The sequence below is a fragment of the Kaistella faecalis genome (genome assembly GCF_019195395.1).
Classification (GTDB): domain Bacteria; phylum Bacteroidota; class Bacteroidia; order Flavobacteriales; family Weeksellaceae; genus Kaistella; species Kaistella faecalis.
This window is the reverse complement of the sequence record NZ_CP078067.1, coordinates 288358-403700: the sequence shown is the minus strand read 5'-3', so window position 1 is coordinate 403700 and position 115343 is coordinate 288358. Positions and strand designations below refer to the sequence as shown.

Below are 115343 nucleotides of genomic sequence, written 5' to 3'. Positions count from 1 at the left end.
CGTAGATCTTCCAAATGTAACCTGGGTAAATGATGTTAGAGCAGCCGGCAGTTCAGACCAGAGTTTAATTTATACTGCGCCTTATTCGGACGTGGCTTACATTAACGGTACACTTCCGGCAAAAGCAATTACAGTTTCTGGCGCAACACCTAATCCGCCACTGACTTTGGGAGCCGAAATTGCCAAGTGGTTTCAGGAATCGGGAATTAATTTCACCGGAAAAGTTATTTCAACTTCAATGCAGAGAATTAAAGGCGAAAAAATGCTTAATGCTCCTAAAAACAACATCATTTTGGAATACAAATCACCAACCCTGGATAAAATCGTATACTGGTTTTTGCGAAAAAGTGTGAACCTTTATGGTGAAACCTTCATCAAAACCTTAGGAAAAGAAAAGAAAAACCAGGGAAGCTTCGATGCAGGAGTCGATTTTCTTAAAGAATTCTGGAAAGGCAAAGGAATCAATGCGGCCATGATTAATTTCGCTGACGGAAGCGGTCTTTCGCCTCAAAATTATGTTTCTGCGCGAGCTGAGGTTCAGGCACTGCTGTGGAGCCGCAAACAGCCTTGGTTCAATGAGTTTTTTGAAGGTTTTCCTACTCAGGGTAACGGTATGAAAATGAAAAGCGGTACGATGAAAGACACCAAATCTTTTGCGGGCTATCATACATCCAAAGATGGCAAAAAGTATGTTTTTGCGATCATCATTAATAACTACCAGAGTTCTAACCTGAGTGATGCGCTGTATAAAGTTTTAAATGTTTTAAAGTAATCTAAAAGTTTAAAATGAAACGCAGAAGCTTTCTCTCGAAAATCAACAACTGGGTCATTTATATTCTGCTTACACTTGCTGTTACGGGCGTAGTAGTTGCATCTGTTATTCTGATTAATTATTTGAGAAAGGAAGAGATTAAAAGGATTGAACTTTTTGCTACCGCTATCAAATACCAGCAACAGGAAGAAATTCTTGTCGATCCCAACATGCTGGAACTCATTTTTCAGATTAATAATACCAATAATACAATCCCGGTGATTGTAACCGACAGGAATAAAAAACCACTCGGACCCGATTTCCAGCGAAATATCCCCGAAAATGTTTCAAAAAATCCCCAGAAGATGATTTCGCTGCTTAAAAAGATGGAAAGTTCTTATCAGCCAATTGAGCTACAGATGCCGGATGGGAATAACCAGTACGTTTTTTATACGAACTCCAATCTTCTTAATAATTTGCGGTATACTCCTTATATTCTTGGACTTCTGGTGGTGGCATATATTTCATTTTCCTTCTGGTTTCTAAGAACCATTAAAAAAACTGATGAAGGCTACGTTTGGGCAGGTTTGGCCAAAGAAACTGCGCACCAGATCGGCACGCCGCTATCTTCAATGATTGGATGGATCGAAATTCTCCGCATGGAAAACGAAAACAGTCAGGGCGTGAAAGAGATCGAAAATGACATCAACCGACTGAAAACCATTTCCGAAAGATTTTCTAAAATCGGATCTGTACCAGAGCTGAATGACCTTAATATAAATGAAACGCTACAGCAGAATTACGATTACCTGAAATCCAGAATTTCATCAAAAGTAAGATTCATGCTTGTTCTTCCGAAACGGGAAATTCTGATTCCACACAATCGGATTCTCCTCAGTTGGGTGATCGAAAATATTGTAAAAAATGCTGTAGACGCCATGAAAGGTGAGGGCAAACTGGAGATTGACCTCTACGAAAAACATAAAAGCATCATCATCGATTTTAAAGACAGCGGGTCTGGAATGACGAATTATCAGGCTTCGAATGCCTTCAAAGCTGGTTACTCGACCAAAAAACGCGGCTGGGGTTTAGGACTTTCGCTTGCAAAAAGAGTAATAAAAGAGTATCACCGCGGCGATATTAAAATAGCCCACAGCGAAGTAGGAAAAGGCACAACGTTCAGAATCACCATGAGGAATTCTTAGGCCTAAACACGTAACGTGCTGAGACTTAAAATGCAGTTATAATATATTCCGTAATTTCGTGGAAACTAAAAACCATCGAAATGAAAAAACTAATGCTTGCACTGTTTCTAGTAACAGGAATATTGGGAAATTCCCAGATTTTAAACATGATTAAGGATAAGGTGAAAGACAAAACGATGTCTTTAGCCGGCGATAAAGTGGTAAATGCGATTACTACCGAAGCAATCACCACTAATTTTAAGGATTGTAACACTGCAGATGTAAAAAAGCCTGATTTTGCAGCTAATAAAAAATTTGTAAGCCTTTGCAAAGAATCTTTCACTCAGGATAAAGGTTATGTTCTCAGCCCGGGTTACTATCAACTGGAACTTAAAAGTTTTTGCCTGAAAGCGGGAACCTACGCACCAAGCAAAGGTGACGGTTATCTTTTCGCGCCGTTAAAAGGTCCTAAAGAGGAAATAATCAATGCTTTGGTTAAAAACTGGTACAATCATCAGGACATTCCACAACAGCAGGTCCAGTCTCTGGTTTGGGCGGTTATTGCTAAATCGAGTCTCAAAAACCTGAGCACCGAGAATAAAGTGGTTGCTGCAAGGCTTTTAAGCAAAGATCAGTTGCTGAAATTATCTAAAATGGGGTTGGATTTTATTCCTGCCGATCTTATGAACAGGGCAAAAAGCAATCTGCCCCAACCGGTCCAGATTGCTCTTGATGCTGAAAACAAGATAAGGAATTTCTTCGCTTCTTCGTCATCTTCAAGTTATGATGAACTTGAAAGGCTTGCCATGATTTCGGGAGTTAATCCGGAAAAATCTGCGGTAGAATACGGGACATGGGGTCTCCATCCGGACGGATACTGGGTGGCGTACCAACCGCATGGTTACAGGGAAATGACCGTAAAAATATATGTTCCTGATAATTTAACTTCAGTCAGTTTTACTCCTTCCGATCAAGTGGCCGTACCTGCAAACACGTCAAGCCAAAGGCTGATGCTGTCGGATATGCTGAACTGTAAATAAAAATTAAAATAATTTTTCTGATTCTTGCACGAATAATAATATTAAATAAAAGTTTCGGCGCCGCGGGCGCCGAAACTTTTATTTTAACTTCGTGTAATTCACATAATAATTTGCATCAAATTCAACCGGATTGGCAGCCTTCAATTTTACCGTTTGCCATTCTGAAGTGGGATTTAAAAGCTGCTGGTTTTTCAACCTCAATGGCATTGAAAATTTATCGATCACATTGCTGTAGCGGAATTTCAGTGTGTTTCCGTTTTGAGAATATTCTAAAACCGGAATTTTAGCTGTCCTTAAATATTGATTGAAAACCAGTGAGAAATCAATTCCCGACTTCGAAGAGATGTAATCTTCAACCTGTTGTGTGGTAACTGTCTGGTGATAAAAATCTTTGTTCAGACCCCTTAAGATCTGGCGGAATTTTTCGTCATCATTAATAACCTGGCGAATCGTGTGGAGCATATTTGCGCCTTTGTAATACATATCGCCGCTGCCTTCGTTTCTAACTCCGTACTGACCGATGATTGGGATGTCGTTTTTAATATTGTGGCGGATTCCCTGAACATATTTTTCCCCTGAATTTTTATCCATGTAGTTCTCAGTGAAAAGTGTTTCAGAATAGCTGGTAAAACCTTCGTGAACCCACATGTCAGCCTGATCTTTCGCAGTGATATTATTCGCAAACCACTCATGGCCGGTTTCATGAATAATGATAAAATCCCAGTTCAAACCAACTCCGGTTCCGGACAGATCTCTGCCCAAATAGCCGTTTTTGTATTTGTTTCCGTAAGCTACATTGCTTTGGTGTTCCATGCCAAGGTACGGAGTTTCTACAATCTTGTAAGAATCCTCGTAGAAGGGATAGGGACCGAACCAATATTCAAACGCTTTCATCATAGGTTTTACCTGTTCAAACTGTTTTTTAGCTTTTTGCAGATTATAGTCAAGCACCCAGTAATCCAAATCCAACTTACCTTTTTCACCTTCGTAATAATCTTTGAAATTCACATATTTTCCGATGCTTGGAACAATAGAGTAGGCGTTGATAGGATTTTTAACTTCCCAGGTAAACGTATTTTTGTTTTTTTCTGACGTCTGCGAAATCAGTCTTCCGTTCCCGACACCGACAAGATCTTTCGGCGTAATAATTTTCATCACGATCCCGTTATCGGGTTCGTCGCTCCAGATGTCTTTTACAGGTAGCCATACAGAAGTTCCAATTCCTTCCTGTGCAACACTTACGAACGGATTTCCGTTGTCATCCTGTTTGAAAACCCAGCCGCCATCCCACGGAGCGTTTTGCGCAATAACCGGGTTTCCGGAATACTGAATCGTGAAAGAATGGATGTCGCCTTTTTTGTAGTCTTTTTTAGTTTCAATAAAAATGAAATCACCATCGCGTCTTGAGGTGCAAAGTTTTACGTCAGAATCAATGATTTTGTATTGCATTGGTTGCTGTAAATCGATCTGGAAAACAGGATTAGTGATATCTTTTACGATTTCGAACGTTATCTTATTGCTTCCAGTAACGGATTTGTTCTGAATATTGGGTTCAACAGCAATTTCATATTTCTTAACATCCCAAAAATTTCTGTAAACGGTATTAGAACCTTTTAAAGTGTCCTGTTTACTGAAGTTTTGAGCAGAAAGCGCTGTGGAAGCCAGCATGAGCAATAAAAATGATTTATTCATGAAAAGTAATTTCTTTAAAGAACAAATATAATATTTAAATAATGTATACGGCGCATTTTGCTCGGGGTTCGCTTAATGTTGTTAAATTTCAGTATTTTTGAAAATTAATTTCATTCATCACATTAACTTTGAAATTTAAAAGTAAAAATACACCTATGAAAATCAGAACCCTAATCGCAGTTTTTGCATTTACTATATTGGTTTCCTGTAATAAAGACAAAGAAATCCTCAATACTTTAAACGACTACAATATTTCCATGGAAAGTAAAGGTTACCATTTTGGTGATGCTTTAACATTGCCGAAAGATGTGACAGAAAATGCAGAAAGCATCTCGATAAGTTTTGGAGATAAGGAGACTTCGAAACTGCTTGTGGATCCTGAATTTTTCACTTTAGGAGATAACGCGGTAACTTTCAACATCAAAAAGAAGAATGGCGAAATCATTACCCAGGACGCCACGATTAATGTTTTTGCTAAAACTCCCGAAGCTAAACTGAACTATGAAATTGTAAAAGAATATCCGCACGATCCGAAAAATTTTGTGCAGGGATTTCAACTCGAAGAAAACACGGTATATGAATCTGATGGACAACAAGGATCATCACAAATTTTGAAATATACTTTAGGAAGTACAACTCCTATTGTTTTCACAAAGCAACCCAAAGAATATTTTTCTGAAGGATTAACCATTGTAGGGGATAAAGTTTATCAATTAACATGGTTAACCAAAAAAGGTTTTATCTATATCAAAAGTGATCTGAGTTTGATCAGCGAATTTGCTTATCCAAATGTAATCGGCGAAGGCTGGGGATTAACTTACGATAACAGAAATTTAATTTTATCTGACGGAACCAAGAATATTTATTTCCTTGACGTTAAAGATCCTTCAAAAATTGTACGTTATATTTCGGTCGCCGGAAATACCGAAGCTTACGATCAGCTGAATGAACTGGAATATTATAAAGGTCATATTTACGCCAATGTATGGCAAAAACCGGTTATCCTGAAAATTAATCCGGCAAACGGTGAGGTGGTAGGAAAGTTTGATTTTACAGAAATTGCTAAAAAACACACTACCAATTCTGATGATGTTTTAAACGGGATTGCTTTTAAAGGCGATAACATGTTGATCACCGGAAAGAATTGGGATAAAATTTATGAAGTTGCCATAAAATAAACTGAAAAGTTACGATATGAAATGACGTTCAAAAAAACGTCATTTTTTATTTAAATTTGATAAATATTCTGTTGTTTTGAAATCACTTGGTCTCATCTTTTTCTTCCTTACGTGCGTAATGTCTGCGCAGCAGAATACAGCTTTCGATTCATTGAAACTGAAAGGTGTAGAAGATTTGCTGGTTGATGATTACGGAAACATTTATCTTTACAGGAACAAGGATTTCAGTTTTACAAAATACGATTCGCTGGGCAAGCAGAAAGGAAAACTGATGCTTACACTGCCCTTTAAAATTCAGTCGGTTCAGAATCCTCTAAGCATTCCTTCTTTTTCAGAAAACGCTCAGGAGCTTAAATTTTATGATCAGAATCTGAATGAAATCCAGACGGTTAATTTCCGACAGAAATTTGGCTTTATCAAAATGGTTTATGCCGAAGATTTACAGCAAATCTGGTTGCTTGATGAAAGCACGAAACGCCTGATTCAGTATAATTTCCGGGATGAAAGAATCATTAATTCCTATCCTTTAAATGTTGATTTTGAAAATATTAATGATTTACTGGTTTTCAACAGTCAGGTTTATTTGCTGACTGCTGATGAACTTCTCATCTGCAATTTTAAGGGAGATAAAATTTTAAATATTCCTGTTAATCAAGGTAGAAGGCTGCGTCGCGAAAATGGGAATATTCACGTTATCGGCAGAAATACTGTTCATCTTTTCGAGGACCGTATGCTGAGAATAATTTTCGAGGCCGTAAATTCGCAGATTGTGGATAAAAACTCAGCCGCTTATTTTGGAATCGGTGACCATAAACTTTATCTTTACCCGCTCAATAATTAACTGAAAGAAAGGGTAATTTTCAGGCAGTACAGCTCATTCATAATCAAATAATTTTTTACAGATGCACATTGCGGTTACAGGAAACATAGGCGCGGGAAAAACAACGTTAACAAACATGCTTGCCAAACATTACAGTTGGGATGCCCAGTTTGAAGATGTAGATCACAACCCGTATTTAGAGGATTTTTATGCCGATATGAGCAAGTGGAGTTTCGCACTGCAGATTTATTTTCTTGGAAGCCGTTTCCGACAGGTGAAAGAGATCCGCGAAAGTGGTAAAAACATTGTTCAGGACCGTACAATTTATGAAGATGCCCATATTTTCGCAGAAAACCTGTATGACATGAACCTTTTATCAGACAGAGATTTCAATAATTATACTTCGGTTTTTAACCTGATGAAGAGTTTCGTTTCGGCACCGGATTTGCTGATCTACCTGAAATCTGATGTTCCGAATCTCGTAAAGAAAATTTATAAAAGAGGCCGCGATTATGAAGCGACAATTTCTATAGAATATCTTTCGAAACTGAATCAGAAATACGAAAAATGGATTTCAACCTACAACGAGGGTAAACTCCTGATCATCGAAGTTGATGATTTGGATTTTGTGGAAAGACCTGAAGATTTCGGATTTATTTTAGAAAGAATTGAGTCGCAGATGCACGGACTTTTCTAAAACGCGGGACATGAGATGAATGCTGAACGCTTTTTACATTAAAAAAAACCTTCAACTCAACCGCCATGATCAAAGTACTTCATAATAATACATGTTCTAAATCCAGAGCGATTCTGGAACATTTAGACGAGAATAACGTTCCCTTCGAAATCATCGATTTCATGGAAACACCGCTGACAGAAATGGAGCTTACAACGCTTCTCAAAAAACTGAATACAGACGTTCAGGGACTGATCAGAAAAAATGACAGACTCTACCAGGAAAAATTCGCCGGAAAAGAATATTCTGACGAAGAATGGATTAAAATTCTCACTGAAAACCCTTCTTTAATCCAAAGACCAATCCTGATAAAAGGCCCGGTAGCAATGGTCGGAAGACCAATTGAAAATGTGAGGTTTTTTATTGAAAAATAATTCAGACTATTTTCTCAAATCCATAAATGCCGCTTCAGGTGTTGAAAATTTAAAATCAAATCCCAGAGATTTGATTTTTTCATTACTGGCTCTCGTACCTTCCAAAATGATAGAACTCATTTCTCCGAAAACTGTTCTAATAATAAAAGCCGGCACGTTTATCGGCAGAAAAAATTTGCTTGAAATTGTGGCAAGTGATTTCATGAATTGCTTATTATTTGGAGCGGAATCTGCAACTGCATTGAATTTTTCATTCATATCACTGTTTTCCACTGCAAAAATGTACATATTAATGAGGTCGTCAATGTGAATCCAGTTCATCCATTGTTTCCCCGATCCAACTGCTGAACCGATATTGAAATCAACTGTTTTCTTCAGCATGGGAAATGCTCCGCCATTTTTTGCCAGAACCATCGCGGTTCTTAAGCATACAACCCTGTCAGCCAAATCCGAAAAATTATCGGCCGCCTCTTCCCAGTCTTCACAGAGTTTCGCGAGAAAATCGTTTTGAATAATTCCGTCATTCTCTTTCAGAAGCTTATCTGAGGTGAAGGTTCCGTAGTAATTAATTCCAGATGCCGAAATAAATGATTTCAGATGCACATTATGCTTTACGCAATATTCTTTCAAAAGATTCGCGGTATCAATCCGGCTCGAAAACAGTTCTTTTTTATAATCCTCAGTCCATTTCTGGCTGATATTTGCACCGGCGAGATGAATAATACAGTCAAGATTTTCGAAAGCTTTTGGGTCGATGAATTTTTCGGTAATATTCCAGTAAAACTCTTCAGATTTATCAGTTTTCTGCCTTGTCAAGAGTCTTACATTATGATTTCTGTCCTTGAGTTTTCTAACCAAAGATTTCCCGATAAGTCCGGTTCCACCGGTAATTAAAATATTCATCTTTTTTTAAAGCATCATAACGCCCGGTATTTTTCCTACTTCTTTATAAATATTAATTACCTGATCCGCATCCATCACGAAGGCATTCATATTTAAAGACGTGTACTTCCCGTTCTTACTTTCTTTTGTGGTCAATGTAAATTTAATATTATCGAAAACCCTGTAAATTTCGGTATGCTTGGATTCCTCATTCGTGATAATAAACTTAAAAAGATAGTCTTCCGGGAAATCGTGGGTGGCCTCGAGTTTTTCTTTTAGTGAAGCGTAAAATTCTTCAGGATTTAAGTTTTCCTGATTATCGACTATATTAATCATTTCAGTGAGTTTTTAGTTAAAAAAAATTCCGGACAAACCGGAATTCAAAATTAAGGATTATTTCTTTATTTAGTGCCATTCAGCGAGTTCATGATCGTAGAGGCATTTTGCTGCTCGTGGCTTTGGATAATGTTGAACAGTCCGTTTACCATTTGTTGGGATGCGAATCTGCTGAGACCGCCTGTCAAAGAATTTGTAGAGCTTTGAGTTCCCAGAATTGATCCTAAAATATTAGAGCCTTGCAGGGCAGAATTCAGGGAGCTCACTAATCCGAATTCATTCAATTTGGCGTCTACTTTAGGAGCAATCGCAGCCATAAGCTGTTCCGACGTTCTTTCTTTCAGGATTTGGGTAGCAGCACCACTTCCTCCCTGAACTATTCTGGCTGCGTCCTCTGCGGTAAGGCTGTTCACGGCGTTTACCAAAATGGGGCGCGATGTTTCTACGGTAAAGGCTGCTGCCTGGGCTATATATTGTTTTTCTTTCTCGACGAGACTGTTCAGCCCAAGTTTCTGTAAAGTATTGTTAAGGTCTCTCAACTGTTGAGGCAGTGCAGCATCTATAAGTTGGTTGGCCATGAAACTGTCTTTATCGCTGAAGATATTCAGACCTTTTGTAATGCCGCCTAGAAGAATTTGTTTAAGGACAGCCAATCCTACGCTCGATGTTGCCAGGGCAAGACATGATTGTGTTGTAGTTCCTAAAGTTGCAACGGCCATTGTTGCAACTAGAATAGTATTTCTTTTCATGATATGAATATTAAGATTAGTGCTTCATTCTCAAATATTAAGCCAAATAAATATATGAGATCTTATTAACCAAATTTAACAATAGTAGTAAAATATTATGAAAAGAATAACAAAGTTGAAATATATTTTCTAACTTTGAGATAATAAAAACGCTTACAGGATTGACTTTCCTACAAAAATTACAAAACAAAAAATACTATATGAAACACAGTAATTTAAAATTTCCTTGCCTAATCGCAGTATTTTACTTCGGCATGAATGTAAATGCACAGGAAGTTCCGCGGGATACCGTGGTGAAGGAACAGAAAATTGAAGAGGTGGTGATGATTGGTTATGGTACAGCAAAAAAACGTGATCTCACAGGCTCAATTGCAAAGGTTGACGGCGCAGAAGTTAGTGATAAACCCGCTTCTAACCCAGTGAACTCACTTCAAGGACAGGTAGCGGGACTTTCGATTGTAAATTCGGGACAGCCAGGGTCGCAGGCAGACGTAAGAATCCGAGGAACGGTTACGATTGGTGCCACACAGCCGGTTTATATCGTCGATGGTGTATTTGCTGACAATATCGATTTTGTGAATCCAGCGGACATTGAATCCATTGAAGTGCTTAAAGATCCGTCTTCGCTAGCAATCTTCGGTAACCGTGGCGCAAATGGAGCCATCATCGTGACGACCAAAAGAGGACGTTCAGGACGTACCAGCGTAACGCTTACGTCTTCACTAGGTGTGAAATCTTTCGACAACCGTCCGAACCTAACTAACGGTGATCAGTTTCGTACACTTTATAATGAAGACCTTTTGAATCAGGGATTGCAGCCGTACGATTTCAGTCTTTTTAACGCGAATACAAACTGGATTGATGAAATCGCACAGAAGGGCGGAGTTATTAATCAGCACAACGTTACAATTTCCAACGGCACTGACAAAAACCGTGTTAGTTTTTCATTCGGATACCATGACGAAGAGGGTTCCATTAAATATGAGAAATACTCCAGACTTACATTCAAATTCAATGATGATCTAAAAATAACTGATAAGATTAGAGCTGGATTCGGAATGACCGGATCGTATAGCAAACTTCCACAGGGCAGAAGTTTTGGGTCAGCGTTGAACGCAACTCCTGTAGTAACACCGCTTAACATGATTGCGGGAGATTATTTTGGCTATTACAACTCCTTGCCTCAGCAAATTGGTGCTGCCCAAATTGGGAATCCATTAGCTGCTATTGAAGCTACACGTTTTACGCAACTCAATAAAGATATTCAATTCAATCCAAATGCATATTTGGAATTTGACTTCCTGAGAAATTTTACTTTCAGGTCTAATTATTTTGTGAATTACCGAAGCAATTATGGAAGAGGTTACAGTCCTGTTTTTGATGTTTATATTCCTGAGACCAATACCATCGCGCCTTATTCAGGACAGCTGCTGACGTCGGTAAATCAGTTTGAAAACCGTACGCTGTTTTTCCAGCAAAATCAGTTGCTTACTTATAGAAACAAATTTGGCTTGCACGATCTAACCGCCTTGGTTGGTTTTGAAACAATTTCACAGGAATATTCCGGTATGAATGGCAGCGTTCGAAGCAGTTTATCGAATCCATTAGGGCAGATTCCGAACGATCCGCGTTTCTGGTATTTGAATAACGATTTCGGGGATGTTACCACAAGAACAGTAGGTACTGGACAAAGTAAAAAAAGACAAGTTTCTTACCTCGGACGGGTGCTTTATAATTATGACGGAAAGTATATGCTGAACGCGTCAGTTCGTTCCGATGGCTCGTCAGTACTTTCACCGGGTTACCGCTTTAACCAGTTTTGGTCTGTAGGAGCAGCGTGGGAAATTACTCGTGAAGAGTTTATGAAAGACCTTACCATACTTAATTATTTAAAGCTTAAAGGTTCTTACGGTGATTTAGGAAATCAGAACACATCCAACAATTATTTCGGATATTCAGGATTTGTGCCTGGAGGAACTGGAGTTTTTAACGGAAATCTTTATCCTGCCTTCGAAAAGGAATTTGAAGAAACTGAAGATCTGAAATGGGAACATTTAAAATCGTATGAATTTGGTTTTGAATCTCAATGGTTCAACAAAAAGCTTTCATTGGAAGCCGTTCATTATTACAAACGGACCGAAGATCTGCTCACCCTAGTCAATTCCACTCCAAGTATTTTCATGAATGCAGGTAAGATTGAAGCGAAGGGATATGAATTTACAGCATCTTGGCGCGACCGTATTAGCGAAGATTTGACGTGGTATGCAAGTGGAAATTTATCAACAACTAAAACAAATGTTTTGGAAACGTTAAATCAGGGTGATAAGTTTTACTTCGGACCTTCAACCTACCAACCGGGCTTGCCAATCGGCGCTTTCTATGGTTATGTCGTAGATGGCCTTTACCAATCGTATGCTGATATTTTAGGAAGTCCATCCTCAACTATTGGCGATGTAGCTCCTGGAGATTTTAAATATCGTGATGTAAATGGTGATGGCAAGATTACAGCTGATGACCGGACGATGATCGGTGATCCTACGCCTGACTTTACCTACGGATTTTCGCTTGGGACCAATTACAAAGGTTTCTTTATTGATGCTGATTTTTACGGAGTTTATGGTAATGAAGTTTATAGAGGCTGGGGAAATGGGAACTCATTTGCACCTTTCAATTATCGTGAAGAACGTATGGACCGTTGGACGGGACCGGGAACATCAAACTGGGAGCCACGCAGTTACACAGCAACAGGGTACAACCGTGAGATTTCCAGCTACATGATTGAGGACGGAAGTTTCTTCAGAATCCGTAATGTTCAGATGGGTTATAGTTTCAATAAAAACTTCCTGGAAGGAATCAGTTTAGAAGCGCTTAAAGTATACATCAATGTTCAGAACCTTAAAACATGGGATCATGTGAACGGATTCACCCCTGAAGCCGGCGGTAACGCTACTTCGTTTGGGATAAATGCTGGAGGTTATCCTAACCCACGAATTGCTTCTTTTGGTATAAATGCAACTTTCTAAAAAATAAATAAAATGAAAATAATATCAGTTAAAAACCTGCTCATGTTTAGTGCGCTGTCAGTCGCAAGTTTTTCTTTTCAGAGCTGCGGCGAAGACTGGCTGGATTTGCGTCCGGAAGGACGTCCAACTAGCGGTGAAGTGCCGGTTGGGGGATTCGAAGCTAGTGCTTTCGGGCTATATGCGGGTCTTCGAACCCAAAGCGGGATGAGTGATTTCTCCTATTTATGGACCCACAGCATTCGCGCGGACGATAACGAAAAAGGAAGTACCGCTGCAGATGCTTCAGCAGATGGAAATGTCTTTAATAACTTTGGCTATGTTGCCACAAACGGGCATATCAAAAACGCGTGGAATGGTCCTTACAAAATTATTTATGACGCAAATGAGTTGATAATTAATGCCCAGGCGAGTAACAGTACGGTGCCAGGTACTCTGGTTAATATTGCTGAAGCTAAAGCGATTCGGGCCTACTGCTTTTTCCAGCTACGCCGGGATTTCGGTGAGGTACCGGTTAACCTCAAAGCAATCGATGTTCCAGCTGACGAAATTGCTCCGAAAAATACGGTTGCAGAGGTAGATGCGCAGATTATCAGCGATCTTACAGCGGCGCTTGTTGATCTTCCTGTTGAATGGCCGGCTGCCTACCGTGGCCGTGTAACTAAAGGTGTTGCGAATGCAATTCTTGCAAAGCTGTACTTAATCCAGAAAAATTGGCCAAAGGCGCTGGAGCATTCAATGGCAGTTATCAATTCTGGAGTATATTCTTTAAATCCGTCTTACGACGCCGAGTTTACAAAAGCGGGAAACAATTCTTCAGAGTCGATCTTCGAAGTTCAGAAAACATACGATTTTCCCACTAAATACACGAACAACTATTATGAAAGTCAGGGTGTGCGTGGTTCTGGTACCTGGGATCTTGGCTGGGGATTCAACGTTCCTTCCGAAGGTTTGGTAGCAGCATATGAAGCAGGCGACAAGCGTAAGAAAACAACAATTTTGTTCTCTGGGGGCCCTGATATCTACGATACACCTAATCTTGTCGTACCTGATTCACCACCATTGGCACAAAAATATTGGAATGGCAAAGCCTACACTTTACCCGCTGAAAGAACGCAGTATGCTGAAAACAAAAATCACTGGGAAGACATTAAGCTCATTCGTTATGCAGATGTTTTGTTGATGGCTGCGGAGGCTGCAAATGAACTTGGCCAAATCGGCACAGCGACTACCTATGTAAACATGATTAGAACAAGAGCAGGTTTGCCTGCTACTACCGCACTTAATCAGGGGACATTGCGTGATGCTGTTAAACATGAAAGACGCATAGAATTTGCTATGGAATCAGAAAGGTTTTACGATTTGGTTCGTTGGGGTGATGCAATTACCGTTCTTGCGCCGTTTGGTTATACATCAAGAAATATGTATTTCCCTATCCCGCAGGAAGCGATAGACAAAGCACAGGGAGTGCTTGTTCAGAATCCTAATTATTAATTTTTTACTCATGAAAAATAAAATCCTCAATATTATAAGTATCTGCACCTTTGCGCTGTTTGCGTTTTCGTGTCAGGATTTGGACCGCCCCGAACTTGAAAGCTTTCCGAAAGACGCAAGTCAGCCTGGGGGTCCGCTGAAATTTTATGTTGCATTCGACGGTACTTCTACCAATCCTTTAATGAACGCTGTGGATAGCATCCGCGCAAAATTCCCGTCGGACAATCCTTTAGCCTCAATAGATGGCGCGTCTGCGAAAGCAGTGCAAGGCGCGAAATACAAATACATTAAGTATACCAGTGCAAACGATTTTGCACAAACTGCAGGAAGCTTCACGGTATCAGTTTGGACGAAGAAAAGCGAGATGAAAACAGATCACATCTTCAGTATGCCAGCCGTTACTGATTACCACTGGTCAGGTGGTTCTATGTTTTTACTTACAGAAGGTTCTGTAGCCACACCGATTCTTAAATTCTTTGTAAAAGATAAAACCGGCGAAAAATGGTTTGAATGGGTTGGGGGAAACAGTCCGTTAGGTATTTACAACGGTCAGTGGCACCATCTAGCTTTCGTTTACGACGGCACTACGTCTACTATGACACTGTATGTTGACGGGCAGCCACATGCGTTCAAATCTGAATGGACTAATCATGGAAACGTTGTTTTGGAGCCTGCGAAAATCACCGGATTAAAAATTGGTGCAGGTCCGCAGGAATTTACTGCTGAACAGATAGCCAATAATGGCGATGACTGGTTAAAAAATTCATATACAGGAGGCATTGACCAGTTTAGAATGTACTCTTCAGCACTTTCTGCCGCAGAAGTTCAGGCTTTATTCTCCAAGAAAAAATAGATGAATTTATTCCGAACTATAAGTTTTTCTTTAGCAACTGCCATACTTTTCAGTTATGGCAGTTGTTCTAATGGGCGGGAGCCCGACATTGTGGAACCGCCAATCGATCCACCTCATACAACAAGATACACCGATCCCCAAATTGTAGAAATGGTGCAGAAAGATGCGCTGAAATATTTTTGGGATTATGCAGAAGTAAATTCCAAATTAGCACGCGAAAGATATCATACAGAAAATCCTGGGTTAGATGCAAATGTTGTTTCTGCGGGTGGATCTGGATTTGGACTGATGACCGTGCTCGTTGGGATTAAAAATGGATATATTCCGCGTGCGGAAGCTGTTTCAAGAATTGGTACCGCACTGAATTTCCTTCAGAATGCCGACCGTTTTCATGGAGCGTGGTCTCACTGGATCAGCGGTAGTACAGGAAATGTAATCCCTTTTAGTCCGATGGATAACGGCGGTGATTTGGTTGAAACAGCTTTTCTCGTTCAGGGATTGATTTGTGTAAGAGAGTATTTTAAAACCTCTACAGACCCTACGGAACTTGCGCTTTCCCAGAAGGCTGACGAACTATGGAAAGGAGTAGAATGGAACTGGTATACCCAGGGCCAAAATGTTCTCTATTGGCATTGGTCACCCAATTACAGTTTTCAGATGAATCATAAACTTCAGGGTTTTGATGAAACTATGATCACCTACGTTTTAGCCGCAGCTTCGCCAACTTACTCCATCGAAAAATCAGTGTATCAGCAGGGATGGGCTAGGAATGGCGGTATAAAAAATTCAGCGTCTCAGTATGGAATCCCCGTCGTGGCGAATCACAACGGCGCCACCGGTAATGTAGGTCCCATGTTTTGGTCACATTATTCTTTTTTAGGATTGGATCCGCGGGGGCTTTCCGATGAGTTTGTGAATTATGGTGACGTCACTGCAAATCATGCGAAAATCATGTATCAGTACGGGATATCAAATCCAAAAGGCTGGAACGGTTATTCTGCAAAAAACTGGGGATTAACAGCCAGTTACAGCAGGAATGCAGATGGAAGTACAGGTTATGCTGCACATCAGCCTAATAACGATCTCGGTATTATCTCGCCTACGGCGGCCATCTCAAATTTCCCTTATACTCCGACTGAAAGCATGAATTACCTAAGATTCCTTTATAATGAAAATTATGAAAAATTAATTGGAGTTGCAGGACCTTACGATGCTTATTCGCTGCATTATAATTGGGTTACCCCTCGTTATCTTGCTATTGATCAGGGAACAATTGCTCCAATGATCGAAAATCAGAAATCAGCCTTTCTCTGGGATCTTTTTATGAATGCTCCGGATGTCAGGTCGGGACTAGTTAAATTAGGATTCCATTCAACACAACATGGATTTTAAAATCAAAAATTAAAATGAAGAAGATATTCGCACTTTCGGTTATGGCTTTGTCACTTTTAAGTTCCTGTAATAATGTACAGAAAGTGGCTGCAGAGCCGGAAAGTATACAGAAATTTACTGATGAGCAACTAATGGATCGCGTGCAGAAAGATGCACTCAAATATTTTTGGGATTTCGCCGAACCTAATTCTTTGATGGGTAGGGAACGCTACCATGAAGATTTTTATCCTAAAAATGATACCAATGTAGTTACCACAGGTGGCTCAGGTTTCGGACTGATGACGATTCTGGTAGGAGTAGAAAGAGGTTTCATCCCGAGAAGTGAAGCAGTAAAACGGTTAACTCATATCGCAGATTTTTTAGCAAAAGCTGACAGACATCACGGTGCCTGGCCTCATTGGCTTAATGGTGAGACCGGAAAAACGGTTTCATTCGGAAAAAAAGACAATGGTGGCGATATTGTAGAAACTGCGTTCCTTGTTGAAGGTATTATTACTGTTCGTGAATATTTTAAAAACGGAAATGCCGAAGAGAAAGCACTCGCAAGAAAAATGGACGATCTCTGGAAAGGCGTAGAATGGAACTGGTACACCAAAGGCGGAGAAAAAGTGCTTTACTGGCATTGGTCTCCTATTAATGGCTGGGAAATGAATCATAAACTTCAGGGCTATGATGAGACTTTAGTCACTTACATTCTCGCAGCTTCCTCGCCGACTTATCCCATTGATGCTGACACTTTCTATCAGGGCTGGACCCGAAACGGGACTTATACCACGACCGCAGAAAAATATGGGTATCCGCTTTACGTAAAACATAATGGAGCTGAAGAATATGGCGGACCTATGTTTTGGGCTCACTATTCTTATCTGGGATTAGATCCTACCGGATTATCCGACAGATTGGTGAAGAATTATTTTGATCTGAACCGCAGTCACGCCATGATTCAGTACAGTTACAGTGTCGAAAATCCTAAGCAATGGAAAGGTTATGGCCCGAATTACTGGGGGTTTACTGCAAGTTATACCAGAAATCAGGACGGTACCGTAGGTTACGATGGGCATAATCCTAAGAATGATCGCGGTGTGGTAACGCCAACTGCCGCCCTCAGCAGTTTCCCATATACGCCTAAAGAATCAATGAATGTTTTACGGTTTCTTTACACTCAGAAACCCGAATTTATCGGTTCTGCCGGACCTTATGATGCTACTTCAATTCATTACAACAATTGGTTTACTCCTAGATATCTGGCAATTGATCAGGGTACAATTGCACCAATGATCGAAAATTACCGCACCGGATTGCTTTGGAAATTATTTATGAACGCTCCCGAAATTAAAAACGGTTTAAAGAAACTGGATTTCAAATCAACAAAATATAATTTTTAATGAAAGTATTGTTAACATGTCTATTTACGGCATCGTGTTTCTTTTCTCTTAATCTTAAAGGTCAGGAAATTAAAGCTGAGATGAGTAAAGAAACCAAAAGGGTTCAGAAGATTTCTTATATTTTAGATTATCCTAAAGATGCGAAAGGCAAAGTTCCGCTTATGGTCTTTCTTCACGGCTCCGGCGAACGCGGAACTAACTTGGAAAAGGTAAAAGCCAACGGACCTTTCAACTACAAAAACCTGATAAAAGAACCGGTAGCAATTCTGGCACCCCAATGTCCCGAAGGAGTTTGGTGGGATACAGAAACCATTTATCATTTGATTAAAGAAATTCAGCAGAAATATAAAATCGATGAATCCAGAATCATCCTTACAGGCCTTTCCATGGGAGGTTGGGGTTCACTCAAACTCGCCATGGAACACCCGGAATTATTTTCAGCAGTTGTAGCAGTTTGTCCGCCTGTCGACCGGTTGATGAAAGTGCGTGCGAGCCAATACAAAGATTTACCAATGAAAATTTTCCATGGTGCTAATGATGATATTGTATCGCCAATGAACGCCATCGAGATTTATCAGGAGATCAAAAAAGTAAATAAAAATACAGAGCTCGTTATCTTTCCGGATGATAATCATAATTCCTGGGATTCTACATATTCCAATCCAAAATTATACGAATGGATGCTGGCTCAAAAAAATCAAATAATATAAAGTAGAAGTTTATGAAGAAATTACTTTTAGTTGCTGCTATGGCACTATCTAGCTGCCTTTTAGCACAGGAAATGGTGACAAAACCGGTGCAGGCTTACCAGACGCCGCAGTACAATGCAAAGAAGAAAGCTTTTGTTGATGCATTACTTGCAAAGATGACAGTTGACGAAAAAATCGGTCAGCTCAATCTTCCAAGTGCAGGTGATTTCACTACCGGTACGGCCCAAAACTCCGATATCGGAAAAAAGATAGAAGACGGTCTTGTTGGCGGACTCTTCAATATTAAAGGCGCCGATAAAATACGCGCGGTGCAGAAAGTTGCGGTGGAGAAAAGCCGCCTCAAAATTCCTTTAATTTTTGGAATGGATGTAATCCACGGATATGAAACCAATTTCCCGATTCCTCTTGGTTTAGCGGCTTCCTGGGATATGAATTTAATTCAGCAGTCAGCAAGGGTCGCTGCCCGAGAAGCTTCCGCAGATGGAATTTCCTGGACTTTCTCACCAATGACCGATATTTCCCGTGAACCAAGATGGGGCAGGATTTCTGAAGGTTCGGGAGAAGATCCTTATCTAGGGAGTGAAATCGCCAAACATATGGTCTATGGTTATCAAGGCAAAGATCTCTCTCTCAGCAACACGATCATGGCTTGTGTAAAGCATTTTGCACTTTATGGCGCCGGTGAAGCAGGAATGGATTATAATACGGTTGATATGAGCCATGTACGCATGTTCAACGAATATTTTCCTCCTTATAAAGCAGCGGTAGATGCAGGTGTAGGTTCTGTAATGGCTTCATTTAACGAAGTTGACGGAATTCCTGCGACCGGAAACCGATGGTTGCAGACCGAAGTTCTCCGAAACAAATGGGGCTTTGGCGGATTTGTAGTGACAGATTATACCGGGATTAATGAAATGATTGATCATGGAATGGGCGATCTTCAGCAGGTTTCTGCGATGTCGTTAAAAGCGGGAATCGATATGGATATGGTGGGCGAAGGTTTTCTGAAAACTTTAAAGAAATCTTTGCAGGAAGGAAAAGTTACCCAGGCAGAAATCGATATGGCTGCGAGAAGAGTTCTCGAAGCGAAATATGATTTAGGTCTTTTTGAAGATCCTTACCGCTATGGAGATGCAAAACTGGCGGCGAAAGAGGTTAACAGTCTTGAAAATAGAAATATTGCAAGAAACACCGCGGCACAATCGATGGTTTTATTGAAAAATGAGAATAACGTGTTACCTTTAAAAAAATCGGGAACTGTAGCAGTAATCGGTCCATTGGTTAATAATTCACTCAACATGGCCGGGACATGGAGTGTGGCTGCGAAACATGCCAATGCAGTGTCGTTGATGAAAGGACTTCAGGACAACTTTGGAAAAGAGGTGAAATTTATCTCAGCCAAAGGTGCTAATATTGATTACAGTGAAAAACTCGAAAATATTTATGCTGCCCACGGAAAACTCACTGACCGAGACAACCGTCCGAAAGAAGTAATTCTGAAAGAAGCGATGGATGTTGCTCAAAAAGCTGACGTAATCGTGCTCGCAATCGGCGAATCTGCTGAAATGAGCGGCGAGTCATCATCAAGAAGCGAAATTACCATCCCACAGTCTCAGATTGATTTGTTGAACGAACTTAAAAAGACCGGAAAACCAATAGCAATGGTGCTTTTCACCGGAAGACCATTGGCTTTAACCAATGTGAAAGATGTTCCGGATGCCATGCTCAATGTTTGGTTTTCAGGAACCGAAGCCGGTAACGCTATTGCAGATGTGCTGTTCGGTAAAGTAAATCCTTCCGGTAAACTTCCCGTTACTTTCCCCAGAAGTTTAGGACAGGTTCCTATTTATTACAATCATAAAAATACAGGTCGGCCTTTAAGTGCCGAAAAAACAGATAAATGCGAGTATGACAGATTCCGTGCTAATTATATGGATGAATGCAACACGCCGCTTTATCCTTTCGGTTATGGATTAAGCTATACCAGTTTCACCTATTCCGATATGTCGGTTTCCAATACGAATCCAAAAGGAAAGCAAACCGTTCAGGTTTCGGTAAACCTAAAGAATTCGGGAAATTATGACGGGGCAGAAGTGGTGCAGTTATACATCCGCGATTTGGTGGGAAGTATTACACGGCCTGTAAAAGAATTGAAAGGTTTCCAGAAGGTTTTCCTCAAGAAAGGAGAAAGTAAAAAAGTAACTTTCAATATCACGCCCGAGGATTTAAAATTCTATAACAATTCCCTTAAATATGATTGGGAAGCAGGCGAATTCGAGATCATGACCGGTACCAATTCACAGGAGGTTCAGCGTATAAAAATCAATTGGGATAAATAATAAAATACGAAGTGTTTAAGCCGTTTTCATAATAATGAAAGCGGTTTTTTTTGTCCGTTTAAAAGTGCTAAATTTGAGGTCAATTTTTAAACAACTTATGTAATGAGAGACAAATTCATTAAGTGGGGAATAGTTATCCTGATTGCAGTTTGGATGATTGCTTTGCTGATTAGGGCGCACTATTGGATTCCAATTTTGTTAACAGCCATCTATGCTCTGGGAATCCATAACAGTTTTCAGACAAAACATGCTATTCTTCGTAACTTTCCCGTGTTGGGATACTTCAGATATATTTTTGAAGGTATTTCTCCGGAAATGCAGCAGTATTTTATTGAAAGAGAAACGGACGGAAAACCATTCCCCCGTAATCAGCGGTCCGCAGTGTACCGCCGTTCGAAAAACATCAGTGATACCGTTCCGTTTGGTACACAGTTGGAGATTAATCAAAGGAAATACGAAGGAATTAAGCACTCGATCTACGCAAAATCACCTAAAGAGGAATTGCCGAAGGTTTGGGTCGGAGGCGAGCAGTGTACCCAAAAATACCACGCTTCCTTATTTAATATTTCGGCGATGAGTTTTGGTTCCTTAAGTGACCGGGCTCAAATGTCCCTGAACAGAGGTGCAAAAAAAGGCGGTTTTTACCATAACACAGGCGAAGGTGGAATTTCTCCTTATCACTTGGAGGGCGGTGATTTATGCTGGCAGATCGGTACAGGATACTTCGGCTGTAGAGACGAAGAAGGAAAATTTTCCCCTGAAATTTTTACTAAAAATTCCACAATTCCAAATGTGAAAATGATCGAGATCAAGATTTCACAGGGAGCAAAACCTGGTCATGGCGGGGTTTTACCGGGCGCCAAAAATACACCGGAGATTGCAGCGATAAGACACGTACAGCCTGGACTTACCATTATTTCGCCTCCTTCGCATTCTGCTTTTTCAGATGCGGCCGGACTGTTGAAATTTGTGCAGCAGCTAAGAGAACTTTCCGGTGGCAAACCCGTTGGATTTAAGCTTTGTATCGGTGATACCAGAGAGTTTGAAGATATCTGCGTTCAGATGAATGTACTTAAAATATATCCCGATTTTATTACTATTGACGGAGCAGAAGGTGGAACGGGAGCTGCACCTCCGGAATTTTCCGATGGAGTAGGAATGCCGCTTGAGCCGGCTTTGATTTTCGTGAACAGAACACTTAATAATTTCAACCTTCGTGATAAAGTGAAAATTATCGCCAGCGGAAAAGTTCTTACTTCACTAGACATTTTGCGCGCGATTGCAATGGGTGCGGATATGTGTAACAATGCACGTGGATTTATGTTTGCATTGGGCTGTATTCAGGCCTTAAGATGTAACACGAATAATTGTCCAACAGGAGTCGCAACTCAGGACAAAATGCTTATTAAAGGGCTGGATGTTACTGATAAAAGTGAAAGAGTTTACCATTTTCACAAGAATACACTTCATACCTGCAACGAACTGATTGCAGCTGCCGGTAAAGATTCTTATGATGAGGTTGACGCGACCATGTTTATGAGAGGTGATGAATTTGATCATCTGTCGGATGTTTATTTCCCGGATATTTTAGGGAATGTAAAACATAAAGCAACCCAATACTAATTGCAGTTACTCTAAGATTATAGTAAATCCGGTAAAATTTTTACCGGATTTTTTATGACTTTTTCTCACCCCTGAGTTCTTCCAGATAAGAAATCTTTAGCGCATCGTATAACGATCTTCTGCTTACCATTAATGAGATGAGTGACGAAACCATTCCGGCAAGCATAAGATGGAAAATTAAAGAGTGTCTGTCGGTCATTTCCAATACAATAATGGCAGAGGTAAAAGGTGCCCGCGTAATTCCTGTAAGAAAGGCCACCATTCCTCCCAGAATTACCACATTGGTCTCATTGGGTGTTAAATTTATCCAGCCGGAAATCACAGATCCTACGCTGGCTCCTGCCGAAAGTGCCGGTGCAAAAATTCCGCCTGCGCCACCTGAGGTAAAAGATAATGCCGGCCCGATCATCCTGAAAATGGGCATGTACCACTCTTCATGTTTATCATCGGTGAACAGGGTTCTCTCCATAATTTCCTTTCCGGAGCCCAGAATTTCTCGGTTTACAAAAAAGGCTAAAGAAGCAATTATTAAAGCAGAAATTACAAGAAAAATAATGTTGCTGCGGTCGCTTTTCAATCTTTTTTTCCAGGAGTTAATGGCGAGCATAAAAACAGAAAGCTGACTTGCTAAAACTCCGGAAATTCCGGCAACCAGGATCACGGGAAACATTACCATTAAACTTACATCCGCAGTTTTAGGATAACCCAGATAGAGATAAGATCCGGCAAGCGTTTGCGCGGTTAAACCCGCAATAATTACAGCGGTAAAAAGTGCGGTTTTAAAGTAATTGATATGGGTTTTCGAGAGTTCTTCCACAGCGAATACAATTCCTCCTAATGGTGTATTGAATGCTGCCGAGAGTCCAGCTGCAGCACCGGTCATGATCATATTCTTTTTAGATATTTTAGGCCACCAGTCAGGAAGATATTCGTTGACTTTTCTGAAGACTGAACCTGCAATCTGAATCGTCGGACCTTCACGTCCTACAGCACCACCACCAATTACCAGCGCCAAACTTGATAAAATTTTAAAAACAATGATTTTCAGACTTAAAAGATGACGGATTTTGGTGTGTTCTTTCGGGTTTGCGAGTTCTACCGCAGCCATTACCTGCGGAATTCCGCTGCCTTTTGAATAAGGTGCGAATTCTTTTACCAGCCACCAGGACAGCACGAAACCAGTGGGTGCGATAATGAAAATCATCCACGCGTTCCAGTCGAAGATTAGATTCATCAGCTTTTCGCCCCAGGTGAATATTTGCGCGTACATGACGGCTATAAATCCGGTAATGAGTGACCCGATCCAAAAAGGAATCGCCTGCAACAGATTGTGTTTCAGTTTTTCGTTCTGGAGATTGTCAAAGGATTTTTTAATACTGCGGCGCAGGTAAACAAAAATTCGGAGCATTAAACAAAATTATCAATTTATATTTAATATGAAAACTGTTGAGAGTATTACAAAAAAAAATCCGGCAAATTAATTACCGGATTCTTTAATATGTTTAGAAATCTTATGCTTCTTCAGCAGGAGTTTCTTCAACTTTTTTTGGAGCTGGAGCAGCTTTAGGAGCAGCTGGTGCTGGTGGAGCGTCAGATACGATATCGAATTCGTAAGTGTGCTCTACATTTCTGTGCAAACGGATCTGCGCAGCAAATTTACCGGTTCTCTTAATTGTGTTTCCAGGAATTTTGATATATTTCTTGTCAACGTTAACACCTTTTTTAGCTAATTCTTCAGAAAGGTTTGCATTGTTGATAGATCCGAAAAGTTTATCACCAGAACCTACTTTTGTAGCGATAGTGATATCTGTTTTCTTCAGTTGTTCTACAATTGCAGTAGCTTCAGCAACTAATTTTGCTTCTTCTTCTTTTCTTGCTTCTAAAGTAGCTTCAAGATTTGCTTTGTTTTTTGGGGTTGCCAAAAGTGCCAAACCTTGTGGTAACAAGAAGTTTCTTGCATAACCTGGCTTTACGTTTACGGTATCGAACTCAAGTCCTAAGTTCTCTACATCTTTTTTTAGGATAATTTCCATTGTTGTTGTCCTTTTTTAATTAGAAGTTAGGCGTTTTTGTGAAACAGCCAACAACTATTTTGGTTTGTATTATTTTAATAAATCAGCTACATAAGGCATTAAAGCCAAGTGTCTCGCTCTTTTGATTGCAGCAGATACTTTTCTTTGGTATTTCAAAGAAGTTCCGGTGTATCTTCTTGGTAAAATTTTACCTTGCTCGTTAACAAACTGAAGAAGGAATTTTTCGTCCTTATAATCTACATGTTTGATTCCGTATTTTTTGAATCTACAGTATTTTTTATCAGTTTTAGTGTTGATATCTAGTGGAGTAAGAAATTTTACTTCCGATTCACCTCCAGCAGAGGCTTGTTTAGCCATATCGTCTATTGCCATTGTTGTAAATTTTTAGAGGGGTTAAATTAAGCTTTTGCAGTTTTTACTTTGGTTCTTCTTGTTACAGCATACTCCATAGCATGTTTGTCAAGTTTAGTGGTCAAGAAACGGATAACTCTCTCATCACGTTTGAAAGCCAGTTCTAAATCTGCAACTACAGTTCCTTCGCCTTTAAATTCGATTAAAGTGTAAAAACCATTCTTTTTCAATTGAATTGGATAAGCCAATTTCTTAAGTCCCCAATTTTCTTTGGCAACGATTTCGCAATTGTGTGAACTCAAAAGATCTTCGAATTTTTTTACTGCTTCCTCCACCTGTGCGTCAGATAGAACGGGAGTTAAAATGAAAACAGTTTCGTAATTGTTCATAATGTTAAATAAATTTGTTAATTATTTCGAGGTGCAAAAGTAATAATTATTTCCTAAAGTAACAATAATTCAGTTAAATAAATAAAAAAAGGTCTGCACTGCGGCAGACCTCAATTTAATAAGAATGAAGTGCTTTTTACTTTTTAATGATTTTTACAGTCTGAACACCGTTTTCTGTCTCAATGTTTACCATGTAAACGCCCGGAGCCAATTTAGATAAATTGATCTGAGATTTAGCTGCATTAAGCGTATGGGTTGACACTGCTTTTCCGGTAACATCAAATACAGAAACCGATTTTACCTTATTAGGAGACTCTACATTCAGCATATCAACAACAGGGTTAGGATAAACTTTTACTGATGTTTTTGCATTGTCATTTACGCCTAGTGAAGTAACATTAAGAGTGTAATCTTCAACCTGACCATATCCGGCTCCCGAACAAGGGGCAAGATAATTGGTAGTGCCGAAAATTTTCTTAACTCTCATTCTGGTATTGCCAACTAATGCATTAGCAGGCACGGCTAGCGATTGTACCGCTTGTGTAGCATCAGTTCCGTTGCTGTTAACAATGGTTTGGGTTATTTCATAAACTTCACCAGCATCATTCAGTACCCCGTTTTGGTTCCAATCGATAAATACTGCGAATCTGTTGGTAAAGTTTCCGTCAGTATTACCTTTTAATGTAACAGTGTAAGAGGATCCCTGGGTTACATTACCAACGATAGTGGTAAAGTTTTCGTGTGCTGGCGTGCCATTTACAGTCGCAGAAGTTATGTTGTTGATGTCTGCAAAGTTCACCAGGGTAATGGGCTCTGTATTAGTAGTCATTGCCAATGGACCGCAGTAAGGAGCAAATGGATTTGCCGCAGTAGTGAATGAGAATTCTGTGCAGCTAGTAGCTGCTCCGGTATCGTTTTTCGGTACCACTCTCCAATAATAGGTAGTAGATGCTGCCAATTGGCTCACTGGAACAGTAGCTGTGGTTGAAGTCGTGTTTACCAGCAGCGTAGTAGGATTAGCAGTTGTTCCGAAATATACATCATAACTGTCAACTACAGTACCCGAACTTGGTGCTGTCCAAGTCAGCGTTCTTGGTGCTAAATAGTCGATTCCTGTGGCGCCGTTTGCCGGTGAGGTCAGTGTTGCACAGTTTGGTGCGGATGCAGGCATGCTCATGGTAGTAAAACTGAAGTCTGTACATCCAGTTGCGCTTCCTGCTGCGTTTTTAGGAACAACTTTCCAGTAATAGGTTGTCGCTGGTGTCAGCATTGAAATAGGTACAGTAGTTGTAAGCGTTGTAGTATTAATCAACAGTGTTGTAGGATTAGCGCTGGTTCCAAAATATACATCGTAGCTTGCTGCAGCTTCACCTGTTGTCGGAGCGGTCCACGCAAGGGATAGTGGTACTTTGTAGCTTACATCAGCAGTATTATTAGCAGGCGTTGTAAGGGTGGCGCAGTTGGGCGCAGCTGTTGGCAGCGCATTACTTACCACTTTGAAATCATCTACTGCGAAGCCGAACTGGTCATCAGAAGTAGTTTGAATAGCGATGTAGATATTTTGTCCCGCGTAGTTGTTAAGGTCATAAGTGTACTGATGCCACTGTGCATCCGAAGGTGTAGTCACCAGAGGGCTGATAGCGGTAAAGGTTCCAACACCTGTTCCGGTTGTTGATACTAATACTTTAAATTTTTCAGCACCATAATCAGCGTCGCATCCTTTGCCATAGAATGTAAGGGTTGCTCCGTCACCTGCGGGAATCCCAATTTGCGGAGAAATCAGCCAGTCGTTGTTCCAGGGGCTGCTTGTCGCCGCAAAGCTCACCATCATTTTTGTACCGGTTTTAGCGGTCCAGTTTGAAGTTGCAGTAGGGGTCATCGGCGGAGTAGTGGTAGTTGAGTTGAAAACCTGGAAGGATTTTGCAACGCCTGTATTGGGAAAAGTAATGCCCGTAAAGCCGTAAGTCGGTTTCAGATCTACGTCAGTAAGCGTCCAGCTACCAATATTTGCAATCGCAAAATCGGTATACGTTTCGAAACTGTCTTCGAACAGAACCGTTTGGGCTTTCATCACATCAGTAGCACATAAGGCTGCCGTTGCAAATAAAGAAAATAGAATTTTTCTCATAATAAAATAATTTAATTTGGTTAAACTTACCTTCAAAGCTAAGTATAAAAAAATTAAATTACCAATGAAAATCGATTATTTTATCGAAATCTATACTAAATTTAATATATTGTTAAATATTCGATAAGCAATTTATGATCTTAATCATACTGGTAGCCGACTTTAGAACACGAAATCCTTTACTCTTGCGCATGCGAGTTCATTCTCGTTAAGCCACTGTAAGAAGCTTTCAAGCTTATCCGACATCTTTCTCCCCGAATTATATTTGCGGTAAAACGGGATACGGAAACGGAATTTTTCAAAATCAGTGAACTGCCAGGAATTCAGATAAATGAGAATGAAATCTTCGTTTTTCAATGTTTCAGTGACCATGTTCTGGTAGAATTTCAAGGGAACTGCCTGAAAAACAAAATCGTTATAAGGGATTTGCGAATAGGGGGAAATGCTTTCCGGTATAATGCTCACGCCATTTTCCTCAATGATTTCAGTGCTTCGCTGCAACCTTTTCAGCGGGAAAAGAATGTTGGCGTTCTCAATATTCGAAATGTAGCTGAATTCCATCTGTTTCAGCTCGTTTACAGAGAGCGTAACATCCTTTTGCCTAATGCCGCGAATGATTTTTTCGGTAAAATCTTCTATGCTCTTTTTGGTCTTCTCAATTTCCTTTGCGTTAGAGTTTGCGTTGTAAATGGAAATCTCATGACCTTTGCTGATGATTTTTTTTATTAATGGCTGTAAAGTATCAACGACCGAAACTTCTATAAAGAAGGTCGCCAGAATATTATTGTTTTCTAAAATCCGTAGGATTGAAGAGGCATTGTCAACCGTAATTTTAGTGATTTCATCATCATTAATCCGGTAATGATCTTTAAAATCACTTTTATTATTAATGATGTTGAAAGTAAGTAAAATCATGCAAAACTATTTCCCAGTTTCACTTTCAGGTTCTTCAGCATATCTTTCGTCATCGCAGTAATATCGAAATCATAATTTAAACCCCAATCTTTTTTCGCGATAGAATCATCGATAGAAGCCGGCCACGAGTCGGCAATAGCCTGGCGGAAATCAGGTTTGTAATCAATTTCAAAATCCGGCATTTCCTTTTTAATTTCGGCCGCAAGTTCTTTAGGTGTAAAAGATAATCCACCCAAATTGTATGAAGTATGAACACTGAGGCTCTCTTTCGGTGCTTCCATCAGTTTCAAAGTTGCATTAATGGCGTCATCCATATAAAGCATTGGCATCGCCGTGTTTTCCGAAATAAAACTGGTATATTTTCCCTGTTCTACGGCTTCATAAAATATTTCCACCGCGTAATCAGTTGTTCCGCCACCGGCTGGTGTTTTCCAGGAAATTAAACCCGGATAACGGATACTTCTTACATCCACACCATATTTGTCGTGGTAATATTCGCACCATTTTTCGCCTGCCATTTTTGAGATTCCATAAACCGTTGTCGGATTCAAAACCACATCCTGACCCACATTTTCTTTCGGAATTCCTTTCCCGAAAACAGCGATCGAACTTGGCCAGAATACCTTTTTAAGCAATCCTTCTTTAGCCATTTCACAAAAGTTCAGAAGTGGTTCTACATTCAGTTTCCAGGCAAAAAGCGGTTGTTTTTCAGAAGTTCCGGAAAGTAAAGACGCAAGATGATACACGGTTGTAATTTCGTAATCCTTCACGACCTGTCTCACCAGTTGCGTGTTCGAAACGTCCATTCTTTCATAGAAACCTGCAGAGGTAATGTTCTTATCCCAGCGGTCGAGTCCGGAAGCCACTACATTTTCAGCGCCATGAATTTCAACTAATCTGTTTGTGAGTTCGGTACCGATTTGTCCCAGCGCACCGGTGATAAGAATTTTTTCCGTGTTGGATTCCATGTGTAGAATTTAGAAATTGATTTTAGCAAATTTAAAAAATTTAAGGAATTTTTCCGAACGAAATCACGATTTATTATTTGGGCGACATGATCCGTATTCCGTTCCCGCTTTTTGGCTTCGCTTCGCTGCGCAAAAAGAGCTCCACTCAAATAACGCATTTGTTCGCCGACTTCTAAAATTTAAATTATAAAAGGGAGGCAAGCCGGTTCGCGGTTCCGGACTCTAAATAACTTTTCGGTATCGAAAGCAATTTTAGTACTTTTGGGTAAAATTTTCTGACATGAAAAAAGCACTGGTTCTACTTCTGATTTCTTCAAACTTTGTGTTTGCACAATTCACCGACATCAATATTGTAAAAGAAATCCGCACGAAAGACAAAGGTCTGGTAGTTTCTGCGCATCCGTTGGCGAGTGAAGCCGGAGCAAAAGTCATGAAAATTGGCGGAAACGCTTTTGATGCGGTAATTGCTGCACAGTATGCTTTGGCAGTGGTTTATCCGCAGGCCGGTAACATTGGCGGAGGCGGTTTTTTAGTTGGTGTAAAAAGTAATGGAGAAAAATTAACGATCGATTTCCGGGAAACGGCGCCAGCAAAAGCTTCGCGCGATATGTATCTTGACAAGAAAGGAAACGCAAACACCGATTTGTCTCAAAACGGAAGATTGGCTGTAGGAATTCCGGGATCTGTTGCTGGATTTTATGCGACTTTAAAACATGCTAAACTTCCGATGTCAGAATTGATTCAGCCTGCAATCGATCTCGCAGAACAGGGATTTGCCATCACCGAAAAAGAAGCAAATCTGCTCAACAAACAGATGCAGTATTTTAATGAACACAATAAAATACAAACAGTTTTCCAAAAGAAAAATGCGTGGAAACAGGGAGATATCCTGATTCAGAAGGATTTGGCAGAAACGCTGAAACTGATTCAGAAAAACGGTGTAAAAGGTTTCTACGAAGGAAAAACAGCTGAATTAATCGTTGCCGAAATGAAGCGCGGAAACGGAATCATCACTATAAACGATCTTAAAAACTATAAAGTCGCGGAAAGAAAACCCATTGTTTTTGATTACAAAGGAAATGAAATCGTATCCATGCCTTTGCCGTCAAGCGGCGGAATTTTACTTGCTCAAATGCTGAAAATGGCGGGTTATGAAAATCTTGAAAAATACCAGCAGAATTCAACAGAAGCAGTTCAGATTATGGTGGAAGCGGAAAGACGTGCGTTTGCAGACCGCGCAGAATTTATGGGCGACCCGGATTTTATCACAGACAAAACGTCTATGCTAATCTCAGATGAATACCTTAGAAACCGTTGGAAAAGTTTCAATAAAAATCTTGCGACGCCAAGTGCTGAAGTAGGCAAAATCATTCCGCAACCCAAAGAATCTACGGAAACCACTCATATCTCGGTGATCGATAAAGAAGGAAACGCGGTCGCTGTAACAACAACGCTTAACGGTTTGTACGGAAGCAAAGTTGTAGTTTCCGGCGCGGGATTTTTCCTGAACAACGAAATGGACGATTTCTCTGTTAAACCGGGTGTTCCTAATATGTTCGGTGCGGTAGGCGGCGAAGCTAATTCAATAAAACCGGGAAAAAGAATGCTAAGTTCAATGACGCCCACGATTGTGATGAAGAACGGAAAACCTTTTATTATTGTAGGTACTCCGGGTGGAACTACGATCCCTACATCGGTTTATCAGTCGATTGTAAATGTTGTCGATTTCAAACTGAGCCCGGGAATGACCGTGAATGCACCAAAGTTTCACCACCAGTGGCTTCCTGAAAGTGTTATGGTTGAAAATCATTTTCCTGAAACCACCATTCAGAATCTCGAAAAGATGAATTACAAGATCGAAAAGGTTTCCCAGATCGGCAGAACCGAAATGATTGTGATTGATGAAAAAGGAAATGCGGTAGCAGTTGCTGACGGGCGCGGTGATGACTCGGTGGCCGTAGAATAATTTATTTTCCTGCCAGTTTTCTCAGCATTCCGTTGAAAATCAATCCGTGAAAAGGAAGTACAGAATACCAGTATAATCTTCCTGATAAACCAAGCGGGCGGAACGTGGCTTCCTGATGAAGAATTCCGTCTTTAATTTTAAACTCGAGCCAGGCTTCGCCGGGAACTTTCATTTCAGCGAATAAAAGTAAGCGTTTTTCATCTTTGTCGGCATACAAAACGCGCCAGAAATCTACAGAATCACCAGCTTCCAGAGCATTCATGTTTCTTCGTCCACGCCGGAGTCCTACGCCGCCAAAAAGTTTATCTAAAAATCCACGGATTTTCCAGAGGAAATCTGCGTAATACCAGCCGGTTTTCCCTCCGATGCTGAAAATTCTTTCTGTGGCTAACTCTTCAGAATCCACTTTCATTTCGCGGATATCTTTAAAACAGCCTTTGGAAGGAACTTCCAGATATTGCCATACATTTCTCGCATGAAAAGGGCTTGAAAACGAATCGTACCAACTGGAAAGCACGTCATTCTGTTTAATTTTGTCGAACGCCAGCCCGATCGCTTCTTTATAGGAAAATAACTTGATTCCCAGATCTTGGGCTAATGTATTCTTTTTGGCGATTACATCAATTTTCATACTATCGACGAGGTTTTGCGCCAAAGAGTAGCTGGTGCTGGTAATAAAATAAAGCCAGTACGACGATAGTTTTGGTGTCATCACAGGTACGGTGAACACGCTTCTTTTCAGGCCACGCACTTCGGAATATTGCAGCAACATTTCTTTATAGGTTAGAATATCTGTTCCGGCGATGTCGTAATTTTTGTTATAAGTGAAATCTTTGCCTAAAACGCCCACCAGAAACTGTATTACGTTCCGGATGGCAATTGGCTGACATTTCGTTTTCAGCCATTTTGGCGCAACCATCACCGGAAGTTTCTCAACCAGATCACGGATGATTTCGAAAGAAGCGCTGCCTGAGCCCACGATAATTCCTGCACGGAGACTCGTTAATGCATACTTTTCACTTTTCAGCGCCTCTTCAACATTTTTTCTCGACTGAAGATGTTTTGAAAGTTTTTCTTCGTTAATAATTCCGGTAAGAAAAATTACCTGTTTCACTGCAGATCCTTCGAGGGCATATTTAAAATTTTCTGCAGAAATTTTTTCTTTTTCCTCAAAGTCGCCATCATCTGAAGACATAGAATGAATCAGATAATAAGCGTGATCAATATCTTTGGGAATATTTTCCAGTGTCGAATCATCCAGAAAATCATTTTCAACTATCTCTATCTGGTGAAGATGGTTCTGAAAAAGTCTTGTGCTGAATCTTTTTCTGTCCCTCACAGAGCAAACCACGGTATGACCTTCTTCCAATAATTGGATGAGAAGCCGTTTGCCAATGTAGCCTGTAACGCCGGTGAGAAAGATTTTCATCAGATAATTATTTTTTCCAGAATCCGGTAGCGGCTTTCAAAAATGAATTTTACTTTGTTTCTAACGGGTGTCCCAGCAATTAAGTCGCCAAAAATCCCGAAAGGCATCTTAAAATTCACGATGTCGGTCATTTTTACTTTTCCGTCCGGCGTTTCTTCGAAATGATGTTCATGATGCCACATCGCATAAGGTCCGAATCGCTGTTCATCTACAAAAAACTTCTCTTTTACGAAATGGGTAATTTCAGTAATCCAGTTGCTTTTTACAAAAGGAAAAATTCCGATTTTATAGGTGATGATTTGTCCCTGATAGGTTTCTGAGCCGGGATTATTAGTGATGCGAAAATTCATCTCATCCGGCGTAATCTTATCAAGATTTGTTGGAACGGTGAAAAATTCCCAGGCTTTTTCCAAAGAAATCGGGAGAATCTGTTCGGAAGTCAGCGTGTAAATTCCAGACTGTTTAGTGATTTTAATGTCCATAATTCCTGATTGGTGCTGGTGGATAATTCCATTTTCTTTTAAAAAATTCAAAAACCAAAACAATACTGTACAAAAGTGTGAAACAGTAAAAACTGTCTTCCAAAGGCATGGTTCCTACGCGTATTCCAAGGTTTTCGGTGTCGTCATAAAATACAACCGGATTTTCGGAGTAATTCCCGGTCAACGCATTATTGACAAAATAAAACGGAATATAAATCACAATAAAACTCAGATAAAATCTTTGCGCATCTTTCCATTTATAAATGATCTGGAGCAGCATGAGCAAAGCAAAAAGTCCGAAACTGCAAACGGTGTAGATTTTATCATAGTTGAATACCGCGACTGCGAAACTCACGACAAATAGGATGTAGGTAATGAATTTCGTGATGCTTTCATTCAAAATTATTTTAGGAATAAAATATTCAAGCGAATAATGAATGAAGACGCTGGCATAAGGAATGAGCAGGAAGAAAAGGTATTCTTCCAGCGGCATTTGGAAAATCCGTACTCCGATTAAATATTCATCATTAAATCCCCAAACTTTAGTGTAGGTGAAATAAATATCCCAGGCGATAAAGAATAATCCGACCAGTAAAATTGCTGAGAAAAAAGCTTTCCAGTACTGAATGAAGTGCATTCTTTTCCGCTCGAAACTGAAGAGAAAAGGAATAGAAAAGCTCAGAATATCGAGTAATAAATAATAATACGACTGCAAGATTTAAATTTTATGAAGTTGATAATTTGGCTTCGCGGAAATATTTCAACGGAACGAAGAGCATCCCGAAGCATTCGCCTTCTTCTTTTCCCAAATGTTTGTGATGTATTTTGTGAGCTTTTCTCAATCCTCTGAAATACCAGTTATTGGTCTTGTCGAACCATTTAAAACGACGGTGAATCAATACATCATGCACTAAAAAGTAGCCCATTCCGTATAATAATATTCCCAGTCCTACGAAAAACATCCAGTTGATTTCGCCACGTGTTCCGAAGTAAAACAGCAGCATACTCGGGATAGCGAAAACCACGAAAAAGAAATCGTTTTTTTCGAAAATATGAGGGTATCCAGGCTGGTGGTGATCTTCGTGAAAATACCAGCCCAAACCATGCATAATGTATTTGTGGGTGAGCCAGGTAACCCCTTCCATTGAGACGAAAACCACTAGTGTAATCATTATATAAAGTAGAGCGTCCATTTGTTACAGTTTTAAATGCATTTTGATTCTTTTGTTCAAATCCTCGTCTTTCGATTTTTTGTATTCGGCTAAGATAAAGTTTTTGTCGGTTTTCAAATCTTTATTGTAGCCCAGAAAAGCTGGTGTCTGTTCCTGCGAGATATACCTCATAAAACGGATTTCCAGATTACTTGGATCTTTGCTTACGGCATTATCCAGCGCTTTTTTTCCCTTGTTGAAATACGAAAGTTTGTTCCAGGGATTCACGGCATGTTTCGCCATAAAGAAATTTCCGACAGCATAAAAGGCTTCGTAAATAGGTTTTTTAGTTTTTGTATAAGTTTCTTTTGAGTTGTTGATCAGGATTTTTGTAGCGCTCTCAGAATTTTCTCCTCTTTGAAGAAGAAGCCTGAAGTCCGATAAATCCTGCGCGTCTATCATCATGGTAAAACAACAAAAAAGGGTGAAGAATATTTTTTTCATCTTAAAATCTCAGACTAAGTTGAAGTTTTTGTTGAGCATCATTTCGCCGAAAAGGTAAATTTTTCTGGCGTTTGAAACTCTGATTCTTTTCGTGAGAAGTAGTTCAGGTTTTGTCTTGCGGATTTTCTTAAACAAATTAATATAATATTTATACGCCATAAATACGGCAATCCTGCTCGAAATCGGAAGCATTTTAATCCCGATAAATGCATGGGCGAAATCTTTGGCAATATCCGCTTCAATCTGCTGCTTTGCCTGCGAACTAAACCTACTGAAATCCACATTCGGGAAATACATTCTGTTTAAATCATTAAAATCTGCACTGATGTCGCGTAAAAAATTGATCTTCTGAAATGCCGCACCCAAACTCTGCGCATAAGGTTTTAATCTGTCGTATTCTTCCACATTTCCGTCTACAAAAACTTTCAGACACATTAAACCAACCACTTCGGCAGATCCGTAAATGTATTCGTTATATTTTTCATCATTAAAGTTTTTGATGTCGCCCAAATCCATTTTCATGGAATGTAAAAACGCATCAACCAAATGTTGAGGAATATTTTTCTCTCTTTGGGTTAAACAGAAAGACTGTAAAATTGGATTCAGAGATATGCCGTTTTCGAGTGCCGAACGGTAATTCTGCTCAAATTCCTCCAGAAGTTTGGCTTTATCATAGTCGTGAAAGGTATCTACAATTTCGTCTGCGAAACGTACAAAACCATAAATGTTGTAAATGTGCTGACGGATTTCAGGCTGAAAAAGGGTAGAAGCCCGGGAAAAGGAGGTGCTGTATTTTTCAGTCACTAACTTAGACGACTGCCCGCATACTTTGTTGAAAATTTCTAAGTTATTCATCGGTTTGGTTTTTATAAAATTCGGTTTCTGTTTTTAAGAATATAATCAGTAACCACTTTTCCGGAGATTAAAGCCGGAGGTACACCAGGTCCGGGAACCGTTAGCTGTCCTGTGTAGAAAAGGTTTTTGATTTTTTTGTTATCGATACTGGGTCTTAAAACGGAGGTCTGCAACAAAGTATTAGCCAGTCCGTATGCGTTTCCGCGGCAAGAATGATACCGTTCTTTAAAATCCTGAACTCCGAAACTTTTTTTAAAGATAACGGAACTCCGCAGGTTTTCGCCTGTGTTTTTTTCGATCCGTTCCATAATCAATTCAAAATACTGATCATGAATTTCCGTTGAATCCTCTAAATCTACCGCAACAGGAATCAGGAAAAAGCCGATCTCTTTTCCTTCAGGGCAAAGTTCATCATCGGTTTTGCTGGAGAAGTTTGCGTAAAACAGCGGTTTTTTCGGAAGCGTTTTCGTGTCATAAATCTCTTCAGCGTGCTGTTCGAAATCAGTATCAAAGAATAAATTATGATGCTGTAACTGAGGAACTTTTTTGTCGAACGCCACATAATATAAAAAGGAAGATGGTGCAAATGTTTTCTTCTGCCAGTAATCAGCGGTATAATTCTGCTCCGTTGACTTCAGCAAAGTCTCCGTGTGCGCATAATCCGCTCCGGAAATCACGATGTCTGCTTCGAAAACACCGTTTTTGGTGATGACGGATTTCGCGTCATTATCCTCTGTGAAAATTTCTGTCACTTCTTCGTTAACCATAAACTTTACGCCCAATTCTTCGGCCAGCTGCTGCATTCCTTTTGCCACGGCGTTAAAACCGCCTTTCGGATACCATGTTCCCATTCCGAAATCGGCATGGTTCATAAAATTGTAAAAGGCAGGTGTATTGTTGGGTTTTGCGCCTAAAAATAATACCGGGAATTCAAGAATACTTCTGAGCTTATGATTTTTGATTTTTTTTCTTACCGTTTCAGAAATATTATATACAAAAAGCGGCAGACGTTTTGCGGTTTCCACACTTACCAGTTCCAGAATAGATTTGCCGGGGTTGTAAACCAGATCCTGCATCGCGATTTCGTAATTGGCTTTCGCTTTTTTCATGAAATCCTTTAAATGTTTGCCGCTGCCGGGTTCTATTTTTTCAAAGGTTTCTATTATTTCTTCAGGTTTGTCGGAGATATCAATGAAATTATCTTTCCCGAAATACACGCGGTAACCCGGAGAAAGTTTCTCAAGCTGATAATAATCTGAAACTTTTCTGCCAAAATCTGCGAAAAATCTTTCGAAAATATCCGGCATCCAGTACCAGCTTGGTCCCATGTCGAATTTGAAGCCATCAATTTCAAGCAACGATGCACGGCCGCCAACCTGTTCGTTTTTTTCCAAAACGGTTACTTGAAACCCTGCTTTAGCCATATAACAGGCAGAAGCGAGCGACGAAAATCCTGAACCTATAATAATGACTTTTTTCATAAACTTAAATAATGGACCAAAAATATACTTAAATTTTTAATTAAGAAAATATTTTTACTAATTTTGTGATTCAAATTATCAATGATAAATATATTTAAAAAAACAGATAGGTATTTAAATTTTTATTTTGTTCCTAAGTGATTATAGAATGTAGTAGTTGCGACTGTTTTTGAATCGGTAATTTGTTCAGTATCTTTGCAAAAAGTAACAGCAATTTTTATTTTGGATATCAAGATAATCGCTGGCTGGTGACAGAAATTAAAAAATATGTAAAATGGAGTTAAATTTAATCATTGACATTCTCACAGAACTCGATAATTATCAGAAAGCTAATCCAAATGCTAACGCGGGTTTAGATGATTTCCGGCTTTATCTGAATCAGAAAGCGTACGAAAATGAGAATCCAAGAAATTTAACAGAAAAATTTGATCTTGATGTTTACGATCTCGAAAATGAAATCGCAAAACAGGTCATTATGCTCGGCAGATATTCCAAACAGCTGATCCGTAAATCTCTGGAAAACCATCCCGATTTGGTTAACGAGGATTTCACCTATCTTTTCAGAATGATGGATTATGACAGTCTTACGAAAATGCAGCTGATCGAAAAAAATGCCCATGAAAAACAGACCGGAATCGAAATCATCAAACGTTTGGTGAAAAACGGCCTGTTAGCCGAAAGCCCCGATGAACACGATAAAAGAAGTACGAGGATTGCAGTAACAAAAAAAGGGAAAAAAGTTTTTTTGGAATCAATGCAGGATATCACCGTTGTGTCAAAAATAATGTGCGGACAATTGAATACCAAGGAAAAAGAATCTCTGCTCAGTTCGCTTAAAAAGCTCAATACATTTCACCATACCGTTTACTCGAACTTTAAAAACGAAAATACTTCCGAAATCCTGAAATTAATTTAAAATGCCCGAAAAACTATCCGTTTTCTGGTTCAGAAGAGATTTAAGATTATCTGATAATCACGGACTGTATCAAGCATTAGTTTCCGGAAACAAAGTCTTACCCATTTTTATTTTCGATACCGAAATCCTTTCCCAACTCGAAAGTAAAGAAGACCGTAGAGTTGATTTTATTTTTCAGGTATTGAATGACATCAATAATGAACTGGAAAAAACCGGAAAAGCAATTCAGATTTTTCATGGTAAGCCGTTAGAAATATTTCAGAAGCTTTCTGAAAATTATGCTATCAAAGAAGTTTTCTGCAACGAAGATTACGAACCTTCTGCGATTAAAAGAGATTTGGCAGTAGCTGATTTTTTAACTTCTAAAAAAATCGAATTTCGTTCGTTCAAAGATCAGGTTCATTTTCACAAAAATGAAATACTGAAATCTGATAAAACGCCGTACACCGTTTACACACCGTACTCCAAACAGTGGCTTTTGAAATATGATGCTGAGCAAACAGAAAGTTATCAGTCTGAGCAGTATATCCATCATTTCGAGAATGTTGAAAGACAGGAATTTTCATTGGAAGACATTGGGTTCCGTTCCACAGAACTAGAATTTAAAAGTCCAAATATCAACGAGGAGATTTTAAAACATTATCACAAAACCCGGAATTTTCCGGCAACCAAAACCTCAGAAATGAGTGTTCACCTGCGTTTCGGTACGAGCAGTGTTCGGAGACTTGCGCAAACCGCGGCCTCACTCAACCAAACCTATCTTAAAGAATTGATTTGGCGGGAGTTCTTTATGCAGATTCTCTATCATTTTCCTAAAGTTGTACAGCAATCTTTCAAAGCGAAATACGACGGAATTTCCTGGATTAATGATCCTGAAAATTTAAAAAAATGGCAGACTGGCAAAACTGGTTATCCCCTTGTGGATGCGGGAATGCGCGAACTGAACGAAACCGGTTTGATGCACAACCGCGTGAGAATGGTTTGCGCAAGCTTTCTTACCAAACATTTACTCATTGACTGGCGTATTGGCGAAGCATATTTCGCGGAAAAGCTGCTTGATTATGATTTGTCGGCCAACAACGGAAACTGGCAATGGAGCGCGGGTTCCGGTTGCGATGCGGCGCCATATTTCAGGGTATTTAATCCCGAAGAGCAGCAGAAAAAGTTTGACCCAGATTTTGTGTACATTAAAAAATGGATAAAGGAATTCGGAACTTCAGCTTATCCGAAACCGATGATCGATCACAAATTCGCCAGAGAAAGAGCGCTGGAATCTTATAAAAAAGGACTGCAGGAATTACTGTAAAATATTCAAACTTTTGGGCTGTACTTTTACTTTTACCGGCGATTCTATTTTGTTGAATTCTCCGTCCAGATGCCAGTTTTTCGTATCCACTTCAAACTGGATTTCAGAAACAGGAAGATAAGTAACGTACTGATCGTCTTTCAGTCTTTTGGTAAACATTCTAAACGCGAAAAAAGGCGAGTAGGTTAATGGGAATTTCTTTACCAAAACCAAATCTACCAAACCGTCGCTTTTGCTTGCTTTAGGAGCAATGTAAGCGTTATTGCCGAACTGCCGCGTGTTGGCGATGTTCAGCATTAAATAGCGGCCGCTGTATTTCTTAAAGCTTTCGGTGAGAAATTTAATCTGTACCGGTTTATAATTGAAAAAAGTTTTGATCGAAACTTTAATATAATTTTTGAAACCTCTGTCGGTTTTTTCAAATTCCTTCACCACTTTCCCGTCAAAACCTGTCCCGGATACGTTGATCGAAAGTCTTCCGTTAACCGTGAAAGTATCGATTTTTTTCACCTTCCTGGCTTTAATTTTGGCTAAAAGTTCGTCGATGTTTTTTGAAAATTTTGTTTCATTTGAAAATCCATTTCCAGATCCGGCCGGGAAAATGGCAAGGATTTTATCTGTATTGATCAGTTTTTGAGCGACTGTTGAAATAGTGCCGTCTCCACCCACGGCCACAAAAATATCGGTGGTTGCATAATGATTGTCAATAAAATTAAAAGTTCCCTGAATCGACTCTGATATATAAAACAGAGGATTGCTTACCTCTTTTTTTAAGGCACGCAAAAACGGATGATAATCTTTTTTAGCCGAAAAAGGATTGATGATGAAGGCAACGTTTTCCATAAAGACAGAGCAGCAGAAGACTGCAGAATTAATTTAAATTCAGTTTCGTTCTGAAATCCTGAGTCAGAAAAGGTTTAATTTCGGTGTAGGGAATTTTAATAAGAACCGGGCCTGCCGCATAGGCCGCAATTTCATACTGATTGTAAAGAAAGTAAAGGTTATTCTTGTCGAAATAAAAATTATCGTTTAACGGAATTTCTTTTACGAGAAGCATTTCTGCCTGACCTCTTTCCAGATCGTTCTTCAGGAAATGATCCATGAGAATCCTGCTCCATATTTTTGCATCACGCACTTTCAAAATATCTGCAAGAGTTACCTGCTTATTTGTTTTCACATCGAAAACCCTGTATAATTCATTAAAATAACCGTGAGCACCACCGGTGTAACCATCAGCTTTATATTGAACCGTCAGGTAATCGTTGAGCTGTGAAAACATTTTCATATAAGAATTCTGTTCCCAGGTTCGCGGAAAATCCGGAGCCCAGTCTTCGAGAGATTTCTTAACACCGTCATAATATTCTTTCTTCTGAGTATTGAGTTCCGTAGTGATATTTTCTCTTGAATATTGCTCCAGTTTCATATTAACCGGTGCGTAAATGCTGTCCAGCAGCACTTTATTACTCAGGTTCGGAAACACCAAGACTGTGGATTTAAAACCGGCCGTAAGATTTTCACTTACCTTTAAGGAATCAACAATCTTCACGGAATCTGTCGCTGATAAATCGACTTTGGTGATTTGCTCAGGCAATTGTTCGGATTTTTCCACCGGTGATTTTTCTGCTTTTTTACAGCTGATTACAGATAAAATAACTAAAAACAGAACAGCGGAAATATTTTTCATCCTCAAAATTAATTATTTTAAAACAAAAAACTGCTCAAAATTGAACAGTTTTTTATGTAATCTATGTTATTGTTAATTAAACATCGATTTTTGCGTACACCGCATTTTTCTCGATAAACTCTCTTCGTGGCGGTACTTCGTCGCCCATCAGCATGGAGAATACATTATCCGCATCGGCAAGACTTTCAATGGTAACCTGTTTCAGAATTCGGTTTTCAGGATTTAACGTAGTTTCCCAAAGCTGCTCAGGGTTCATTTCCCCAAGACCTTTGTAACGCTGTACTTCAACGCCTTTACCGTCCGGAGCCATTTCTAAAGTAAATTCCTCACGTTCCTTTTCATTGTAGGCATAGATTTTTTTGTTTCCTTTTTTAAGGAGATACAATGGCGGCTGCGCGATGTAGATATAGCCGTTCTCGATCAGTTCTTTCATGTAACGGAAGAAGAAGGTCAAAATTAACGTAGAAATATGCGAGCCATCGATATCAGCATCTGTCATAATCACTACCTTATGGTAACGCAACTTATTCATGTTGAGTGCCTTGCTGTCTTCTTCAGTCCCTACAGAAACGCCTAGAGCGGTATAAATATTTTTAATTTCTTCGTTATCGTAAACTTTATGAAGCATAGACTTTTCTACGTTCAGAATTTTACCTCTCAACGGAAGAATTGCCTGGAAGTGACGGTCACGGCCCTGTTTTGCAGTTCCCCCTGCCGAATCTCCCTCGACAAGGAAAATCTCAGAAATTGCAGGATCTTTGGATGAACAGTCGGACAGTTTTCCCGGAAGTCCGCTGCCGCCCATCGGTGATTTTCTCTGAACAAGTTCTCTTGCTTTTTTCGCCGCCTGTCTTGCTTTTGCAGCTAAAACCACTTTTTGAACGATGATTTTTGCTTCGTTAGGGTTTTCTTCTAAAAAGTTCGTAAGCATTTCACCTACGATTTTATCAACCGCGCCCGAAACTTCAGAGTTACCCAACTTGGTTTTGGTTTGCCCTTCAAACTGAGGTTCCATTACTTTTACAGAAATTACCGCCGTAAGACCCTCACGAAAATCATCACCGGTAACTTCTACTTTTTCTTTTGCAGGAATTCCAAGTTCATCAGCAAATTTTTTCAAAGTTCTTGTTAAAGCTCTTCGGAAACCTGCTAAGTGTGTACCACCTTCATGGGTATTGATGTTGTTCACATAAGAGTGAAGATTTTCGTTGTAAGAAGTGTTGTAACGCATCGCAACTTCTACCGGGATATCATCTTTGTCACCTTCCATGAAAATCACATTGCTCATGATCGATTCTCGGTTCCCGTCGATAAATTCTACAAACTCTTTTAGTCCGCCTTCGGAATGAAAAGTTTCTACATTGAAAGTCCCGTCTTCATTTGGATGTCTTTCATCAGTCAAAGTAATGGTGATTCCTTTGTTCAGGAATGAAAGTTCTCTTAACCTTGCTGCCAAAGTATCGTAGTTATATACCAACTCCTGAAAAATAGTATGATCGGGCTGGAAGAATACTTCAGTTCCTCTTTCATCAGTAGTGCCGATTTCTTTAACATCAGCTAAAGCTTTACCTTCTGAATACTTCTGTTGGTATACTTTTCCGTTTCTGTTTACGGTAGCGATAAGTGAGGTTGAAAGTGCGTTAACACAAGATACCCCAACCCCGTGAAGTCCACCGGAAACTTTGTAAGAATCCTTATCGAACTTACCCCCGGCACCAATCTTAGTCATTACAACTTCAAGTGCAGATTTCTGCTCCTTTTCGTGAAAGTCTACCGGAATTCCACGGCCGTTATCTTTCACAGAAATTGATTCTCCCTCGTGAATGGTAACGGAAATGGTGTCGCAATGTCCTGCTAATGCCTCATCAATGGAATTATCTACCACTTCATACACCAAATGGTGAAGACCTCTGGGGCCTACATCGCCAATGTACATGGATGGTCTTAACCTCACATGTTCCATTCCTTCCAACGCCTGTATACTGCTCGCTGTATATTCTTTTTGACTCATATTTTCTTTTTTGCCAACAAAATTTGGTGCTGGCTGCTATAAATTTCAATTAAATTTTTCTGAATTTCCATCTTTCCGGTTTCTCAAAAAGACCAACAAATATACTGAATTTAATCGGATTACGAAACTTGGAAAGGTGATTAAAAATGAAGAAGTTTTCCACAAAAAAGTCCCCGGAATTACGGGGACTTTTTTAATAATAGACCTGCTGCTAAAGAAGTTTCATAAGAACAGCATCTTCAGCTTTTTCAACTTTAACCATTTCGAATTTGGTGAGATTTTTTGCTGCTTTGTCCCATTTTTTACCCGAGAGTTGGCTTCTGTTTTTCACTTCAGCAAGCTCCATGGCTTCTTCCTGAGAATTCAGGATTTCGAGAATTACTTTTTCGTCTTCGCCCAGTTCGATTTGGGGAACTATTTTTTCGGGTTTCATTTGCGGGAAGAACAAAACTTCCTGGATGGACGGATTGTTGGTTAAAAACATAATTAAACGGTCCATACCGATACCTAAACCTGAAGTTGGCGGCATACCGTACTCCAAAGCGCGCAAAAAGTCGTTATCGATGAACATCGCCTCGTCATCGCCTCTTTCAGAAAGTGCCATTTGCGATTCGAAACGTTCTCTCTGGTCAATCGGGTCATTTAATTCTGAATAAGCATTCGCGATTTCTTTTCCGCAAACCATTAACTCAAATCTTTCGGTTAAACCTTCTTTGCTGCGGTGTTTTTTTGTTAAAGGCGACATCTCAATCGGATAATCGGTGATAAAAGTCGGCTGGATGAAGTTTCCTTCACATTTTTCCCCGAAAATTTCGTCGATTAATTTTCCTTTGCCCATGGTTTCGTTCACTTCAACACCAATTGATCTAGCGAAATCAAAGAGTTCCTGCTCGGATTTTCCGGTGATATCAAAACCTGTAAATTTCTGAATCGCTTCAGTCATGGAAATTCTAGGGTAGGGCGCTTTCCAGTTAATGGTATGTTCACCAAAAGTCGATTCCGAATCTCCGTTAACCTGAGTGGCGCAGAATTCCAGTAATTTCTCAGTGAAATCCATCATCCAGTTGTAATCTTTGTACGCAACATAGATTTCCATTGCAGTAAATTCCGGGTTATGGGTTCTGTCCATTCCTTCGTTTCTGAAGTTTTTCGAAAATTCATATACTCCATCGAAACCTCCGACAATTAATCTTTTCAGATATAATTCGTTCGCAATTCTTAAATATAAGGGAATATCTAAAGCATTGTGATGCGTGATGAACGGTTTGGCTGCAGCGCCACCAGGAATTGACTGTAGAATCGGGGTTTCTACCTCAAAATAGCCTGCGTCATTGAAAAATGTACGCATGGCATTGAAGAGTTTTGTTCTTTTTACAAAAACTTCTTTCACGTGAGGATTCACCGTTAAATCTACATAACGCTGGCGGTATCTGAGTTCAGGATCGTTGAAAGCATCGTGTACAACTCCGTTTTCATCGGTTCTTGGTTGTGGAAGCGGGCGTAAAGATTTGGTTAGAATTTTAAAATTCTCAACTTTCACGGTCATTTCACCAACCTGGGTGGTGAAAAGTTCGCCTTCGATGCCGATGATATCACCGATGTCTAAAAGGTGTTTATAAACTTCGTTATACAGGGTTTTATCTTCGCCGGTACAGATTTCATCACGGTTAAAATACACCTGAATGCGACCTTCGGAATCCTGCAGTTCAGCAAAACTTGCTTTCCCCTGGATTCTTCGGCTCATCAGTCTTCCGGCAATCTGTACTTTTTTGCCTTCTGTAAAATTTTCCTTGATGGATTTTGTGGTATCTGTGATTTTATATTCTTCGGCCGGAAAAGCATCGATCCCCATTTTCTGTAAAGTGGCTAACTTTTCTCTCCGGATAATTTCCTGTTCTGATAACTGCATGTTTTCTTGCTTTTTAAGAGCGCAAATTTAGTGATTTTTTGATGAATATAAACAAAAAAAGCAGCCGTTGCCGACTGCCTGTAATCATTTGAACCTTTGGGTTATTTAACTACAGTAGAATCAGCAGCTACTGGTGTTGCTGCTGGAGCAGTAACGGTAACTTCTGCTTCCGGCTCTTCCAGCATTCTGTTGCTTTCGGTTGAAGTTTCTTTTTTTGAGCATCCAGCCAATACCAAACCGCCGATGAATGCAAATGCGAATAATTTTTTCATTGTAAATTTAATTTGGGCAAAAATAGAAATTTCAAAAGGAATTGCAAGTTTGTATAAATTTTATCATCCAGCCTTCGGAAGGTTATTCTTAATTATACCGGTTATAAATGATGATTCTCTAGCATTTTCTCTGGAATTTGAGTAATTTTGCACTATGAAAAAGTACATTACTTACTTTTTGATATGTACTTACCTCTTTTCTTTTTCAGAGGTTAGGCAGATTTTGAAAATGCCTAATCTTATTGAACATTACATTTCCCATAAAATCATCGATAACGGAACTACGGTTTTTTCGTTTATTAAAATGCACTACCTCGAGGATCACGGCATTGATGGAGATTATCATCAGGATATGAAACTTCCGTTCAAAACACATGATGTTTCGGTTAATGTTTTCAGTTTTGTGTTTCCCCCGAAAAAAATAGAATTCAATTTCGAGCATAAACCTCTCGACATTGATGAACAGCAGAATTTTGCCTATTCCGAAAATTTCTTTCCCTCTGTTTTCCAAAAAATCTGGCAGCCGCCTAAAATTTAATTTAAGAATTATCAAAGATAAAATAATGTTTAGACCACAGGTTTAGGCTTGTTTACACTTACTTAAAAGTCTAATTTTTAAATTAAATCAAAATGAATAACGCACATCTGCATTTGGTTGTTAACCATTTGCCAATCATATTTCCTATTGTAGGAGTAATCATTTTACTGATAGCGATTTTTACAAAATCCGACGTTTCAAAACGTAACGCTTATATCGTTTTTATTCTTGGTGCAGTTGCATCAGTACCTGCTATGGCGACAGGCGAAGGCGCAGAGGATGCAATCGAAAATATTCAGGGTGTTTCTGAAAATCTTATGCACAGGCACGAAGAAGCCGCAGAAATTTTCGCAGGAATGTCATATTTTCTTGGAGCTGTTTCTCTTCTAGGCTTTCTTACAAGTTACCGGAATTTTTCTGTGGATAAGCTGATGCCGGTTACGATAGTAATCGTGGCGGGAGTTTCTCTGTATTTCGCTCAGGAAGCTGGCAGAACCGGTGGGGAAATTCGTCACACAGAAATCCGCAGCGGCGCAAACATCCAAAATGCGGTCGAAAATTCTGGTGAAGACCAAGATGACTGATGTCATTTTTTAGAAAATGGCTCTTAAAAATTCTTATTCGGGCTGTTTTTTTATTAATTTTAATAGTGAAAGCTATTGATTTGTAATTATTTAACTCAAATTAAAATGCTAAATAAAATCATAAATTTTTCCATAAAAAATAAGCTGATAATCATCCTGATGACACTCGGCTGGATTATTTACGGAATTATAGAACTCCGGAAACTGCCCATTGATGCCGTACCGGATATTACCGATAACCAAGTACAGCTGATTACTTCGTCGCCAAGTTTGGGCGCACCCGATGTGGAGCGGTTTATTACTTTTCCGTTAGAACAGGCGATGAACAATATACAGGGAATCAAACAGATGCGAAGTTTTTCGCGTTTCGGTCTTTCTGTTGTGACCATTGTTTTCGAGGAAGACGTAGATCTTTATCTCGCAAGGCAGCAGGTCTCCGAACGGTTACAAAATGTTTCTAAAGATATTCCTGTTACGCTTGGAGTCCCGGAAATGGCCCCAATTTCTACTGGTTTAGGCGAAATTTATCAGTATGTAATACGTCCGAAAACGGGTTACGAGCACCGTTACACTGCTATGGAGCTTCGTACCATTCAGGATTGGATTGTAAGACGACAACTTCTGGGTACAGAAGGTGTTGCTGATGTTGCCAGTTTTGGCGGAAACCTGAAGCAGTATGAAGTTGCAGTAAATCCTGCGCAACTTAAAGCGATGGGAGTGACGATCCAGGAGGTTTTCACCGCTCTGGAAAACAATAACCAGAATACTGGTGGTGCATATATTGAAAAAGGTCCTACAATTCTATACATCAGGACAGAAGGTTTGATGGGTAAAATCCATGACATCGAAAAAACAGTCGTAAAAAATCTTCCCGATGGAACGCCTGTTTTAATTGAAAATATTGGAAAAGTGCAGTACGGAAAAGCCATCCGCTACGGCGCCATGACCTATAACGGAAAAAGTGAAGTTGCCGGCGCGGTGGTGATGATGATGAAGGGCGCCAATTCCAATAAAGTTATTGAAAATGTAAAAATCCGTATCGACGAAATCCGCAAAACCCTTCCTGAAGGAGTAATCATCGAACCTTTCCTCGACCGGACCAAGATGGTAAACAATGCGATCAGCACAGTTTCTAAAAACCTTCTTGAAGGTGCGTTAATCGTCATATTTGTTCTTGTAGTTTTCCTCGGAAATCTTAGAGCAGGATTTATCGTTTCGTCTGTCATTCCGCTTTCCATGCTTTTTGCGTTTATCATGATGAATATCTTCGGGGTTTCCGGAAATCTCATGAGTTTAGGCGCGCTGGATTTCGGCTTGATTGTGGATGGTGCTGTGATTATTGTGGAAGCCATTCTACACAGGCTTCATGGCCCAGCGCTCGCCAACAAAAACTTCCTTACCGCAAAAGAAATGGACGAAACCGTGGAGAGTTCAGCTGGTAAAATGATGAATTCTGCGGTATTCGGACAGATTATTATTCTGATTGTTTACTTGCCAATCCTCACGCTGGAAGGTGTAGAAGGTAAAATGTTCAAACCGATGGCGCAAACGGTTATTTTTGCACTTTTAGGTGCATTTATCCTGTCTTTAACTTATGTCCCGATGATGAGCGCGCTGTTTCTTTCCAAGAAAATTACTCATAAGAAAAATTATGCCGACCGGATGATGGACAAGCTTGAAGCAGTTTATGATAAAATTCTTAAGGTGGTTTTAAAATTTCAGAATCCTTTATTTTTCAGTGTTTTAGGGCTTTTCTTCGTTTCGGTTTTTATCATGACTAAATTAGGTGGAGAATTTATTCCCATACTTCCCGAAGGCGATTTTGCCGTTGATACGAGGGTTTTACCGGGAAGTAACCTTAAAACTTCTACCGATGCAGTTTTAAAAAGCCAGCAAATACTGCTGAAAAAATTCCCTGAAATTGAAAAAATTGTAGGGAAAACCGGAAGCAGCGAAATACCCACCGATCCAATGCCGATTGATGCGAGTGATATGATGATTATTCTTAAACCACGTAAAGAATGGACTTCCGCAAAATCATATGACGAACTCGCCGAAAAAATGTCTGCAGAGCTGAAGAAAAATATCGTGGGCGTTACCTATTCATTCCAATATCCGGTTAACATGAGGTTTAATGAACTGATGACCGGTGCAAGACAGGATGTTGTATGTAAAATTTTCGGTGAAAATCTCGATTCATTAAAGATTTACGCTGAAAAACTGGGTGAAATTTCCAAAAAAATCGATGGAGCAGAAAATATTTATGTTGAACCAATTTCCGGAATGCCACAAATTCTTATTGAATATAACCGCCCCGCACTTTCGCAATATGGATTAAGCATTGGTGAGGTCAATAAAATGGTAAATACCGCTTTTGCAGGCCAGAGCGCGGGTTCCGTTTTCGAAGAAGAGAAAAAATTTGATTTGGTAGTCCGTCTGGATGGGGAACTCAGGAAAAATCTCGAAGATGTAAAAAATCTTCTGATTCCCACGCCCACTGGTGTTGAAATTCCTTTAAGCGCAGTAGCTCAGGTGGAATTAAAGGAAAGTGTAAACCAGATCCAGCGCGAAGAAGCACACCGCCGAATCATCGTTGGGTTCAATGTAAAGGGCCGCGACATTCAGTCGACCGTGCAGGATTTACAGCAAATGGTGGATAAGAATTTAAAACTTCCCGTAGGTTATACCATAAAATACGGCGGAACGTTCGAGAATCTTCAACAGGCACAGCAACGGCTTGGTATCGCGGTTCCTATCAGTTTGGCTTTAATTCTTCTGATGCTTTATTTCGCATTCAGTTCAGTGAAATATGGGTTGATTATTTTCACTACAATCCCACTTTCGGCTATTGGCGGAATTTTATCGCTTTGGCTGCGCGGAATGAACTTCAGTATTTCTGCAGGTGTAGGTTTTATCGCTCTTTTCGGGGTTGCGGTGCTTAACGGAATTGTATTGATTGCAGAGTTTAACCGGCAGAAGGAAATTCATTCAAACCTCCACGAAGTAGTACGTGTTGGCGGTAAAATGCGGCTGCGTCCGGTACTGATGACGGCTTTGGTAGCCTCGCTCGGATTTTTGCCGATGGCGATAAGCCAGGGTGAAGGTGCAGAAGTACAAAGACCACTCGCAACAGTAGTGATCGGTGGTTTACTTCTCGCGACTTTCCTTACGCTTTTCATTTTGCCAACCGTTTATATCTGGTTTGAAAAACATTTTCCACAACGAAAAAAAACCATTAACCTCGATGAATAATTTTAAAATAATGAAACCTCAATATCTCAGTCTGTTTTTTTTAATATTTTTTCTAAAATCCTTTTCACAGACTCCCATTTCTTTGGAAAATGCTTACGAAAAGGCAAGTCAGAACAATCTTAATTTAAAATCGGGACAGCTGAAAGCTGAATATCAGAACCGGATACAGAATTCTGCGGTGGCCATTGATCCTTTGAACATTAATGCGGAAATCGGACAGATAAATTCGGCGTATGTTGATAATGCTTTTTCGGTTAACCAAACGCTGCGGTTGCCGAAATTCTATAGAACCCACAAACAGGTTTTAACGGAACAGTGGAAAAACGCAATGCTGGGTCTGGAGGTGCAGACATGGCAGCTGAAAAGGGAAATTGCTTTGGTGTACAATAATCTGAATTATATCGACGAAAAACAGAAACTTCTGAAAAAAACCGACAGCATCTATTCAAATTATTACAAACGTTCTGAACTTCGGCTGAAAGCGGGCGAAAGCAATATTCTGGAAAAAACCACGGCAGAAGCTTACCGAAGCCAGGCTGAAATTCAGCTCCAAAGTCTGCTGAAAGACCGCGAAATTACACTTCATCAGTTCAATTATCTGATTAATGAGGGTGAAATGTATCAAAATGAAAAGGGCAGTTTTTATCTTTTGAATCTGAATTTTGATGAAAATTTCAGTGGAAACCCTTTGGTCCTGTCGCAGCTTGAACATCAGAAAAATATTGAAAACGCAAGGCTCGAAGCTGAGAAAGCCAAACTTTTGCCCAGTTTCAACCTCGGAATTAATTCTACAACCATGAAAGGAACCGGATCCGACGATAAGTATTACAACGGAACTCACCGTTTCCAGAGCGGGTTGGTTGGCGTAGCGCTTCCGGTTTTTAATGCTGCACAGAAATCGTTGATCGAAGGCCAGAAAATAAACCAGCAGATTGCCGAAAACAACTATAATATCGCTATTCGTGACTTTAAAAACAGGTACGCAAAAACTTATGGTGAATACCAGAAACTGAAATCTGAAACCGATTATTATAAAGCCAAAGGTTTGAAAAACGCACAAACCATCCTGTTTACAGCAGATCTGCTGTCTAAAGAAGGTGAAATCAACTATTTGGAATATACCATTTTGGTGAATCAGTCACTTGATATTCAGAACAGGTATATCGACGCTCAAAACGCTTTAAACGAGAAAATTATAGAACTCAATAATCTGCAAAATAAATAAAGAATTTTTTGCTGTGAAGTTTCAATTAAACTTCATCATGAAATTTAAAATTAAAAGCTATGAAAAAATTCACAACTCTCCACAGATTTATCCACTGGTTAATCGCAGTTTCAATGCTGGTACTTTTTGCCACCGGATTTTTAAGAATGTACTGGATGTCCAAAAAAACAATAACGGCAGCAATTTCTGCAGAACTGACTAATAATAATATTCAACTTCCGAAAGAAAATGTAGTGAACATTGCAAAAAGCATTATTAATCCAATGTTCGACTGGCATATCAATTTCGCGTATGTTCTTGTTTTGGCCTATATTTTAAGAATCATATATCTTTTAGTAAAGGGCGTGAAATATCCTAATCCATTCTCAAAATCATCTACAGGAAAAGAGAAACTTCAGGGAACTGTGTACAGTATTTTCTATTTTTTGCTGGCAGTACAAATCCTCACCGGTTTTGCGCTGATGTGGGAACTTGCTTCAGAACAGGCGCTGGAAAGGGCAGAACAGATACACAAATTTGCCGTCTACTGGATGCCTATATTTGTATTGCTGCATTTTGCTGGAATTACAGTAGCAGAACTCACGAATAAAAAAGGAATTACCTCTAAAATGATTGGCGGAGAATAATTAAACCATTAAAAAAATGAAAAAATCAATTATAGCAGTGCTTTCCGGGGTTCTTTTATTCTCCTGTTCCAAAAAGGAGGAAACGGTAACCCAGGAAACATACGCCATTTCCGGCGACCAAATCACACTCACCGATTTGCAGAAAAAAACGGCTGCCATTGAAACTACAACACTTAATAGTGAGAATATTGCCAACAAAATTCTCCTGACAGGGCAAATAGACGTGCCACCAACAGGAATGGCAGGCGTGTCTTCTTCCACCGGAGGAATTATAAAAACTGCACGTTTTGTACCCGGAAATTATGTGACCCGCGGGCAGACCTTAGCAGTGGTAGAAAATCCTGATATGGCGAGGCTTCAGCAGGATTATCTTCAGGCAAAATCGAATTTGGGTTATGCCCAAAAGGATTATAGCCGTCAGAAATATCTGAATAAATATCAGGCAAGTTCCGACAAGGTTACTCAGAAAGCTGCCAACGAAGCCCAATCACAGGATGCTGCCGTTCGCGGAATTGAGTCTCAACTGCGTTCTTACGGAATAAGCCCTGGAAGTGTGAGTACCGGCAATATCAGAAAGTCTGTGGCTGTTGTCGCACCGATTTCGGGTTACATTTCAAGAGTAAACGCAACTATTGGCCAGTATGTTTCTTCCGCCGATGTTTTGTATGAAATTGTAAACAACGGGCAAACCCACCTGGCGCTGAAAGTCTTCGAAAAAGATCTGAATAAAATTTCCGTCGGACAAAAAGTCTATGCATTTACAAACCAGAATCCTGAAAAAAAATACGCCGCAACGGTGAAATTAATCGGTAAGGATTTTGCGCCGGACCGAAGCGTACTCATCCACTGCGACCTGATCGATAAAGACGAAAGTCTGATTCCCGGAACCTTCATGAATGCAGAGATTGAAGTAAATGCCGAGGAAGGATTTGTAATTCCGGATGATGCAATTATAACTTGGGAAGGGAAACAGTATGTTTTTGAAGAAGTAAAACCCAAAACGTACAAAATGTTTCCTGTAGCGATTGGAAATTCCGAAAACGGATTAACCGAACTGCTGAATTTTGACAGTAAAAATGCCAATAAAACCTTTGTTACCAAGGGCGCATATCATTTGCTGATGGCTCTGAAGAATGTTGAGGAGTAATTTTTTAAGAATTTTTATTTGATTTTTACTTTTCAGTTGGAAAATGATTTCTATATTTGTCCCAATGAAAACGATCAACAATACAAACTGGTGGTGGCCTCAAAACTTTCAAAGTCTTGAGCACTGTTCTTTTGTGTAAATATATCCCAACAAAAAAATAAGAAGACTTTGACATTGCGTTAAAGTCTTTTTTTATTTTTAAAACCCAGGAATTACAATGAAATTTAATCAACATATTAAACTGAAAACCACCGTAAAATCTACATTGAGCGATCTTTTTACGCCCATCGGAATTTACCTCAGGCTTCGCGACCAGTTTCGGGATACCATCCTTTTAGAAAGCGCCGGAAACCAGAATACCGCCAATAATTTTTCATTTATTGCAGTGAATGCCATTGCCGGAATCGAAATCAGAAATTATGAGGAAGCACAGATTAAATTCCCGCTTGAAAGCGCCGAAAAAATCAATATAGAAAAGGAAAAACTTACTGATCTCCTTCAGAATTTTTCAAAAACATTTGAATGCCAGGAGCCGAATTTACCTGTCGGAAAATCTGCACAGGGATTTTTTGGTTATACTTCTTATGATGCAATTCCGTTTTTCGAAAATATTAAATTTAAAGGAGTTTCAGAAGAAAACAGAATTCCGTTGTTGCGTTACCGCCTTTATCAGTACGTGATTGCTATTAATCACCACAATGATGAAATGTTTCTGATTGAAAATAAAATTGAAGGATTAAAGTCTGAAGCTGCAGTCATTGAAAATTTAATTCAGCAAAAAAATGCCCCGATTTTCCCGTTTGAAAAAACAGGAGAGGAAGAATCAAATTTGAGCGATGAAGAATACAGAAATTCAGTGGAAACAGCAAAAAAGCACTGTTTCCGCGGTGATGTTTTTCAGTTGGTTTTGAGCCGTAGATTTCAGCAGAAGTTTGTAGGCGATGAATTCAATGTTTACCGCGCTTTGCGGAATATCAATCCATCGCCTTATCTGTTTTTCTTTGATTATGGAGATTATAAACTGATGGGTTCAAGTCCTGAAAGTCAGCTGATCATCAAGGATAATCACGCCATTATTCATCCGATCGCCGGAACTTTCAAACGGACCGGAAACATAGAGGAAGATTTAAAGGCCGCGGAAGAACTTAAAAAAGATGCAAAAGAAAATGCTGAACACACGATGCTGGTTGATCTGGCGAGGAATGATTTAAGCATTCTGGGGAAAAATACTAAAGTTTCCAAACTGAAAGAAATCCAGTTTTTCTCTCATGTGATTCACATGGTCTCCGAAGTAACAACCGAAATTTCCGCAGATCAGAATCCTTATGAAATGATCGCCACTACCTTTCCTCAGGGAACATTGAGCGGCGCTCCAAAATACCGCGCCATGCAGCTTATCGATGACTATGAGAAAACCTCACGGAGCTATTATGGCGGGTGCATCGGATTTGTCGGTTTCGACGGAAGCTGCAATCAGGCGATTATGATCCGCACATTTTTAAGCAAAAACAATACTTTGTATTATCAGGCTGGCGCCGGAATTGTCGCGAAATCACAGGCGGAACTTGAACTCCAGGAGGTAAACAACAAGCTTGGAGCTTTAAAGAAAGCAATTCTGAAAGCGGAAAAAATTAATTGCTAATGATCAATTATTAATTATAAATTTTTAAAATGGGAAGCAATATTATAAAAGAAAAAAGCTTTGAGTTTGCAGTGCAAATAGTTAAACTTTCTCAATATTTAGCATCGGAAAAAAAAGAATTTGTTTTAAGCAAGCAAATATTACGTAGTGGAACCAGTGTCGGAGCTATGATCAGGGAAGGTGAGCATGCGCAAAGTAAGGCAGATTTTGTTCATAAATTATCAATTGCTCAAAAAGAGATCAACGAAACACTTTATTGGCTCGAGCTTTTAGAAGCAACAGATTATATTTCTGTGGAAAGATTCTCAGGCTTAAATCATACAGCGATTGAGATTATTAAACTTCTTACAAGCATAGTTAAAACAGCTAAATCAAACCTTAACCATTAACCATTAACCATTAATCACTAACCATTAACCATTAACCATTACTATGATATTAGTCTTCGACAATTACGACAGTTTTACCTACAATCTTGTTCAGATGATTGAACAGATTATCGGTGAAAAAGTAGAGGTTTTCAGAAACGATCAGATCTCTTTGGAAGAAATAGAGAAATACGACAAAATTATTCTGTCACCGGGTCCGGGAATTCCCGAAGAAGCCGGAATCTTGCTTGATGTTATTAAAAAATATGCGCCAACAAAATCAATTCTCGGAGTTTGCCTCGGTCAGCAAGCGATTGCAGAGGCTTTTGGCGGAAGTTTGATCAACCTTTCTGAAATCTATCACGGTGTTGCGACGGAATCCACGCAGATTAAGGAACATAAAATTTTCAGGAACTTACCTGAGACTTTGGAAGTCGGCAGATATCATTCGTGGGCGGTAAATCCTGAAGATTTCCCTGAAGAACTAGAAATCACAAGCATTGATAAAAACGGAATGATCATGAGTTTGAAACACAGAATTTACGATGTTCACGCAGTTCAGTATCACCCGGAAAGTATTTTAACGCCGGATGGAAAGCAGATTTTGGAAAACTTTCTTAATGATTAATTGTTGATAACTATTTGTTAATTATTAATTATCAAATTCTAACAATTAACCATTGATAATTAACCATTAACCACTGACCATTAACCACTAAACATTAAAAATGAAACAGATTTTACAATATTTATTCAACCATAATACGCTTTCAAAAGCGGAAGCGAAATCCATTCTCACTGAAATTGCCCAAAACAAATTCAATGAAAATGAGGTCACTGCTTTTGTTACGGTTTTTCTGATGCGCAGTATTACGCTCGAAGAAATGGAAGGTTTTCAGGAAGCGCTTTTGCGGCTTTCTGTAACGGTTGATCTGGGAACCGAAGATTTGGTGGATATCGTAGGAACGGGCGGTGACGGGAAAGATACGTTCAATATTTCTACGCTCGCCAGTTTCGTGGTGGCCGGAACCGGTCAAAAAGTCGCGAAACACGGCAATTACGGCGTTTCATCCATTTCAGGTTCATCCAATGTGCTGGAAGAGCTCAGCTATAAGTTTAAAACCAGCTCAGAAGATTTACGTGGAGATTTGTCTAAAGGAAATATCTGTTTTCTTCACGCGCCACTTTTTCATCCGGCCTTACGCTCGGTCGCGCCTTTAAGAAAAGGATTGGGCTTAAGAACGTTTTTCAATATTCTGGGTCCGCTGGTCAATCCTGCAAAACCTAAATTTTCGATGATCGGGGTGTACAGTTTAGAAATTGCTCGGATTTATCAGTATCTGCTGCAGAAAAAACAGGATAATTTTCTTCTCGTTCATGCACTTGACGGTTACGACGAGATTTCGCTGACTTCAGATACCAAGATTTTCGATAAATCCGGAGAATATATCTTTTCTGCCCAGGAATTGGGATTTAAAAATACAAACGCCGAAAGTATTTTCGGGGGAAGTACTAAGCAGGATGCAGCAAAAATTTTTAAATCCGTTCTGGAAGGTAATGGATCTTACGAACAGAATTCGGTAGTGCTTGCCAATGCGGCTATGGCTTTAAAAAACACACAAAAATACGGTGATTACAGCGATTGTCTCGCTTTGGCTACCGAAAGTTTAGAAAGCGGAAAAGCGCTGCAAAGCTTACAAAGTATATTAAATTAACAGCTGGAAATGAATGTTTTAGATCAGATTATCGCAGCGAAGAAGAAAGAAATTCACGTTTCAAAATCTCAAATTTCAGTGGAGCAGCTGAAAGATTCCGAGTTTTTTGACCGTGACACTTTTTCATTAAAAGAAAGCCTGAAATCAAAATCGGGAATCATTGCAGAATTCAAACGGAAGTCACCAAGCAAAGGAATCATAAGCGAAAAAGCAGATGTTTTGGAAGTGGCAAAGTCATACGAAAACTTTGGCGCGAGCGGAATTTCAATTTTAACGGATTCTGATTTTTTTGGTGGAAATTTTGCGGATATTTTAAAGGTCAGAAAAGAAATTAATATTCCGGTTTTAAGGAAAGATTTCATGATTGATGAATATCAGTTTTATGAAGCAAAATCAATCGGAGCGGATGTTGTTTTATTAATAGCTGCCTGTCTTTCAGCAAGTCAGGTTCATGAATTTACAGAACTGTCACATCAGTTGGGTTTAGAAGTCCTGCTCGAAATACACACCGAAGATGAACTCATGCATTTCAATAACAATGTCGATTTAGTGGGAATTAATAATAGAAATCTGAAAGATTTCAAAGTGGATCTGCAGCATTCCGTTAACCTTAAAAATCTTTTGCCCGAAGGTACCTTATCCGTTGCAGAAAGCGGAATTTACAGCGTGGAAGATTTTAAATTCCTCAAAGAAAAAGGCTTTGACGGTTTCCTAATGGGTGAATATTTTATGAAAAATGAAAATCCGGGGAAAGCGTTTGAAGAATTTATAACCAATATAGCATCATGAAACTGAAAATTTGCGGCCTTACAAAGCCTGATCAAATTCAGGAATTAATTGAGCTGAAAACTGACTTTTTGGGCTTTATATTTTATGAAAAATCTCCCAGATATGTTTTAGATCATTTAAGCTTAAATGAGATTGCAGGAATTAAACATTCTGGAAAAGTGGGAGTTTTTGTCAACGAGACAGTAGAAAATATTGCGGCAGTCGCTGAAAATGCTGCGCTGAATTATATCCAGCTTCATGGCGACGAAGACGAAAACTATGTTACTGAATTGCGTAGCAAATTAAATAGCGAAATTAAAATCATTAAAGTAATAAGAATCGGAAACCAAACCACCGAAGAACTTCAAAAAACCATCGACCATCAACCATCAGCCATCAACTTTATTCTTTTTGATACCGATTCAAAAGCATTTGGCGGGACAGGAAAAACATTTGAATGGCAAATTTTAAACAGTATAGAAATCACCAAGCCCTACTTTTTGAGTGGTGGAATTTCTTTGGAAAATATCAGTCAGCTATTAACTGTCAACCATCCACCTTTTTCACTGGACATCAATTCAAAATTTGAAACCGAACCCGGCGTAAAAGATCTTCAAAAAATAAAACAAATTTATGAAAAATTATAAAAACCCTGACGAAAATGGCTATTACGGCGAATTTGGCGGTGCCTTTGTTCCAGAAATGCTTTTTCCAAATGTCGAGGAATTACAGAATAACTATCTCAACATCATCGAATCTTCTGAATTCAAGGAAGAGTTCCGGGATTTATTAAAAAACTACGTCGGGCGAGCCACACCATTATATTTTGCAGAGAATCTCAGTGAAAAATACGAGACTCAGATTTATCTGAAAAGGGAAGATCTCAATCACACCGGCGCACACAAAATCAACAATGCTTTAGGACAGGCTTTGCTTGCCAAAAAACTCGGAAAACACCGGATTATTGCAGAAACCGGAGCCGGACAACACGGTGTCGCTACAGCAACCGCCTGCGCGCTGCTCGGTTTGGAATGCATCGTTTACATGGGCGAAGTCGATATTGCAAGACAGGCTCCCAACGTGGCGAGAATGAAAATGCTGGGCGCCACTGTAATTCCTGCAACTTCAGGATCCAAAACGCTGAAAGATGCGGTGAATGAAGCTTTACGCGACTGGATTAACAATTCCACAACAACGCACTACATCATCGGAAGTGTGGTGGGTCCGCATCCCTTTCCCGATTTGGTGGCAAGGTTTCAAAGTGTGATTTCAGAAGAAATAAAATGGCAGCTGAAAGAAAAAATTGGCAGGGAAAATCCCGATTATGTAATGGCATGTGTGGGCGGCGGAAGCAATGCTGCAGGAACTTTCTACCATTTCGTGAATGAAGAGGATGTAAAACTTATCGCTGCAGAAGCCGGCGGTTTTGGTGTGGATTCCGGTAAATCTGCAGCAACCACATTTCTCGGAACTTTGGGCGTTTTGCATGGCAGCAAAAGTCTGGTGATGCAGACGGAAGACGGTCAGGTGATCGAGCCGCATTCCATTTCCGCGGGTTTGGATTATCCGGGAATCGGGCCATTTCATGCGAATCTGTTCAAAGAAAAAAGAGCGGAATTTTTCTCCATCAATGATGATGAAGCTTTAAAATCTGCGATGGAGCTCACAAAACTGGAAGGAATTATTCCTGCTTTGGAATCTGCGCACGCGTTAGCCGTTCTGGAAAAGAAAAAATTCAGGAAAGATGATGTTGTTGTGATCTGCCTGAGTGGTCGCGGAGATAAAGACATGGAAACTTACCTTAAACATTTGTAGCAGTATTTGGGCGCCTTAATCCGCCTTCCGCTCCCGCTTTTTTGTTCCGCTCCGCTGCACAAAAAGAGCTCCGCTCCAGTCGGGGCGCGGGTTTCGGCATTTTAAAAATATTTAGTAAAAACAAGAATTATGACTAACACAGATAACATTCAGCATCCAGCATCCAACATCCAACACCACAAAAAACTCAATATATACTTCACTGCCGGAATTCCCGGACTGAAAGACACTACAGAGATTCTGAAAATCATCCAAAGCTCCGGTGCGGAAATGGTGGAAATCGGGATGCCTTACTCTGATCCTGTTGCTGACGGACCTGTAATTCAAAAGGCGCATGAACTAGCACTTCTTAACGGAATGACGATCGCTAAACTTTTTGAACAGCTGAAATCTGTAAAATCAGAGATCAAAATACCTGTTGTTTTGATGGGGTATATCAATCCCGTTTTGAGTTTCGGTTTTGAAAGCTTCTGTCGCGAATGCGCAGAATCGGGAGTTTCTGGATTAATTATTCCTGATCTTCCGCCAATCGAATTTGAGAAAAATTACAGACAGATTTTAGAAAAATATCGGCTCAATTTTTCTTTTCTGGTAACGCCGGAAACTTCGGATGAACGTATCAGATATTTGGATTCTTTAAGTTCAGGATTTTTGTATGCGGTGTCCAGTTCGTCTACAACGGGAAACGCTTCGAAAGAAATCAATAACGGACAATACCTGCAAAACCTCGCTGCGCTGAATCTGAAAAACCCGGTAATGATTGGTTTCGGGATAAAGAGTAAAGATGATTTTCAAAAAGTAACAGCAAATGCGGCGGGCGGAATTATCGGAACAGCGTTCGTGAATATTCTTTTGGAGAAAGGAGATTGGAAAGCAAAAGGCACAAGTTTTATTCGAAGCATAATAAATTAATTTTGTATTTTTGGACTCTAAATCCTAGATTTTATTTTTAAAAATTCCCCCGCAATAGGGATTGCAGCGTAAATCCTTCTCTTTTTCCGCGGCGGCGAAGCCGCCGCGGAAAAAAGAAGATTGAAGTGTAAAGCCCGACCCGTGCAGCTGCTTCAGCTTAGAAGAGGGGATTGCCCAACAAATTAAAAAATGACCAAAACACAGAACAGAACATTACGGTTTGTAGAGCTGGGCCTCATGGATTATGAGACAGCGTTCCGCTACCAGGAAAAACTGATGAACAACATCATTGATCTGAAGCTGAAAAACCGCGACACAACTCCTGAGGAATACCAAGAAACACCAAATTATCTTCTTTTTGTGGAACATCCACACGTTTATACATTGGGGAAATCCGGCGACGAACATAACATGTTGGCTAATGCGCAGAAACTCGAAGAAATCAATGCCACATTCGTGAAGACCAATCGGGGTGGAGACATTACCTATCACGGTTTTGGGCAGATCATTGGTTATCCCGTTCTGGATCTTGATAATTTTAAGTCCGACATTTTTTTGTACATGAGAAATCTGGAGGAAGTAATCATCCGCGTAATTGCCGAGTACGGGCTGAAAGGAGAACGAAGCGAAGGAGAAACCGGTGTTTGGCTGGATGTGGGAAAACCGTACGCCCGAAAGATATGCGCAATGGGCGTGAAAACTTCAAAATGGGTGACGATGCACGGTTTCGGGCTGAATGTGAACACCGATTTAAGATACTTTGAGTACATTATTCCGTGCGGTATTAAAGATAAGGCAGTTACCTCTCTAAAACGTGAGCTGGAGCACGAGTTTTCAGAAGGAGAAATTGCTGAGCTGAAAATTAAAATAAAAAAACACTTCTGCGAAGTGTTTGAAGCTGAGTTATTCTAAATTTTCCTGTAATCTATTTTTACTTTATTTCTTTGTAGGATTGAAAGGGCTGATAATTTCTACTATTCTGGTCCAGAATTTTATCAGAGATCAGAACTCCAAAAAGATGATCGATTTCGTGCTGGATGATTACTGCAGTAAAACCTTCTACAATTTCTCTGTGTTTTTTGCCGTCTAAATCCTCATATTCAAACTGAATGACCTGGCTTCTGTAAAATTGGTCCCTGAAATCTGTAATCGAAAGATCACCTTCCGGCCCCAGATTTAAAACTTCTGACCGCCAGATAATTTTGGGATTCAGAAAATATTCCAAAGGTTTTGCCGCTTTATCAAAGCGCTGTACCCAAATAATATTCCTGTTAATGCCGACCTGCGGTGAAGCAATTCCTACGCCGCCATCTGTACCTAAAAGTGACAGTTTCATTCGGTTGACGAGAGTTTTTGTAAGTTTATTCCGTGGTTTTACATCTGACGATTTTGCCAGTAAAACATGGTGTTGCGTTGAATCAGCGGATTGGTAAATGGGGAGTGCAGAATTTAGCTCTCCGCTTTTAATCCGTGAAATTTCTTCGGGTGAAAATCGTTGTCCGTAGGAAAAAACAGTTGCCGTAAAAAATAAAAAGGAGAGGAACTTCATGCTTAAAAGGTTTTAAATCCTTTGTAAACCTGTGCGTATTCCTCCATCATTCCCGAAGACTGTAATCTGAAATGATCTAAATGTTCTGTTGATGAATGTTTGGAATGGTGTTCCTGTGTTTCCCAGATTTCCATAATAAAAAACACGCCTTTGTTTTCGTTGTCTTCTACCAGATCATATTGCAGACAACCTTCTTCCCTACGTGTTTCAAAGACTAGTTTTTTCAGCAGTTCGATGGCGTCCATCAGATAATTTTCTTTAAAGCGGAAAAGGGCTACGATGTACAGGTTTTTCACTTTTCTAATATTTTTTTGATGAACAAATGTAATTCTTAAACTTCAAAAACCATGAAAATACTTTTCCCCATTTTAATTTCGTTAAGTGAGATACACATTATAAAAAAATCAAAAATGTTGGCTAAAAATTCAGATTTCTTTAATCGGTAAAAAATTTTATCTTTGTAAAAATCCAAATCAAAAAATGGCAGAATATAAATTATTACTTCCTTCAATGGGAGAAGGCGTGATGGAAGCTACAGTGATCAGCTGGTTGTTTAATGAAGGTGACAGCGTAAAAGAGGATGATTCTGTTGTAGAAATTGCAACAGACAAGGTAGATTCAGATGTTCCTACACCAGTTTCAGGTAAAATTATTAAAATCCTGAAACAAAAAGATGAAGTCGCCAAAATTGGTGAAGCCATCGCTATTCTAGAAGTTGCAGGAGGAAGTGGAACGGTTGCAGAGCAGCCTCAGGAACCTAAAACTGCGGAAGAAGTTAAAACAGATATTCCACAACTTACAGAAGCAGAAGTACAGGAACTCGATAAAACGGTTTCTATGCCGTCCGCTCAGGTATTTTCCGGGGACAGATATTTATCACCTTTAGTAAAGAATATTGCGCAACAGGAAAACATTTCGGAAAACGAGTTGCAGTCGATTAAAGGAAGCGGTTTGGAAGGAAGGATTACAAAAGAAGATATTTTGGCTTTTGTCGCTAACCGCGGAAATCAACCCGCGCAGAAAATTGAAGCGGTTCAGGCTCCAGTTGCTGTATCAAGTCCGGTTGCTGCTCCAGTTTCAGCTCCGGTAAAGGTGGCGGAAGGTGATGAAATCATTCAGATGGACAGAGTGCGAAAAATCATTGCCGACGCAATGGTAAATTCAAAAAGAACTTCTCCGCATGTAACTTCTTTCATCGAAACTGATGTAACCAACGTAGTAAAATGGAGAACGAAACATAAGGATATTTTCGAGAAAAGAGAAGGTGAAAAACTTACCTATATGCCGATTTTCGTAAAAGCGATTGTAAAAGCAATTCAGGATTTCCCGCTGATCAACGTTTCTGTTGACGGAGATAAAATCATCAAAAAGAAAAACATCAATATCGGGATGGCAACCGCACTTCCGGACGGAAATTTAATTGTTCCTGTGATTAAAAACGCTGACCAGCTCTCACTTTCCGGACTTGCGAAGGCGATTAATGATCTGGCATACCGTGCAAGAAACAAAAAGCTGAGACCTGAAGATACACAGGGTGCAACTTATACAATATCGAATGTTGGAGGCTTCGGAAACCTGATGGGAACACCGATTATTCCGCAACCTCAGGTCGCTATCCTTGCTGTTGGAGCTATTGTGAAAAAACCTGCTGTTCTGGAAACTAAAGACGGCGATGTGATTGCGATCCGTAACCTTATGTTTATGTCACATTCTTACGATCACCGTGTAGTAGACGGATCTTTAGGCGGAATGTTCCTTAAGCATGTTCACGATTATCTACAGAACTGGGATCTGAATACCGAAATCTAATCAAAAGCTGGTATTTATAAAATTATAAACCTTCGGATTTCCGAAGGTTTTTTTATGAATTAAAAACAGTTATTTAACGGTAATATTTTTCTTTATAGTTTTATATATTTGTGTAATAATCAACGGATTGCGAGAAATTTTTAACTATGGAAGTCAATGTTTATACGCCGCATTTGGCACTTCAGCCCTTTGTACTTAATATCTCTACCGTAAAGGTTGTACTTCCTGAAGGTCTTCCCGAAGTTGTCTCGCCATATCCTCCTACGCCATTTCAGTCGATGCTTTTTTACTGCAATCATCCTGTTTCTATGAGTGGAGTAGATGAAGAAAACTTCAGAAGACAACCCTACTCAGTTCTGTTGGGACCGCAGTTCTCACGGGTTAATATTAAAGTACGTGGCCAGCTGCGCGCTATTCGGGTTGATTTCGTGCCCGGTGGAATGTACAGGATTTTCGGTATTCCAATGCATGAACTGTTTGATAATGGTTTTGATGCGCAGGATTTATTGGGTTCTGAACTCAATACTATTAATGAATGTCTTCAGAATATTAAGGAATTAGAGGAGGGTAAAAATATGGTAGAAAAATTTTTACTCAGCCGTCTGCAGCGGATAAAATCAACGTTGCCGTTTGATTCTGCAATGCAGGTTCTTCTTCATCTTCACGGTAAATTATCTGTTGAAGAAACGGCCTCACTTTCCTGTCTCAGTATCAAACAGTTTGAGAGAACGTGTAAAGAGAGAATTGGCATGAATCCTAAAATGTATGCGCGGATCCTAAAATTTTCAAAAGCTTACCGTCTCCGCGAAAATTTCCCTGAAATGAGTTGGACAGCAATTGGATACGAAGCCGGTTATTACGACCAAATGCACATGATTCGTGATTTCAAGGTTTTCGCTGGTGTAAATCCTTCTGTGATTACGAGGCAGCTTCTGGAAACTCCCATTAGAATGCAGAAAGATCTTCCCATCTAAAAATGTCGATTTTTTACTATGAATGCATGTACGCTCAAAGCTACCTTTGAGAAAAAAAATCATGGAAACAACACGCATCTATCCAACAGAAAAGTTACAGAAACCAGCTATTATCAGTGTGCTTTTATTCTTGTTTAGTTTCAGTTTAGCCCAAAACAAATCCAACAATATTTCGTCTGTTTCGGATCTGATTGAATTAAAAGGCTATACTCAGAATTATTATTACAGTTCAGGTCACGAAGATAGGGCGCTTAAACTTGCCAAACTTATGGAAGACGCGGGACGTTTTTATAAGGAAGAGCTCGGCTTCACGCCTGAAATAAAATTGTTTATACTTGCTCCCCAACATTGGAAATCATATGCCGCACTGCCGCTGCACGATGTTTACGGATTTCCACATAATATTGATAGGGTTAGGCTTGCGGTTGCTGCCGAAGACAATGATTTTTGGCGGAGTTTTCTCAAAAATCCCGATCAGCTTCCCAACGAAATGAAACGACGGGTAACTGCTGCGTACGGAACATCAGCAGGTGATTACAGCATGGAACCTTTCTTTGATTTGCTCGCGATACACGAAATGGGACATTCTTATACTTCCCAGGCGGGCCTTAAAACGCAGCGGCACTGGATGGAAGAACTATTTGTAAATATAATGCTGCACACTTACATTGCTGAAAAGAAAAAAAATCTTCTGCCCGCTTTGGAAACTTTTCCCGATATGGTTGTTAATGCAGGCAGTACTGCTTATAGATACACCAGTTTAGCAGATTTTGAGAAATTATATCAAACCATGGGAATGGGTCCTGAAAATTATGGCTGGTATCAGTCAATGCTGCATTCTCAGGCAAAAAATATCTATAACGCAGGAGGAAAAAATGTGATGAAAAAATTATGGAAAGCATTAAAGAACAATCAGAATGATATGACTGATGAGGAATTTGCTGCCATGCTGTCGAAAGAGGTTCACCCCTCCGTTGCAAAAGTTTATCTAAATTGGAACAGTGTGAAATAAAAGATTCAGTTCTTCTTACACATTATATAGTGCTCATTAATTCAATCTTGATTCCCTCTTCAGAAATTCATATTTTTGTCCTTAAAACTTAATAAAATGTTTCAGATCCGAAAGGCAGTTCCAAAAGATACACCCGTTATTTTTGATTTAATTAAAAAACTGGCTGTGTATGAGAGATTAGAAAATGATGTAATTACTTCGGTAGAGGAACTTCAGGAAAATATATTTTCAAAAAACTTTGCGAAAGTTTTAATAGCGGAAGAAGGTGGAAAACCTGTCGGTTTTGCCTTATATTTCTACAATTTCTCGACATTTGTTGGGAAGCCGGGGATTTATCTTGAAGATCTTTTTGTTGAGCCTGAATATCGTGGAAAAGGCTACGGAAAAGCTTTGCTTATAGCATTGGCTAAAATTGCGAAAGAAGAAGATTGTGGCAGGTTTGAATGGTCAGTGCTTGATTGGAATACTCCGTCCATTGAATTTTATAAGGCACTTGGCGCCAAACCGATGGATGAATGGACTGTTTTCCGGCTTGATGCAGCGGGAATAGCAAATTTGTCTGAGAAATGATATTGACTTTTTAAGTATTTGTTAAAGGCAATCCTTTATAAAAATAAAGCGGGCTAAAGCCCGCTCAAGTTGAATATTTTTTTAATAAATCTTTGCAATTTCATCACATAGCCACTCTAGCATTTCGCGGTCTTCTGTAGTAAACGGATCCAAAGTGTGCGAGTCAATATCGATCTGACCGATATTTTCACCATTTTTAATAATAGGAACAACGATTTCGGCTTTTGTGTCAATCGAACAACTTAGGTAGTTGTCCTGGTCATGAACATCGGGAACTACAAAAGTTTCGTTCGACACTGCCACCTGTCCACAAATACCTTTACCGAAAGGAATTACGGTGTGATCGGTTTCAGCACCAACATATGGTCCAAGAATCAGTTCTTCTTTATCACCATTTTTAAAATAAAATCCAGTCCAGTTGAAATAGGGAATTTCCTGGTCAAGGAGGTGACATATTTTCTGAAGTTTAGCCTCAATATTATGGTTTGGGCTTTCTAAAATTGAAGAAAGTCGTTTTTTTATTTCTGACATTTTTTTGTTTTTTAAGAGAACTCTTTTAGTTTTAATTCTTCCTTGTAGCCGAACATTCCGCGTTCCTTAATCATTTCGGCAACGCCTTCCGGAACCTGAATTTCCCAGCCCGATTCATGGTTTGCGATTTTATTGAGGATATCGCGCGAATAGATTTCCGAGTGATTCGGATTGTAATCTTTAATGTCAACAATCCGTTTATTGTGTTTGAAATATTTGAACAGCTCTTTGAGATTGTCGCTTACTTTTAAATTGTCGGCGGTTAGCATTTCGTGGGTTTCAGGATCTTTATACGGATAAAGATAAACAGTCATATCCTGTCTGAAAAACTTGCCGAAAGCTTCCAGGATTCCTCCGGAAAGACTCTTGTAGTAGTTTTCATCAAAGACATCGAGGAGATTGTTTACGCCCATTGCAACACCGATCTTTCCGTTGGTGTAGTTCGCGAAATAATCGATCAGACGGAAATATTCGGAAAAGTTTGATATAATTACGGTGTAACCTAACTTTGCCAAAACATCGACTCTGTCCAGAAAATCCCGTTCATCGATATCACCAGCCGCTCTAAGGTTAGAAATTGTAATTTCAAAAAGAACCACGGTTTCCTCGAAACTGCAGCACGAATCTTTCATGAACATTTCAAGTCCTTTTTCAAACATATCAATATTTACAAGGGTAACAGGCCGAAAACTTCCGCGTACCGCAAAAATATTTTTTTTGTAAAGAATGTCTGCAGGCAGCATGTTATTCCCTTCAGGATTAAAGATTACGGCATCGGTCATTCCGTTTTTCACCAACTGTAAACTCATCAGGCGGTTGTCTACATACGTAAATGCCGGACCGCTGAAATCGATCATATCAATTTCAACATTATCTGTAGAAATATCGTCGTATAAAGATTCTATGAGTTTTCGGGGATTATCGGAAAGATTGTAGGCGCCGTAGATTAAATTTACACCGAGACTGCCTAAGGTTTCCTGCTGCAGCGTCGCATCATTTTCGTTGAATTTAACATGAAAAACGATCTCGTTGTAATCCTCATTTTCGTCGAGTTGAAATCTCAGTCCAACCCATCCGTGACCTTTCAGCGTTTTATCGAAGTTAATAGTGGTTACTGTATTGGCATACGAAAAGAATTTTCTGCCCGGATTATTTGCCCTGTTCAAACGTTCTTCAATAAGCGCAACTTCATAACGAAGCATTTTGCGAAGACGGTTTTGGGTAACATACCTGTTTTTTGCTTCTTTACCGTAAATCGCATCACTGAAATCCTTGTCGTAGGCTGACATTGCTTTTGCAATAGTACGGGATGCACCGCCAGCTCTGAAAAAATGACGAACTGTTTCCTGACCTGCGCCAATTTCAGCGAAAGTTCCGTAAATATTGGTGTCCAGATTGATGGCTAAAGCTTTCTGTTTTGGTGTTAATTTCTGGTTGATCACAAGCAATTCTTAATTTTGCGTAAATTTACCAAAATAAACCCAACCTCAAAAGAATGAAGTTGAAATTTTTAGGAAGCGGAACCTCTCAGGGAGTTCCTGTGATTGGCTGCCACTGCGAAGTTTGCACTTCGCCGGATACAAAAAACAGGCGGTTCCGTTCATCGGCTCTTATCACTACTGATTCAGGAAAAAAAATCCTGATTGACTGCGGACCTGATTTCAGGATGCAAATGCTCGAAAATAACGAAGATCACATTGATGCTGTTCTGTTAACGCATGAGCATAATGACCACGTTATTGGCCTGGATGATATGCGGCCGCTGATCTTCCGGACTCGGAAAGATATCTTAATTTACTGTGCAAGTAGAGTAGGAGAAGAGATTAAGCTGAGATTTCCCTACGCTTTTTCTGAGGAAAGGTATCCTGGTGCTCCATCTTTTGAACTTCACGGTATTTCCGGTCCTTTTAATTTATTTGATGCAATGATCACTCCTGTGGAAGTAATGCACTACCGATTACCGATTTATGGTTTTAAATTTAAAAATCTCGCTTATATTACGGATGCAAGCGCGATTCCCGAGGTGGAAATAGATAAGTTAAAGAATCTCGATTTTTTGATTTTAAACTGCATCCGGAAAGAAGAACCGCATCCGGCGCATTTTATTTTGCCACAGGTTCTGGAACTTTTCAAAATTCTGCAACCTAAAAAAATGTTTCTTACTCACATTTCACATCATCTGGGGACGCATCAAGAGGTTGAGGATGAGCTTCCTGAGAATGTGCATCTTGCTTATGACAGTCTGGAAATTGATTTCTAACTGTTGTGATTCTGCGTCAAAAGGCTTTATATACCTGCAAATTCTGAAATTTTTTAAAGAAATAATTTTTCAGAATTAAAAAAAAATCTATATTTGCACACCCAATTACGAGCCCAGTTGGCGGAATTGGTAGACGCGCTAGACTCAAACTCTAGTACCGCAAGGTGTGCCGGTTCGATTCCGGCACTGGGTACAAACCTCTGAAATCATTGATTGTCAGAGGTTTTTTTTATATCTTTTTTTGAATATTCCTGCGTTTTTCTCATCATTTCTGTTCAATTTAATATAATTTTCTAATTATAAATTTAATTTTCTATGATTTCTGTCATTCTTATTTAAAAGCGTGTTTAAGGGTTGTTTAACAATATTTAACATTATATTGGGATTTATTATTTAATAATTAAGTATTATCAAATATACCTAGTGTATTGATAAATATCGAGACTTTTTTTTGTTTAAATAATATTAAAATTGCTTATTAAGATATATATCATATAATTATGTTGCTGAATATTAGTGAATTCGTAAATATTCGATATATCTTTGTATAACAAAATAAGAGAACAATTATTAAGAATATTAAAATTAGAAACAATGAAAAATTTAACCAACTTCAAAATTTTGCTTTTAGCATTCGGATTATTTTCCGGAATGGCCAGCGCCCAGGCAATCAGCAGTAAAACTGTAAAAACTACCGTTTCCGGAACTTCAACCATGCACGACTGGACGATGACTTCAACGTCAGGTACATTTACCGGTACTGTAGCTGGAAACGCAATCAACAACATACAGTATAACATGGGCGCCAAATCTTTGAAAAGCGGAAAAGGTGCAATGGACGGCAATGCACATAAAGCCCTGAAAGCTGACAAGTTCCCGAACATCACCTTTACAGCGACTTCAGTAAATATCGGTAAAGGAACCATTACAGGAAAATTAAAAGTAACAGATGTTACCAAAACAGTAAGCTTCCCGGTAACTGTTGCAAAAAGCGGAAACGCTTATACCATTACAGGTACAGAAAGCATTAAAATGAGCGAATTCGGTGTAACACCACCATCTTTTATGATGAATACAGTAAAAACCGGCGACCTTATCAAAATCACTGTAAATGTAAGTGCAAACTAAAAATCAAATAATACTAATATATTTAAAATTTTAAAAATATGAAAACTATGTTAATGAGAGCTTCAATGCTTGCAGTACTATTCTCCGGCGTAATGAGTGCCCAGGAAACCACAACTTCAATGAGAGATTATCTTGCTCCTGAAAAAGCTAACAGAAATGTCTTTGAAGATCCAAAAGGAGCTTCTCCGGAATTCGACGGTGTGAAAGTTACAGTAGGTGGAGATTTTGCTTTACAGTTTCAATCCCTTGATCACTCTACAGAAGCACCTTCATTAGGAGTAGTAACAGGAACCACAACTCCTAACTCTTTACAGGTTATGGGTAGCGATTTCAACCTTCCTACAGCGAATTTAGATGTGAACGCATACCTTGCAAAAGGGGTGAAAATGCACCTGAGAACTTATCTTTCTGCACGTCACCACAACGAAGCATGGGTAAAAGGTGGATATATTCAAATTGATGACCTTGATTTCATTAAAGAAGGTTTCGCTGCAAATATTATGAAACATGCCAGAGTTAAAGTAGGTATGGATGAGATTAACTACGGTGATTACCATTTCAGAAGAAGTGATAATGCGGAAACAATCAATAACCCGTTTGTAGGAAACTTTATCATGGATAATTTCTCTACAGAGGCTTTTGGTGAAGGTTATTTGTTCTACAACAACTTTATCGGTATGCTGGGTGTATCTAACGGTAAATTAAACCAGACTGCAGTAAAAGGAACTAACTGGAACTCTCCGTCAGTATATGCTAAATTAGGATACGACAAACAGATCAGCGAAGATCTAAGAGTTAGATTAACAGGATCTTTCATCCAGACTAACGGATTATCTACAGGTGGTTATCTTTACAATTCAGACCGTGCAGGTGGTAGATATTACTACGTTCTTTTAACTCAAAACGATTTAATGGGAACAAATAACTACGCAACTGGTAGATTTAACCCAGGATTCAAAAAAATGCAGGCTTTCCAGGTGAATCCATTCGTAAAATATCAAGGTCTTGAATTCTTCGGAGCTTACGAATACGTAACTGGTAACAAAGCAAGTGGTTTAACTGAAAGAGCTACAGATGGCGATTACACTCAACTTGCAGCAGAATTGCTTTACAGATTCGGTAACAAAGAACAGTTCTATTTAGGTGGAAGATATAACTCAATCAGCGGTCAGGACGACGACGTTTCTGCAGAAAGAAAAATCGACAGATTCAACATCGCAGGTGGTTGGTTTATGACCAAAAACATTCTTGCTAAAGTAGAATATGTTTCCCAGAAATACAACAACGATCCTGTTTGGGGTGCTACAAGCGCACTGAGAGGTGGTAAATTCAATGGGTTGATGTTTGAAGCAACCATAGGTTTCTAATTTTTAATATTTTTTTGAAAAAGGGGTTGTTACAATCCCTTTTTCTATCTTTAATCTTATGAAAAATACAATCGCCATACTGCTGCTCATTATCTCTCCGATAATGGTTTTTGCTCAAAAAAACGGAGTGGAAATTAACGGATGGACGAATGTAAACACATTCAAGTGCACCAATATCAATTTTAAAAATTCGCCAACAATTTATTCATTTACGGGTAATCAGCTGCCGAACCTGCAGTTACAGGTTGAAGATTTCGACTGTAAAAACAGAATTATGACTGCGGATTTCCGCAAAACCCTGAATTCTGAAAAGTATCCGGTTCTTACAATTAAATTTATCAGTTTTTCTAAAGTTGGAGCCAACAGGTTTTCAGCAGCAGTAGAAGTTAAAATGATGACAGTAAGTAAAAAGTACAGCATCGAATTCAGCGAATACAAAAACAGTTTGGTGGGCAATAAGAGATTGAAGTTTTCAGACTTTAACATCGTACCCCCTAAAAAAATGGGCGGTATGGTATATGTGAAAGATGAACTTGATCTGTTTTTCAGTCTTGCGATTAAAGATTAAGTAATTATTACAGTATTTTATATTTTCATAAATAATGTTTAATGTTAAACTCCCTTCGTAGGGAGTTTTTTTATTCATAATGCTGAAAAATTCCCCGGTCGCTTGGAGTCCAGAGTGCGGCTTTCTGTCCCGCTGCTTTAAGGCCGTTATTTGCCCACGTATTGCAGGTATCCAGAAAACTGTAGCTTCCTTTGGCGTCATAAAAAGCGTCATTTTTTCCGTATACGGCGTCGGTTTTTATCAGAATAGGTTTACCGTTTTGGTCGCGGTCGAATTTGTCTCTTATAAAATAAATCAAAGCACGATACTGTTCGCGGGTAAGGGTTAATTTTTTGCAGTCCTCGTCCTCAGCCATATTTTCGTAGAAGGTGCAGTGCATCGCCGATTCGCTCATCCAGAAAGCTGCTTTTACCGCTGTGGAAGGTTTTAGTTCAGCCCATGTTGGTGTATCCAGATAAAAACCTTTATCACCCCAACCGATAGATAAATATTTGAAGTCGGTTTTTTTTGAAAGTGTATTTTCAAAGAGGATTTCTTTGCTCCAGTCAATTTCTTCTGATTTCACGGGCACAACCAAATCAGTATGAACTCCGTTGGTCAGAATATAAATATCAATATACTTCGTTTGCGTTACGGTTTTTTCTGGAACTTTAATATAAGGAATAAGGAATCCACAAAGTAAATAAAAGGCGACAATGCCCAGGATGATCCCAATCGTTTTGAAGATCACAAGAAAAAATCTCTTCATTTTTCAAATGTAAATAAAATTAATAATAAAGTTTTTTTAAAACCTATTTGGAATATTAAAATTATTTCTAAATTTATTAGCGTAAATAATATCATTTATGCTGAAAAAATGTAAAACTCAAAAGAAATTAAAAGTCCGTGTAAAAGTGGCTCCGAAAAGGACTCAGAAAAGACGCTGATCTTTATTCTTTAAAAATCAAAAAGATCCTGAGATAGTTGGGATTATTTATTCAAATACTTTGGGAGATCTTCATTTTCCATAAAGGTCTACTCACCCAAAAAATCGATATTCCGTTTCAGTCCTGCAAACTTGGTTCTTTTAACCGGCGATTTCCTGAAGATTTCTGAAAATAATTCCTGTGTAAGCTCTTTCCATTCCTGTTTTCTGTAATTCAGGAGGAACTGATTAGGTTTGAATTTTTCCTGATGATGAGGTACGGAAAACCGGTTCCATGGGCACACATCCTGGCAGATATCGCAGCCAAACATCCAGTCTTCAAGTTTCTCGTTAAAACTTTCCGGGATATCATTTTTCAGCTCGATCGTGGCATAAGAAATACATTTGCTTCCATCGATGATCTTATCGGAAACAATTGCGTCGGTCGGGCAGGCTTCTATACATTTCGTACAGGTGCCACAGTGATCTGTGGTTGGTGAATCTTCGGAAAGTTCCAGATCGCAGATGATTTCAGCCAGAAAATAAAAGGAGCCGCTTTGCTTGGTGATGAGATTTGCGTTTTTACCAACCCATCCGATGCCCGATTTTCTTGCCCAGCTTCGTTCAAGAATTGGCGCTGAATCAGTGAAAACCCTGCAGTGAAAATCGCCGATTTCTTCTTTCAGTTCCGCTACCAATTCCTGCATAATACCTTTAATGATTTCATGGTAATCTTCGCCGTAAGCGTATTTCGAGATTTTAAAATTATCTATCGCTGATAGTTTCTCGTCTGGATAATAATTATACGAAAGCGAAATAACCGATTTAGAGCCCTCCACAAGTAGAGTAGGATTCAGTCTTTTGTCGAAATGGTTTTCCATATAAGACATTTCGCCATGGTAATTTTTCTGCAGCCACACTTCGAGCGGTTTGGCATCATCTTCCAGAAAACCGGCCTTCGAAATACCACAACTCTGAAATCCAAATTTCTGGGCCTTCGCTTTAATTAAGGTGGAATAATTTTCTGGTAAAGTGCTCATTTTATTAGTGCAAAACTAACATTATTTCATAAATTTGCTATAGTCTGAAGAGGGAAAGTAAGTATTCCCGAAAAAATAATCCAAAATATAAAGTTATGTCATTAGTAGAAGTTTTACAGAGCAAGAATTACCATTTGATCGATGTGCGCGAACCCATGGAATTAGAGATGGATGGCCACATTGAGGAAGCACAGAATATTCCCTTAGGTGAACTTGAAGTACGCAAGCAGGAAATTTTGAATTTAAGCGGAACCAAGATTTTCTTCTGCCGAAGCGGAAACCGAAGCGGTAAAGCTGTTGATTACTTTAAATCCGAAGGAATGACTGATGTTTACAACGGAGGTGGTTATAATGATATGAAAGCGACTTTGGAAAGTCTTTAATCTTTCAAAACAAACTCGATGGTGAGCTGTATTGTAAAAATATGGCTCATTTTTTTTGTAAAAAATCCAAGAATGTAAAAATGTCATCTAAAATGGCTTTCAAAATATAAATGTATGTTTAATTTTTTAGCGCTTATAATTGGTTGATTTTCACAATAATACCTGAGATTATACAGGCTGGATCACTACTGTCAACCGGTTTTGGCACGATTTTGACAAGTAGATTCCATGTAAAATTAAAATTTAAAATTATGAAATCAATGAAGAAAACAATCCTTGCATTAGGATTAATGACAGCAGGTTTAGTGAGTGCACAAAGTGCAGATATGAGAAACATGCTTAAAGTTGGAGTTAATGGCGGTATTGCTGTTCCTGCTGAAAATGCCGGTGGAACTTTAGGTTTAGATTTATCTTATCAAAATTTGGTAACTCCGGGATTTGGTTTAGGTATTGCGACGGGATACAGCCATTTTTTTGGTAAGGAAAACGGAGCAATCGATAATAATGATTTCGGTGTAGTACCTGTAGCAGCTTTAATCAGAGTGTATCCAAAACAGACAGGTTTTTACCTGGGAACTGATCTAGGTTACGGTTTCATAGTAGGTGATGACAAAGTTGCCGCAAACAGTACAGTTGACAGACCAGACGGTGGTTTCTACATTAAGCCGGAAATCGGGTACCACAACAGAGACTGGAACTTCGCTCTTCAATACCAAAAAACCTTTACAGGTGACAAAGGAGAAATTGGTGATCAAAAATATAACGCCGGTGCAATCGGTGTAGGTGTTGGTTATAATATTCCTTTGGGTAAATAATAAACTGACTCAATTCTGAGGATAAAACCTTCTTAAATTTTCTTTTAAGAAGGTTTTTTTTCAGGTTTTCTAAAAACAATTATTATCTTTGGTTGATACATTAAAAAGATGGACTCTAAAAATAAATTCAAATTATATTTGCCCGCTTTGCATGCTGACGGAAACGGAGGTATTTCCTTAATTGCAGCTGATATCCGCCGGGAAATGACGTATTTTGCCTTATACAATACTGAGCATAATAAGGTCAATATCCAGAAAGAAGCAACTTATACAACCAAAGATTTTGCCTCTTTTTCCGACATGGCAAACCGATTCATTGCGGATCATTCTCTTTCCAGTATAGCAAAAATCGCTGTAGCTGTTCCGGGACCTGTGATCGCAGGGAAAAGTGAGCCGCAAAGGCTTCCCTGGAAACTGGATGCTGAGGAAATTAAAAGACAAACTAATGTCAATAAAGTTTATCTCATCAATGATTTAGAAGCATCTGCTTATGGCTTGGGAAATGATGATGAAAGCTGTTTCCTTACCATTCATAACTCAGATGATTTCGTTCCAGGGAATGTTGCCGTTTTGGCACCTGGGGCAGGCTTAGGAGAGGCAGGATTGTTTTGGGATGGGGAGTGTCTCAGACCATTCGCAACCGAAGGTGGGCATTGCGAATTCTCGCCGCGTACAAGTGATGAAGTAGAATTTTACCAGTTTCTGCAAAAAATTTATGGAATCGTAACGTGGGAGTCAGTACTTTCAACCTCAGGACTGTTCAATATCTACAGATTTTTAAGAGATGTAAAACAGCAGAAACAGCCGGAATGGCTTACTAAAGAAATCGAAGCCGGTAACTTTACCGAAGCCATCATCAACGGAGCCCTTGAAAAGCGCGACAGAATCTGCAACATGACCATTGATACCTTTATCATTTTTCTTGCACGCGAGGCAAACAGTTTGGTTCTGAAACTGAAAGCTACGGGTGGATTATTCTTAACGGGAGATATTCCGGTGATGCTTCAGAAATTCCTTAATAACGATAAATTTTACAAGAACTTTATCGTAAGTGATAAAATGGAAGTTGTACTAAAAGATATCCCGATCTACCTCGTAAAAGATCAGAAAACTATTATTAATGGTGCTGCACTTTACGCCGCATTTTACGAAGAATAAAAAAGTAATTCTATACTGAACTCCGGTTAGCGCCGGAGTTTTTTGTACTTATTATACTTGAAAGGTGACTATTTACTTTATAAATTGCTTAAAAAGTATTTTTTTTATATAAATATTTGGGTTTTTTGAAATTCAAAGTTTAGTTTTGCCACGATTAAAAATATTACAATGAAGAAATTAGCATTATTTGCAGTTTTAGCCGGAGGTTTAGCTTTCGGGCAGTCGAAAAAAGTGGTAGCATCAGATGTTCACTGGTGGGGTTACAAAATAGCAAAAACTCAGGCATCATCTCATGATGGAACCGTAGATGTAAAATCCGGAAATCTGATGATGAAAGGAAACAATGTGGTAGGCGGAACTTTTGTTTTGGATATGACTACGATTAACGCCACTGATCTATCCGGAGAATCACAGACGAAATTAAACAATCACCTGAAAAACGGAGATTTCTTCGAAGTTGATAAATTTCCTACAGCTACCTATACCATCACTTCTCTAAAGAAAAACAACGACAAAATATTTAATTATATCGTAAACGGAAATCTTACCGTAAAAGGAAAGACGAATGCAGTTTCCTTCCCGGCCAAAATTTTGCACAGTAAAGGGGTTGTAAGCTTGGTATCGGACAAGTTTTCTTTCGACAGACAGAAATTTGATGTTGCGTACAAAGCAGCAATGAAAGACGTTCTGGTAAAAGATGATATCGATATGCTTGTAAAAGTAACAGCAAAATAAGTAGCAAAAATATTAATGTTAAAGAGCGGTTTTCACTGCTCTTTTTTTTATTTTTACAGTATGAAACTTTATGTGATCAGCGGTCTGGGTGCAGATTTTAAAGTGCTTGAAAAACTGAAATTCCCCCAAAATCTTCAAGTTGTGTTTATCGATTGGCTGCTGCCGGAAAGAGGCGAAACTTTTCACCATTATGTAGAAAGAATGGCTGAAAAAATTGATGATTCAGAACCTTTTTATTTACTCGGCTATTCTTTTGGTGGAATTATGGTGCAGGAAATCGATAAAATTAAACCTGCTGAAAAGATCGTCATTTTAGGAAGTATAAAATCCGACCGCGAGAAATCACGCTTCATTAAAGTAGGCGAAATCACTAGAATTCCGAAATACCTGCCTGAAAATATCTTCACCGAGAAGTCGGCATTGGCATATTCTTTTATCAGAAAGTTTTTTGATCCTAAAAATCCGAAACTGATGGATTATTTCACGGTACGCGATCCGTATTACCTGAAATGGAGCATCGAGAAAATCGCTGAGTGGAAGTTTAAAGAAAACCCGAAAGTCATCCAGATCCTGGCAGATAAAGACATTGTTTTCCCTATCAAATATTCAAAACCTAATTATATCATTGAAAACGGAACACACTTGTTTCCCGCAACAAAACCCCGCGAAGTTTCTGAACTTTTGAGCAAGATTTTTGTCTGAGCTATTTTCTGAGTTTTAAATCTTCGTCTTTCAACATCATTTTCAGCACCAGCCAAAGTCCGATAACCGCAGCAGCGCAGAACAGAATCATTGCCAACGCTGGGTAACCCCAAATTACAAAAGTTGAGGGAATTCTCATCAGCAATGCCGCTCCGATGATAAGCGCCGCAATAATAAGTCCTATTGAAATCCTGTTGGCTACTTTCTGAAAACCGTCGGTAAGCCGCTGTTCATCGATCGCATCGATTTTGATTTCAAATTCGTTATTCGCAAGTCTTTCTGTAATAATATTAAGTCTTTCTGGAAGTTTTTCTGTCAGTTTTTTAGCTTCAAGTGCTTCTGAAAAGAAATTTTTTGGCTTTAACTCTTCCAGCATTTTTTTCTGCATCATTTTCTCCACATTCCTTTCAATCGCGCGCTGCAAATCGTAATCAGGCGTAAGAACAGCGACAATCTGATCCATATTCATCAGAATCTTGCCCAGAATATTAAGTTCCACAGGAAGTTTAATTGCTTTTTCCGCTGCGATTTTATTCATCTGGATGAGCAACCTTCCTGTCTGCATATCTTTCGCGGTTTTATGCTGAGAATCCAGTACAAGGCGGTTGATTTGTTTTCTGAAATCAGCCAAATCCGCATTTTTGTCGTATTCGCTCATTTTGAGAAGAACATTCGCTGTTTCTTCCCCATTGAATTTGCTGATGGCGATTAATAATTTCAGAATATTTTCACGCAGATCCGGACCGAATTTCGCGACCATTCCCAAATCCATGAGCGCAATTTTGTGATCTTTAGTAAGGTGAACATTCCCCGGATGTGGGTCTGCATGGGCAAATCCATCAATAATAATCTGTCTGAGATATGCGGCAACCAGTTCATCAACCAAGGGTTTGTAATTGGTTTCGATCCTCGAAACGGAAGAAATTGTTGTAATTTTCTGTCCGTCGATATAATCCATCGTCAGGATTTTCGAGGTAGAATATCCTTCTATCGGTTGTGGAACTACAATACGAGTATATTTCACCATATTCTTACCAAGGGCGACCAAATTTTCAGCCTCTTTTACATAATCCAGTTCCTGCAGGAGGATGTATCTAAGTTCATCTAAAATATCGTTTACTGCATATTTTTTTGCTGTTTTACTGTGTTTTACGGCAGCATCAGTCAGTTCTTTAAGGGTGTCGAGATCCTCAATAAAATTAGTGCGTACGCCCGGCCGCTGAATCTTCACCGCTACTTTTTTTCCGGAGCGCAATACAGCTAGATGAACCTGCCCGATAGACGCGCTGGCAAGCGGTTCTGTGTCGAAACTGTCGAATGCTTTGGAAATTCTTTGGCCAATTTCTTTTTCCACTATTTTTTGAACTTCGGAATATGGAATTACGTCTACATTATCCTGCAGTGATTCCAGCGCTTTTAAATAAGATTCCGGAATCAGGTCCGGCCTCGTAGAGAGTAGCTGGCCCAGTTTTACATAGGTTGGACCCATGTTTTTAAGATCTTCCGCGAGTTCCTGTGGATTATCGTAATCGTGTTCGGAATCATGGATATTTTCATTGTTCAATGCATTGCCTGCTGCCGCTTTAAAAACATCGCTGTTCCAGTATTTTAATATGAAAGAAATAAATTTTGTGTAATTACTGAATTTTTCAGGGAGTGTCGCCATAGTTTAATCTTTAAAAATATCTTTACAAAAACCATGCATAACCGGAAAAATCCCGCTAATCAGTTTATTTCTGTTCTGTCTGAAGCTTTTTCTGATTTTCCAGTTTTTTAAAATAACCTCTGAAAAAGATATTATGCTTCAGAGCTTCCAGATTCTGATTAAGGTTGTAGCTTGCTTTATTGATGTTGTTCATGGTAGAATCTATATTATTCACCAAAACTGTATCATTTGATAGATAATTGATGGCTCCTTTGCCATTTTTTGCATTATTGATTGTAGCGTTCAGGTTATCAACGGTCCGGTTGATGTTTACCGATGAATGATCAAGATTTACAATTACTTTTTTTATTTTGTTTGCAACAGCGCTGTCTTTCAGAATTCCTATCATATTTTCTTTTCTGTCGAGTCCGGAAATAATTTGGTTGAGTTGATTAATCGTGTAGGTAGTTCCTTTGCTTGAATATTTTAGATAGGCGATGCTCGCACGCAGGTCACCAAGGCTGTTTTTTAAATCATTTCCGGCGTTTTGGTCGTTCAGGAGCATTCCCAAAGTTCCATTCCCTGCATTAATTTTTTCTGATATTTCAAGAAAGTTTCTGGTAATCGCCTGGGCATTTTCGTTGGTTTTACTCAGTGTCTTCAATAAATCTTCAGCACTTGCCTTTTTCTCACTTTGGATTAAATCACCATCTTTTACTGACGGCATTTTTCCGGTTCCGGGAAGAATATTCACAACCATATTACCAACCAATCCATCGCTGCCGATACTTGCCTGTGCATCTTTTTTAATGAATCTGAACACTTCCGAGTCAATGTTCATTTCCACGCTGATCAATGTATCACTGATGATTTCAATTTTTTTCACGGAACCTGCATTAATCCCTGAAAACCGCACTGAATTCCCAGGTTGCAGACCGTTTACATTGTTGAAATTGGCTTTCAATATTTCTGTTTTGCCAAAAAGCTGCTGCTTGCTTCCGATATAGTAAACGGTAACCGTGAAAATAAGAAAGCCTATAAAGACAAATATGCCGAGTCTTAATTTTTGTGATGCTGATTTTTCCATCTTTTGAAATTATTTAAAAAACGCCTTTACCTTCGGATCATGCGAGGCAGAAAGTTCGTGAAAAGTTCCTTCAGCGTAATTTTTTCCATCGATCAATAAAATCATCCTGTTCGAAATTACCCTTGCACAATCTACATCATGCGTGATAATGATCGATGAAGTGTTATATTTTTCCTGAATGGATTTCATCAGGATAATGATTTCTTTCGCGGTAATCGGATCCAAACCCGTTGTCGGTTCATCATAAATAATAATTTTGGGCTGAAGAATTAATGTTCTGGCCAAAGCAATCCTGCGTTTCATTCCGCCGGAAAGTTCATTCGGCATTAAATCTACGGCATCCGCAAGGCCTACATTTTCCAATGCGTGCATCACGAGTGGAGTAGCATCAGTCAATTTACCGAACTTCTTAGTGTGCCTGCGCAAGGGGAATTCCAGATTTTCTCTTACTGACATGGAATCATATAAAGCGCTTCCCTGAAACAAAAAGCCGATTTCAGTACGAAGTTCGTCAAAATCTTCGCGGCTCAAGCGGTTGATCTCCTGACCCATAATTTCAATTGATCCACTGTCTGGAATTTCCAGACCGATCAGGCATTTAATCATTACCGATTTTCCGGACCCGGATTTTCCCATAATCACGAGGTTTTCACCTTCATTCAGTGTGAGATTAAAATCATCGAGCACGAGATTGTCACCAAATCTTTTTTTAAGATTCTGGATGTTAATTAATACTTTTATTGGCCCTTCAGTTCTCATTTTATGTTATAAAAATATTGGTGATCAGCACCGCAATAAAGTCGATAAGGAAAAGAAACATTGAAGAATAAACAACGGCCGAATTGGCTGCGATTCCCACACCTTCGGTTCCTTTCTGACAGAAATAACCTTTAAAACATCCCACAAGACCTATTGCAAAACCGAAGAAGAAACTTTTGAGGGTGGCGGGAATCAAGTCGGTGAATTCCAGGTGATTAAAAACCTGATTGAAATATAGGGTAAAGGATACCTCTCCTTTGGTGTTTTCAACCAAATAAGATCCCAGAATGGCAATAAAATCGCTGTAAATGACAAGAATCGGAAGCATCATAGTGGTCGCCAGAATTCGCGTGACTACAAGATATTTAAAAGGATTTGTGCCGGAAACTTCCATGGCATCAATCTGCTCTGTAACCCGCATGGACCCAATTTCGGCGCCTATACCTGATCCGATTTTCCCTGCACAGATCAGTCCGGTAATAATTGGGCCGATTTCGCGGATAATTGAAATACTCACCATCGCCGGAATCATTGATACAGCACCGAATTCCGCCAGAGTTGGCCGAGTCTGAAGTGTGAAGACCAAACCGATAATGAGTCCTGTTACCGTTACCAGAAACAGCGAACGGTTCCCGATATAAAAACACTGTTTCAGAAATTCCGGAAATTCGTACGGTTTCTTTAATACTTCCCTGAAAAACCGACCTGCAAAATAACTCAGTTCACCTATTTCTACAAGAAATGATTTTAAAGGTTTTAGTATGTGATTGAAAAGAAGCATGTCCGAAGGAAAAAAAAATGTTATTCAGACCGTAATTTACCTTATCGAATTTACTCATTATTTTATGAAAATCCGCTGAAATTCCACATGAATTATGTTGCTTAAGAGATTTTTGCTTCAGTATGTTTTTTTAGTGATTTTGGTAACCAATAAAAGGTTATTTTTGCAGTATTATGCAGTCAATAAGTGTTTTTGAAATCATTAAAGTCGGTATCGGTCCCTCAAGTTCTCATACCATGGGCCCATGGAATGCGGCAGAGAGTTTTTTAAATTTAATTCGCAGGACCCATCAGATTTCCGATGTTAAAGAAGTTTTTGTTGAGTTTTTTGGATCGCTGGCTAAAACCGGAATTGGCCACGGTACCGATATTGCCGGAATGCTGGGCCTTTCAGGAGAAAACTTTAAACTCATCGATACTCCCTTAATCGATTCCAAAATTGAAACCATTAAATCTTCCAGCCAGATTAATCTGGGCGGGGAAAAAGTAATTCCGTTTGTTTATGGACACAATTTAATTCTCAATAAACAGCGATCTCTGGATTTTCATCCCAACGGGATGATATTTAAAGCTGTTTTTGAAAATGGTGAAACCATTACTCAGGACTATTATTCTATTGGAGGCGGATTTATTGCAACTCAGGAAGAGAACTCGTACGAAAATCAGTGCATAAGAACCCTTTATCCCTGTCATAACGGTGATGATCTCATTAAAAATATTCAGAAACTTAATCTGGAAAAGATTTCAGATCTAATTTTCCTGAACGAAGAATCCTGGCGCCCCAAAGAAGAGACCGAGCAGGAAGCGCTCTACATTTGGCAGCAGATTAAAGAGTGTATCTATAAAGGTGTGACTAAAGATGGTATTTTGCCGGGGGGATTAAATGTGACGCGCCGCGCTGCGGGTTTAAACCGAAAACTTCTTGGCGAAAAAACCTACAGCAATATGGACGAATGGTTTAACCTTGTTGTGGATGCGGAAGAAACTTTTACCAATATCAACAAATGGGTTTCGTGCTTTGCTTTGGCGGTGAACGAAGAAAACGCAAGTTTCGGACGGATCATCACAGCACCAACTAATGGTGCAAGCGGCGTAATTCCGGCAGTTTTGATGTATTCGCAGGCTTTCACCGAACATCGTAATGATGAAGATATTATTCGTTTTCTTTTGGTTGCAGGTGAAATAGGGACATTATTCAAAAAAAATGCAACCATTTCCGCAGCAATGGGCGGTTGCCAGGCAGAAGTTGGCGTTTCGTCAGCAATGGCGGCGGCAGGACTCACGGAAATTATGGGGGGAAGTCCTGGACAAGTGCTTATGGCGGCAGAAATCGCTATGGAACACCACTTGGGTATGACGTGTGATCCGATTGCCGGACTGGTTCAGATTCCTTGTATTGAAAGAAATTCCATGGGGGCTATTAAGGCGATTACCGCTGCAAATATTGCGATAGAATCAGATCCTGCAAAAGCAAAGGTTTCACTTGATCAGGTCATTCAGTCGATGTGGGATACGGCTCAAAGCATGAGCGACAGGTTCAAAGAAACGTCTGAAGGTGGCTTGGCGATTGCGGTGAACGTGGCAGAGTGTTAATTTCAGATCAATTATTTATCTAAAATTCCACGGATTTTATTGGCGTTTCTAATGAGATCTTCCAGAAGTTCGTAATTTTCTTTTTCCAGCGCTGATTTGAATTTTCTAAGCTGGGAAATATGCTCATTCAGTACATCCAGCACGTTTTCTTTATTCTGTTTGAAGATCGGAACCCACATTTCCGGATGCGATTTTGCCAAACGAACCGTACTCGAAAAACCTGTACTGGCCAGCTGAAAAATGGTGTCTTCTTCACGTTCTTTCTCTAAAACCGTATTGGCGAGTGCATATGAAGTGATATGTGAGATATGCGAAATATAAGCTGTATGAAGATCATGATCGTCGGCATTCATATAGATTAAATGCATTTCGAGATTTTCAGCAACACTTTCCACCGTCTTCAGCGCATTTTCTGCGGAATGTTCGCTGTCACATATTACCGCAGCACGGCCGGAAAAGCTTTCCGACAAAGCATTTTGAGGTCCTGAATTTTCGGTTCCCCACATCGGGTGAAATGCTACAAAACGGTTTCTGTTCGGATGGTTTTTTACCGAATTTACAATGCCTGATTTCGTGGAACCTGCATCCATTACCGTTTGCTGTGGATTAATGAGATCCAAAACTTCGGGAAGAACTTTTCTTGCAGCGTCAACGGGAATTGCAACAATAACCAAATCTGAATTTTTTACTGCATACTCGAGTGAAGCAATCTCATCAATAATCCCCAGTTTTTTAGCTTCAAGAAGGTGGCTTTCATTTTGGTCCACGCCAAAAACATGAGAGACAAAACCTTTTGCTTTCAGTTTAAGGGCCATTGAGCCACCGATTAATCCGACACCGATAATGGAAATTTTCATCTTAAAAATGTAATTTAGAACTTAAAGTAATCTACCTGAGCTTCTTTAAGCTATGGAAAGTATTCTCCTCCTTACATTTTTCATAACTTATTTCGAACCTCGGATTCTTCTCCGGATAAACAAGCACGTAGGAAGGACATGGCTGTTTCTGTGCCTGACTTCTCTCGAAATCTACCTTGCTTTTTGTGATAATGCTGTCTTTCAGAAACTTTTCGTCAATATTATTTTCCTTCATGGAAGCCGCAAACGCAGGACTGTAAACCATTTCTTTGGAAAGAGTTTCGGCGATTACCCGCGAATTCGGCAAATAACCACTGCAGCTTGCACCTTTTTTGTTCAGAATAAAAAATACGAGTAATAATCCCGGGATAAGACCGATAAGGAAAAATTTTAATTTTCTCATTTAAAAAATTAGAAGATTGATGTCATGATAGGTTAAGTCGAAACGGTCGCAAATCAGTTTTTTGGTATGACGACCTTTGTACATATAAAGCGACTGTTTCATTTCATTTTTGCGGATCAGCATATTGTCGAAACCGCCTTCTTCATCATAATTCAGAAGATAACTCAAAAAGAAATTAGAAACGGCTTTGGTGGTAGTTCTCGGCATTTTCGATGTTAAATTCGGTAAACCGCAGTGTATCACACCATGTTTAATGATATAGGGATTTTCCATATCAGTAAGTTCAGATGTCTCGATCACTTTTCCGTTGTCGATGGTTACGTCGATAATTACGCTCCCTTTTTTCATTTTAGAAACCATTTCTTCTGTAACGATCGGGCAGAGGCTTATTTTTGAAAGTGCTCCGATTACTACGTCGGCTCTCTTTAAGCTTTTTGAAAGTTCCTTAGGATCGATGATTGAAGTTGGAACTCTACCGTCAACCATCATGTGAAGTCTTCGGAGTTTTGAAAGTGAATTATCGAAAACTTTTACACTTGCACCCAGTCCTAAAGCTGCTTTGGTAGCAAATTCACCTACGATTCCTGCGCCGAGGATTACTACTTCGGTCGGCCGAACTCCGGTAATCCCGCCCAGCATTAAACCGTTCGAAAGCGCAAGAAGTTCTGCAGCGTAAAGAATAGAAATATTACCTGCAATTTCACCAATAAGACGCACAAGTGAAAGCTGCTTGTATTCATCAACAATGAATTCGAATGCAATAGCGTTAATTTTCTTCTCGGCAAGTTTTTTAAAATATTCCTGATCCCGCAAATTAATCTGCAGTGCGGAAATTAAATAAGTGCAGGGCTTTAAAAACTCAATTTCCTCGGTAGTTGGCGGGTTAATCTTAAGAACGAGGTCCTGCTGAAAAGCTTCCTGAGCATTCTGGGTAATTTGTGCGCCGGCTTCGGAATATTGCAGATCTGTAAAGAAAGATCCTTCACCGGCACCGGATTCCACGACGATATGGTGGCCGTGTTCAACCAAAACCTGTACTGCATCGGGAGTTAGGCATGTTCTGCGCTCATTGAGACAGGTCTCTTTCGGTACTCCGATCGCAAACTGTTTTCCTTTTTTTATTACTTCCAGTTTTTCTTCCTGCGGCATTAATTCCTGCTCAGAAAAAGGAGTGAAAATATTTGTACTGCTCATTATTTATGATCTTGCTAATGCAAGGGGTAAGTTATTGATAGTCGATAAATAAAGCCACAAAGATACAATGATTTAATGATTATCAGAATTAAAATTTATCTGAAAACTACAGCCCTTTCTTCATCATTCACAGTTATTTTTATTTCGTGGTGAGGCAGATCTGCAAGTTCGTCTTCGTAAATTTCGGGCCATTCAATAATGCACAGCAAAGCGTTGTCCAGATATTCCTCAATTCCGATGTCATATACTTCAACAATGTTTTTCATGCGGTAGAGATCGAAATGGAAAATATTGCCTTTCGGTAAATGATATTCGTTCACAATCGCGTAGGTGGGCGAAGAAACTTCGTCGCTGCTGCCCATGTTTTTCAACAGGAATTTAGTGAAAGTAGTTTTGCCGGCGCCAAGATTTCCTTTTAAAAGAAGAATATTGTGGTGAAGCTGAGGCAGAATTTCCTCTACTACTTTTTGCCAGTCTTCAATTTTACTGATTTTGAATTCCATTATTTTTTTGATTCTATTTGTAGATTTCGATTTCAACCTGTCCGTTTTCGGTTACTGCGCCGCGGTACATGCCGGCTGTGTTGAAAGGCATGGCAATATTTCCGTCTCTATCCAGTGCGATCAAGCCTCCGTCGCCGCCTATTTTTTCAATTTCAGCGATAACTTCCCCCGACGCAGATTTTATATCTTTATTTTGATATTCCATTTTAGCTGCGAGAGTTCTGGCAGCGGTAGTACGGATGAAAAACTCACCCCAGCCGGTGGCTGATATTCCAACCTGAGCGTTGGCATAGGTGCCTGCGCCGATAATGGGTGCATCGCCGATTCTGCCGAATTTTTTATTGGTCATTCCACCAGTGGAAGTGCCTGCCGCGATATTACCGTCTTTATCTAAAGCAACCGCACCGACCGTTCCGAATTTCTGATCGACTTCGTAAGCTTCCGGAAAATGGTTTTGTGTAGTTTTTTTATTGTTTTCTTTTGCTTTCAGTTTCTGTAAACCATCCCAGCGGTCTTTGGTCCAGAAATAGTCGGGATTTACAATTTCTAAACCCTGTCCCTTAGCGAAAATTTCTGCGCCTTCACCGATCATCATTACATGCTCACTGTTCTGCATTACAGCAATCGCTGCTTTTATCGGGTTCTTAACCGTGTGAATAGCAGCAACTGCTCCGGCTGATTTATCTTTTCCAAACATGATAGCAGCATCGAGTTCATTTTTTCCGTCAGAAGTAAATACAGCGCCCTTGCCCGCGTTGAAGAGGGGAGAATCTTCCATAATAATTATCGCTGCAGCCACCGCGTCAACTGACGATTTCCCTTTCATGATTTCTGCATAGCCAGCTTTCAGCGCTTCGGTAAGTTTTGCGCGATACGCTTTCTCTTTTTCGGCGGTCATGTTTTCCCGGGTAATGGTTCCTGCGCCTCCATGAAGTACAAGGACGTATTTTTTTTGGGCTGAAAAGAATGTGTTAATAAAGATCAGCAGAACAATACAGAGTTTTTGCATGAATTAAAAATTTCATCAAAAATACTGAAAATTTGAAGTCACAGGTGAAGCGAGTGCCTAAAAGTTTGGAGGTATTTTAAGATTTCAACCAGTAATTTCCTATTTTTACCGAATGATTTCTAAAGCGACTATCGATAAAATATTTTCCACAATTCGGGTGGAAGAAATTATTGGCGAATACGTACAGCTGAAAAGAGCAGGATCCAATTTCAAAGGTCTGAGTCCTTTTCATGAAGAAAAGTCGCCCAGCTTTATCGTATCACCGAGTAAGCAAATCTGGAAAGATTTTTCCAGTGGAAAAGGGGGTACAGCGATTTCTTTCCTCATGGAAATTGAAAATTTTACTTATCCTGAAGCGCTTCGCCACGCTGCCAAAAAGTACGGAATCGAAATTGAAGAAGACCGCCGCGAGCTTTCCGAGGACGAAAAGCAGTCGCAAACGGATAAAGAGATTCTTTATAAAATTCATGAAATCGCGAATGATTTTTTCCAGCACCAGCTTTTTGAAACAGAAGAGGGAAAAACAGTGGGATATTCGTATTTCAAGGAGCGTGAACTTCGCGATGATATCATCAGGAAATTTCAGTTAGGTTATTCGCCGGAGCAGAAAGATACTTTTACAAGGTTTGCTCTAGATAAAGGCTATTCCAAAGAAATTTTAGAGAAATCCGGACTGTCTATTTTTCCGGAAAACACGCCGACAGGTGTAGACCGTTTCCGCGAACGGGTTATTTTCCCCATTCATAGTTTTTCCGGGAGAGTTTTAGGTTTTGGTGGCAGAATCCTTCGGAACAATATTAAAACCGCGAAATATCTCAATTCGCCGGAAACAGAGATTTACCATAAATCAAATGTTCTTTACGGTTTAAGCCAAGGCAAACAGGCGATTTCTAAAAATAATCTCTGCCTTCTTGTAGAAGGTTATATGGACGTAATCGCGCTTCATCAGGCAGGAATTGAAAATGTTGTTTCCAGTTCTGGAACTGCCTTGACCGTAGAACAAATCAAACTCATCAAGCGTCTTACGGAAAACGTAACGATTCTTTTTGACGGTGATTCTGCGGGAATTAAGGCGAGTTTCAGAAGTATCGACATGCTGCTTTCGGAAGCAATGAACATCCGTGTTTTGCTTTTTCCGGATGGTGATGACCCAGATTCGTTTTCGAGGAAACATCCGCAGGAATATGTGGAAAATTTCATTAAGAATGAAGCGAAAGATTTTATCGATTTCAAAGCTGAAATTTTACTGAAAGAAGCCGGAAATGATCCGATTAAAAAAGCAGAATCGATCCGTGATATTGTAAAATCTGTTGCTTTTGTGCAGAACGCGCTGAAGCAGGAAGTTTACCTAAAGGAAGTTTCTGCCAAATTCGGAATTTCGGAGCAGTCGCTTTTTAATGAACTTAACGTTCAGAAGCAGGTTCAGAAACAACATATTTCGCCGCAGCAAAGACAGGAAACTCCCGCGCCGGTAAAACTCGAAAAAGTTCCGGAAGCGGTTGAAAGCCTTGATCCTCTTTTAGAACTGGAAGAAAAACTGGTGAGCCATGTTCTTAATTTCGGCGATCATATTTTGAATAAGGTAAATTCCGAGAACCAGCCGTATCAGATTTCAGTTTTAGAAGAAATTTTAAACCATTTGGAGGAAGATGATTACGAAATACAGTCAAAAGTTAATAAGACGATTATTGAGGAATTAAAGAGCGGAATCGCAAATAATAAAATCATTAAGGGCGATTTTTTCTTAACTTTAATGGACCAAAATATCGTAATGAAGGTTTCGGACGCTATTCTGGAGCCGTATCAGTTAAGCAACTGGGAGAAAAGCAATATTTTCCCGCCAAAATTGGGAGATAAAATCGCTGCCCAGATTGAAGATGATATTTTGATTCATAAAGGTCATTTCATTGAGAAAATAATCTATCAGTACCGGAACCTTTTGAATGAACAGAGAAACGGCAGTGAGACTGAATATTATGAAACCATAAAGAAAATACAGACTTTAAAATCGCTTTTGGACCAAATTAACCAAACGCTGAACCGATTAGTGACAAAAGGGCATATTTTTTTTAGGGAACAGAAATTGTAATTTAGAAAAGCAGAAAATAAAAATAGTAATATGGACATAAAAAAAGATTTCAGGGATTTCTCTGTAAAACATTTAGGTAACAGCGGATTGGCAACAGACCAGTATATGAGCATATACGGACCAACGAATCTTACCCCTTATATTATGGAGGAGAGACGTTTGAACGTTGCTCAAATGGACGTTTTTTCGCGTTTGATGATGGACCGCATTATCTTTTTGGGAACAGGAATCGACGATCAGGTAGCCAATATCGTAACAGCGCAGCTTTTATTTTTAGAAAGTTCTGATGCTTCCAAAGATATCCAGATTTACATCAACTCTCCGGGTGGAAGTGTTTATGCAGGATTGGGAATTTATGATACGATGCAGATCATTAAGCCTGATGTTTCTACCATCTGTACCGGTATGGCGGCTTCTATGGGCGCAGTATTATTGGTAGCTGGTGAGAAAGGAAAGCGTTCGGCCCTGAAACACTCCAGAGTGATGATTCACCAGCCTTCAGGCGGTGCACAGGGTGTAGCTTCCGATATGGAAATTAATCTGAGAGAAATGCTGAAGCTTAAAAAAGAGCTTTACGATATTATCGCAAACCACTCCGGGCAAACCTACGAATGGGTTGAAAAAGCGTCAGACCGTGATTACTGGATGACTTCATCTGAAGCAAAAGAATACGGAATGGTAGATGAAGTTCTGGAAAGAAAATTAGATAAGTAAATTAAGGAATAAGGAATAAAAAAAGAACGCAATTTGCGTTCTTTTTTGTTTATCCAATTAAAATTTCATTTTAATCCCTACACCGTCACCGTTTGTAACCACAAAATATTCATTGGCCGGTTTTAAAATGAAAGCAGAATTATTTTTTATCTTTTTCATCTGAGAATTTCCTGAAATTTTCATCACCAATCCGGCACCCATTCCGGCCAATCCAATGATTAGCGGAATTGGGCTGCCTTGGGATTCAGCTTTTTGGTTTACTTCATTCACTGTTTGTCCTGAACCTGAAGATAAATTCAGAATACCACCAACCAGAAAACAGGCGCCGCCACCTACCAGAAATCCAGTTCCTAACTGGCTCAGTTTTTTGGCTTTAATATAATCTGTGTTATTAATGAAATTATTTTTCGCTAAAGAACTTTCTGAAGACTGTTTTAAGATCGTATGGGCAACTGCGGATTCAGCTTTTGGAGTTGCGGTTTCATTAACTGTTTCAGCATCATAAATCATACTTTTTATAGAACTGTCGTAAAGAAATTCCTCTTTTCCGGTTTCAGAATTAATGAAGGTTACCTTTCCTTTTTCATAAACCAGATGAGTATAATTTATATTTAAGTCTGTGGATGTCGTGATCGTTCCTTTTGATGAGTTTTTTGGGATTTTCACCTGCGAAAACAAAAGTCCTCCGATCAGAATTGAGGCGAGAGTAAGTACTTTTTTCATTTGGAAATTAAGCATTAAATCCTTCAATAATCTTCGCAAAATCTTCAATTTTCAAAGCTGCGCCACCAATCAAACCACCGTCTATATCGGGTTGTGAGAAAATTTCTTTCGCGTTATCAGGTTTCACAGAACCGCCATATAAAATTGAAATTTCGTCGGCAACTTCCTGTCCGTATTTTGCAGCGATTAAACTTCTGATATGCGCGTGGATTTCCTGAGCCTGATCCGGAGTCGCCGTTTCGCCGGTTCCGATGGCCCAAACGGGTTCGTAAGCGATAACAACTTTCTTAATTTCTTCAGCAGAAAGCGTAAACAACGCCACTTCTGTCTGGTTTTTTACCACTTCTAAATGTTGTCCGGATTTTCTTTGTTCTAAAGTTTCCCCGTTGCAATAGATTGGAGTTAAACCTTTATCCAAAGCCAGCTTTACTTTTCTGTTGCAGTGTGAATCGGTTTCACCGTGGTATTGTCTGCGTTCGGAATGACCGATAATTGCACCGGTTGCATCGATGGATTCCAGCATATCAGCAGAAATTTCTCCGGTATAAGCTCCGCTTTCATGTTCACTCATGTCCTGTGCGAAAACGCCGATTTCATCATGCTCATAAAGATCTTTAGCCATCATAAGATAAAGTGAAGGCGGCGCGATCCAGACTTCACAGTTGGTGGCGTTATTTTTTGTGTACTCGAGTAACTGAAACATGAGTTGTTGGGCCTCAATCACATTTTTGTTCATCTTCCAGTTTCCTGCAACGATATTTTTTCTCATAGTTTTTCTTTTAATTTTCACAAAAATCCGAAATATTCGGTGATAAAAAAAATAAAGCGGAATGATTACCGTCATTCCGCTTTAAAAATTTGCATTCAGTTATTTGGTGATTCCCTCTAATTTCAAAAGAAATGCATAGTCCCAGGCAACATCTTTCAGATAATCGAATCTTCCTGATGCCCCGCCATGACCGTAAGCCATTTCGGTTTTCAGCAATACTGCGTTTTTATCCGTTTTAAGGTCGCGGAGTTTTGCGGCCCATTTTGCCGGCTCAAAATACTGAACCTGAGAATCGTGTAATCCTGTAGTAATCAGAATATTCGGATAATTCTTCTTCTGGATATTTTCATAAGGAGAGTAAGATTTCATGTAAAAATATGCATCCTTATTGTTTGGATTTCCCCATTCATCGTATTCATTTGTAGTTAATGGAATGCTTTCGTCGAGCATGGTATTCACAACATCTACGAAAGGAACTTGTGCAATAACACCGTTCCAGAGCTCGGGTTTCATATTTACCACTGCACCCATCAGCAAACCACCTGCAGAACCGCCCTGTGCGTAAAGATGTTCCGGTGAAGTGTATTTTTCTTTCACTAAAAATTCTCCTGCATCAATAAAATCTGTGAAAGTATTGATTTTTTTCATCATCTTTCCGTCTTCATACCATTGTCGGCCCATTTCCTGTCCGCCGCGGATGTGTGCAATCGCAAAAGCAAAACCTCGGTCGAGCAAACTCAGTCTTGTAGAGCTGAAGGTAGCTTCCATCGAATTTCCGTAGGAACCGTAACCGTAAAGCAATAGCGGATTTTTTCCGTTTTTCTCAAAGTTTTTTTTGTAAACAATTGAAACCGGAATTTTCGTGCCGTCTTTGGCAGTGGCAAAAACCCGTTCTGTGGCGTACAGGTTTTTATCATATCCGCCCAAAACTTCCTGCTGTTTCAGCAATGTTCTTTTACCAGTTACCAGATTCTGTTCATATTGCGAACTGGGTGTAATCATCGAAGTATATGCAAAACGGAAATTATCGGTATTGTATTCCGGATTGTTCATGCTTCGGATCATGTAGGCGGGTTCATCGAACTTCAGAAATTCTTTTTTCTGTGTTTTTCTGTCCTGAATTACAAGTTGCGAAAGCCCGTTCTGTCTTTCAGAAAATACAAGGAAATTTTTAAATTCATCAATTCCCAACATCAGTACATCTTTTCGGTGCGGAACTAAATCTTTCCAGTTTTCAACACCCGTTTTATTGATGGGCGTTTCCATTACTTTGAAATTTAAAGCGTCTTTGTTGGTGGTAATCAGGAATTTATCTTCCAAAGGAGTAATGTCATACAGAACATCTTTCATCCGCGGCTGGAAAACTTTGAAACCTCCGTTAGGATTATCGGCCGGCAGATAGCGAACCTCTGAACTGGTAGTCGCTGAAGAATAAATCATGATGTATTTTTCGTTCTTCGATTTACCGACTCCAATATAGTTGGTGTTGTCTTTTTCTTCGTAAACCACCGCATCTTTTGATGGATCGGTTCCTAAAGTGTGTCTTTTAATTTTTTCAGATAAAAGCGTGACATCATTTTTGGCCGTATAAAAAATTGTTTTGTTGTCGGCAGCCCAAACTGCGTTGCCTTCGGTGTTTTTAATTCCTAAATCAGTAATTTTTGCGGTGTTTAAATCCTTTAAAAACAAACTGTACTGTCGGCGCGAAACATCATCAACCCCGAAGATTAATTTGGAGTTATCGGGCGAAATGCTGAAGCCGGTGGCGGCATAATAAGCTTTTCCTTCGGCCATTTGGTCTACATCGAGAAGAATTTCTTCCGGAGCGGAAAGGCTTCCTTTTTTGCGGCAATATTTGAAATACTGCTTGCCAGTTTCGGTGCGCGAATAGTAATAATAACCATTTTTGAAAACCGGAACACTTTCGTCTTTTTCCTTAATCCTTGCCTTCATTTCCTGATAAAGGTTGTCGCGCAGCTGTTTGGTATCCGCCATCATCGTTTCGAGGTAGGCATTTTCGGCGGTAAGATAGTTGACAACTTTGGTAGAATCTTTTCCTTTTTTGAAATAATCGATCATCCAGTAATACGGATCGTTCACTTTTTCACCGTGAATTTCTCGGATGTGATCCTGCTTTTCGGCAATGGGAGGCTTGGCATCGGGCCAGATTTGGGCATTCATCATACAAGTAATGGTAAGTAATGATGTGGTAATTGTTTTTTTCATGGCTATTTTCTCAGTTTTATGATCCTTAATTTATGACGGAAACCACATGTTTTTCAGCAACCTGTAGAAATGGTGCTCGCGCTCGGTAACTTCGTCGTCAGCTTTTATTAAAGACTTCGCGAAATGCAGAAAATCTTTTCTTTCTTTCTCTGTAGAATCATCAAAAAAGCATCGTGCATGAAACTCGAAATGGTCTTTCCACTGCTCGGGCTGCAGAACTGCAATCGCGTCAAGCTCGTTATCGAGATTCATTTTAAATGGAAATTCTTCAGCAAGATATTCCTGTATTTTAAGACCTTCTTCGGGTGCGAATTCACCGTCAACTGACGATAAAATCATTAATAGATGATAGCCTGCGATTGATTTATTTGATTTTTGCATTGTTAAAATATTGTATTTAAATTGAATTTTTATTTTTTAAGATAGTCTTTGGCCGGAGTTTTATCCACGATTTTGCCATTCTGTAAAATAAGCACAAAAGGATTACTGCGTGCGATTGTTTTAATCGCTGTGCCGTCCATTACTGCGTTTTTTATCGTTTTGAAAGTAGTAGGATTAGTAGATATTCCTAAAACTAAAGCATCTTTTTGTGTGTCAGCTTTCGCTTCAGTTTTCACAAGAATTTCCTGATCAGCTTCCTGTGGTTTATACGAGAAAATGAGAATTGCTTTTTTTGCCTGCAATATTTCCGGAGTTAAATCCAAACCATCTACAGATTCGGGTTTGAATTTTGAAATTTCGGATTTGTATCCCTGTTTAACTATTTTGGATGTGGTCTTTGATTCTTCAATTTTCCACGGAGAACCTTCAGCCCAGTATTTTTTATCAGCGACATATTCATCCTGATTCAGCTCAATTGTTTCGCCGGTTTTATCATTTTTAAGGCTGTAAAATGTTTTGTATTCTGATGGTTCTTTTTCAATATTTGTTTTTTCAGCATTCAAATCCGTACCAATCTTATAATCCCGGAAATCGATCAAAGGCTCCTGAAGAATCCCATGAAGTGTGATTAATCCCATCAACACAACAAAAAAAGACAACGCGATAAACCTTACCGGTTTTTTTGCCTCAAGCAACTGAAACTGATTTCTGTACATCAACCACAGCAAAAGCAATCCCAGAAGCAGAATTACATCTTTCACAAAACTTTCCCACGGTGTGAAAGTAATGGCATCGCCAAAGCAACCACAATCGGTAACTTTATTGAAATAGGCGGAGTAAAACGTGAGAAATCCGAAAAACACACAAAGAGCGATAAGTGCGGTCAGCGTAAATTTTAGACGTATTTTAAGTAAAAGCATAAACCCTAAAATAAGTTCCAGCGCTACGACAAAAACTGCAATCGGCAGTGCATGACTTTCGAAAAACGGCATGTTAAAAACTGAAGGCGAAAAATATTCCTCGAGTTTGAAGGAAAAACCAACAACATCCACCGCTTTCACAAACCCGGAAGCGATAAATATTAAAGCAACACTAATCCGTAAAATCTGTTTCATGTTAAATAATTTGCGGTTTAAATTGTAGTTTTTCTTCAGAAAATTTAATTAAACAGAAGACCGCATAATTCAGCATGTCGAAGTAATTCGCGTCAATTCCTTCAGAAACCAGTGTTTCGCCGGAGTTATCTTCTATCTGTTTGGTTCTCAATACTTTTTGGTAGATTAAATCGGTGATTGAAGAAATTCTCATTTCACGCCACGCTTCGCCGTAATCATGATTTTTTCTCATCATCAGTTCTTTGGCTTCGTTGGCAAATCGGTCGTAAAGTACGAGTATTTCAGCATTGTCCTGTTTAAAATCATCTGCAAAACCTTTTTCCAACTGAATCAAACCGATAATCGAATAATTCACGATTGCAATAAAATTTTCCTCCTCGGATTCACCAACTTTTGAAACGCCCGTCGTCTGAAAATTCCTTAAACTCTTTACTTTGATAAAAATCTGATCGGTTAAGGATGGCGTTCTCAATACGCGGAACGATGCTCCGTAATCGGTGAGTTTTTTGGTGAATAAATCGCGGCAAACGCTGATGACTTGGTCGAACTGTTTTGATGTTTTCTGCATAAAATTTCTAAACTTTTCAAAGATATGAATTTTGAGGAGAAGAGGGAAGATGAAGTTTTGAAGTTTCAGCCAACTATTTGTTAAATTTGCGGTTATGAAATCACCTGAATCTACCGAACAAAACGCTTACTTTTCAATGAACTGCCGGGGAAAACTCATTGATCTGACGTTCCCGAAAATCATGGGAATCCTCAATCTTACGCCCGATTCTTTTTCTGATGGCGGAAAATTCAATGAAGAAAAAGCAGCTTTGAAACAGGCTGAAAAAATGCTGAAAGAAGGCGCAGAAATCATTGACATCGGGCCGCAGTCTACCAGACCAAATGCACAGTTTCTGTCGGCTCCGGAAGAGATTTCAAGGATTGGAAACATGATTTCTCTGATTAAAAAAGAGTTTCCTGAAACCTTAATTTCCCTCGATACTTTTTATGCAGAAACCGTAAAATTCGGGTTTAATGAAGGTTTAGATATTATCAACGATATTTCCGGCGGAATGTTTGATGAGAAAATGGTCGAAACTGTGGCCAAAACCGGACTTCCTTACATTCTGATGCACGTAAATCCGACTTACGAAACCATGCATGAAAAAATAATTGAAGACGACATCATCTTAAACATCAATAAATATTTTTCAGAAAAAATATTGGGATTAAAGAAGTTTGGGGTGAAAGATATTATTCTGGATCCGGGTTTTGGATTCGGGAAAACAGTGGAGCAGCAGCACCAAATGATTGATGAACTGCAGCATATTGGTTTTGGAAAATTTCCAATGTTGGTCGGAATTTCCAGAAAATCTTTTATTTACAAACCTTTGGAAAAAAAGCCGCTGGAAATTAATGAAGAAACACAAAAGCTTCATCTGAAAATGCTTGAAAAAGGAGCGGGGATTCTTCGCGTTCACGATGTGGCTGAAGCTAAAAAAACGGTTGATGAGTATTTGAATCGCTAATTCAGATGTGAAAGTTTCTCGGCGTACTCTTTAGCAAACTGCTCACGGTCTTTGTTGAGCTGCTCAATGTTTACCGGCAGAATATAATTGAATAGAATTTTTTCTTCGTCATCTAAAAAAATGAGTTCCTTTTCTTCGCCATCGATCATCTGTGCGAAGATTTCCCACATGGCAGTGTCCTTCATTTTAAGCAGTTCGAAAAACTGTGATGCTTTGATCTGAATGATTTTCATGAATAAATCTGATTTTTTATTGCTGCAAAAATAGTGTTTTACAACGGTTCCTGCGTAAGCGATGGGAGAGGAAATCCTTTTTTGGTTGCGGCGGCGAAGCCGCCGCAACCAAAAAAGATTGTAACGGACGTAGCGACCCGGGCGGTAGGAAAAGCTGCGGCGAGGGTTACGCCCAAATTAAAAGCCAAGAAAATTCAACTTCAACTGAATGGCGAAATTTTCTTTGAAAGGTAAAGTCGAGTAGTGGCCAACTCTGTAAAAGAACCCGAGATTGAAGGGTGTTCCTAGGAAATTATTACTCTCTAATCCGATTTCCTGATAAAAATGATCGAGTTTCTGAAAGTCAAAACCGTGGTGTCCAGGATTTTTCATGTCGCCGGTGATTCCGCGGTAAACTACATCAAAGCTCGAGGTATTCTTTCCGAAAGTTTTGAAATACCAGGGAATCCTGTGGGTAAAGTAAAATCCGGCAAATTTATCATTGTAATATTTTCCGCCCTCCATGGTTGCAAAACCAAGAAAAGAGGTGAGATTAAAATTGAAACTGTCTTTTCCGCTGCCCAACCCGTTCATCGCAAAATGATGCCAGATCGGCGCGTCACCAGCGAGTAATCCTCCATAAACCCGAATTCCAGTAACACCTGCTTTTGTCTTGAAACTGTGCTGAGCGAGAACATCGAAACGGCTGTATTTGAAGTCGCCGCCAAAAGACTGAAATCCCTGTTCATAATTGATGTAAAACTCCGGGAAGCTTTGCTCGTAAGTGAATTTTCCTGAAGGAGTCATGATGTTTTTTGATTTCGGAGCGTATTTGAGGGTAATTTGCGAGGCAAAATTCTCAAATTTCTGTCCCAGATTCATAAAATTATAATCGAAAGTAGCTTCTTCGTGGTCTTTTTTGGCAGAAATATTCAGGGTCAAAGCATTGCTTAAATCATTTTCGAAAGCGAGTTTAAAGCCGTTGTAGCGGTAGAATCTGTCGTTTTTTAGATCAATTCCAGAGTTCATGATTTTCATTTTAAAATTCCAGAGATTTTCATTGAACCGTCCGGCTGCCATTACGTCGTTATAGTATTCCGCACGGAAGAACGAGTTTTTTTCAAGGGTAGTTTTCACATCGATTCCGGCGCCGTATTTCCAACCTTCATCCTTGAAACCGTAAGCTACATAAGCATCAGGAGAAATATATCTGTTGAATCTTTCATTCAGTTTTCCGGCAATGCCAACACGAATTCCTTCATATTTATTGTATTTTATGAGTTGAGCGGCATCAAAATCAACTTGTCCGATCCTGAGTTTTCCTTTAATCAGACCTGTAAATGCGTTTAATTTCTGATCGAGTTTATATTTTTTTCCAACACTGTCAATTTTTTCGTAGGTGATTTTTTCGCGTGCAGTTAATGAATCTGTGCGGAAAGTTTCCAGAGTTTTACCGTCGGAATTTTTTACAGCCATCGTGTAGCCTGCAAAATCTTTTTTATTTTCGTTGATATTCGTTGTGAAGTCGAAATAATCCGCTACCATGAATACATAATTTCCGAATTTCTGAGTGTTTTCCTGTGCGGAATCCTTCACTTTTTTATTATCGGCTTTAGTGTTGCCAAAAACGGTGGAGCCCATTTTGATTTTCAGGTTTTCTTTGCTCAGGAACCATTTGTTCTCAATCGGTTTCCAAATACTGGTAATTGTTCCTTCACTTTTTTTCTTGCTGTTGCTTTCAATTTTTTTCAGCCCAAATGTTTCTGTGTCAACATACAGGTAACCGTTAAATTTTCTCTTGTTTACAGGCTGTTTATAATCAACCTGCCGGAAACGGATCACGTAATTCTGGCGTCCTTCGATTTCAATCGTATCTGTTAAAAAGAAACGGTAAAGGGTGCGGTTTTCTTCGCGGATCTCTCTGGGAATGCGGTTTCTGTTAGAGCGCAGCGTCATCATTTCGTAAATCGGCTCTTTCAGTCCGGCGACGCGGTTATCGAGAATGTTTATTTTTTCGCCGTATTTTTTTGAATAAAGGAATTCTGAAGCTCTTTCCCAAAGAAAAAGTTTGCTTGAGGACATCAGTTTCATGACATTTACGCTTTCCAACGAATCTTTCTTTTTCTCTGCTGTCTGTACTTTTTCAGGAAGCTGTCTTAAAGAATCGAATCTTTTTTCGAGATAGGAATTGTAGTGTTTGATACTGTCTTCATCAATGTCTAATGATATTTTTTCGTAGGATTTAAAGGAATATGAATCAAGACTTTGAGGCGAATTCTTTTGGTAGCTGTCGTTTACTTTCTGCAGAATTTCCAATGCTAAAGGGTCGCTTTTGTCGTTGATGATCACACCTTCAATCGACTGAGTTTTCGGGTCTGTTTTTGACAGAGTTACTTCCATAACCTTATCCACAACTGCTTCTTCCTCATAATAGCCGGCAGCTGTTACATCTACCTGCTTACATTTTGTTCTGAATTCTAAATTGCCCTGGGCGTTGGTTTTTCCTACTGTTTTTTTGTTACAGGAAACTGATGCACTGGGAATAGGTGTTCCTTCTCCCGCTTTCAAAACAGTGATTTTTGACTGTGCAGTAATATTCAGAAAAATGAATGAAAAGAGGAGTAAAGAAAGTTTATTCATAAAAACAAAAGTATATATTTTTTTTAGACATTCCGCCACACAAATCCGATTGCTGTTATCAAAATTAATACCGGGACGGTTTATAAATAATTTGTAAATTAGTTAGATGAAAAAAATATTTACACTCGCTGTACTTCTGCAATCACTCACGTTTATTGCCCAGCAGAGAGCATTAACCGAAGACGGTAAAGAAGTGGTGCTTTTCGATAACGGCACCTGGAAGTTTGTAAATGAAAGCGATGCCAAAGCGCTGGAAACCATCATTACAAATAATAATTTATTTGAAAAATCCAGGAACGCAAGTTTTTTAATGAAAAGTAAAAAGCTGGATGTTGGCGTATATTTCGATCCCAAAAAATGGAAACTTGCGACCCAGAATATCAGTCCCCATGTAGAGTATTTCTTTACCGACCGTAGCAATACTGAAGGTTCATTCGGTTTTATGATGACCGAAAAAGTGCAGATTGCCACTTTGAAGAATTTGAAGGAACTCATCATCGAAAACGTCAGCAGGAACGTAGATTTTTTCCGGTTAAAAGAGTCTGAATATCGCACTGTTAACGGTATGAAAGTATTATTTATCCGTTACGCGGCAAATACAAAAGGTATGGATTTCGAATATGCAGGATATTATTACATCAACAGCGACGGCTATGCAGGTGTGGTAGGTTTTTCGTCTCAGAAAATGTTCGAAAGTAATTTTGATGCTATTCAGGAGCTGATTAACGGAATTTCACTTTCACCCAAGCAGGAATTGTCTGAAACTATAGAATATACGTCGCCGCCACCGCCGATGAAATCTAAATAGAACTTAAGAAATCCTGCTCCATTTGTTTTTTCCTTTATAGAGTTTCAGATAGTAATTCTTTAAACCTGCATTCTCAAGATTCTGCAGATGCGGATCCTGTTTTAAAAGATGTTCCACCGCAGTCTTTGAAGCTTTGATAATCTTTCCATCCGCCGTTAAATCAAGTTTTTTAAAGTCGATAACACCGCTCTGCTGCGTTCCCAGAATATCGCCCGGACCGCGCAGCTGCATATCAACTTCAGAAATTTTGAAACCGTCATTGGTTTCGGTCATCGTTTTAATTCGTGTGCGGCTTTCTGTTGAAAGTTTATCGGAGGTCATTAGAATACAGAAACTCTGTTCCGCACCTCGTCCGACTCTTCCACGCAACTGGTGGAGCTGCGAAAGTCCAAATCTTTCAGCACTTTCAATAATCATTACTGAAGCATTCGGGACATTTACGCCGACTTCAATCACTGTTGTTGCTACCATTATTTCAGCTTTTCCGGAAGCAAAATAACTCATCGCGGCTTCCTTTTCTGTAGGTTTCATCCGCCCGTGAAGCATCGTGACATTTTTTCCTTCGAAAAACTCAACAATATGATCGAAGTTCTCCATCAGATTTTTATAATCCAGCGTTTCAGATTCTTCAATTAAAGGATACACAAAATAAATCTGGCGGCCTTTTTCAATTTCATCTTTCGCGAAACGGAAGACCGAAAGTCTGTCTTTTTCCCTTCTGTGAGCGGTAATAATGGGTTTTCTGCCAACCGGCATTTCATCGATTACAGAAACATCCAGATCGCTGTAAAAACTCATCGCCAAAGTACGTGGAATCGGTGTGGCAGTCATGACCAGAATGTGGGGCGGAATTTTATTTTTTGCCCAGAGTCTGGCTCTTTGAGCAACCCCAAATCTGTGCTGTTCGTCGATGATTGCAAGACCGAGATTTTTGAACTGGACAATATCTTCCAAAACAGCGTGAGTGCCTACTAAAATTGACAGTTCGCCGCTAAGAAGTTCCGAATGAATGATTTTTCTTTCTGCAGTTTTTGTCGAACCGGTAAGGAGGCGGACTTTAATATGAGTATTGGCGAGCAACTCTTTAATTGAATTAAAATGTTGCTGTGCAAGAATTTCTGTAGGAGCCATCATACAGCTTTGGAACCCGTTGTCCATGGCGATGAGCATTGCAAGAAGCGCAACCATGGTTTTTCCTGATCCTACGTCGCCTTGCAGCAGACGGTTCATCTGAATCGGCTTCTTCATATCGGTGCGGATTTCTTTCAATACCCTTTTCTGGGCATTGGTCAACTCAAAAGGAAGGTTGTTTCCGTAAAAATTATTGAAGTTTTCACCGATTTTCGGGAATGGATTTCCGATAACAGAAGTCTTTTGGTGCTGTTTTTTTAATCCGTAACCAAGCTGAAAGAAGAAAGCTTCTTCAAACTTCAGTCTTCGGTTCGCGTGTTCGAAATGATGGAAATCTTTAGGAAAATGAATATGATAAAACGCTGGAATTCTACCTATTAATTTTAATGATTTCATTAAAGCATCAGGCATGTTTTCCTGCATTAATGAAGGTAAATTAAGCGTAATTTCCGCAAGTAAAATCTGGAAAAATCTGTTGTTGATACCTCTTTTCGCAAGTTTTTCGCTGCCGGGATAAATGGGCAGGAGCGACCCGGAGAGCGCCTTCTTTTCGTCCAATTCAATCTCCGGATGAGCCATTGAAAAAATTCCATTGAAAAGATTAATTTTACCAAAAATAAATATTTCTCTATTGAGCGGAATCTGTTCTTTCATCCATTTCGAATAACGGAACCACACGAGTTCCAAAGTTCCGGTTTGATCACGGAATTTGGCAGACATTCTTTTCTTTCCGTTTCCGTAACCAATTTCCTGTACATCGGTAATTCTTCCCTTCAGCTGGATTTCAGCATCCGGCTCTTCAGTTAACTCCCCAATTTTATGAATCTTGCTTTTATCAATATACCGAAGAGGATAGAAGGTGAGGAGATCTTCCACAGTAGCAATACCTAAAACATTTTTAATGAATTTGGCGCGTTCGGGACCGATTCCTTTTAAGAATTCTATGGAGGTTTCTATAGTCAGACTCAATTTTTTCACCAGATTTGCTGGTTAGTGAGCGAATTTCGGCAAAATAAAAAAGACTTCCAAAAAATTATTTGAAAGTCCCGGTTTCTTTGAATCTAAATCAGTTTTTGACGCTCGATTTAAATTTTTTCTGATAGTTTTCCCACTGTTCACGGGTATTTATCTTCTTGTAATCATCAGTAGCGATAAAAAGCATATAAGGTTCCAGTTCTTTGGCGGTGAGTGCTCCCTGAAGAATGGTGATTGGCATGCTTTGCTCATCCAGAAAAACGGTTGTAGGAACTGCATTTACATTCATGAATTTTGTAAATTCATGCATCGAATTCCTCTTTTTACCATCAACGAATCCCGGGTTTGCGAACGTTCGTCCGAAAAGGGTAATACTTTCTTTATTTTCTGCGTCAAATTTTACAGCATAATAATTGTCCTGAAGGTACTTTGCGATTACAGGATGGTTAAAAGTCTCCTTTTCCATTGTTTTACACGGTCCGCACCAGTCCGCGTAAAAATCGATAAGAATTTTTTTAGGTACGTTTTTCTGCGCTTCAATGGCGGCCTCAAGGGTCATCCATTTTACCTGTCCGAAGGCAGCGGTCATCAAAAGAGAGCAAAACAGAAAGGCGAACTTTTTCATCGGGGATTTGATTGCAAATAAAGGTTTTTGTTAAAAGATTATCTCACATCCTGCATCAGTTTTTTCACGAGCGGTGAAATCAGAATCAACACTACTCCGGCAACAACGGCATAAATTCCCAACTGTTTGTACCCTTCGGTATAGGCAATAAGTGCATCCATATTCGTGGAGCCTTCTTTCGCTGTTGCCATGTTTGCCCCAATTATTCCTGCAACATACTGTCCGTAAGCAGATGCCAGGAACCACATTCCCATCATCATTCCCTGAAGTTTTTCAGTGGAAAGTTTCGTCATAATCGAAAGTCCGATTGGTGATAAACAAAGTTCCCCGAAGGTAATAACCAGCAATGCGATGGTGAAAATGTTTAATGAAGTAATTCCCTGTAAGTCAGCGAAAATTCTTGTAGCAAACAAGACATAATATCCTAAGCCTAGAAATATAAAACCAAGCCCGAATTTTATTAGCGTATTAGGCTCGAGTCTTTTCTTGCTCAGCCAAATCCAGAACAGTCCTAAAACCGGCGCCAGGAAGATAATGAAGAAAGCACCTCCGGAATTATTCACACCATTCGGATCAAGCCCAAGTAAATCCTTATTCAGATTGTTTGCCGCGAAAATACTGAGAGAGCCACCCGACTGCTCGTAAATACCCCAGAAAATAATAGAGAACATGATGAAAACAAGTGCTGCCCATAATTTTTTTCTTTCAGCAACATTTACTTTTGTCATTTCATAAAAGAGGTAAATCAGTGTCAGAGGACCAACAGTCCACATAAAATAATCAGTGTATTGTGGCACAGAAACCATAGTCATAATGAGCGGAACGAAAAGCAGAGTAAGCGCGTATACGCCATAAACCTTCCATTTTTCCATTGGAACAACCGTTCCGTCTGCCAGTTTTCGTTCAGGCATAAGACCAATCGGACCTAAGCTTCTTTGGGTAAAAACAAAATTAATCAAGCTGATGACCATTACGATTGCTGCTAAACCGAATGCGACATTCCATCTTTTGTCTTCCGGGATCAGTCCCGAAAGCATTTCACCTTTACCAATTGCAATACACAAATAACCGCCAAGTAATGCTCCGAGGTTAATTCCCGCATAAAAGAGTGAAAAACCTGCATCAGTACGGGAATCTCCGGCTCTATACAGTTTTCCCACCATCGTGGAAATGTTTGGTTTAAAGAATCCTGTACCTACAACGGTAAAAGAAATTCCCAGAAAGAAAAAATCGTGAGGATTAGTGGCGAGAATTAAACTTCCGACAATCATCAGTAAACCGCCCCAGAAGAGCGATTTCCTGAAGCCCAGAATTTTATCGGCGAAAAGTCCGCCCACAAAAGTGAAAGCGTATACGAAAGCCTGTGTTGCCCCGTATTGTAAATTGGCCTGTTCATCACCGAATTTCAGTTGAGAAATCATAAAAAATACGAGCATCCCGCGCATTCCGTAAAAGCAGAAGCGCTCCCACATTTCGGAGAAGAAGAGGGACCAGATTTGTTTAGGATATTTCCCTTTAAAATCCTGTATTTGTTCGAGGGTAAGATTCATTGTAGGATAATTTTAAACGAAAATAGAAAAAACCACCGAATAATCGGTGGTTTTTAGATAATTATGTAGCAGGCTTATTAGTTTACACCATGCATTTTCTTTTCTAACCAACGGCTCATTGCAAAAAGTATCAATGCCGCAGCACCGCACATTACGATAAATACAAGGAAGAAATCAAACAGATTCGCAATTTCGAAACCTAAAAAATAAGTAACTTTTGCACCCTGACCTTCTTCGCCACTTCCAGGAATTAATGCGGACAATGTACCGGCAAACTTATTTGCAGCAGCATTTGCAAGGAACCAGGTTCCCATCAATAAAGAAGAAAAACGCATTGGAGATAGTTTAGAAACCATCGAAAGACCTATCGGAGAAAGGCAAAGTTCACCCATTGTGTGAATAACATAAAGCGCGATTAACCAAAACATAGAAACTTTATCCATAAGGCCCAATCCATACACTGCGAAAGCGATTACAACGTAACCTAAAGATACCAAAGCAAGACCAAGCGCCATTTTCTTAGGTGAAGAAGGCTCCATACCCCGGTTACCTAATCTCAGCCACAGAGATGAGAATAGGGGAGCTAAAAGGATAATTGCTAAAGGATTTACCGACTGGAAATAACTTGCAGGCATTTCCCATCCGAATAAGTTTCTGTCAGTCTGTCTGTCTGCAAAGATTGTCAAAGAAGCTCCTGCCTGCTCAAATGCTCCCCAGAAGAAGATTACGAAGAACGCCAGGATGAAGATTACCATAATTCTTTCACGTTCCTGTTTCGTTAACGATTTATCTGTTAAAACGATGAGCGGCATTACGATCATGGCTCCATAAATCAGATATCCAATGATATCCAAATCGCTTTGGAACATGGTTTTAAAGTTCATTAAGAAGAAAATAACTCCTATCGACCCTAGTACAAGACCGATTTGGGCGATACCAAATTTATTGGTCGGCATACCGATTGGTTTTTTCTCGTCATCAATAAGCAATTTGTTTTTTTGCAAAATAAAAGTGATTAAACCAATGACCATACCGATACCTGCGGCTAAAAATCCCCATTTATAATCTACTTTTTCTGCTAACGTTCCGCAAATCAACGGTGCGAAGAAAGCACCAAGGTTAATTCCCATGTAAAAAATAGTGAAAGCAGAGTCAACACGACGGTCGCCTTTTGGATAAAGCTGACCTACCATTGTTGAAATATTTGGTTTGAAGAATCCGTTTCCTATGATAAGCATCGTAAGACCAATCCACATGAGTGTAATAGCCGACGATCCCGACGTAGATGCACTGAAAAACATTACAAACTGACCAAGTGCCATTAAAACACCTCCAATTTCTATACTTCTTCTGTTCCCCAGAAAGCGGTCGGCAAGATAACCTCCCAGCAGCGGCGTAAGATATACCAAACCGGTATAACTTCCATAAATTTGTGAGGCTTCCGCATCATCCATTAAAAGCATTTTCGTCATGTACAAAACGAAAATCGCACGCATTCCGTAATAAGAGAAACGTTCCCACATTTCTGTCATAAACAAAAGATAGAGTCCTTTCGGGTGCCCTGTTTGCACTGCTGTGTCCATATTTTTTCTATGTTAATAATTGTTAATGAGCAAATATAGTTTTTTTTCCTTTTTCACTGCCCGTTTATTTATTTTTTTGAAAAAGAAAAGTGCTGAATTTCTCCAGCACTTTAAAATATTCATAAGTTATCGGTTAGTTAACTCCCTTTTCCTTCATGATTTTATTTAATCTTTTCAGAATAGATAAACCCAATAGTGTTGCCAACAGCAACAGCCCGAAATTAACGATAAAGAAATTGGCTTTGTTCTCGTAATCGTACCAGAAACTTGCCAGAACTCCCGAAAGTTTGTTCCCGATCGATGTAGAAAGGAAGAATCCTCCCATCATAAGCGCCGTAAGTCGTGGCGGTGATAATTTGGAAACCAAAGATAATCCCATTGGTGAAAGGCAAAGTTCACCGACGGTAATTACTCCGTAAGCTCCAATGAGCCAAAGGGCAGAAACCTTAAATGCGCCGTTGTCTCCCGCATATACTGCACCAACCATTACCAGACAGGAAAGTGCTGATATAAAGAGCCCTAAAACGATCTTTGTTGGTGTAGTAGGTTCTTTTCCTCTTCTGCGAAGGAACATGAAGAATCCTACGACAACCGGGGTAAGAACAATGACCCAAAACGGATTTACAGACTGGAATAACTCGGTATTATAGAGGTAAACATTATCCTCCGGATTTGCTTCCATAGTGGTTTTTTTCTCCGGTACTTCATTTCGGAAGTAAATGTCTTTGCCCTGCTCTTTTACCGGGTTTCCTGCTCCGTCTTTCTGTGCCTGGTATTGGTTGTCGTAAACATTTACTTCTTTAGTTGCGTAGTTTTTAGTTTCAACCAGATAAATGGCTTCCAGAGGTTTTTCAGCTACTGCCGGAACGCTTCTGTCGGTATAATAATTTGCCCATCTTGTCAAAGCGGTGCCGTTCTGCTTGAAAACAGCCCAGAACATCAAACTCACTGCGAAGATCGCAAGCAAGGCTCCGATTGGTCTCTTATCATCTGAATTCGCTTTTACATAAAGCATTACATAGAAATATACCACCGGTAAACATGCAAAGATGAAGGCATCGGTAGAATCACTTCCAAAGATGTTCCCCGGAATAACCCATCCGATAATACCCGCAACAATTGCCGGTAAGAAAACTTTAACCAAAACATCAGAAATCTTTGTATCGCCTTCCTGAACAGGTTTCATAATGTTTGCTTTCAGGATATGCTTTCTTCCTAAAGAGAAGATCAGTAAACCGATAAACATCCCGACTCCCGCCGTGATAAATGCTTCGCCCCAACCGAATTTATTTCTCATAAATGCGGCAATAATGTTACAGGCAAATGCACCGATGTTAATGCCCATATAGAAAATGTTGTAACCGGCATCTTTATTCAGTTTGTATGGTTCTTCTTCATATAAATTACCGAGAAGGGTAGAGATACTTGGCTTGAAAAATCCGTTACCCAAGATAATTAAACCCATTGACGCGTAAAACATCGGAATATCTTTAAAAACTCCCAAACCAATATAACCCAATCCCATTAAAGCTCCACCAATGTAAATCGCTTTGATATAGCCTAAAACACGGTCTGCTAAAAAGCCTCCCAAAAAAGGGGTAAGGTAGGTGAGCGCGATGAAAGTTCCGAAAATATCATCTGCATTTTTGTCATTAAAAGCCAATCCGCCTGTATCTGTCGGGTCGATCATGTATAACACGAAAATTCCGAGAATGAGATAGTACCCAAACCTTTCCCACATTTCGGTGAAAAACAGGTACGGTAGGCCTTTAGGGTGTTTGCTGTTGCTTGTCGCCATTATTCAATATTAAGGGTTTATAAATTTTCTAAGATAAAATCGGTCATTTTCTGATAAAGCTGCGGTCTCGTCTGGCCGCCGAAAATGCCGTGGTTTTTGTCCGGATAAGCCATGAATTCAAACTGTTTTTTGTTCTGAATTAATGCTTCTGCAAACTCCATCGAGTTTTGGAAATGTACGTTATCGTCGGCAGTTCCGTGGATTAACAGGAAATTTCCCTTCATCAGGTTTGCGTATTCTGTGGGGGAATTTTCGTCGTATCCTTTAGGATTTTCCTGAGGAGTTCTTAAGAATCTCTCAGTATAAACTGTGTCATAATATCTCCAGTTGGTCACGGGAGCAACTGCAATACCGGCTTTGAAAACGTCTGCGCCTTTAGTCAGGGCTAAACTTGCCATATAGCCACCATAACTCCAGCCGAAAATTCCGATTCTTGACTTGTCGATATAACTTTGATTTCCGAACCATTTTGCTGCTGCAATCTGGTCTTCGATCTCGTATTTCCCGAGGTTCATATAGGTTGATTTTTTATACTTCGTGCCTTTATAGCCGGTTCCGCGGCCATCTACACAAACAACGATATAACCTTTCTGAACAAGGTGATTAAACCATAATCCGTTTCCTGCATCCCATGAATTTGATACACTCTGCGATCCCGGACCGGAATACTGGAACATAAACAGCGGATATTTTTTATTTGGATCAAAATCTTTCGGTTTCAGCATCCAGGCGTTCATCTGGTCTCCGGCTTCGTTGGGAACGGTGAAAAATTCTTTTGTCACCATATTGTCTGCCTGAAGTTTCTGCAGCAATTCGTTGTTGTTTTGAAGTTCTTTGATGGTTTTACCGTTACCATCCTTTAAAACATAGGTGAAAGGTTTTGCCGCAGTAGAAGATGTTTCGATGAAATAATTATAATTTCCGCTAAAATTCGCTCTATTATTACCCTCGGCATTCGAAAGCAGGGTAGATTTTCCGTTCTGGATATTTACCTTGGAAACGACTTTATTAATACTTCCTTTTTCGGTTGTTTGAATTAAAACTTCTTTTGTTTTTGGGTTATAACCGTAGTAATCAGTTACTTCCCAGTTTCCTTTTGTAATCTGTTTTTTTAGTTTTCCGTTTTGGTCGTACCAGTAAAGATGACGGTTTCCGTCTCGTTCGGAACCCCAGATAAATGAATTGTCATCTAAAAATTCAAGCGTAACGTTGTCGGTATCCACCCACTTTTCGTCAGTTTCGGTAAAGAGTTTCTGAACAGCTCCTGTTTTTGTGTTTACTTTTAAAACATCAGACGCATTTTGAGTTCTTTCAGAAGTGATCAAAATGATTTCATCGGCTTTAGCAGTTTTGTAAACATTCGGAATATAATAATTTTTGAAACCTGCCAGATTTAAAGGCATTGTTTTACCTGAATCCAAACGGAAAAGCTGTGCGGAAACTACAGAGTTTTTTTCGCCCGCTTTCGGATATTTGAAACGCATTTCCGAAGGGTAAAGCTGCTTCCCATAAATAGGAATATACATTTCCGGAACTTCAGATTCATCGGACTTTACAAATACAATAGCGTCGGAATTTTTTGTCCACTCATATAATCTTGCGTGCCCAAATTCTTCCTCGTAAACCCAGTCGGCAAGACCGTTCAAAATATGATTTTTTCTGCCATCTGCTGTTATCTGGGTAATTTTACCGGAGTCTAAATCCTGATAAAATAAATTGTTATCAGCAATAAAAGCCACTTTAGTACCGTCGGGAGAAAAAGCAGGTTCCTGAACAGAATTACCGTTATTCAGATTAACTACTTTTCCGGACTTTAAATCTTTAACATCAAACTTTCCAAGAAATGAATGTCTGTAAATCGGATCACTTTCCTTCAATAATAAAATTTTAGATTCATCACCATTGAAAATGTAAGATTCAAATTTTCCATCGACAATATTGCCTTCCTTTTGGTAAGTTTTGTACGAATATTTCGCGATTCCGTTGGGTTCAATTACTGCGTAATTTTCTCCGTTTTTCAGAGAAGCAATGCCCGAAATTCCTTTACCGCGGTAATAACCGGAATATATTTTGTCGAGCGTAATTTCCTGGCTGAAAACGGTTACAGACGCGAGAACTGCGAGGGATAAAAAGATTTTTTTCATGAATTATTTTTGATAAGATTTCAAAGATAACAATTTTATTAAAAACAGTGTTAAAAGTTGAATAATACGTGGTGTTGGCAAAATAATTGGACTCAGATTACGAAAAACAAAACACAAACAATGGAAACATTCAATTCAGAAAAATTAAACAGTTACCGATTAAATAATCAGAAAATTGTTACAGGGTTTGCAACTTATGCAGACGCAGAACGTTACGCCGAAAAATTCGCAGGAAAAGTGGTGGAAATCGCATTCAGAGACGGCAACGATAATCCCGAAATCACCGATGACGGAGGATTGATTGAAAAGAAACTGCATTTTTTTGTAGACGCAGGACCGGAATACAAATTTGTGCATTCTTCCGACCCCGGTTTCCGGCACTACGCCGATGAGTTGCAGAAAATAAAAGCTAAGATTGACAGGCTAAGTCCTGAGGAAAAATACATCGCGAACGCAGAAATTGAAATCGCGGAAGATCCAATTATTGTGCTTAAGAATAATCATTTTGAATCGGTAACTTCCCGCGAGCGCTCGAAATATCTGAAACACGCAAAGGTTTACGAAATCGCGGTAGCATTGCCTTAGCTAATAATTAATCTAACAAAATCATAAAAAATAATCTATTAATTTCAATGGATTATTTTTTTGCGGTCTCTTCTTTATGTGCCTGGAAGCCAATGGCTTTTCTTGGAATTTCCACAACTTTATATGATTCCAACTCACTTTTTAATGCAGTGATTCTTTTCGGAAATTCATCGTAATTATGTATCGAAACATCAGTAATAAACTGGGCAACCTGATTCAGATATTCTTCCGTAAGTTTTGCGGAAGCGTCGCGGCGAGCTGCGTTCAGCAATTTACCGTCAATTTTAATATCTTCGGAATTGTCTTTTAAGTACTGATTCCGGATTCGTTTTTTTAAACTTTGCGTAAAATCGACGATCATTGTATTTGAAAAAACCTTCATTTTAGATGAAATTTCTTCCCAAAACGGAAGATGATCTGCATTATTTTTTACTAAAATTTTCATCAGAAGTGCATCTTCAGAAAGATTTTCCGTCATAAAATATAAAATCATTTCCGACCTTTCGTGAGCATTTGGCGGAAATACCGGAATCATAACATCGAATCTTCCTGGCGCCAGTATTTCTTTGTCAATATCTGCAACTGAATTTGCCGAACCTACCATCAGTAAATCTTCATCTTCAAAACGGCTTATATAATGGAGCACGATTTCTTTTGTTTCTTCATCACACGATGAAACCGACCTTTTTTCGCTTCTTTCAGTCATGATTTCATCAAAATCTTCCATAAAAAGAAGTACTTTATCGTCCTTCAGCATCTGAATCAGGAAATCGTTAAAGCTTGTCTGAAGTCCATCTACAAAAGAAGTTCCCAAATAGTATTTTTTCACCTCTTTAAAATGATAACCGATAATTTCTGCGATTTTATTCGCCCAGAAAATTTTTCCGCTGCCCGGGGGTCCGTAAAGAATAATTCCTGCCGGTCTGTGAATACCCCAATCGGTAAGGGGAGTATTGTTGATAAAAGGGTCTAAAGATTTGGAAATATGGAAAAAAAGGTCGCGGTAACCAATAAAATCGCGCTCTGTCAGATTGGTTTTCTTTCCAAAGTAATCGTAAACAAACTGATAATTGCCACCTAATTTATGATCGATACCGAAACTTGATACTGAAGATTTGTACATTCCGTTATCAAATAGTTTAGGTTTTTCCTGGCTGATAATTTCTGCCACCTTTTCCGGATTCTGATTAATTGTTCCGGCAATATCTTTAATGGATTTTGTCTGCGAAAGATCCTTCTCATACTTTTTAAGAAAGGTAATATTTTCACGGGCAAATTTTGCGAAATCGTCTTTTACATCAAATTTTGGAGTGATGCATTCGCAAAGTTCCAAATCGAAGTCCTGAATAAATTTAATAAAACTTTCGGTTGATATTTTAAGTTCCTTGGCGAGTTCAGCAAGTTTCATAATATTTAATTTTCTTTGAAGTCAAGCTGCAAAAACCATGCTGAAGGATTTATTTAATTTGATGATCACAAAAACCGTCCTTTAAGGTGAATTTACGGTTCAAAACTCTCAAACTTTCCATTTTCGTAGAACCAAACAATCCGTTTAATTTTACTCTCTTGATTTTCAGTTATTTGGATAGTCGTTTTGGTTTCCGCCGGCTCTAATCGCTGAGAATCGCCTATATTTTCTTTTTCGGGAACTTGTGCAGAAATATTCGATTCTGGAGAAACATGTTTTTCAATTTTATCTTCCTTTTCTGTAACTCCAAAATTTTCATCTGCAATCAAAGAGAAAAGATCGGGTAATGGAGTAGGTTTAGATTTTTCCGGAGCAATTTCTTCCTCAATATTTTTTATCATTTCACCTTCGCCCATAATCAGCCAATTCCACTGCAGTTCAGGAAAACGCTCTTTAATTTTAATCAGAAAGTCGAGAGACGGTTTATTTCGTCCTGAAGTGATGTGAGAAATGTTTGAACGCTGCACATCAATTTCATTGGCAAATTCTGAAGCTGACAATTCCGAATAGGAGATGATTTTTGAAATCCTTTCGTTTAAATTCATAATTACAAATGTAAATAATAACCCGGAAGTTACAATAAACAAAAGTAAACAAAATAAGAATTAAGGTATTTACAAAAGTAAAACCAACACGTAACGCATTGGTTTTAAATTAATTGATAATAATTAAATTTGTATTACCTGTGTAAATTATCTTCGTGTTCAGGATCGAACTTTAGTTTTCTGTCCTTTTTACGCTCAGGGAAAATAAGTGAGAAGAAGATACTTAAACCTAAAATTCCGACAATAATTATCAAGGAATGACTGGTTGTGAATCCCCATGCTTCCAGATAACTGTGAAGTAACATCTTCAAACCAATGAACGTTAACAGTACCGATAAGCCAACTTTGAGAAAGCGGAACTTATCGATAATTCCTGCCAAGAGGAAGAACATTGACCGTAAACCTATAATTGCAAATATGTTAGAGAAGAACACTATATAAGGGTCCTTAGTCACTGAAAAAATGGCCGGAATACTATCTACTGCGAAGATCAAATCGGTAGCTTCTATAATAAGGAGAACAAGGAAAAGAGGGGTGATTTTCTTAACACCGTCGATGGTAACAAAGAACTTGTTCCCCACAAAATGATCATGAACCTGAAAGAATCGTTTGGCAAACTTTACCACCGGATGATTCTGCGTATCGATTTTATCTTCCCCGTCTTTATCAAAGAACATTTTAATACCTGTAAACACGAGGAACGCACCAAATACGTACATGATCCAGCTGAATTTTTCGATCAGTGCAGCACCTACGAATATAAAGATAAAGCGCATCACAATAGCACCAAGAATTCCCCAGAACAATACTCTGTGGTAATTCTTGTGAGCTACCCCAAATGCACCAAAGATAAGAACCATGACGAAGATATTATCTACAGAAAGAGCGTATTCTACAACATAACCTGTGAGATATTCAAGACCTAAATTCTGATTATACAGCTGTATGCTGTTTTCCAGATCGTTGGGAATTACTTTTACCGGATGATGGTGTGCGGAAATTACCTCCTGCAACTTTGACATGCTGTCGATGCCATGGAGTAGGTGACCGTAGGTAATAAGGACAAAATAAAAGCACATGGAAAGTGCTACAACAAAGAAACTCATTAATCCGGCCTGTTTCATAGAAATGGTGTCGGATCTTTTTTTGAGTAATCCTAAATCGAGTGCCAGGATAAAAAAGATAAATACTAAGAATCCCAGTAAAAAAATTGTTTCGCTATTCATATAAAATTTAAAGCGCAAATATACATAATTTATCATTTTTTAAATTATTTACATATGTAACATATTTGGTAACGAGAGTTTTTGGGATGGACGTTTATGTTTATACTTTTTCCCTACAAATGGAGTTTTCCACACAAAAACACAGTTAAAGTATACTTCTTAATAGTATTTAAGTAAAGGACATTAAGTACTGATTTTCAATTACTTGCAAAATTAAATTAATTATTATGCAATCCACAAAATTACCAACAGACAAACTGGCATTTCAGCATGTTTGAATAATTTACAAAAGTGAATTTCTTATTCTGCTGAAAAAAAATTAAATTTGAAACTTGTAAAATTTTATTGAATGTCAAAAAACCTTAATTACCGACAAAACCCTAATTTCCCAAACCGCTATATTTCCCCGGAAAAATTATTTTTTTACCTCCAGCAGGATTTCAGCGATTATATTTTTGAAGTTGGGAAGTCGTATTTGGGAAAGCCCATTTATAAAATGACGTTAGGTACGGGTAATGTGAGAGTCCTGGCATGGTCCCAAATGCATGGAAATGAGTCCAACGCTACCCACGCAATGCTGGATCTGCTGGAAATTTTTAAATTTCAGCCAGATTTAAAGGAAAAATTATTCTCCCTGATTACCCTTGATTTCATATTCATGTTAAATCCAGACGGTTCAGAAAAATGGACCCGCAGAAACGCTTTGGATATCGACATGAACAGGGATTTTCTTAAGCTATCAAGCAAAGAATTTTCAATACTGAAGAATATCGCGGAAAATGGGAATTATAGTTATGGACTCAATCTTCATGAACAGAGAACCATTTTTACCACGGACGGCGAGCATCCGGCGACTCTTTCCTTCTTAGCACCTTCAGTAAATGCTCAAAGAGAAATTAATGAAACGCGAAAAATAGCAATGGCAGTAATTGTTAAGATTTATGAAAATTTGAAAACTGTTATTCCAAATCAGATTGCGAGATATTCCGACGAATTTTATCCTACTTCTGTGGGGGATAACTTTTCGAAGATGGGTTTACCAACCATTCTTTTTGAAGGCGGACATTTTATCAATGATTATAACCGTATAAACACAAGAAAATACTACACACTGGCTTTGTATGAGAGTTTAAATGCAATTGCGGCATTGAAAGGGTCAACTGAAAACTGGGAAGAATACCAGAAAATTCCGGAAAACAGAGAAACGCATTACGACATTATTTACAGAAACGTAAAACTGAATACAGATTTTGAATGTATTCTTGATATTGCGGTGCAGTACCG

108 protein-coding genes and 1 tRNA gene (2 of these 109 only partly in view) are annotated in these 115343 nt (G+C 39.3%); 54 read left to right on the top strand and 55 right to left on the bottom strand.

The window, feature by feature from the left end; genetic code table 11:
* From dacB to KTV93_RS01925, 3 genes are all read left to right on the top strand, one after another.
* On the top strand, nt 1-772 hold the 3' portion of the coding sequence (gene dacB / locus KTV93_RS01935; RefSeq protein ID WP_218249653.1) for a D-alanyl-D-alanine carboxypeptidase/D-alanyl-D-alanine endopeptidase. 602 nt of this gene lie to the left of the window's left edge; the window shows 772 of its 1374 coding nt (coding positions 603-1374); its start codon lies beyond the left edge, outside the window; the stop codon is at nt 770-772.
* Between the two features lie 14 nt (nt 773-786).
* Nucleotides 787-1956, top strand: a complete 1170-nt coding sequence (locus KTV93_RS01930) for a sensor histidine kinase (protein ID WP_218249652.1) — start codon at nt 787-789, stop codon at nt 1954-1956.
* Between the two features lie 80 nt (nt 1957-2036).
* Entirely contained in the window at nt 2037-2975 is a 939-nt protein-coding gene (locus tag KTV93_RS01925) for a hypothetical protein (protein WP_218249651.1), read from the top strand.
* Nucleotides 2976-3053: 78 nt separating this feature from the next.
* Here the strand turns inward: KTV93_RS01925 and KTV93_RS01920 are convergent, their stop codons facing one another.
* Nucleotides 3054-4667: a M1 family metallopeptidase gene (locus KTV93_RS01920; RefSeq protein ID WP_218249650.1), complete on the bottom strand. Its 1614-nt coding sequence runs from the start codon at nt 4665-4667 to the stop codon at nt 3054-3056.
* 155 nt (nt 4668-4822) lie between these two features.
* Between KTV93_RS01920 and KTV93_RS01915 the strand changes: the two genes are divergently transcribed.
* The 4 genes from KTV93_RS01915 (at nt 4823) to KTV93_RS01900 (ending at nt 7775) form a co-directional block, all read left to right on the top strand.
* The gene (locus KTV93_RS01915) at nt 4823-5845 is read left to right on the top strand and encodes a glutaminyl-peptide cyclotransferase (protein WP_218249649.1); all 1023 of its coding nucleotides are present in this window, start codon (nt 4823-4825) and stop codon (nt 5843-5845) included.
* Between the two features lie 76 nt (nt 5846-5921).
* Complete coding sequence (locus tag KTV93_RS01910) at nt 5922-6686, top strand: hypothetical protein (protein ID WP_218249648.1); 765 nt, start codon at nt 5922-5924, stop codon at nt 6684-6686.
* A gap of 61 nt (nt 6687-6747) precedes the next feature.
* Nucleotides 6748-7362: a deoxynucleoside kinase gene (locus KTV93_RS01905; RefSeq protein WP_218249647.1), complete on the top strand. Its 615-nt coding sequence runs from the start codon at nt 6748-6750 to the stop codon at nt 7360-7362.
* Nucleotides 7363-7427: 65 nt separating this feature from the next.
* A complete protein-coding gene (locus KTV93_RS01900; RefSeq protein WP_218249646.1) occupies nt 7428-7775 on the top strand; it encodes an ArsC/Spx/MgsR family protein in 348 nt (115 codons plus the stop codon).
* A gap of 6 nt (nt 7776-7781) precedes the next feature.
* Here the strand turns inward: KTV93_RS01900 and KTV93_RS01895 are convergent, their stop codons facing one another.
* The 3 genes from KTV93_RS01895 to KTV93_RS01885 all read right to left on the bottom strand — a co-directional run bounded on the left by KTV93_RS01895 (nt 7782) and on the right by KTV93_RS01885 (nt 9742).
* Nucleotides 7782-8678, bottom strand: a complete 897-nt coding sequence (locus KTV93_RS01895; RefSeq protein WP_218249645.1) for a TIGR01777 family oxidoreductase — start codon at nt 8676-8678, stop codon at nt 7782-7784.
* Nucleotides 8679-8684: 6 nt separating this feature from the next.
* Complete coding sequence (locus KTV93_RS01890; RefSeq protein WP_218249644.1) at nt 8685-8993, bottom strand: DUF493 domain-containing protein; 309 nt, start codon at nt 8991-8993, stop codon at nt 8685-8687.
* A gap of 65 nt (nt 8994-9058) precedes the next feature.
* Nucleotides 9059-9742: a DUF4197 family protein gene (locus tag KTV93_RS01885; protein ID WP_218249643.1), complete on the bottom strand. Its 684-nt coding sequence runs from the start codon at nt 9740-9742 to the stop codon at nt 9059-9061.
* A 200-nt stretch (nt 9743-9942) separates the two neighbouring features.
* Here KTV93_RS01885 and KTV93_RS01880 point away from each other — a divergent pair, with 200 nt between their 5' ends.
* The 8 genes from KTV93_RS01880 (at nt 9943) to KTV93_RS01845 (ending at nt 22558) form a co-directional block, all read left to right on the top strand.
* Nucleotides 9943-12765 (top strand): SusC/RagA family TonB-linked outer membrane protein, encoded by a 2823-nt coding sequence (locus KTV93_RS01880; RefSeq protein WP_218249642.1) that lies wholly within the window; start codon nt 9943-9945, stop codon nt 12763-12765.
* 12 nt (nt 12766-12777) lie between these two features.
* A complete protein-coding gene (locus KTV93_RS01875; RefSeq protein WP_218249641.1) occupies nt 12778-14256 on the top strand; it encodes a RagB/SusD family nutrient uptake outer membrane protein in 1479 nt (492 codons plus the stop codon).
* Nucleotides 14257-14266: 10 nt separating this feature from the next.
* On the top strand, nt 14267-15109 hold the full coding sequence (locus KTV93_RS01870; RefSeq protein ID WP_218249640.1) for a LamG domain-containing protein: 843 nt from the start codon (nt 14267-14269) through the stop codon (nt 15107-15109).
* The gene (locus tag KTV93_RS01865; RefSeq protein ID WP_218249639.1) at nt 15110-16501 is read left to right on the top strand and encodes a glucoamylase family protein; all 1392 of its coding nucleotides are present in this window, start codon (nt 15110-15112) and stop codon (nt 16499-16501) included.
* 14 nt (nt 16502-16515) lie between these two features.
* Nucleotides 16516-17886: a glucoamylase family protein gene (locus KTV93_RS01860; RefSeq protein ID WP_218249638.1), complete on the top strand. Its 1371-nt coding sequence runs from the start codon at nt 16516-16518 to the stop codon at nt 17884-17886.
* Nucleotides 17886-18596 (top strand): carboxylesterase family protein, encoded by a 711-nt coding sequence (locus KTV93_RS01855; protein WP_218249637.1) that lies wholly within the window; start codon nt 17886-17888, stop codon nt 18594-18596. Before KTV93_RS01860 ends, KTV93_RS01855 begins: the two co-directional genes overlap by 1 nt.
* Nucleotides 18597-18607: 11 nt before the next feature.
* Nucleotides 18608-20935, top strand: coding sequence for a beta-glucosidase BglX (gene bglX / locus KTV93_RS01850; RefSeq protein WP_218249636.1), 2328 nt, complete (start codon nt 18608-18610; stop codon nt 20933-20935).
* A gap of 102 nt (nt 20936-21037) precedes the next feature.
* Complete coding sequence (locus tag KTV93_RS01845; RefSeq protein WP_218249635.1) at nt 21038-22558, top strand: FMN-binding glutamate synthase family protein; 1521 nt, start codon at nt 21038-21040, stop codon at nt 22556-22558.
* A 52-nt stretch (nt 22559-22610) separates the two neighbouring features.
* Here KTV93_RS01845 and KTV93_RS01840 read toward each other — a convergent pair whose 3' ends face one another.
* From KTV93_RS01840 to KTV93_RS01810, 7 genes are all read right to left on the bottom strand, one after another.
* The gene (locus KTV93_RS01840; protein ID WP_218249634.1) at nt 22611-23966 is read right to left on the bottom strand and encodes a chloride channel protein; all 1356 of its coding nucleotides are present in this window, start codon (nt 23964-23966) and stop codon (nt 22611-22613) included.
* A 103-nt stretch (nt 23967-24069) separates the two neighbouring features.
* On the bottom strand, nt 24070-24591 hold the full coding sequence (gene rplI / locus KTV93_RS01835; RefSeq protein ID WP_218249633.1) for a 50S ribosomal protein L9: 522 nt from the start codon (nt 24589-24591) through the stop codon (nt 24070-24072).
* A gap of 69 nt (nt 24592-24660) precedes the next feature.
* Nucleotides 24661-24963, bottom strand: a complete 303-nt coding sequence (gene rpsR, locus KTV93_RS01830) for a 30S ribosomal protein S18 (RefSeq protein ID WP_218249632.1) — start codon at nt 24961-24963, stop codon at nt 24661-24663.
* 26 nt (nt 24964-24989) lie between these two features.
* Entirely contained in the window at nt 24990-25331 is a 342-nt protein-coding gene (gene rpsF / locus KTV93_RS01825) for a 30S ribosomal protein S6 (RefSeq protein WP_218249631.1), read from the bottom strand.
* A gap of 136 nt (nt 25332-25467) precedes the next feature.
* Nucleotides 25468-27459, bottom strand: coding sequence for a GEVED domain-containing protein (locus KTV93_RS01820; protein WP_218249630.1), 1992 nt, complete (start codon nt 27457-27459; stop codon nt 25468-25470).
* Between the two features lie 162 nt (nt 27460-27621).
* Nucleotides 27622-28374, bottom strand: a complete 753-nt coding sequence (locus tag KTV93_RS01815) for a polysaccharide deacetylase family protein (protein ID WP_218249629.1) — start codon at nt 28372-28374, stop codon at nt 27622-27624.
* Nucleotides 28371-29342: an NAD-dependent epimerase/dehydratase family protein gene (locus tag KTV93_RS01810; protein WP_218249628.1), complete on the bottom strand. Its 972-nt coding sequence runs from the start codon at nt 29340-29342 to the stop codon at nt 28371-28373. Before KTV93_RS01810 ends, KTV93_RS01815 begins: the two co-directional genes overlap by 4 nt.
* A 280-nt stretch (nt 29343-29622) precedes the next feature.
* Between KTV93_RS01810 and ggt the strand changes: the two genes are divergently transcribed.
* Nucleotides 29623-31308 (top strand): gamma-glutamyltransferase, encoded by a 1686-nt coding sequence (gene ggt, locus KTV93_RS01805; protein WP_218249627.1) that lies wholly within the window; start codon nt 29623-29625, stop codon nt 31306-31308.
* 1 nt (nt 31309) lies between these two features.
* Here ggt and KTV93_RS01800 read toward each other — a convergent pair whose 3' ends face one another.
* Genes KTV93_RS01800 through KTV93_RS01770 form a run of 7 tightly spaced genes read right to left on the bottom strand, consistent with a single transcriptional unit; the run spans nt 31310 to nt 37210 of the window.
* Nucleotides 31310-32737, bottom strand: a complete 1428-nt coding sequence (locus tag KTV93_RS01800) for an SDR family oxidoreductase (protein WP_218249626.1) — start codon at nt 32735-32737, stop codon at nt 31310-31312.
* Complete coding sequence (locus KTV93_RS01795; RefSeq protein ID WP_218249625.1) at nt 32737-33219, bottom strand: SRPBCC family protein; 483 nt, start codon at nt 33217-33219, stop codon at nt 32737-32739. Before KTV93_RS01795 ends, KTV93_RS01800 begins: the two co-directional genes overlap by 1 nt.
* Nucleotides 33209-33934, bottom strand: a complete 726-nt coding sequence (locus KTV93_RS01790; RefSeq protein WP_218249624.1) for a lycopene cyclase domain-containing protein — start codon at nt 33932-33934, stop codon at nt 33209-33211. Before KTV93_RS01790 ends, KTV93_RS01795 begins: the two co-directional genes overlap by 11 nt.
* 10 nt (nt 33935-33944) lie before the next feature.
* On the bottom strand, nt 33945-34412 hold the full coding sequence (locus KTV93_RS01785) for a sterol desaturase family protein (RefSeq protein WP_218249623.1): 468 nt from the start codon (nt 34410-34412) through the stop codon (nt 33945-33947).
* A 3-nt stretch (nt 34413-34415) separates the two neighbouring features.
* Entirely contained in the window at nt 34416-34835 is a 420-nt protein-coding gene (locus KTV93_RS01780) for a hypothetical protein (protein WP_218249622.1), read from the bottom strand.
* Between the two features lie 48 nt (nt 34836-34883).
* The gene (locus KTV93_RS01775) at nt 34884-35729 is read right to left on the bottom strand and encodes a phytoene/squalene synthase family protein (protein ID WP_218249621.1); all 846 of its coding nucleotides are present in this window, start codon (nt 35727-35729) and stop codon (nt 34884-34886) included.
* Between the two features lie 11 nt (nt 35730-35740).
* Nucleotides 35741-37210 (bottom strand): phytoene desaturase family protein, encoded by a 1470-nt coding sequence (locus tag KTV93_RS01770; protein WP_218249620.1) that lies wholly within the window; start codon nt 37208-37210, stop codon nt 35741-35743.
* Nucleotides 37211-37484: 274 nt separating this feature from the next.
* On the opposite strand from KTV93_RS01770, the gene KTV93_RS01765 reads away from it, so the two are divergent.
* Together KTV93_RS01765 and KTV93_RS01760 are read left to right on the top strand one after the other, a co-directional pair.
* The gene (locus KTV93_RS01765; protein ID WP_218249619.1) at nt 37485-38126 is read left to right on the top strand and encodes a MarR family winged helix-turn-helix transcriptional regulator; all 642 of its coding nucleotides are present in this window, start codon (nt 37485-37487) and stop codon (nt 38124-38126) included.
* A 1-nt stretch (nt 38127) separates the two neighbouring features.
* Nucleotides 38128-39432, top strand: a complete 1305-nt coding sequence (locus tag KTV93_RS01760; protein ID WP_218249618.1) for a cryptochrome/photolyase family protein — start codon at nt 38128-38130, stop codon at nt 39430-39432.
* Here the strand turns inward: KTV93_RS01760 and KTV93_RS01755 are convergent.
* The 5 genes from KTV93_RS01755 to KTV93_RS01735 form a co-directional block, all read right to left on the bottom strand.
* Nucleotides 39424-40275 carry a diacylglycerol/lipid kinase family protein gene (locus KTV93_RS01755; RefSeq protein WP_218249617.1) on the bottom strand — a complete coding sequence of 284 codons (852 nt, stop codon included), beginning with the start codon at nt 40273-40275 and terminating at the stop codon, nt 39424-39426. The two genes, KTV93_RS01760 and KTV93_RS01755, sit on opposite strands and share 9 nt — an antisense overlap.
* Nucleotides 40276-40303: 28 nt before the next feature.
* Nucleotides 40304-41116 carry an RsiV family protein gene (locus KTV93_RS01750; protein ID WP_218249616.1) on the bottom strand — a complete coding sequence of 271 codons (813 nt, stop codon included), beginning with the start codon at nt 41114-41116 and terminating at the stop codon, nt 40304-40306.
* Nucleotides 41117-41192: 76 nt separating this feature from the next.
* Nucleotides 41193-43127, bottom strand: coding sequence for a DNA topoisomerase (ATP-hydrolyzing) subunit B (gene gyrB / locus KTV93_RS01745; RefSeq protein ID WP_218249615.1), 1935 nt, complete (start codon nt 43125-43127; stop codon nt 41193-41195).
* A 211-nt stretch (nt 43128-43338) separates the two neighbouring features.
* Entirely contained in the window at nt 43339-45036 is a 1698-nt protein-coding gene (lysS, locus tag KTV93_RS01740) for a lysine--tRNA ligase (RefSeq protein ID WP_218249614.1), read from the bottom strand.
* Nucleotides 45037-45137: 101 nt separating this feature from the next.
* Nucleotides 45138-45308 carry a hypothetical protein gene (locus KTV93_RS01735; RefSeq protein WP_218249613.1) on the bottom strand — a complete coding sequence of 57 codons (171 nt, stop codon included), beginning with the start codon at nt 45306-45308 and terminating at the stop codon, nt 45138-45140.
* 229 nt (nt 45309-45537) lie between these two features.
* Here KTV93_RS01735 and KTV93_RS01730 point away from each other — a divergent pair, with 229 nt between their 5' ends.
* From KTV93_RS01730 to lipB, 15 genes are all read left to right on the top strand, one after another.
* Nucleotides 45538-45846, top strand: coding sequence for a hypothetical protein (locus tag KTV93_RS01730; RefSeq protein WP_218249612.1), 309 nt, complete (start codon nt 45538-45540; stop codon nt 45844-45846).
* Nucleotides 45847-45938: 92 nt separating this feature from the next.
* Nucleotides 45939-46430 carry a hypothetical protein gene (locus KTV93_RS01725; protein ID WP_218249611.1) on the top strand — a complete coding sequence of 164 codons (492 nt, stop codon included), beginning with the start codon at nt 45939-45941 and terminating at the stop codon, nt 46428-46430.
* Between the two features lie 159 nt (nt 46431-46589).
* Nucleotides 46590-49682 carry an efflux RND transporter permease subunit gene (locus tag KTV93_RS01720; RefSeq protein WP_317206436.1) on the top strand — a complete coding sequence of 1031 codons (3093 nt, stop codon included), beginning with the start codon at nt 46590-46592 and terminating at the stop codon, nt 49680-49682.
* A 10-nt stretch (nt 49683-49692) separates the two neighbouring features.
* Complete coding sequence (locus tag KTV93_RS12535) at nt 49693-50907, top strand: TolC family protein (protein WP_218249609.1); 1215 nt, start codon at nt 49693-49695, stop codon at nt 50905-50907.
* 59 nt (nt 50908-50966) lie between these two features.
* The gene (locus KTV93_RS01710) at nt 50967-51533 is read left to right on the top strand and encodes a cytochrome b/b6 domain-containing protein (RefSeq protein WP_218249608.1); all 567 of its coding nucleotides are present in this window, start codon (nt 50967-50969) and stop codon (nt 51531-51533) included.
* Nucleotides 51534-51549: 16 nt separating this feature from the next.
* Nucleotides 51550-52680 carry an efflux RND transporter periplasmic adaptor subunit gene (locus tag KTV93_RS01705; RefSeq protein ID WP_218249607.1) on the top strand — a complete coding sequence of 377 codons (1131 nt, stop codon included), beginning with the start codon at nt 51550-51552 and terminating at the stop codon, nt 52678-52680.
* Nucleotides 52681-52897: 217 nt separating this feature from the next.
* Complete coding sequence (locus KTV93_RS01700; protein ID WP_218249606.1) at nt 52898-54322, top strand: anthranilate synthase component I family protein; 1425 nt, start codon at nt 52898-52900, stop codon at nt 54320-54322.
* Between the two features lie 29 nt (nt 54323-54351).
* Complete coding sequence (locus KTV93_RS01695) at nt 54352-54711, top strand: four helix bundle protein (RefSeq protein WP_218249605.1); 360 nt, start codon at nt 54352-54354, stop codon at nt 54709-54711.
* A 43-nt stretch (nt 54712-54754) separates the two neighbouring features.
* Nucleotides 54755-55318, top strand: coding sequence for an anthranilate synthase component II (locus KTV93_RS01690; RefSeq protein ID WP_218249604.1), 564 nt, complete (start codon nt 54755-54757; stop codon nt 55316-55318).
* A gap of 100 nt (nt 55319-55418) precedes the next feature.
* Nucleotides 55419-56405 (top strand): anthranilate phosphoribosyltransferase, encoded by a 987-nt coding sequence (gene trpD / locus KTV93_RS01685; protein ID WP_218249603.1) that lies wholly within the window; start codon nt 55419-55421, stop codon nt 56403-56405.
* A gap of 9 nt (nt 56406-56414) precedes the next feature.
* Nucleotides 56415-57194, top strand: a complete 780-nt coding sequence (trpC, locus tag KTV93_RS01680) for an indole-3-glycerol phosphate synthase TrpC (protein WP_218249602.1) — start codon at nt 56415-56417, stop codon at nt 57192-57194.
* Nucleotides 57191-57820: a phosphoribosylanthranilate isomerase gene (locus tag KTV93_RS01675; protein ID WP_218249601.1), complete on the top strand. Its 630-nt coding sequence runs from the start codon at nt 57191-57193 to the stop codon at nt 57818-57820. The genes trpC and KTV93_RS01675 overlap by 4 nt, the downstream gene beginning before the upstream one ends.
* Nucleotides 57807-58988, top strand: a complete 1182-nt coding sequence (gene trpB / locus KTV93_RS01670; RefSeq protein WP_218249600.1) for a tryptophan synthase subunit beta — start codon at nt 57807-57809, stop codon at nt 58986-58988. Before KTV93_RS01675 ends, trpB begins: the two co-directional genes overlap by 14 nt.
* Before the next feature lie 129 nt (nt 58989-59117).
* Nucleotides 59118-59900 carry a tryptophan synthase subunit alpha gene (trpA, locus tag KTV93_RS01665; protein WP_218249599.1) on the top strand — a complete coding sequence of 261 codons (783 nt, stop codon included), beginning with the start codon at nt 59118-59120 and terminating at the stop codon, nt 59898-59900.
* Between the two features lie 189 nt (nt 59901-60089).
* Complete coding sequence (lipB, locus tag KTV93_RS01660; RefSeq protein WP_218249598.1) at nt 60090-60812, top strand: lipoyl(octanoyl) transferase LipB; 723 nt, start codon at nt 60090-60092, stop codon at nt 60810-60812.
* 19 nt (nt 60813-60831) lie between these two features.
* Here the strand turns inward: lipB and KTV93_RS01655 are convergent, their stop codons facing one another.
* A complete protein-coding gene (locus KTV93_RS01655; RefSeq protein ID WP_218249597.1) occupies nt 60832-61449 on the bottom strand; it encodes a peptide deformylase in 618 nt (205 codons plus the stop codon).
* Between the two features lie 2 nt (nt 61450-61451).
* Nucleotides 61452-61745, bottom strand: a complete 294-nt coding sequence (locus KTV93_RS01650) for a putative quinol monooxygenase (RefSeq protein ID WP_218249596.1) — start codon at nt 61743-61745, stop codon at nt 61452-61454.
* Nucleotides 61746-61929: 184 nt separating this feature from the next.
* On the opposite strand from KTV93_RS01650, the gene KTV93_RS01645 reads away from it, so the two are divergent.
* From KTV93_RS01645 to KTV93_RS01630, 4 genes are all read left to right on the top strand, one after another.
* Nucleotides 61930-63258, top strand: coding sequence for a dihydrolipoamide acetyltransferase family protein (locus tag KTV93_RS01645; RefSeq protein WP_218249595.1), 1329 nt, complete (start codon nt 61930-61932; stop codon nt 63256-63258).
* Nucleotides 63259-63404: 146 nt separating this feature from the next.
* The gene (locus KTV93_RS01640) at nt 63405-64232 is read left to right on the top strand and encodes a helix-turn-helix domain-containing protein (RefSeq protein WP_218249594.1); all 828 of its coding nucleotides are present in this window, start codon (nt 63405-63407) and stop codon (nt 64230-64232) included.
* A 61-nt stretch (nt 64233-64293) separates the two neighbouring features.
* Nucleotides 64294-65244 (top strand): hypothetical protein, encoded by a 951-nt coding sequence (locus KTV93_RS01635; RefSeq protein ID WP_218249593.1) that lies wholly within the window; start codon nt 64294-64296, stop codon nt 65242-65244.
* Nucleotides 65245-65340: 96 nt separating this feature from the next.
* Entirely contained in the window at nt 65341-65814 is a 474-nt protein-coding gene (locus tag KTV93_RS01630) for a GNAT family N-acetyltransferase (protein WP_218249592.1), read from the top strand.
* Nucleotides 65815-65895: 81 nt separating this feature from the next.
* Here KTV93_RS01630 and KTV93_RS01625 read toward each other — a convergent pair whose 3' ends face one another.
* Together KTV93_RS01625 and KTV93_RS01620 are read right to left on the bottom strand one after the other, a co-directional pair.
* A complete protein-coding gene (locus KTV93_RS01625; RefSeq protein WP_218249591.1) occupies nt 65896-66345 on the bottom strand; it encodes a GAF domain-containing protein in 450 nt (149 codons plus the stop codon).
* A gap of 11 nt (nt 66346-66356) precedes the next feature.
* Nucleotides 66357-67784, bottom strand: a complete 1428-nt coding sequence (locus KTV93_RS01620) for a TonB-dependent receptor (protein WP_425256096.1) — start codon at nt 67782-67784, stop codon at nt 66357-66359.
* A 56-nt stretch (nt 67785-67840) separates the two neighbouring features.
* On the opposite strand from KTV93_RS01620, the gene KTV93_RS01615 reads away from it, so the two are divergent.
* The 5 genes from KTV93_RS01615 to KTV93_RS01595 all read left to right on the top strand — a co-directional run bounded on the left by KTV93_RS01615 (nt 67841) and on the right by KTV93_RS01595 (nt 71668).
* Entirely contained in the window at nt 67841-68605 is a 765-nt protein-coding gene (locus KTV93_RS01615; RefSeq protein ID WP_218249589.1) for an MBL fold metallo-hydrolase, read from the top strand.
* Nucleotides 68606-68716: 111 nt separating this feature from the next.
* Nucleotides 68717-68798: transfer RNA gene (locus KTV93_RS01610), tRNA-Leu, on the top strand.
* A 401-nt stretch (nt 68799-69199) separates the two neighbouring features.
* Entirely contained in the window at nt 69200-69733 is a 534-nt protein-coding gene (locus KTV93_RS01605) for a YceI family protein (protein WP_218249588.1), read from the top strand.
* Nucleotides 69734-69771: 38 nt separating this feature from the next.
* Nucleotides 69772-71100, top strand: a complete 1329-nt coding sequence (locus KTV93_RS01600) for a hypothetical protein (protein ID WP_218249587.1) — start codon at nt 69772-69774, stop codon at nt 71098-71100.
* Between the two features lie 58 nt (nt 71101-71158).
* A complete protein-coding gene (locus tag KTV93_RS01595) occupies nt 71159-71668 on the top strand; it encodes a YceI family protein (protein WP_218249586.1) in 510 nt (169 codons plus the stop codon).
* Nucleotides 71669-71738: 70 nt separating this feature from the next.
* On the opposite strand, the gene KTV93_RS01590 is transcribed toward KTV93_RS01595, so the two are convergent.
* Nucleotides 71739-72416 carry a TIGR02117 family protein gene (locus KTV93_RS01590; protein WP_218249585.1) on the bottom strand — a complete coding sequence of 226 codons (678 nt, stop codon included), beginning with the start codon at nt 72414-72416 and terminating at the stop codon, nt 71739-71741.
* Between the two features lie 266 nt (nt 72417-72682).
* A complete protein-coding gene (gene queG, locus KTV93_RS01585) occupies nt 72683-73612 on the bottom strand; it encodes a tRNA epoxyqueuosine(34) reductase QueG (RefSeq protein ID WP_218249584.1) in 930 nt (309 codons plus the stop codon).
* Nucleotides 73613-73707: 95 nt separating this feature from the next.
* Here queG and KTV93_RS01580 point away from each other — a divergent pair, with 95 nt between their 5' ends.
* From KTV93_RS01580 to KTV93_RS01560, 5 genes are all read left to right on the top strand, one after another.
* Complete coding sequence (locus tag KTV93_RS01580) at nt 73708-73995, top strand: rhodanese-like domain-containing protein (RefSeq protein WP_218249583.1); 288 nt, start codon at nt 73708-73710, stop codon at nt 73993-73995.
* A gap of 251 nt (nt 73996-74246) precedes the next feature.
* Nucleotides 74247-74810, top strand: coding sequence for a hypothetical protein (locus KTV93_RS01575; RefSeq protein WP_218249582.1), 564 nt, complete (start codon nt 74247-74249; stop codon nt 74808-74810).
* A 108-nt stretch (nt 74811-74918) separates the two neighbouring features.
* On the top strand, nt 74919-75968 hold the full coding sequence (locus tag KTV93_RS01570) for a glucokinase (protein ID WP_218249581.1): 1050 nt from the start codon (nt 74919-74921) through the stop codon (nt 75966-75968).
* Between the two features lie 168 nt (nt 75969-76136).
* Nucleotides 76137-76703 carry a YceI family protein gene (locus KTV93_RS01565; RefSeq protein WP_218249580.1) on the top strand — a complete coding sequence of 189 codons (567 nt, stop codon included), beginning with the start codon at nt 76137-76139 and terminating at the stop codon, nt 76701-76703.
* Nucleotides 76704-76763: 60 nt separating this feature from the next.
* A complete protein-coding gene (locus tag KTV93_RS01560; protein ID WP_218249579.1) occupies nt 76764-77405 on the top strand; it encodes an alpha/beta hydrolase in 642 nt (213 codons plus the stop codon).
* A gap of 1 nt (nt 77406) precedes the next feature.
* On the opposite strand, the gene KTV93_RS01555 is transcribed toward KTV93_RS01560, so the two are convergent.
* The 4 genes from KTV93_RS01555 to KTV93_RS01540 form a co-directional block, all read right to left on the bottom strand.
* On the bottom strand, nt 77407-79071 hold the full coding sequence (locus KTV93_RS01555) for an ABC1 kinase family protein (protein ID WP_218249578.1): 1665 nt from the start codon (nt 79069-79071) through the stop codon (nt 77407-77409).
* A gap of 64 nt (nt 79072-79135) precedes the next feature.
* Nucleotides 79136-80137, bottom strand: a complete 1002-nt coding sequence (locus KTV93_RS01550) for an MlaD family protein (protein ID WP_218249577.1) — start codon at nt 80135-80137, stop codon at nt 79136-79138.
* A 9-nt stretch (nt 80138-80146) separates the two neighbouring features.
* Nucleotides 80147-80896, bottom strand: a complete 750-nt coding sequence (locus KTV93_RS01545; RefSeq protein WP_218249576.1) for an ABC transporter ATP-binding protein — start codon at nt 80894-80896, stop codon at nt 80147-80149.
* A 1-nt stretch (nt 80897) separates the two neighbouring features.
* Nucleotides 80898-81677: an MlaE family ABC transporter permease gene (locus KTV93_RS01540; protein ID WP_218249575.1), complete on the bottom strand. Its 780-nt coding sequence runs from the start codon at nt 81675-81677 to the stop codon at nt 80898-80900.
* Between the two features lie 173 nt (nt 81678-81850).
* Here KTV93_RS01540 and KTV93_RS01535 point away from each other — a divergent pair, with 173 nt between their 5' ends.
* Nucleotides 81851-83269, top strand: a complete 1419-nt coding sequence (locus tag KTV93_RS01535; protein ID WP_218249574.1) for an L-serine ammonia-lyase — start codon at nt 81851-81853, stop codon at nt 83267-83269.
* Nucleotides 83270-83280: 11 nt separating this feature from the next.
* On the opposite strand, the gene KTV93_RS01530 is transcribed toward KTV93_RS01535, so the two are convergent.
* The 5 genes from KTV93_RS01530 to KTV93_RS01510 all read right to left on the bottom strand — a co-directional run bounded on the left by KTV93_RS01530 (nt 83281) and on the right by KTV93_RS01510 (nt 87235).
* Nucleotides 83281-84126: a prephenate dehydrogenase gene (locus KTV93_RS01530; RefSeq protein ID WP_218249573.1), complete on the bottom strand. Its 846-nt coding sequence runs from the start codon at nt 84124-84126 to the stop codon at nt 83281-83283.
* Between the two features lie 31 nt (nt 84127-84157).
* Complete coding sequence (locus KTV93_RS01525) at nt 84158-84529, bottom strand: hypothetical protein (protein ID WP_218249572.1); 372 nt, start codon at nt 84527-84529, stop codon at nt 84158-84160.
* Entirely contained in the window at nt 84530-85723 is a 1194-nt protein-coding gene (locus tag KTV93_RS01520; RefSeq protein ID WP_218249571.1) for an alanine dehydrogenase, read from the bottom strand.
* Nucleotides 85724-85818: 95 nt separating this feature from the next.
* Entirely contained in the window at nt 85819-86226 is a 408-nt protein-coding gene (gene tsaE, locus KTV93_RS01515) for a tRNA (adenosine(37)-N6)-threonylcarbamoyltransferase complex ATPase subunit type 1 TsaE (protein WP_218249570.1), read from the bottom strand.
* 13 nt (nt 86227-86239) lie between these two features.
* Nucleotides 86240-87235, bottom strand: coding sequence for an isoaspartyl peptidase/L-asparaginase family protein (locus KTV93_RS01510; RefSeq protein ID WP_218249569.1), 996 nt, complete (start codon nt 87233-87235; stop codon nt 86240-86242).
* A gap of 112 nt (nt 87236-87347) precedes the next feature.
* Here KTV93_RS01510 and dnaG point away from each other — a divergent pair, with 112 nt between their 5' ends.
* Together dnaG and clpP are read left to right on the top strand one after the other, a co-directional pair.
* The gene (gene dnaG / locus KTV93_RS01505; RefSeq protein ID WP_218249568.1) at nt 87348-89324 is read left to right on the top strand and encodes a DNA primase; all 1977 of its coding nucleotides are present in this window, start codon (nt 87348-87350) and stop codon (nt 89322-89324) included.
* A gap of 30 nt (nt 89325-89354) precedes the next feature.
* Entirely contained in the window at nt 89355-90038 is a 684-nt protein-coding gene (gene clpP, locus KTV93_RS01500; RefSeq protein WP_218249567.1) for an ATP-dependent Clp endopeptidase proteolytic subunit ClpP, read from the top strand.
* 57 nt (nt 90039-90095) lie between these two features.
* On the opposite strand, the gene KTV93_RS01495 is transcribed toward clpP, so the two are convergent.
* The 6 genes from KTV93_RS01495 to KTV93_RS01470 all read right to left on the bottom strand — a co-directional run bounded on the left by KTV93_RS01495 (nt 90096) and on the right by KTV93_RS01470 (nt 95820).
* Complete coding sequence (locus KTV93_RS01495) at nt 90096-90761, bottom strand: hypothetical protein (RefSeq protein WP_218249566.1); 666 nt, start codon at nt 90759-90761, stop codon at nt 90096-90098.
* A 7-nt stretch (nt 90762-90768) separates the two neighbouring features.
* On the bottom strand, nt 90769-91530 hold the full coding sequence (gene tpiA, locus KTV93_RS01490) for a triose-phosphate isomerase (protein ID WP_218249565.1): 762 nt from the start codon (nt 91528-91530) through the stop codon (nt 90769-90771).
* 99 nt (nt 91531-91629) lie between these two features.
* Complete coding sequence (locus KTV93_RS01485; RefSeq protein WP_218249564.1) at nt 91630-93756, bottom strand: S9 family peptidase; 2127 nt, start codon at nt 93754-93756, stop codon at nt 91630-91632.
* A gap of 30 nt (nt 93757-93786) precedes the next feature.
* A complete protein-coding gene (locus KTV93_RS01480) occupies nt 93787-94137 on the bottom strand; it encodes a tellurite resistance TerB family protein (RefSeq protein WP_218249563.1) in 351 nt (116 codons plus the stop codon).
* Between the two features lie 29 nt (nt 94138-94166).
* A complete protein-coding gene (locus KTV93_RS01475) occupies nt 94167-95252 on the bottom strand; it encodes a BT_3928 family protein (protein ID WP_218249562.1) in 1086 nt (361 codons plus the stop codon).
* 1 nt (nt 95253) lies between these two features.
* Nucleotides 95254-95820 carry a DUF1599 domain-containing protein gene (locus KTV93_RS01470; RefSeq protein WP_218249561.1) on the bottom strand — a complete coding sequence of 189 codons (567 nt, stop codon included), beginning with the start codon at nt 95818-95820 and terminating at the stop codon, nt 95254-95256.
* Between the two features lie 94 nt (nt 95821-95914).
* On the opposite strand from KTV93_RS01470, the gene folP reads away from it, so the two are divergent.
* Nucleotides 95915-96769 carry a dihydropteroate synthase gene (folP, locus tag KTV93_RS01465; protein ID WP_230259175.1) on the top strand — a complete coding sequence of 285 codons (855 nt, stop codon included), beginning with the start codon at nt 95915-95917 and terminating at the stop codon, nt 96767-96769.
* Here folP and KTV93_RS01460 read toward each other — a convergent pair.
* Entirely contained in the window at nt 96766-97002 is a 237-nt protein-coding gene (locus tag KTV93_RS01460) for a hypothetical protein (protein WP_218249560.1), read from the bottom strand. The two genes, folP and KTV93_RS01460, sit on opposite strands and share 4 nt — an antisense overlap.
* Before the next feature lie 177 nt (nt 97003-97179).
* On the bottom strand, nt 97180-99621 hold the full coding sequence (locus tag KTV93_RS01455) for a DUF5686 family protein (RefSeq protein WP_218249559.1): 2442 nt from the start codon (nt 99619-99621) through the stop codon (nt 97180-97182).
* A gap of 106 nt (nt 99622-99727) precedes the next feature.
* On the opposite strand from KTV93_RS01455, the gene KTV93_RS01450 reads away from it, so the two are divergent.
* Entirely contained in the window at nt 99728-100429 is a 702-nt protein-coding gene (locus KTV93_RS01450) for a hypothetical protein (RefSeq protein ID WP_218249558.1), read from the top strand.
* 3 nt (nt 100430-100432) lie between these two features.
* Here the strand turns inward: KTV93_RS01450 and recG are convergent, their stop codons facing one another.
* The 6 genes from recG to KTV93_RS01420 all read right to left on the bottom strand — a co-directional run bounded on the left by recG (nt 100433) and on the right by KTV93_RS01420 (nt 110235).
* Nucleotides 100433-102523 carry an ATP-dependent DNA helicase RecG gene (gene recG / locus KTV93_RS01445; protein ID WP_218250468.1) on the bottom strand — a complete coding sequence of 697 codons (2091 nt, stop codon included), beginning with the start codon at nt 102521-102523 and terminating at the stop codon, nt 100433-100435.
* A 103-nt stretch (nt 102524-102626) separates the two neighbouring features.
* Nucleotides 102627-103160: a thioredoxin family protein gene (locus KTV93_RS01440; protein ID WP_218249557.1), complete on the bottom strand. Its 534-nt coding sequence runs from the start codon at nt 103158-103160 to the stop codon at nt 102627-102629.
* 38 nt (nt 103161-103198) lie between these two features.
* Nucleotides 103199-104710 (bottom strand): peptide MFS transporter, encoded by a 1512-nt coding sequence (locus KTV93_RS01435; RefSeq protein WP_218249556.1) that lies wholly within the window; start codon nt 104708-104710, stop codon nt 103199-103201.
* Between the two features lie 77 nt (nt 104711-104787).
* Complete coding sequence (locus tag KTV93_RS01430; protein ID WP_218249555.1) at nt 104788-106293, bottom strand: peptide MFS transporter; 1506 nt, start codon at nt 106291-106293, stop codon at nt 104788-104790.
* Nucleotides 106294-106426: 133 nt separating this feature from the next.
* On the bottom strand, nt 106427-108091 hold the full coding sequence (locus KTV93_RS01425) for a peptide MFS transporter (protein WP_218249554.1): 1665 nt from the start codon (nt 108089-108091) through the stop codon (nt 106427-106429).
* Nucleotides 108092-108108: 17 nt separating this feature from the next.
* Nucleotides 108109-110235 carry a S9 family peptidase gene (locus KTV93_RS01420; protein WP_218249553.1) on the bottom strand — a complete coding sequence of 709 codons (2127 nt, stop codon included), beginning with the start codon at nt 110233-110235 and terminating at the stop codon, nt 108109-108111.
* A 120-nt stretch (nt 110236-110355) separates the two neighbouring features.
* Between KTV93_RS01420 and KTV93_RS01415 the strand changes: the two genes are divergently transcribed.
* Nucleotides 110356-110820 (top strand): hypothetical protein, encoded by a 465-nt coding sequence (locus KTV93_RS01415; RefSeq protein WP_218249552.1) that lies wholly within the window; start codon nt 110356-110358, stop codon nt 110818-110820.
* A 52-nt stretch (nt 110821-110872) separates the two neighbouring features.
* Here KTV93_RS01415 and KTV93_RS01410 read toward each other — a convergent pair whose 3' ends face one another.
* The 3 genes from KTV93_RS01410 to KTV93_RS01400 all read right to left on the bottom strand — a co-directional run bounded on the left by KTV93_RS01410 (nt 110873) and on the right by KTV93_RS01400 (nt 114059).
* Nucleotides 110873-112228 (bottom strand): AAA family ATPase, encoded by a 1356-nt coding sequence (locus tag KTV93_RS01410; protein WP_218249551.1) that lies wholly within the window; start codon nt 112226-112228, stop codon nt 110873-110875.
* A 92-nt stretch (nt 112229-112320) separates the two neighbouring features.
* On the bottom strand, nt 112321-112833 hold the full coding sequence (locus KTV93_RS01405) for a helix-turn-helix domain-containing protein (protein WP_218249550.1): 513 nt from the start codon (nt 112831-112833) through the stop codon (nt 112321-112323).
* Nucleotides 112834-112967: 134 nt separating this feature from the next.
* Nucleotides 112968-114059 (bottom strand): TerC/Alx family metal homeostasis membrane protein, encoded by a 1092-nt coding sequence (locus KTV93_RS01400; RefSeq protein WP_218249549.1) that lies wholly within the window; start codon nt 114057-114059, stop codon nt 112968-112970.
* 349 nt (nt 114060-114408) lie between these two features.
* Here KTV93_RS01400 and KTV93_RS01395 point away from each other — a divergent pair, with 349 nt between their 5' ends.
* Nucleotides 114409-115343 carry the 5' portion of a M14 family zinc carboxypeptidase gene (locus KTV93_RS01395; protein WP_218249548.1) on the top strand. It continues 172 nt past the right edge of the window, so 935 of the gene's 1107 nt are visible here — the first part of the coding sequence; the start codon lies at nt 114409-114411; the stop codon falls past the right edge of the window.

What these genes read in the sequence shown, in the direction of transcription:
- KTV93_RS01890 (WP_218249644.1), bottom strand. Translation starts at nt 8,993, where the DNA reads ATGATTAATATAGTCGATAATCAGGAAAACTTAAATCCTGAAGAATTT.
- ggt (WP_218249627.1), top strand. Translation starts at nt 29,623, where the DNA reads ATGAAAAAAGCACTGGTTCTACTTCTGATTTCTTCAAACTTTGTGTTT.
- KTV93_RS01615 (WP_218249589.1), top strand. Translation starts at nt 67,841, where the DNA reads ATGAAGTTGAAATTTTTAGGAAGCGGAACCTCTCAGGGAGTTCCTGTG.
- KTV93_RS01865 (WP_218249639.1), top strand. Translation starts at nt 15,110, where the DNA reads ATGAATTTATTCCGAACTATAAGTTTTTCTTTAGCAACTGCCATACTT.
- KTV93_RS01810 (WP_218249628.1), bottom strand. Translation starts at nt 29,342, where the DNA reads ATGGAATCCAACACGGAAAAAATTCTTATCACCGGTGCGCTGGGACAA.
- KTV93_RS01580 (WP_218249583.1), top strand. Translation starts at nt 73,708, where the DNA reads ATGTCATTAGTAGAAGTTTTACAGAGCAAGAATTACCATTTGATCGAT.
- KTV93_RS01605 (WP_218249588.1), top strand. Translation starts at nt 69,200, where the DNA reads ATGAAAAATTTAACCAACTTCAAAATTTTGCTTTTAGCATTCGGATTA.
- KTV93_RS01560 (WP_218249579.1), top strand. Translation starts at nt 76,764, where the DNA reads ATGAAACTTTATGTGATCAGCGGTCTGGGTGCAGATTTTAAAGTGCTT.
- KTV93_RS01440 (WP_218249557.1), bottom strand. Translation starts at nt 103,160, where the DNA reads ATGAAAAAGTTCGCCTTTCTGTTTTGCTCTCTTTTGATGACCGCTGCC.
- KTV93_RS01795 (WP_218249625.1), bottom strand. Translation starts at nt 33,219, where the DNA reads ATGGACATTAAAATCACTAAACAGTCTGGAATTTACACGCTGACTTCC.
- KTV93_RS01820 (WP_218249630.1), bottom strand. Translation starts at nt 27,459, where the DNA reads ATGAGAAAAATTCTATTTTCTTTATTTGCAACGGCAGCCTTATGTGCT.
- KTV93_RS01600 (WP_218249587.1), top strand. Translation starts at nt 69,772, where the DNA reads ATGAAAACTATGTTAATGAGAGCTTCAATGCTTGCAGTACTATTCTCC.
- clpP (WP_218249567.1), top strand. Translation starts at nt 89,355, where the DNA reads ATGGACATAAAAAAAGATTTCAGGGATTTCTCTGTAAAACATTTAGGT.
- KTV93_RS01885 (WP_218249643.1), bottom strand. Translation starts at nt 9,742, where the DNA reads ATGAAAAGAAATACTATTCTAGTTGCAACAATGGCCGTTGCAACTTTA.
- KTV93_RS01570 (WP_218249581.1), top strand. Translation starts at nt 74,919, where the DNA reads ATGGACTCTAAAAATAAATTCAAATTATATTTGCCCGCTTTGCATGCT.
- KTV93_RS01690 (WP_218249604.1), top strand. Translation starts at nt 54,755, where the DNA reads ATGATATTAGTCTTCGACAATTACGACAGTTTTACCTACAATCTTGTT.
- KTV93_RS01750 (WP_218249616.1), bottom strand. Translation starts at nt 41,116, where the DNA reads ATGAAAAATATTTCCGCTGTTCTGTTTTTAGTTATTTTATCTGTAATC.
- gyrB (WP_218249615.1), bottom strand. Translation starts at nt 43,127, where the DNA reads ATGAGTCAAAAAGAATATACAGCGAGCAGTATACAGGCGTTGGAAGGA.
- KTV93_RS01775 (WP_218249621.1), bottom strand. Translation starts at nt 35,729, where the DNA reads ATGAATAACTTAGAAATTTTCAACAAAGTATGCGGGCAGTCGTCTAAG.
- KTV93_RS01550 (WP_218249577.1), bottom strand. Translation starts at nt 80,137, where the DNA reads ATGGAAAAATCAGCATCACAAAAATTAAGACTCGGCATATTTGTCTTT.
- KTV93_RS01895 (WP_218249645.1), bottom strand. Translation starts at nt 8,678, where the DNA reads ATGAATATTTTAATTACCGGTGGAACCGGACTTATCGGGAAATCTTTG.
- KTV93_RS01630 (WP_218249592.1), top strand. Translation starts at nt 65,341, where the DNA reads ATGTTTCAGATCCGAAAGGCAGTTCCAAAAGATACACCCGTTATTTTT.
- KTV93_RS01470 (WP_218249561.1), bottom strand. Translation starts at nt 95,820, where the DNA reads ATGCAGAAAACATCAAAACAGTTCGACCAAGTCATCAGCGTTTGCCGC.
- KTV93_RS01415 (WP_218249552.1), top strand. Translation starts at nt 110,356, where the DNA reads ATGGAAACATTCAATTCAGAAAAATTAAACAGTTACCGATTAAATAAT.
- rpsR (WP_218249632.1), bottom strand. Translation starts at nt 24,963, where the DNA reads ATGGCAATAGACGATATGGCTAAACAAGCCTCTGCTGGAGGTGAATCG.
- KTV93_RS01655 (WP_218249597.1), bottom strand. Translation starts at nt 61,449, where the DNA reads ATGAAGTTCCTCTCCTTTTTATTTTTTACGGCAACTGTTTTTTCCTAC.
- KTV93_RS01675 (WP_218249601.1), top strand. Translation starts at nt 57,191, where the DNA reads ATGAAACTGAAAATTTGCGGCCTTACAAAGCCTGATCAAATTCAGGAA.
- KTV93_RS01710 (WP_218249608.1), top strand. Translation starts at nt 50,967, where the DNA reads ATGAAAAAATTCACAACTCTCCACAGATTTATCCACTGGTTAATCGCA.
- KTV93_RS01635 (WP_218249593.1), top strand. Translation starts at nt 64,294, where the DNA reads ATGGAAACAACACGCATCTATCCAACAGAAAAGTTACAGAAACCAGCT.
- KTV93_RS01625 (WP_218249591.1), bottom strand. Translation starts at nt 66,345, where the DNA reads ATGTCAGAAATAAAAAAACGACTTTCTTCAATTTTAGAAAGCCCAAAC.
- KTV93_RS01525 (WP_218249572.1), bottom strand. Translation starts at nt 84,529, where the DNA reads ATGAGAAAATTAAAATTTTTCCTTATCGGTCTTATCCCGGGATTATTA.
- KTV93_RS01430 (WP_218249555.1), bottom strand. Translation starts at nt 106,293, where the DNA reads ATGGACACAGCAGTGCAAACAGGGCACCCGAAAGGACTCTATCTTTTG.
- KTV93_RS01925 (WP_218249651.1), top strand. Translation starts at nt 2,037, where the DNA reads ATGAAAAAACTAATGCTTGCACTGTTTCTAGTAACAGGAATATTGGGA.
- KTV93_RS01915 (WP_218249649.1), top strand. Translation starts at nt 4,823, where the DNA reads ATGAAAATCAGAACCCTAATCGCAGTTTTTGCATTTACTATATTGGTT.
- trpA (WP_218249599.1), top strand. Translation starts at nt 59,118, where the DNA reads ATGACTAACACAGATAACATTCAGCATCCAGCATCCAACATCCAACAC.
- KTV93_RS01540 (WP_218249575.1), bottom strand. Translation starts at nt 81,677, where the DNA reads ATGCTTCTTTTCAATCACATACTAAAACCTTTAAAATCATTTCTTGTA.
- KTV93_RS01785 (WP_218249623.1), bottom strand. Translation starts at nt 34,412, where the DNA reads ATGGACGCTCTACTTTATATAATGATTACACTAGTGGTTTTCGTCTCA.
- KTV93_RS01455 (WP_218249559.1), bottom strand. Translation starts at nt 99,621, where the DNA reads ATGAATAAACTTTCTTTACTCCTCTTTTCATTCATTTTTCTGAATATT.
- KTV93_RS01800 (WP_218249626.1), bottom strand. Translation starts at nt 32,737, where the DNA reads ATGAAAATCTTTCTCACCGGCGTTACAGGCTACATTGGCAAACGGCTT.
- bglX (WP_218249636.1), top strand. Translation starts at nt 18,608, where the DNA reads ATGAAGAAATTACTTTTAGTTGCTGCTATGGCACTATCTAGCTGCCTT.
- KTV93_RS01495 (WP_218249566.1), bottom strand. Translation starts at nt 90,761, where the DNA reads ATGAAAAAAGTACTTACTCTCGCCTCAATTCTGATCGGAGGACTTTTG.
- KTV93_RS01700 (WP_218249606.1), top strand. Translation starts at nt 52,898, where the DNA reads ATGAAATTTAATCAACATATTAAACTGAAAACCACCGTAAAATCTACA.
- trpD (WP_218249603.1), top strand. Translation starts at nt 55,419, where the DNA reads ATGAAACAGATTTTACAATATTTATTCAACCATAATACGCTTTCAAAA.
- KTV93_RS01845 (WP_218249635.1), top strand. Translation starts at nt 21,038, where the DNA reads ATGAGAGACAAATTCATTAAGTGGGGAATAGTTATCCTGATTGCAGTT.
- KTV93_RS01425 (WP_218249554.1), bottom strand. Translation starts at nt 108,091, where the DNA reads ATGGCGACAAGCAACAGCAAACACCCTAAAGGCCTACCGTACCTGTTT.
- KTV93_RS01510 (WP_218249569.1), bottom strand. Translation starts at nt 87,235, where the DNA reads ATGCAAAAACTCTGTATTGTTCTGCTGATCTTTATTAACACATTCTTT.
- KTV93_RS01695 (WP_218249605.1), top strand. Translation starts at nt 54,352, where the DNA reads ATGGGAAGCAATATTATAAAAGAAAAAAGCTTTGAGTTTGCAGTGCAA.
- KTV93_RS01475 (WP_218249562.1), bottom strand. Translation starts at nt 95,252, where the DNA reads ATGAAACAGATTTTACGGATTAGTGTTGCTTTAATATTTATCGCTTCC.
- KTV93_RS01460 (WP_218249560.1), bottom strand. Translation starts at nt 97,002, where the DNA reads ATGAAAATCATTCAGATCAAAGCATCACAGTTTTTCGAACTGCTTAAA.
- KTV93_RS01735 (WP_218249613.1), bottom strand. Translation starts at nt 45,308, where the DNA reads ATGAAAAAATTATTCGCATTTGCATTCATCGGCGGTTTGGTATTGGCT.
- KTV93_RS01575 (WP_218249582.1), top strand. Translation starts at nt 74,247, where the DNA reads ATGAAATCAATGAAGAAAACAATCCTTGCATTAGGATTAATGACAGCA.
- KTV93_RS01420 (WP_218249553.1), bottom strand. Translation starts at nt 110,235, where the DNA reads ATGAAAAAAATCTTTTTATCCCTCGCAGTTCTCGCGTCTGTAACCGTT.
- KTV93_RS01755 (WP_218249617.1), bottom strand. Translation starts at nt 40,275, where the DNA reads ATGGAAAACGTTGCCTTCATCATCAATCCTTTTTCGGCTAAAAAAGAT.
- rplI (WP_218249633.1), bottom strand. Translation starts at nt 24,591, where the DNA reads ATGGAAATTATCCTAAAAAAAGATGTAGAGAACTTAGGACTTGAGTTC.
- KTV93_RS01480 (WP_218249563.1), bottom strand. Translation starts at nt 94,137, where the DNA reads ATGCAAAAATCAAATAAATCAATCGCAGGCTATCATCTATTAATGATT.
- KTV93_RS01705 (WP_218249607.1), top strand. Translation starts at nt 51,550, where the DNA reads ATGAAAAAATCAATTATAGCAGTGCTTTCCGGGGTTCTTTTATTCTCC.
- KTV93_RS01520 (WP_218249571.1), bottom strand. Translation starts at nt 85,723, where the DNA reads ATGAGCAGTACAAATATTTTCACTCCTTTTTCTGAGCAGGAATTAATG.
- tsaE (WP_218249570.1), bottom strand. Translation starts at nt 86,226, where the DNA reads ATGGAATTCAAAATCAGTAAAATTGAAGACTGGCAAAAAGTAGTAGAG.
- KTV93_RS01485 (WP_218249564.1), bottom strand. Translation starts at nt 93,756, where the DNA reads ATGAAAAAAACAATTACCACATCATTACTTACCATTACTTGTATGATG.
- KTV93_RS01405 (WP_218249550.1), bottom strand. Translation starts at nt 112,833, where the DNA reads ATGAATTTAAACGAAAGGATTTCAAAAATCATCTCCTATTCGGAATTG.
- KTV93_RS01875 (WP_218249641.1), top strand. Translation starts at nt 12,778, where the DNA reads ATGAAAATAATATCAGTTAAAAACCTGCTCATGTTTAGTGCGCTGTCA.
- tpiA (WP_218249565.1), bottom strand. Translation starts at nt 91,530, where the DNA reads ATGAGAAAAAATATCGTTGCAGGAAACTGGAAGATGAACAAAAATGTG.
- KTV93_RS01725 (WP_218249611.1), top strand. Translation starts at nt 45,939, where the DNA reads ATGAATAACGCACATCTGCATTTGGTTGTTAACCATTTGCCAATCATA.
- KTV93_RS01840 (WP_218249634.1), bottom strand. Translation starts at nt 23,966, where the DNA reads ATGCTCCGAATTTTTGTTTACCTGCGCCGCAGTATTAAAAAATCCTTT.
- KTV93_RS01410 (WP_218249551.1), bottom strand. Translation starts at nt 112,228, where the DNA reads ATGAAACTTGCTGAACTCGCCAAGGAACTTAAAATATCAACCGAAAGT.
- KTV93_RS01640 (WP_218249594.1), top strand. Translation starts at nt 63,405, where the DNA reads ATGGAAGTCAATGTTTATACGCCGCATTTGGCACTTCAGCCCTTTGTA.
- KTV93_RS01555 (WP_218249578.1), bottom strand. Translation starts at nt 79,071, where the DNA reads ATGGCGACACTCCCTGAAAAATTCAGTAATTACACAAAATTTATTTCT.
- rpsF (WP_218249631.1), bottom strand. Translation starts at nt 25,331, where the DNA reads ATGAACAATTACGAAACTGTTTTCATTTTAACTCCCGTTCTATCTGAC.
- KTV93_RS01545 (WP_218249576.1), bottom strand. Translation starts at nt 80,896, where the DNA reads ATGAGAACTGAAGGGCCAATAAAAGTATTAATTAACATCCAGAATCTT.
- KTV93_RS01780 (WP_218249622.1), bottom strand. Translation starts at nt 34,835, where the DNA reads ATGATGATAGACGCGCAGGATTTATCGGACTTCAGGCTTCTTCTTCAA.
- lipB (WP_218249598.1), top strand. Translation starts at nt 60,090, where the DNA reads ATGACCAAAACACAGAACAGAACATTACGGTTTGTAGAGCTGGGCCTC.
- KTV93_RS01880 (WP_218249642.1), top strand. Translation starts at nt 9,943, where the DNA reads ATGAAACACAGTAATTTAAAATTTCCTTGCCTAATCGCAGTATTTTAC.
- KTV93_RS01765 (WP_218249619.1), top strand. Translation starts at nt 37,485, where the DNA reads ATGGAGTTAAATTTAATCATTGACATTCTCACAGAACTCGATAATTAT.
- trpB (WP_218249600.1), top strand. Translation starts at nt 57,807, where the DNA reads ATGAAAAATTATAAAAACCCTGACGAAAATGGCTATTACGGCGAATTT.
- KTV93_RS01400 (WP_218249549.1), bottom strand. Translation starts at nt 114,059, where the DNA reads ATGAATAGCGAAACAATTTTTTTACTGGGATTCTTAGTATTTATCTTT.
- KTV93_RS01900 (WP_218249646.1), top strand. Translation starts at nt 7,428, where the DNA reads ATGATCAAAGTACTTCATAATAATACATGTTCTAAATCCAGAGCGATT.
- KTV93_RS01730 (WP_218249612.1), top strand. Translation starts at nt 45,538, where the DNA reads ATGCCTAATCTTATTGAACATTACATTTCCCATAAAATCATCGATAAC.
- KTV93_RS01860 (WP_218249638.1), top strand. Translation starts at nt 16,516, where the DNA reads ATGAAGAAGATATTCGCACTTTCGGTTATGGCTTTGTCACTTTTAAGT.
- trpC (WP_218249602.1), top strand. Translation starts at nt 56,415, where the DNA reads ATGAATGTTTTAGATCAGATTATCGCAGCGAAGAAGAAAGAAATTCAC.
- lysS (WP_218249614.1), bottom strand. Translation starts at nt 45,036, where the DNA reads ATGCAGTTATCAGAACAGGAAATTATCCGGAGAGAAAAGTTAGCCACT.
- dnaG (WP_218249568.1), top strand. Translation starts at nt 87,348, where the DNA reads ATGATTTCTAAAGCGACTATCGATAAAATATTTTCCACAATTCGGGTG.
- KTV93_RS01920 (WP_218249650.1), bottom strand. Translation starts at nt 4,667, where the DNA reads ATGAATAAATCATTTTTATTGCTCATGCTGGCTTCCACAGCGCTTTCT.
- KTV93_RS01645 (WP_218249595.1), top strand. Translation starts at nt 61,930, where the DNA reads ATGGCAGAATATAAATTATTACTTCCTTCAATGGGAGAAGGCGTGATG.
- KTV93_RS01590 (WP_218249585.1), bottom strand. Translation starts at nt 72,416, where the DNA reads ATGAAGAGATTTTTTCTTGTGATCTTCAAAACGATTGGGATCATCCTG.
- KTV93_RS01720 (WP_317206436.1), top strand. Translation starts at nt 46,590, where the DNA reads ATGACACTCGGCTGGATTATTTACGGAATTATAGAACTCCGGAAACTG.
- KTV93_RS01905 (WP_218249647.1), top strand. Translation starts at nt 6,748, where the DNA reads ATGCACATTGCGGTTACAGGAAACATAGGCGCGGGAAAAACAACGTTA.
- queG (WP_218249584.1), bottom strand. Translation starts at nt 73,612, where the DNA reads ATGAGCACTTTACCAGAAAATTATTCCACCTTAATTAAAGCGAAGGCC.
- KTV93_RS01435 (WP_218249556.1), bottom strand. Translation starts at nt 104,710, where the DNA reads ATGAATCTTACCCTCGAACAAATACAGGATTTTAAAGGGAAATATCCT.
- KTV93_RS01530 (WP_218249573.1), bottom strand. Translation starts at nt 84,126, where the DNA reads ATGAAAATTTCCATTATCGGTGTCGGATTAATCGGTGGCTCAATGGCC.
- KTV93_RS01770 (WP_218249620.1), bottom strand. Translation starts at nt 37,210, where the DNA reads ATGAAAAAAGTCATTATTATAGGTTCAGGATTTTCGTCGCTCGCTTCT.
- KTV93_RS01870 (WP_218249640.1), top strand. Translation starts at nt 14,267, where the DNA reads ATGAAAAATAAAATCCTCAATATTATAAGTATCTGCACCTTTGCGCTG.
- KTV93_RS01760 (WP_218249618.1), top strand. Translation starts at nt 38,128, where the DNA reads ATGCCCGAAAAACTATCCGTTTTCTGGTTCAGAAGAGATTTAAGATTA.
- KTV93_RS01855 (WP_218249637.1), top strand. Translation starts at nt 17,886, where the DNA reads ATGAAAGTATTGTTAACATGTCTATTTACGGCATCGTGTTTCTTTTCT.
- KTV93_RS01595 (WP_218249586.1), top strand. Translation starts at nt 71,159, where the DNA reads ATGAAAAATACAATCGCCATACTGCTGCTCATTATCTCTCCGATAATG.
- KTV93_RS01450 (WP_218249558.1), top strand. Translation starts at nt 99,728, where the DNA reads ATGAAAAAAATATTTACACTCGCTGTACTTCTGCAATCACTCACGTTT.
- folP (WP_230259175.1), top strand. Translation starts at nt 95,915, where the DNA reads ATGAAATCACCTGAATCTACCGAACAAAACGCTTACTTTTCAATGAAC.
- KTV93_RS12535 (WP_218249609.1), top strand. Translation starts at nt 49,693, where the DNA reads ATGAAACCTCAATATCTCAGTCTGTTTTTTTTAATATTTTTTCTAAAA.
- KTV93_RS01930 (WP_218249652.1), top strand. Translation starts at nt 787, where the DNA reads ATGAAACGCAGAAGCTTTCTCTCGAAAATCAACAACTGGGTCATTTAT.
- KTV93_RS01535 (WP_218249574.1), top strand. Translation starts at nt 81,851, where the DNA reads ATGCAGTCAATAAGTGTTTTTGAAATCATTAAAGTCGGTATCGGTCCC.
- KTV93_RS01815 (WP_218249629.1), bottom strand. Translation starts at nt 28,374, where the DNA reads ATGATTTTACTTACTTTCAACATCATTAATAATAAAAGTGATTTTAAA.
- KTV93_RS01565 (WP_218249580.1), top strand. Translation starts at nt 76,137, where the DNA reads ATGAAGAAATTAGCATTATTTGCAGTTTTAGCCGGAGGTTTAGCTTTC.